Raw genomic sequence first — 115,343 nt, 5'->3', positions numbered from 1 at the left:
GCAACACTGGTTACCATGGGCGATATTACTTCGTTCCCAGCAGTAATGGCTGCATTAGGTTTCTTCTTAATTATTGCTATGGTGCAACGTGGTCTTAAAGCTGCTGTTATTTTAAGTATCTTTATAGTGACTGCATTAGGACTGATGTTTGGTGATGTCGCATACACTGGTGTGGTGTCGATGCCGCCTTCTATAGCGCCGACGTTTATGAAAATGGACTTATCGAGCGTATTAGAAATCAGCATGATTTCAGTGATATTTGCCTTTTTGTTTGTTGATTTATTTGATACCTCAGGCACATTGGTTGCTGTGGCTCAACGTGGTGGATTCCTTGATGAGCAAGGTCGCTTACCAAGAGTGAAGCGCGCGTTAAGTGCGGACAGTTTGGCAACAATTGCAGGGGCAAGTTTAGGTACTTCTACAACAACCAGTTATATCGAAAGTACAGCAGGTGTTAGTGCCGGTGGCCGAACGGGTTTAACGGCAGTGGTTGTGGGGATTTTATTTCTGCTAGCGCTATTTTTCGCCCCGCTTGCGGGAATGGTGCCAGCTTACGCAACCAGTGGCGCGCTGTTTTATGTGGCAATTTTAATGATGTCTGGGTTAGTCAATGTTGAATGGGAAGATTTAACAGAAGCGGCACCGGTAGTGATTGTGTGTTTACTGATGCCATTAACCTTTTCAATTGCCAATGCAATTGGTTTTGGTTTTATTTCTTATGCCGTGATTAAACTGCTTACTGGGCGCTTTAAAGATCTTAACCTTGGTATTGTATTTATTGCTGCATTATTTTTAGTCAAATTCATATACGGTTAATGATGCAACTTGTTTGTTTTTGGTTAAAGTTTAGTGTTTTGAATGCAGTGATATATTGTGACTTTATTTATAAGGCCCATTTTTAAAGGTTTTGTTAATTAAAAGATGTAAGCTAAAATAAAGTGAGTTATTAAATATTTGTTAAGGGTTATGCATTGCATAGCCCTTTTTTGTGCAGAATCATAAATTAAGTCATGAATTTCATTTAACATTACCAAGGATAGCTATTATTCTTTGGTCTAATTAGGTATAAAAATCTTCCATTAAAATGTTTGTTTGGAAAGGTACCAAATGTCTTACCAGCGGGTAGTAATAAAATTAGGCACCAGCGTGCTCACATCAGGTAGTAATAAACTTGATAAAGCACATATGGTTGAACTAGCAAGACAAATGTCTTTGTTAGTGCGTTCAGGTTTTGAAGTTGTTCTTTGTACTTCTGGTGCAATTGCAGCTGGTCGTGAGCACCTGCAGTACCCCGAACTCCCCGATGACATGCCCCACAAACAACTACTCGCCGCAGTGGGTCAAAGTCAGTTAATTCTTGCTTGGAGTGAAGTCTTTAGTATTTATGGTTTGCATGTAGGGCAGTTGCTATTAACTGGTGCTGACTTGCATGATCTTGAGCGCTACATGAATGCAGGCGATACGATTAATGTCCTGTTGCAAAACAACATTATTCCAATCATTAATGAAAATGATGCAGTCGCCACTAATGAGATTAAAGTGGGCGATAATGATAATTTATCTGCCAGAGCCGCATTGCTATGTGAAGCTGATTTATTAGTGCTACTGACGGATCAAAAAGGCTTATTCGATGCAGACCCGAGATCGAACCCTAATGCCAAATTAATCTCTAACGTTGCCACCATTGATGATAATTTACGTCAGTTAGCTGGCGGCGCGGTATCTGGGCTAGGTACTGGCGGGATGGCGACAAAATTAGAAGCTGCTGACATTGCTAAAAGAGCGGGTGTTGAAGTGGTTATTGCTTCAGGTCATCACCCAGATGTCATTACAAAAATTGCCAATAAAGAAGCTATAGGCACCCATTTTAGCGCGATCAAAAATCCATTAAGTTACCGCAAACAGTGGATTTTAGTCGGACCTGCGACAGAAGGGCGATTTGTACTAGATGACGGCGCATGTCATGCGGTTGTTGAAACTGGAAGCAGTTTATTATCAAAAGGCATAGTAAGCGTTGAAGGCGAATTCGAACGTGGTGCCATTGTGTTATTAACCGATCAATCAGGCAATGTCATAGCAAAGGGCTTAACCCGCTATTGCTCACGTGCCATGGTGATCATTGCCGGTAAGCACTCAAACGAAATTGAAGAATTAATTGGTTATGACTATGGCGCTTCTATAATCCACCGTAACGATATGGTGTTATTAGATTGCGAACAATTTAAGGGAAGCAAACATGCCTCATAAAGAATATTTACAAACATTAGGCAAGCAGGCAAAGGCAGCAAGCTTTGCCTTGGCTAATTTATCTAGTCAAAAAAATCTGAATTATTACATTGTATTAGTGAGCAGCTATCGCTTAACAGTGACTCTATCCTTGCTGCTAATGCCAAAGATGTCGCTGCAGCTAAAGACAATGGCTTAACCGATGCCATGATTGATCGCTTGTTACTGGATAATGAAAGGTTAAACGGCATTATTGCTGATATCGACAATGTGATTAACCTTGCCGATCCCGTAGGGAGTGAATCTGCGAGTCAGTTATTAGACAACGGTTTGCGATTAACTCAACGTCGTGTGCCACTCGGTGTCGTTGGGGTGATTTATGAAGCGCGCCCTAATGTGACTGTTGATATTGCGGTTCTTGCATTAAAAACCGGTAACGCGGTTATTTTGCGTGGTGGTAAAGAAACACTGACTTCTAATCAAGTATTAAGTGACGTGATCCGCAAAGCATTAACGCTACAAGGTTTACCTGAAAATGCAGTACAACTAATTAATTCAACGGATAGAGAATTAGTCACAGGTTTGCTGACCTTAGATCAATATGTAGATATGATTATTCCTCGTGGCGGTCAAACATTACAGCGTTTATGTGCCGAGAAAGCCAGTATTCCTGTAATTTTAGGTGGCATTGGGATTTGTCATTTGTACCTTGATAAAATGGCAGATCTTAGCCGCAGTGCTGAAGTGATTATTAATGCTAAAGTGCAGCGTCCTACCGTATGTAATGCGCTTGATACTTTATTGGTTCACGAAGCTGTAGCCGCTGAGTTCTTACCGAAGTTATTTGCACAAATGTCGGCACTTGGCGTTAGCTTTTATACTTGTGATAAAACCAAAGCTTTGGTTGATACTGAAGCTTTTGAAATTTATTCAGCTACTGATGAAAGCTATTCGACTGAATGGTTGTCATTAACATTAGGTGTGAAAGTGGTTTCTGATATTGATATCGCCATTGAGCATATTCGTAAGCATTCTAGTGGTCACTCTGAAGCTATTTTGTCTGACGATATTAATGCAACGTGTCACTTTATGAATCAAGTGGATTCAGCTGCCGTTTATGTTAACGCCAGTACTCGTTTCACCGATGGCTCTCAGTTTGGTTTAGGGGCAGAGGTTGCTGTAAGTACCCAAAAACTACACGCTCGCGGGCCAATGGCACTGGATGCATTAACTACCTATAAGTGGTTGGCTACTGGCGATTATACTGCTCGCAGTTAATGTGCCGAGTTAGCTATTTAGCTCGCAAAGCCCATCATGCAAAGCTGTCACAATAAAAAGCACTTCGGTGCTTTTTTTGTTTTTACGGTTTAAGGAGTTGAAATAGTAGTAAAGATTTTGCCTATGTTTAGATACTTAACGACGAACTAACAACCAACTATTGGGTATAAATAAGGTGGCTCGGCATGGCTGGAATTGTTAAGCGTAAGTAGGTGGCGTAGCACCAAACTCCAAAACTGCTTAATGTCATGATGATCGCGGCAATACGAGTAGCTTGGACATACTCTTTCATGAATGGAAAGTATTTAGACTGAATGCGGTTATTAAAATAGACAGCAGGAAAAATAAAAACGCAGATATACATAGCTGGGTATTGAGTTGAGCTATCACCATAAAAATACTCAAATACCATGATGCATACCGTTATTAATAAACTGGTAATACGGATCCTTGTTTCGACAGTGTCACTAAAATTCCACCGCGGCATTCCCATTGCCAGTATCTCCACTATTTGCATGTAACATATTAATAACAACTAATAAGCTAGCTGACAACCAGCTTGTTAAGGTTAGTACTAAATATAGCCAGATATTAGGGCCTGTTGATCTTTGCTGGTTACGTTTTGTTCGAAATAAAAGCGTTTTAATTGAGGCGGATGGATTGATGCCTAGTCATCTAAGCAAAATTCATCCAACAAAGAGTAAAACGCTTTTAGTCGAACCCTTTGGGCAGCGTTTGTTGGCCATTTTTACTGCGTTATCGACTTTTTATGTAGAATAACTACACCACAAAGTCTCTACCTTGTATAAATGGCCAACAATTCGCTGCAAAAACAACCTTGAAAGATCAACAGGCCCTAATAAGACTAGTTACTAAATAGCGTTAAGTACAAACATCGTGTAATTACCAATTAGCTGCTGATTTTATTGCTTAATTTTAGGCATAAACTTATGCATAAGCTTATGTAATAGAATAGGCATAGGTTTATTAATTAGTTTAGGTAGCGCTTTTTGCAATATTAAACCCGTTAAAATGAAACATAAGCCAATGTATGTACTTACGGTGATTTGCTCTTTTAATATCACTGAGATTAAACCAACAGATAGTACCGGCGTTAAGAATACCAGTGTGGTGATATTCGAAGTTTTATTGGTGGTTTTTAGTGCCATTAACCATAGTACGAAAGTTAAGCCCATTTCAAAAAGACCTACATACATACCAGCTGCCAGTGCTGACCAGCTTATTGCTTCAATGGGTTGATGCAGCATCATTGCAGCTGTAACAAACGGCAAGCCAATGAGAAAACTCAGTAATAGACTGACAATTGCATCGCCATCATCTTTAGTATTAATCACCCAATATAAACACCAGATCACCGTACTGCTTAATACAAACGCGATGCCTGTTGGGCTATCAAAGTTAAAACTGGTGAGATTACCGCCGCTAGCAATAACGTAAACGCCGCTATAAGCAATAATGGCCGCCATTACATCGACTTTAGTCAGTTTATGACCCAGTAAAGGCACCGCTAAAATTGGCAGTAATATTGCCCAAGTATAATTAAGTGACAATGCTTGCTGAGCGGGCAGCAAGTCATAGGCTTCAAATAATACGTAATAGTATAAAAACGGATTTAATAGACCTGTGAATAAATAAAAAAGCGGTCGTTTGATAAATTGTTTAGCGATTAAACCAAAATGACCTTGGGCTATTACGATCATACTTAACGCAAAAATAGAGGTAATGACTGCCACAAAAACCAGTTGCAGTGGAGTGAAATAACCTAGTGCAATTTTAAATGCAGTGGCGACAGTCGACCACAGTAATACAGCCAAAAGGCCATAAATGTAAGCAAGAGTAGTGTTCGACAATGTCTTTCCTATTTGAAAATAATACGCAGGCGAGATAATTGTCAGGATTGTATGCAATATGCAAAATGAACGCACTATTTAATTGCTATTTGCTTAAGATATTTTTAATAAATTTACGATCTAGCCCTTGTAATTCTGATCGCTGTCCCAATATATGCAGTAAGGCTGATATGAGAGGCTAAAAATTAGGACTTGAAATTTCAAACCCTGACCCCATATCAACAACCATAAGCAAATTTAGAAACACTAAAATTTTATATTTCGGAGATCCTCATGGGCAAAATTATTGGTATTGACTTAGGCACAACGAACTCTTGTGTTGCTGTCCTTGATGGCGACAAAGCTCGCGTAATTGAGAACGCTGAAGGCGAACGTACTACATCATCTATCATCGCATACACTGAAGATGAAACATTGGTGGGTTCACCAGCTAAACGTCAAGCTGTTACCAACCCAACTAACACTTTCTTCGCGATTAAGCGTTTAATCGGTCGTCGTTTTAAAGATGACGAAGTTCAACGTGATGTTGACATCATGCCTTTCAAAATCATTGGTACTGACAATGGTGATGCATGGGTTGAAGCACACGGTAAGAAAATGGCTCCACCACAAGTATCTGCTGAAATCTTGAAAAAGATGAAAAAGACTGCAGAAGACTTTTTAGGTGAAGAAGTAACTGAAGCAGTTATTACTGTTCCTGCTTACTTTAACGATTCACAACGTCAAGCAACTAAAGATGCTGGTCGTATTGCTGGTCTTGATGTTAAACGTATCATCAACGAACCAACTGCTGCTGCATTAGCTTACGGTATCGATAAGAAGCAAGGCGACAATGTTGTTGCTGTATACGATTTAGGTGGTGGTACTTTCGATATCTCTATCATTGAAATCGATAGCAACGATGGCGACCAAACTTTCGAAGTACTTGCGACTAACGGCGACACTCACTTAGGTGGTGAAGATTTCGATAACCGTCTAATCAACTATTTAGCTGATGAGTTCAAAAAAGAGCAAGGTTTAGACCTACGTAACGACCCGCTAGCAATGCAACGTGTTAAAGAAGCTGCAGAAAAAGCGAAAATTGAACTTTCAAGCACAACTCAAACTGAAGTTAACCTGCCTTACATCACTGCTGATGCAACAGGTCCTAAGCATTTAGTGGTTAAAATCACTCGTGCTAAGTTAGAGTCTTTAGTTGATGACTTAATCCAACGTTCTTTAGAGCCACTTAAAGTTGCTCTAGCTGATGCTGACTTATCAGTTTCTGATATCAACGAGGTGATTCTTGTTGGTGGTCAAACTCGCATGCCTAAAGTACAGGCTGCAGTAACTGATTTCTTCGGTAAAGAACCACGTAAAGACGTTAACCCTGATGAAGCTGTTGCAGTAGGCGCGGCAATTCAAGCTGGCGTACTTTCTGGTGACGTTAAAGATGTATTGTTACTTGACGTAACACCGCTTTCTTTCGGTATCGAAACTATGGGTAGCGTGATGACTCGTCTAATCGAGAAAAACACCACTATCCCTACTAAAGCACAGCAAGTTTTCTCAACTGCTGACGACAACCAAAGTGCTGTGACTATTCACGTACTTCAAGGTGAGCGTAAGCAAGCGAGCTACAACAAGTCTTTAGGTCAGTTTAACCTTGAAGGTATTGAGCCTGCTCCACGTGGCCAACCTCAAATTGAAGTTGCATTTGATATCGATGCCGATGGTATCTTAAACGTATCAGCAACTGATAAGAAAACAGGTAAAGCGCAAAACATCACTATTAAAGCTAACTCTGGTCTAAGCGACGAAGAAGTAGAGCAAATGGTACGTGATGCTGAAGCTCACGCTGACGAAGATGCTAAATTCGAAGAGCTAGTTCAAGCTCGTAACCAAGCTGATGGCATGGTTCACGCGACTAAGAAGCAAATCGAAGAAGCTGGCGAAGCATTACCTGCTGAAGAAAAAGAGAAAATTGAAGCTGCAATGGCTGAAGTTGATACTGCTACTCAAGGTAACGACAAAGAAGCCATTGATAAAGCAACTCAAGCATTAATGGAAGCGTCAGCTAAATTAATGGAAATTGCTCAAGCGAATGCACAAGCGCAACAAGGTGAAGCTCCAGCACAAGATGCTCAAGAAGCTAAGCCTGAAGATGACGTTGTTGATGCTGAGTTTGAAGAAGTAAAAGACGACAAAAAGTAAGCTAATTAGTTAGTTAACTTTCAGGCGGGCGTTGGGAGAAATCTCTAACGCCCGTTCGTACAATACCTGCTTGAGAAAACTGAGATTATGTCAAAGCGAGATTATTACGAAGTTCTTGGTGTCGGTCGCGATGCTAGTGAGCGAGAAGTCAAAAAAGCCTATAAGCGTTTGGCGATGAAGTTTCACCCGGATCGCAACCCAGGTGATGAAGAAGCTGAAGCAAGCTTTAAAGAAGTTAAAGAAGCTTACGAAATTCTAACCGATGCCAATAAAAAAGCGGCTTATGACCAATTTGGTCATGCTGGTGTTGATCCTAATCGCGGCGGCGGTGGTCATGGTGGCGCTGGTGATTTCGGTGATATCTTCGGTGACGTGTTTGGTGATATTTTTGGCGGCGGGCGTCGTGGTGGCGGTCAACGTCAAGCGGCTCGTGGTAGTGACTTACGTTACAACCTTGAATTATCGCTTGAAGAAGCTGTTCGTGGCCTATCAAAAGAGTTACGCATTCCAACACTAGCATCATGTGATACCTGTGACGGAAGTGGCGCTAAGAAGGGCACTTCAGCAACCACTTGTGGCACCTGTCATGGTCAAGGCCAAGTACAGATGCGCCAAGGCTTCTTTGCTGTTCAACAAGCCTGTCCAACTTGTCATGGTCGCGGTAAGATCATTAAAGATCCATGTAACAAATGTCATGGTGAAGGTCGCGTTGAGAAGAGCAAAACATTGTCAGTTAAAATTCCTGCTGGTGTTGATACGGGTGACCGTATTCGCTTATCAGGTGAAGGTGAAGCTGGCGAGTTTGGTGCACCTCCTGGTGATTTATATGTTCAAGTCAGCGTTCGTGAACACGCCATCTTTACTCGTGACGGTAATAACCTGTACTGCGAAGTACCTATCTCGTTCAGCAAAGCTGCACTTGGTGGTGAAATCGAAGTACCAACACTTGATGGTAAAGTGAACCTGAAGATCCCTGCAGAAACACAAACTGGACGTATGTTCCGTATGCGTGGCAAAGGGGTTAAATCAGTTCGCAGTCATGCTGTAGGTGATTTGCTTTGTAAGGTTGTTATGGAAACTCCGGTTAACCTAAACGACAAGCAAAAAGAGTTATTACGCGAATTTGAAGCGACACTGACTGGTCAATCTAAGAAGCATAGCCCTAAGGCTGAAGGTTTCTTCGATGGCGTTAAAAAATTCTTTCACGATTTAAATAGTTAATCGTCGAAAACGTCTAAGTTATCGATACATTGATAACTTCTGACACATATAAAGGCTGCTTACACTAAGTAAACAGCCTTTTTTATTGCTAAAAAATGATTCTACTGAGTACTATTGCAAAACAGTTCTCCATATTCAATCCCTTCAATTAGGTGCAAATTGCATGTCGTTTTCGTCGTTTTTGCTTAACCCAATGCTAGTGGATGCTTTGCCTGCTTCAGTCGTTAAACCAACTGAAGTACAAAGAAAATCGATTCCCGAAGTGCTAAATGGGCAAGATGTCATGGCGCTTGCACAAACCGGTAGCGGTAAGACCTATGCTTTTGGCTTACCGATTTTGCATTGTATTAGTCAAAATCAATTAACGGGGCTATCTGCCGTCATTATCGTGCCGACGAGGGAACTGGCTAAACAAGTCGCTGATGGGTTATCGCAAATTTCAGCTGGAATAAATGTTCGGGTTGAGCTTGTATGTGGTGGAGAAGACATTGAACAGCAAAAGGAGCGTTTATCAACTAGTGCCGATGTCATTGTGGCCACACCCGGTAGATTACTTGCTTTGGTCACGCAGGGGATTGTGCAGTTTGATGATTTAAAGCATTTGGTTTTGGATGAAGCCGACCGACTTTTAGAAATGGGTTTTATCGCAGATATTAAGGCACTTATTGCTCAGATGCCTAAAAGGCAAACATTGTTATTTTCGGCAACCATGCCTGATGAATTAAATGTATTAACTCAGCAAATATTGAGCAATAAGTCAGTTCGTGTAGAGGCTAATGTGGTCAACACCACAGTTGAAGATATCACTCAAACGATTTATCACATTAATAAAGGCAGTAAAGCCAAAGCGATAATTGAACTGATTAAGCATAACGATTGGACTCAGGTCGTCGTGTTCGTCAATGCCAAAAACGATGCGGATGCCTTATGTAAAAAACTGCTAAAAGCGAAAATAAATGCTGCATCGTTACATAGTAACAAAGAGCAAGCTCAGCGCAGTCAGATCCTTGAAACATTCAAAGCTAAGCAATTAACTGTATTAGTCGCGACTGATGTATTAGCGCGTGGGATCCATATTGAAGCATTACCGGCAGTGATTAACTTTGAATTACCTGAACAGGCTTCAGTGTATGTTCATCGAATTGGCCGTACTGCTCGCGCTGGATTAAGTGGTAAAGCAATATCGTTTATCAGCCATGCAGAAATGCAAAGCTTAGCTGCGATTAGGGAGCTAACGGCTCAGGTATTACCTCTGAGTGAGTTAGAAGGTTATCCCGTTACCGATAAAGCTGTAGATCCAAATAGCACACGCCCTACTAAAGATAAACAGGCTAATAGACGAACGGCTAAAAAACGCAGCAGCCGTGACTTTACTAAAAAGCGAATCTCTCGCTGATTCTGTATTCACGAACTTACCTTAATCAAGTCATCTGTTTCACTGTATTGAATAACTGAAACGGTTTAAAATATTGTAAATAGATAGAGTTACTCCGTTAACAAGTCATTATTTAAAGGGATGTAAAATGAAGAAATTAGCGCTGATATTAATGATCCCAGTGTTATTAGCTGGCTGTGCAACGACAAAATCACCTACAGGCCGTAGCCAAGTTCTGTTATTTGATAAAAATCAAATGACTGAAATGGGGGCGCAATCATTTACTGCGATGAAAAAAGAGCAAAAAATCAGTAGTGATAAGCAAAAAACAGCCTATGTGAACTGTGTTGCTAACCGCATTACCGCAGTACTACCAGATCAATCCTTACAATGGGAAGTTGTACTATTTGACTCTGAGCAGGTGAATGCTTTCGCACTGCCTGGTGGGCATATTGGGGTGTATACCGGCTTGTTAGATGTGGCAAATGATCCTGACCAGCTCGCCACAGTCATTGGCCATGAAGTCGCGCATGTATTAGCAAGGCATGGTAACGAGCAAGTGTCACGGGCTCAAATGACTAACACTGGCATGCAACTGGCTGATGTGGCGTTAGGCGCTGGCGGCGTTTCTAATAAAGATTTGTATATGGCAGGTTTAGGCCTTGGTACTCAGGTAGGAATTCTACTGCCTTTTGGCCGAGACCAAGAAAGTGAAGCGGATGAGTTAGGTTTAGAGTTAATGGCCAAAGCGGGTTTTAATCCAGCAATGAGCGTGACTTTATGGCAAAACATGGCGAAAGCAGGCGGCGAACAAGGACCTGAGTTGTTCTCTACTCACCCATCGCATTCGTCTCGAATTTCAGATTTGAAGGCACTTCAAGCTAAGGTGACACCGTTATATCAAGCAGCAAAAAAACAGTCACTAATACAATGTAAAAATGGATAGGGCCTGTTGAACTTTCAAGGTTGTTTTTGCAGCGAATTGTTGGCCATTTATACAAGGCAGAGACTTTGTGGTGTAGTTATTCTACATAAAACGTCGATAACGCAGTAAAAATGGCCAACAAACGCTGCCCGAAGGGTTCAGCTAACAACGTTTTACTCTTTGTTGGATGAGTTTTGCTTAGATGACTAGGCATCAATCCATCCGCCTCGGTTAAAACGCTTTTAACTCGAACAAAACCCAACCAGCAAAGATCAACAAGCCCTAATGAAAAATAGTCATTATCACCGCAGATTAGCGCCCATCGCGTTATAAAGTGTGCTAAACTGCCCCGCAAATTTTAACTGATGAATTGAGAGTAAATAAGTTATGTCAGAGTTCAACACAATGGAACAGCAAGCAAGTTACGGTGTAGGTCGTCAAATGGGTGAGCAACTAGCTGCTAACTCTTTCGAAGGTATCGATATCCCTGCAGTACAAGCTGGTCTAGCGGATGCGTTTGCAGGTAAAGAAAGCGCTGTTGCAATGGAAGACTTACAAGTGGCTTTCACTGAAATCAGCCGTCGTTTACAAGCTGCTCAAGAAGAAGCTGCAGCAGCTGCTTCTGCAGAAGGCGAAAACTTCTTAGCTGAAAATGCTAAGCGTGAAGGTATTACAGTTACTGATTCTGGTCTTCAATACGAAGTTATTGCACAAGGCGAAGGCGAAAAGCCAACACTTGATTCAACTATTCGTGCTCATTACCACGGTACTTTCATCAACGGTGAAGTATTCGATAGCTCTGTAGCTCGTGGCGAGCCAGCTGAATTCCCAGTTTCTGGTGTTATCGCTGGTTGGACTGAAGCATTACAACTAATGCCAGTTGGTACTAAGCTTAAATTATTCGTTCCACAACACTTAGCTTACGGCGAACGTGGTGCTGGTGCTTCAATCCCGCCATTCTCGGCGTTAGTATTTGAAGTAGAATTATTAGAAATCGTTTAATGATTAACGCCTAAGTTTGACTTAGGCGTTTTTGTATCACTGGGAGAAAGACATGACTGCAAAAGTAAGAATCGCTGTTGTTGGTGCCAGTGGCCGAATGGGTCGCACATTGATTGAAGCTGCTAAGCAACATGAAATGATTTATTTAGGTGCTGCAGTTGAGCGTACTGGTTCTACCCTTATTGGTGTAGATGCGGGTGAGCTTGCTGGCGTGGGTACCATGAATGTAGCGATTACAGATTCATTAGATATTGCATCAGAACATTTTGATGTATTAATTGATTTTACCTCTCCAGAATCGTCGCTTGTTCATCTTGATTGGTGTTCAAAAAATAATAAGGCGATTGTGATTGGTACAACAGGTTTTAATCATGCTCAAAAAGAGATGATTAATGCGTTTGCTGAACTGACACCTGTTGTGTTTGCTCCTAATATGTCTGTAGGCGTTAACTTAACCCTAAAACTATTAGAGCTGACTGCTAAAGTCATGGGCGATTACACAGATATTGAGATTACCGAAGGTCATCATCGTTTCAAGAAAGATGCACCATCTGGTACGGCATTAAAAATGGGTGAAGTGATTGCTGATACCCTTGGCCGCGATCTTGAAGAGTGCGCTGTTTATGGTCGTGAAGGTATGACGGGTGAACGAGATAGAAATACCATTGGTTTTTCTACTATACGTGCCGGTGATATTGTTGGCGATCATACCGTGATGTTTGCCGATATCGGTGAACGAGTTGAAATAACTCATAAAGCGACCAGTCGAATGACATTTGCTAATGGTGCAATGCGTGCAGCCTATTGGTTATCCGATCAGGATTCAGGCTTATACGACATGCAGCAAGTGTTAGGACTCAATTAATATTTAAAAAAAACCACCTTCGGTGGTTTTTTTTGGAAATAAATTTTCCCAAAATAAAATAACAAAGCATAGACGCTTTTACTTAATTCATATAAAATCGCTGGAATTTGCCAAAATTTCGTAAATTGGTAGGTTTGTAAAAATAAAACAGCCATAATTTCAGTGGCTTGGCTCTTTTTTTGGAGGTCGCGTTGACACAGTCTGCCTTACTCGTACTCGAAGATGGAACCGTATTCTCTGGCACAGCAATTGGTGCCGATGGACTCACTGTTGGTGAAGTAGTTTTTAATACTTCAATGACAGGCTATCAAGAGATTTTAACGGATCCGTCATATTCTCGCCAGATCGTAACTTTAACTTACCCTCATATTGGTAATACCGGCACAAATGATGAAGATACAGAATCTGATTCAGTTCATGCTTGTGGTCTTATCATTCGAGACTTACCTCTATTAGCCAGCAACTTTCGTAACCAACAATCATTAAGCGATTACTTAAAATCAAATAATGTTGTGGGTATCGCGGATATTGATACACGTAAATTGACTCGTATTTTACGTGAAAAAGGTTCGCAAGCCGGCTGTATTATGGTTGGCGATATCGACGAAGTTAAAGCATTAGCGGCAGCGAAGGCATTCCCTGGTTTAAAAGGTATGGACTTAGCAAAAGAAGTCACTACTGAGTCTACATATCAATGGCGTAAAGCTAGCTGGCGTTTAGTTGGCGGTTTACCTGATGAGACTCCTGAGTCAGAACTTAAATATAAAGTGGTTGCTTTCGATTACGGCATCAAACGTAACATCTTACGTATGTTAGTTGACCGTGGTTGTGATGTGACTGTAGTACCTGCACAAACTTCTGCAGCAGAAGTATTGGCCATGAACCCTGATGGGATATTCCTATCAAATGGTCCAGGGGATCCTGAGCCATGTGATTACGCTATTACTGCTATTCAAGAAATCCTAAAAACTGATATTCCAGTATTTGGTATTTGTCTTGGTCACCAGTTGCTAGCACTAGCATCAGGGGCTAAAACCCTGAAGATGAAGTTTGGTCATCATGGTGCAAACCATCCTGTGAGCAATATCGAAAAAGGTAATGTAATGATTACCAGCCAAAACCACGGTTTTGCTGCTGATGAAGCGACATTACCAGCGAACATTAAAGTAACGCATAAGTCGTTATTTGATGGTTCACTGCAAGGTATTCACCTTACTGATAAGCCAGCGTTTAGTTTCCAAGGCCACCCTGAAGCGAGCCCTGGACCGACAGATGCGTCATCGCTGTTTGATCATTTCATTGAATTGATTGAGCAATTTCGTCAAAACGCTAAATAGTTAGGTCACTCGGAGAAGATAGAAGCAATGCCAAAACGTACTGATATTAAAAGTATTCTAATCCTAGGCGCTGGCCCAATCGTAATTGGTCAGGCATGTGAATTTGACTATTCTGGTGCGCAAGCCTGTAAAGCGCTGCGTGAAGAAGGGTACCGAGTTATTCTTGTTAACTCTAACCCTGCAACGATCATGACTGACCCTGAAATGGCTGATGCGACATACATCGAGCCGATTCATTGGGAAGTGGTTCGTAACATTATCGCTAAAGAAAAACCTGATGCGATTTTGCCTACCATGGGTGGTCAGACTGCGCTTAACTGTGCACTTCAACTTGAAGCTGAAGGTGTACTAAAAGAATTTAACGTTGAAATGATTGGTGCAACAGCTGACGCAATTGATAAAGCTGAAGACCGTAGTCGTTTTGATACTGCAATGAAAGCCATTGGTCTTGAATGTCCACGTGCTGGTATTGCTCATACAATGGAAGAAGCTCACGGCGTTTTAGAGCAAGTAGGCTTCCCATGTATTATCCGTCCTTCTTTCACCATGGGTGGCAGTGGCGGTGGTATCGCATACAACAAAGAAGAGTTTGAAGACATTTGTTCTCAAGGTCTTGAACTTTCACCGACAAGCGAATTATTGATTGATGAATCGCTCATTGGTTGGAAAGAGTATGAAATGGAAGTGGTTCGTGACCGCAACGATAACTGTATTATCGTATGTGCTATCGAGAACTTCGATGCAATGGGTGTACATACTGGTGATTCAATCACAGTTGCTCCTGCGCAAACATTAACAGATAAAGAATACCAATTAATGCGTAATGCTTCTTTAGCAGTACTGCGTGAAATTGGTGTAGAAACCGGTGGTTCTAACGTTCAGTTTGGTATTTGTCCAAATACTGGCCGTATGGTTATCATCGAGATGAACCCACGTGTATCTCGTTCATCTGCATTAGCATCTAAAGCAACAGGTTTCCCAATTGCTAAGATTGCGGCAAAACTTGCTGTAGGCTTCACTCTTGATGAATTAATGAATGATATTACTGGTGGTCGTACTCCAGCATCATTCGAGCCAGCTATTGACTACGTTGTGACTAAAGTTCCCCGCTTTAACTTCGAGAAATTTGCTGGTGCCAATGATCGTCTAACGACTCAAATGAAGTCTGTTGGTGAAGTGATGGCGATTGGCCGTACTTTCCAAGAGTCACTGCAAAAAGCATTACGTGGTTTAGAAGTCGGTCGTAATGGTTTTGATTCTGTAATTGACATTACGCTTCCAGAAAGCATGCAGCAAATTCGTCATGAGTTGAAAGAGCCAGGTTGTGACCGCATTTGGTATATCGCTGATGCATTTCGTGCAGGCCTTAGCCGTGATGAAATCTTCAGACTGACCAACGTTGACCATTGGTTCTTAGTTCAAATTGAAGACTTAATTGCTCAAGAAGCTAAAGTTTCAGAAGTTGGGATGTCTGGTCTAAACCAAGAATTTTTACTTAAGCTTAAACGTAAAGGTTTTGCTGATTCACGTTTAGCTGAAATCTTAGGTGTAAGCGAAACCGAAGTCCGTAAGATCCGTGATAGCTATGGTATGCACCCTGTTTACAAGCGTGTTGATACTTGTGCTGCAGAATTTGCGACCGATACGGCTTACATGTACTCAACTTACGAAGAAGAATGTGAAGCTGCGCCATCAACGCGCGACAAAATCATGATTCTTGGTGGCGGCCCTAACCGTATTGGTCAAGGTATTGAGTTCGATTACTGTTGTGTTCATGCGGCATTAGCATTACGTGAAGATGGTTACGAAACCATTATGGTTAACTGTAACCCTGAAACGGTTTCAACTGATTACGATACATCTGATCGCTTATACTTTGAGCCTGTTACGTTTGAAGATGTACTTGAGATTGTTCGTATTGAAAAGCCAAAAGGCGTTATTGTTCAATATGGTGGTCAAACTCCTCTTAAACTTGCTCGCGCTCTTGAAGCCGCTGGCGTACCAATCATTGGTACTAGCCCAGACTCGATTGACCGCGCAGAAGACAGAGAGCGCTTCCAACAAGCGATTCAACGTCTTGAAATGAAGCAACCTGAAAATGATACTGTTACGACAGTAGAAGGTGCGGTTATTTCAGCTGAGCGTATCGGTTATCCGTTAGTTGTTCGTCCATCATATGTACTAGGTGGTCGCGCAATGGAAATCGTTTATGACGAGCAAGACTTACGTCGTTACTTTAACGAAGCTGTTAGCGTATCTAACTCATCTCCAGTATTGCTTGATCGCTTCTTAGATAATGCGATTGAAATCGATATTGATGCAGTTTGTGATGGCGAAATTGTGGTTGTGGGTTCTATCATGGAACACATCGAACAAGCGGGTGTTCACTCAGGTGACTCAGGTTGTTCACTACCACCTTATAGCTTAAGCGAAGACGTGCAAAACCGTATGCGTGAGCAAGTTGCTAAATTAGCAATGGAATTACGTGTAATTGGTTTGATGAACGTTCAGTTTGCGGTTAAAGATGACGAAATCTACATGATTGAAGTTAACCCGCGTGCTGCCCGTACTGTACCGTTTGTATCTAAAGCGACTGGCATTCCACTAGCGAAGATTGCAGCGCGTGTTATGGCAGGTCAAAGCTTAGCATCTCAGAACTTTACTAAAGAAGTTATCCCACCTTATTTCTCTGTGAAAGAAGTGGTATTGCCATTTAACAAGTTCCCAGGTGTTGACCCAATGCTTGGCCCTGAAATGCGCTCAACAGGTGAAGTAATGGGTGTGGGTGACACATTCGCAGAAGCCTATGCTAAAGCGCAACTTGGTGCGACTTCAGAAGTACCTAAGTCAGGTCGTGCGTTAATCTCAGTGCGTAACAGTGATAAAGCACGTGTAGCTGAACTGGCTGCTAAGTTAATTGCACTAGGTTACGAAATCGATGCCAGTCATGGTACTGCAGTGGTACTTGGCGAAGCGGGTATTAACCCTCGCTTAGTGAACAAGGTACATGAAGGTCGTCCGCATATTCTCGACCGTATTAAGAATGGTGAATACACTTACATCATTAATACGACCGAAGGGCGTCAAGCGATTGAAGACTCGCGTCAAATTCGTCGTGGAGCACTGCGTTACAAAGTGAACTACACGACGACATTGAATGCGGCCTTCGCAACGTGTATGGCGCATTCTGCTGACGATAGAAATAACGTGAGTTCAGTACAAGAACTACATGAAAGAATCGCAAAAAATTAATATTGTTTAATTATTTGCTGATTTGATTAAAAAGGCTGCATTCGTGCAGTCTTTTTTATTACTATTTTTTGACAGTCAGTAGTAAGTAATCTCAAGTTTATGTAAGCTTAGAGCATCATCATTAGATGCATCCTCAACGCAAGACACCGCATCATTAAAACGTTTTTGTTGTAAAGATCGTGCGCTATGCGAATTAACCAGATTGAACTGTGTTGACTGAATGTCGACACGGGGTGCTTTTGTTTTTAAAGGAGACATAAGACATTATGAATACCGTCCCTATGACGATTATCGGAGCTGAGCAGCTTCGCAAAGAATTAGATGAATTAAAATTTGAACGTCGCCCTAGTATTACTTCAGCAATTGCCGAAGCACGTGAGTTAGGCGACTTAAAAGAAAATGCTGAGTACCACGCAGCACGCGAAGAGCAAGGTATTTGTGAAGCGCGTATTCGTGATATTGAAGGCAAATTGTCTAATGCACAAATTATTGATGTGACAGCAATGCCAAACTCTGGTCGCGTTATTTTCGGTACCACAGTGACAATTTTAAATGTTGATACCGATGCTGAATCGACTTACCGCATTGTGGGTGATGACGAAGCAAACATCAAAGAGAACTTAATTTCAGTTAATTCTCCAATCGCTCGAGGCCTAATTGGTAAGAGTATTGATGATGAAGTGGCTATCACAACGCCGGGTGGCACAGCTGAGTATGAAATTACTGCGGTTGAATATATCTAGTCATATTTGATATCAATATTAATTACTACTTAAGATTGATATTTTATAGTGATAAAAAAACCACTGCATGGCAGTGGTTTTTTTAGGTCAGAATGAACATTTGAATCGTATTGACTGCAAGATGAACAATAGACCTTAAGTTGTTTGACGAAATTATTTTGCTTTTGGAATGGCAACTTTCATTTCAGCAGACTGACGGAAAATAACTAAGGTGTGTCCGATAAGCTGTATTTTGGTTGATTGTGTTTCGCGAATAATCGCGTCAACGACAGCATTTTTAAGCTCTCTATCAGAAGAGCCTACTTTCACTTTTATTAGTTCATGATGAGTGAGTGCACTATCAATTTCAGCCAGCACACCTTCGGTCAAACCATTAGCACCAAGCAGCACTACTGGCTTTAAGTTATGCGCCAGGCCTTTTAAATGCTGTTTTTGTTTGGTTGTTAAGTTCATTTGTACCAACTTTTTGAATGTTACTGTTGAAAAACGGCTATTCTACCCTTATATAAGCTTTATGTAACTCCAAATCGTTACGGAATTTAAATGGCAACGAAAAAACGTTCGGCTAGTTCGAGCCGATGGATGCAAGAGCATTTTGACGATCACTACGTTAAATTGTCTCAAAAGCGAGGTTTACGTTCTCGCGCTGCATTTAAGTTGGAAGAAATCCAACAAAAAGATAAACTCATTAAACAAGGTATGACAGTTGTTGATTTAGGTGCTGCGCCTGGCGGCTGGTCACAAATTGCTGTTAAATTGGTTGGTGAGAAAGGCAAATTGGTCGCGTGTGACATTTTACCTATGGATCCAATTGTGGGAGTTGACTTTTTACAAGGCGATTTCCGTGAAGAGAAGGTGCTAGATGCTTTACTTGACCGTGTTGGTGAGGATAAAGTGGATGTAGTGCTTTCAGATATGGCGCCAAATATGAGTGGTTCAGATGGTGTGGACCAACCTAGGGCGATGTATCTCGTAGAATTAGCATTAGATATGTGTCATCAAGTATTGGCGCCTAATGGGAGTTTTGCAGTAAAAGTCTTTCAGGGGGAGGGCTTTGACGAATACATGAAAGCAGTTCGACAAGCTTTCACTACCGTTAAAACACGAAAACCAGATTCATCGCGACCACGTTCACGAGAAGTGTATATAGTGGCGACTGGTTACAAGTTATAGTAGTCTATCGATTAATTATCGTGGGTCTTCAAGAGGTCTAGAAATTTGAGTGACATGGCAAAAAATTTAATTCTCTGGGTTGTCATCGCCGTAGTGCTGATGTCAGTTTTTCAGGGTTACTCCCCCTCTTCTTCGTCATCGCAGAAGATGGACTATTCCGTATTTTTAGATAGTGTCCGTAATGGCAATATCAATTCGGTTGAAATCAAAAGTGACCAGCGAACTATTGAAGGAATCAAACGTTCTGGAGAGAAGTTCACCACTATTATGCCTATGTATGACCAAGATTTAATTAATGATCTTGATCGTAAAGGGATTTCAATGAAAGGGCAGGAAGCTGAAGAGTCTAGTTTCTTAACCCAAATATTTATCTCTTGGTTCCCAATGTTACTGCTTATCGGGGTATGGATATTCTTCATGCGTCAGATGCAAGGCGGCGGCGGTAAAGGCGCAATGTCATTTGGTAAGAGTAAAGCCAAATTGATGAGCGAAGACCAAATTAAGACCACTTTTGCTGATGTTGCAGGTTGTGATGAAGCGAAAGAAGACGTTAAAGAATTGGTTGATTACTTAAAAGAGCCAACTCGATTCCAAAAACTAGGTGGTCGTATCCCTACTGGTGTTTTACTTGTAGGCCCACCGGGTACCGGTAAGACCCTAATCGCAAAAGCGATTGCTGGTGAAGCAAAAGTGCCGTTCTTTACAATTTCAGGTTCTGACTTTGTTGAAATGTTTGTCGGCGTTGGTGCATCTCGTGTACGTGACATGTTCGAACAAGCTAAAAAGTCTGCACCTTGTATCATCTTTATCGATGAAATCGATGCTGTAGGTCGTCAACGTGGCGCTGGTGTTGGTGGTGGTCATGATGAGCGTGAGCAAACACTAAACCAAATGCTGGTTGAAATGGATGGTTTCGAAGGTAATGAGGGTGTCATCGTCATTGCTGCGACAAACAGACCAGACGTATTAGATGCTGCGTTACTTCGTCCAGGTCGTTTTGATCGTCAAGTTGTTGTTGGCTTGCCAGACGTCCGTGGTCGTGAACAAATTCTTAAAGTACATATGCGCAAAGTGCCATTAGGTGACGGTGTAAAAGCCAGTGTTATCGCCCGTGGTACGCCAGGTTTCTCTGGTGCTGACTTAGCTAACTTAGTTAACGAAGCGGCTTTATTCGCTGCTCGTGGTAATCGCCGCGTAGTAGGAATGGAAGAGTTTGAAAGTGCTAAAGATAAAATCATGATGGGCGCAGAGCGCCGTACTATGGTGATGTCTGAGGAAGAAAAAGAAATGACGGCTTATCATGAAGCTGGTCATGCCATTGTGGGTTGTTTAGTGCCAGAGCACGATCCAGTTCATAAGGTAACAATTATTCCTCGCGGCCGTGCATTAGGTGTGACTTTCTTCCTACCGGAAGCTGATGCTATTAGTCAAAGCCGACGTAAACTTGAAAGCCAAATTTCTGTGGCTTATGGCGGCCGTTTAGCTGAAGAGCTTATTTACGGTGGTGAAAAGGTTTCTACGGGTGCATCACAAGATATTAAATATGCTACGTCTATTGCACGTAACATGGTGACCCAGTGGGGCTTCTCTGAGAAGTTAGGTCCTGTTTTGTATGCTGAAGACGAAGGTGAAGTGTTCTTAGGTCGTAGTATGGCTAAATCTAAGAATATGTCTGACGAAACAGCAGGCATGATCGATCAAGAAGTGAAACACTTAATCGACAGTAACTATGAGCGTGCTAATCAATACTTGACTGACAATATGGATATTCTTCATTCAATGAAAGATGCATTGATGAAGTATGAGACTATTGATGCTGAGCAAATTGATGACTTGATGAATCGCCGTGAAGTTCGCCAACCTGCCGATTGGCAAGCTGATGATTCAATGGACGACCAAGATAAAGGTACGCCAGTAACACCTGAAGCAAGTTCAACAGAGGAAACTGCTGAAGAACCTACTGCTGAAAAGCCTGATACCGAGCCAAAAACTGATGAATCACCAGCAAAATAAGTTGTTGATTTGAAGTTTTAAAAAAGCCCCGAAAGGGGTTTTTTTATATTTGTTGTACTAGTGTCATATTTAAGTCATATTTCTATAAAGATGCTTTTTAAAAGTTCTATTTAAGTGAGGTTGTGTGTTTGAAATTAAGTCTGGCGATAAAATACTGTCGCTAACTAGCCCAGTTGTGATGGCAATTATCAATGTAACGCCTGATTCTTTTTCTGATGGCGGTCAACATGCAAGGGTTGAACAAGCCTGTGCCCATGTTGATAAAGTCATCGCTGAAGGGGCGTTAATTGTCGATATAGGCGGTGAATCGACTAGACCAGGTGCGGATGCGGTATCTGTTGACCAAGAGTTATCAAGAGTCATCCCAGTCATTGAATATGTCGCTAAAAATTACGATGTATGGATTTCAATTGATACCAGCAAACCTGAAGTGATGGAAAAAGCAGTCGCAGCTGGTGCTCATATCATTAATGATGTGCGTGCATTACAAGAGCCGGGCGCAGTCGCGATGGCGACAAGCTTAGATGTCCCTGTGTGCTTGATGCATATGCAAGGTCAGCCAAAAGATATGCAAGATGCACCTGAGTATGAAAATGTGATGGAGCAGGTGACTGAGTTTTTATCTCTGCGATTAGATTACTGCGTTGCTGCAGGTATGCCGCGGGAAAACATCATCCTTGATCCTGGCTTTGGCTTTGGTAAAACCTTAGAACATAACTATGAATTACTAGCTAAGTTACCTGAGCTTCATAGTCTACACCTACCCGTATTAGTAGGGCTTTCCAGAAAAAGCATGATTGGTGATTTACTGCAGCGTGAAACTGACGAGCGTTTAGCTGGTAGTTTGGCTGGGGCGATGATTGCCGCACAACAAGGCGCACAAATCCTTCGTGTACATGATGTAAAAGAAACTATCGATGTACTAACAGTTATGTCGGCCACTATGGCGAGCTTACAGCCATAATATTTCGAAATTGCTAGCCCGCAGGATTTAAGTCGTCATTAAATTAGTGTGAATTCACTTAATGTGAGGTACTAATGCAGGATCATAATCAGCAAGATAAAGATCAGCGTGACAATCAGCACTTAGAAAAAGATCCTCAACAAAGGACTCTTTTCGGAACCGATGGCATCAGAGGTAAAGTAGGTGCTGGCCTAATGACGCCTGAGCTTGCTTTAAAACTTGGCTGGGCTGCAGGTCGGGTTCTTGCTCGAAGTGGCACTAAAAAAGTGATTATTGGTAAAGATACACGGATTTCTGGGTATCTTTTTGAATCCGCACTTGAAGCAGGCTTATCAGCTGCAGGGCTAAATGTGTTATTAGTTGGGCCAATGCCGACTCCAGCAATTGCATACCTTACCCGTACTTTTAGAGCTGAAGCCGGCATTGTTATTAGTGCATCACATAATCCATATTACGATAACGGTATTAAGTTCTTTTCAGCTAACGGCAGTAAGCTTGATGATGAGCTGGAACTTGAAATAGAAAATGAATTATTAAAGCCCCTTGTTTGTGTGGAATCTCATTTACTTGGCAAAGCTGCCCGTATTGATGATGCTGCAGGTCGCTATATTGAATATTGTAAAGGACACTTTCCTGCTGAATTAACACTTAATGGTATGAAGTTGGTTGTCGATTGTGCCCATGGCGCCACTTACCATATTGCACCGAGCGTCTTTAAAGAGCTTGGAGCAGAGGTGATTACCATTGGTGATAAACCCAATGGCCTTAATATCAATGAAGATGTTGGCGCAACATCGATGCAAGCCGTTTGTGCTGAAGTTATAAAGCATCAAGCCGATGCAGGCATTGCTTTAGACGGTGATGGCGACCGTATTATGATGGTCGATAAGCATGGTAATGTTATCGATGGCGACCAAATCTTATATGTTTTAGCGTGCGATGCGATAAAGAATGGTGAACTAAAAGGCGGCGTGGTTGGTACTCTGATGTCAAACCTTGGTTTGGAGTTGGCTTTGGCCGAACTAAATGTTCCTTTTATGCGTTCCAATGTTGGCGATCGTTATGTTATGGAGTTAATGCGTCAAAATGATTGGCGGATTGGCGGTGAAAATTCCGGGCACATCTTAAATCTTGATCACGGCACAACAGGTGATGGTATTGTTGCTGGCATATTGGTGCTTGCAGCGATGCAAAATCAACGGGTAGGCCTTGAAGCTTTAGTCGCACCATTAAACATGTTGCCACAAATTTTGGTTAATGTTCGTTTTGATGGGGAGTTAAATCCACTTGAGTCGGAAGCGGTTCAGTCGATAAAAAAGCAGGTTGAAATTAAGCTCGGTAAAACAGGTCGGGTTTTGTTAAGAAAATCAGGCACTGAGCCATTGATTAGAGTGATGGTAGAAGGGCAAGATATTGACCTTGTCACAACCTTGGCAAATCAAATCGCTGATGTGGTTAAAAAGGTAGGTTTGTCGCAAAGTTGAATATACAATCAACAACAGTTTTTATTTAATATTTGGTTATTTATTAATATCTAAAGTCAGCGAGTAAAAAAACAACATTCTGTCATGTTATGACAAATATTCCTGACTTAGCTATTGTAACTTGTTTGGCGGTTCGTTATTATTCACGCCGCTTTCAAAGGAGACAGTAATGGCACTCAGACGTCCTATGGTAGCTGGCAACTGGAAAATGAATGGCAATGCGCCTTTAGCGCAAGAGTTATTCAGCAAGTTTGCTACTAAGCTCCAAAATGATTCTGCAGAAGTAGTTTTATGCCCACCTTCAATTTATCTTGAAAGTGTTAGACAGCTGCTTGAAGCAAATAAGCAAACCTTAGATGGTGCGCTTGTAAGAATGGGCGCACAGAACCTCAGTCAACATGACTTTGGTGCCTATACTGGTGAAATTTCCGGTAAAATGCTAAAAGATTCAGGATGTCGATATGTCATTATCGGCCATTCCGAGCGTCGTCGTATGTACGGCGAAACAAGTAATATCGTTGCAGAGAAATTCGCTGCAGCACAAAAACATGGTTTGACGCCGATTCTTTGTGTTGGTGAATCAGGTCCAGCTCGTGAAGCAAGACGAACTTTTGAAGTGATTGCTGAAGAGTTAGACATTGTGATCGAAAAGAATGGCACCATGGCTTTTGATAATGCCATTATCGCTTACGAGCCTTTATGGGCGGTAGGTACTGGTAAAAGTGCAACTCCAGAGCAAGCGCAAGAAGTTCATGCGTTTATTCGTAATAGACTCTCTGAAGTGTCTCCATTTATTGGAGAAAATATTCGCATTTTATATGGTGGTAGTGTTACTCCATCAAATGCTGCAGATATATTTGCCCAACCAGATGTCGATGGTGGATTGATTGGCGGAGCTAGCTTAAACTCTAGCGAGTTTTTAAGTTTATGTTCCATTGCGATGAGCGCTTAATATTATGTATGAAGTTTTAATTGTAGTTTACTTGGTTGTAGCAATTGGTCTTGTTGGACTGATTTTGATTCAACAAGGTAAAGGAGCTGACATGGGGTCTTCATTTGGTGCTGGCGCATCAGGGACTCTATTCGGTTCAGACGGTGCAGGTAATTTCCTGACCCGAAGCACAGCTGTTTTAGCAATTGCTTTTTTTGCTTTAAGTCTTACTTTAGGTAACTTAAGTGCAAACCATTCTAAAAAAGATGATGCTTGGAACGATTTAGGTACTGCAGTAGAGCAAGTTGAACAAGCTCCTACTCAGGCTGAAACATCAGAGACTAAAATCCCTGATTAATTTGCCTCTTTAATAGAAGCAAATGAAGTAAGACCACAGTCATTTAGTTATCTTAATTTCCTCAATTAAACATGATAACGACTGTAAAAATTTAGTAGTAAGCGGATGTGGCGGAATTGGTAGACGCGCCAGCTTGAGGGGTTGGTGACTTAGGTCGTGTGGGTTCAAGTCCCACCATCCGCACCACTAAATTTGATTAATCATTTTAAAGTTAAATTGATTAATTATTGCAAGCAAAGACGTAAGTTAATATAATTGCGCAAGTTGTCGCGGGGTGGAGCAGTTTGGTAGCTCGTCGGGCTCATAACCCGAAGGTCGTCGGTTCAAATCCGGCCCCCGCAACCAGCTTATTGTTTTTACTTATTTGCAGTGCTGCAATGTAAATACAATTAAAAGGTTCTATATTTAAGACCTCGTTATTACGGGGTTTTCTGTTATATGGAGCTTAGTAACTCCGTGATTTACGGACTTTTCGAGGGCTATTTGCCCTTTTTTTCGTTTTTGGGGGTCATTTTTGGCAACATTAGAAACTAAACTGACAGAAATGCTGACAGTACCTGTTGAAGCGTTAGGTTTTCAACTTTGGGGTATTGAGTTTGTCCATGCAGGGCGTCATTCAATATTACGTGTATTTATTGATGGTGAAAGTGGGATCAATATTGAAGATTGTGCTGAAGCCAGCCGCCAAGTTAGTGCTGTTCTAGATGTTGAAGACCCAATCTCGACAGAATACACACTAGAAGTTTCATCGCCAGGTGTAGATAGACCATTATTTACGGCTGAGCAATACGCTGCTTATATCGGCGAAGATGCAAAAGTACAGTTAACGATGCCTGTTGCAGGTAGTCGTAATTTAAAAGGTGCTATCACAGCTATCGAAGGGCAAATGCTAACGATAACTGTAGATGGTGAAGATTTGATTGTGGCTTTAGATAATGTCCGTAAAGGCAACGTTATTGCAAAGTTTTGATAGTTTCAAGGTGAACGAGGCAACACAATGAATAAAGAGATTCTGCTAGTCGCAGAGGCGGTATCAAATGAAAAAGCCGTCCCACGCGAAAAAATATTCGAAGCGCTAGAAATTGCTCTAGCCACAGCAACAAAGAAAAAATACGAAGGCGAAATTGAAGTTCGCGTAGCTATCGACCGTAAAACAGGCCACTACGACACTTTCCGTCGTTGGATGGTAGTCGATGATAAAGGCGAAGCTTTAGAAAACCCTTACAGCGAAATTACGCTTGAGGCTGCTCAATTTGAACAACCAGAAATTCAACCTGGTGAATTCATTGAAGATGAAATCGATTCAGTTGTTTTTGACCGTATTACGACGCAAACAGCTAAGCAAGTTATCGTACAAAAAGTACGTGAAGCTGAACGCGCACAAATCGTAGAACAGTTCATCGAACGTGAAGGTGAGATTGTTACTGGTGTTGTTAAGAAGAGCACTCGCGAAAGTGTTGTTGTTGATTTAGGTAACAATGCAGATGGTGTTATCTACAAAGAAGACATCATTAGCCGTGAATCTTTCCGCCCTGGCGATCGTGTTCGTGCATTACTTTATGCCGTACGTCCAGAAGCAAAAGGCGCACAGTTATTTTTAACTCGTAGTAAGCCTGAAATGATCATCGAATTGTTCAGAGTAGAAGTACCTGAAATTTTAGATGAAATGATTGAAATCATGGGCGCTGCTCGTGATCCAGGTGCTCGCGCTAAAATCGCTGTGAAAACAAACGATAAGCGTATTGACCCAATCGGTGCTTGTGTTGGTATGCGTGGCGCACGTGTACAAGCTGTATCTAATGAGTTAAGCGGTGAGCGTGTTGATATCGTAATGTGGGATGATAATCCAGCACAGTACGTGATTAATGCAATGGCTCCTGCTGATGTTGCGTCTATCATCGTTGATGAAGACAACCATTCTATGGATATCGCAGTAGAAGCAGACAGTTTAGCTCAAGCAATTGGTCGTAACGGTCAAAACGTTCGTTTAGCAACTCAGTTAACTGGCTGGGAATTAAACGTAATGACGGTCGAAGAGCTTACTGCTAAGCATCAAGCTGAAAGCGCTAAAGTTGTTAACTTATTTGTTGAAACTTTAGACGTAGATGAAGATTTCGCGACTGTTCTAGCTGAAGAAGGTTTTACTTCGTTAGAAGAGATTGCATATGTACCAGAAGCAGAGCTGTTAGAAGTTGACGGTTTTGATGAAGATATTGTTGCTGCATTGCGCGAACGTGCAAAAGCGGCGATTTCGACTAGAGCATTAGCAACAGAAGAAGCACTTGATGGTGCAGAACCTGCTGCTGACTTATTAGCGTTAGATGGTTTAGAAAAGCATTTAGCATATGTTCTTGCAAGTAAAGGTGTGTCGACCTTAGAAGACTTAGCAGAACAAGGTATTGACGATTTAATCGATATTGAAGAATTGACAGAAGAAAAAGCAGGTGAGCTCATCATGGCTGCCCGTAATATCTGTTGGTTTGGCGAAGAAGCATAAGTCGATCAACAGGGGGATTTAATTGATGGCAGATACAAGTATAGATAAATTGGCCGCAGAAGTGGGCAAGAATGTAGACAGACTGATTGAACAGTTTGCCGAAGCAGGAATTAAGAAAAGTAAAGCTGATAGCGTTTCTGAAACAGAGAAACAAACCTTATTAGACCACTTGAAAAAGCAACACGGTGCGGATAAAGAGCCTCAGAAAATGACGCTTCAACGCAAAACTGTGTCTACTTTAAGTGTCAATGCAGGTGGCGGACAATCTAAAGACGTTAAAGTTGAAGTACGTAAAAAACGTACTTTCGTTAAGCGTGACGATAGTGAGTTAGCAGCAGAAGCAGAAGCTCAAGCTAAACAGCAACAAGAAGCAGAAGCAGCAGCGAAGGCTGCAGCAGAAGCGAAAGCTGTTGAAGATAAAGCAAAAGCTGAAGCCAAGGCTAAAGCCGACGCAGAAGCTAAAGCGAAAAAAGAAGCCGATGCGAAAGCAAAAGCTGAAGCTAAGCCTGCGAAAGCTGAAGACCCAGAGTCTGCAGCTGCTAAAGCTGAAGCTGACCGAATTAAAGCAGCACAAGAAGAAGCAATGACTAAAAAGCAGAAAGAAGAAGCGGCACAAGCTGCTGAAACTGCTCGTAAGCTTGCTGAAGAAAACTCAAAGCGTTGGGCTGAAGAAGAGCGTCAACGAATTGAAGCTGAGAAAAACAGTGACCACCATATCACGACTTCTAAAGCCGCTCGTGCTGCAGAAGATACCTCAGATGCTGCTGAAGAAAAACGCGGTCGTCGTACTCGTAACAAAAATGCTAACAAGAAACGTGGTGGCAAAGGCGGTCGTGATAACCGTTCTAGAGGCGCACGTAACCAAAGCACTGCTCCTGAATCAATGGCGCATGGTTTTAACAAGCCAGTTGCAGTAGTTAAAGGCGAAATCCGCATCGGTGAAACCGTTTCTGTTGCAGAATTGGCTTCACGTATGTCTATTAAAGCTACCGAAATCATCAAGCAAATGATGAAAATGGGCTCAATGGTTACCATTAACCAAATTTTGGACCAAGAAACAGCACAAATGGTTGCTGAAGAAATGGGCCATAAAGTGGTACTACTTCGTGAAAACGAATTAGAGCATCAAGTACTTGGTGATCGTGATGAAGATGATGTTGTACTAGAGAATCGTGCTCCTGTAGTTACCATTATGGGTCACGTTGACCATGGTAAAACATCATTACTTGATCATATTCGTCGTGCAAAAGTTGCTGATGGTGAAGCGGGTGGTATTACCCAGCACATTGGTGCATACCACGTTGAAACTGATAATGGCATGATCACTTTCTTAGATACTCCTGGTCACGCGGCGTTTACGTCAATGCGTGCTCGTGGTGCGAAAGCGACTGATATCGTAATTTTGGTTGTTGCTGCTGACGATGGTGTTATGCCACAAACAATTGAAGCGATTCAACATGCTAAAGCCGGTAACGTGCCGTTAATCATCGCTGTGAACAAAATGGATAAGCCAGAAGCTGATCCTGAGCGTGTGAAGAGTGAATTAGCACAACACGGTGTTATGTCTGAAGATTGGGGCGGCGAGCACATGTTCGTTAACGTTTCAGCTAAAGCAGGTACCGGTATTGATGAACTACTCGAAGGCATCTTGCTACACGCTGAAGTTCTAGAACTTCAAGCAGTACGTGAAGGTATGGCTGCTGGTGTGGTAATTGAATCTAAACTTGATAAAGGTCGTGGCCCAGTTGCTACTGTTCTGGTTCAAGAAGGTACTTTACGCCAAGGCGATATCGTTCTATGTGGTCTTGAGTACGGTAAAATCCGTGCAATGAAAGATGAGAACGGTAAGAGCATCACTGAAGCAGGCCCTTCAATTCCAGTAGAAATTTTAGGTCTTTCAGGTGTGCCATCAGCGGGTGACGAAGCGACTGTTGTACGTGATGAGCGTAAAGCACGTGAAGTTGCACTTTACCGTCAAGGTAAGTTCCGCGATGTTAAATTAGCTCGTCAGCAGAAGTCTAAGCTTGAGAACATGTTTGCCAACATGACTGAAGGCGAAGTACAAGAGCTTAACATCGTACTTAAAGCAGACGTTCAAGGTTCACTTGAAGCAATTTGTGATTCATTAACTAAACTGTCTACTGACGAAGTTAAAGTAAGCATTATTGCTCGTGGCGTTGGCGCACTAACAGAAACTGATGCAACACTTGCTGCAGCTTCTAACGCAATCATGGTTGGTTTCAACGTTCGTGCTGATGCACAAGCGCGTAAGACGATTGAAGCTGAAAGTGTTGATTTACGCTACTACAGCGTTATCTACGACTTGATTGACGAAGTAAGAGCTGCAATGACTGGTATGCTTGCTCCTGAGTTCAAGCAACAAATCATTGGTCTTGCTGAAGTACGTGACGTATTTAAATCGCCTAAGATTGGTGCTATTGCTGGTTGTATGGTTACTGAAGGTACCATTAAACGTAGCGCTCCAATCCGTGTACTACGTGAAAACGTGGTAATTTACGAAGGTGAACTTGAGTCACTACGTCGCTTTAAAGATGACGTTGCTGATGTTCGTAACGGCATGGAATGTGGTATCGGTGTGAAGAACTACAATGACGTCAAAGTTGGCGATCAGATTGAGGTCTTCGAGACGGTCGAAGTGGCCAGAACGCTGTAACACAGAAAGGGCGGCGTTAGCCGCCTTTTTTATTTATATAAAGCTATAAGGTATTAATGTTATGGCAAAAGAATTTAGTCGTACTCGCCGTATTGCGCAGCAACTCCAACAAGAGTTAGCGATGATTTTACAGCGTGATATGAAAGATCCACGTATTGGCTTCGTGACGGTTAACGATGTCGATGTCTCTCGTGATTTAAGCTTTGCAAAAGTTTTTGTGACTTTCTTTGAAGAAGATCAAGAGTTAGTCGATCAAAAAATTGAAGCACTTACTGCTGCTGCACCTTATGTAAGAACATTGGTTGCTAGCCGTATGAAACTTCGTGTAATGCCTGAGCTTCGTTTTGTATATGACAGTTCATTAGTTGAAGGTATGCGTATGTCTAACTTAGTTAGCCAAGTGATTACCCAAGACAAAGCTAAACAAGATAAAGCTAGACAAGATGATTCTGGTTCTGAAGAAGCTAATAGTTCTGAAGAAAAGTCTGAGGATAAAGATTAATGGCTCGTCGTCGCAAAGGTCGTTTTATTAATGGCATTGTACTTTTAGATAAAGGTACTGGCATCAGTTCTAACCATGCTTTGCAACGCGTCAAACGTCTTTATAATGCGAATAAAGCTGGCCACACTGGTGCATTAGACCCTTTAGCTACAGGTATGCTACCTGTGTGTTTAGGTGAAGCGACTAAGTTCTCTCAGCATCTTCTAGATGCTGATAAACGTTATATGGTAACTGCCAAATTAGGCGAAAGAACTGATACCAGTGACTCTGATGGTGAAGTTGTTCAAATTCGTCCAGTCAAATTCGAGCAAAAGTTATTAGATGATTCATTAGAGCATTTTCGTGGTGATACCATGCAAGTGCCTTCAATGTTTTCAGCATTAAAATATCAAGGTCAGCCTCTATATAAGTACGCCCGGGAAGGAATTGAAGTTCCTCGCGAAGCGCGTCCTATAACAGTTTTTGAATTGTTATTTGTTAGCCTCGAAGGTGATGACTTAACACTTGATATTCACTGCTCGAAAGGTACTTATATTCGCACAATCATCGATGATTTGGGCGAAATGCTAGGTTGTGGCGCGCATGTCACTATGCTAAGACGCACGCAAGTTGCTGATTACCCGTATGCGAAAATGGTGTCACTTGAACAGCTAACAGAGCTTGCTGAAGGCACAGATAAAGAAGATGAAACTTCTTTTGCTGTACTCGACGAATTGCTATTACCGATGGACACAGCAGTTGCTAATTTCCCTGAGGTCAATATTTCTGAGGCAAGTGGGCAGTTCATTATGCAAGGTCAACCAGTACAAGCATCGGGCTTAAAAGCTGATGAGCTAGTGAGAATGACTTTGGGTGAATCTCGCGAGTTTATCGGTATCGGTGTGATGAATGATGATGGTTTATTAGCACCGAAACGTTTGGTTGTTGATCACAGCAACGATTAGTTAATAGGTTTTATAAACTGATCGGTGTTTTTTATTGCGATAGTGACTGAATATAGTTAGAATGTCGCCCCCTCTGGCTGAGTTAGTGATTGGCTAGAGTTAATTTAATTTTTTCTGGAGATAAATATGTCACTAAGTAATGAACAAAAAGCTGCTATCGTAGCTGAATATAGCCGTGGCGAAAACGACACTGGTTCTACTGAAGTACAAGTAGCTTTATTGACTGCGCAGATTAACCATCTACAAGGTCACTTCAAAGAGCACATCCATGATCACCATTCACGTCGTGGTCTATTACGTATGGTTAGTGCACGTCGTAAACTTACTGCTTACTTAAAGCGTAAAGACGTTGCTCGTTATACTGCTCTTATCCAGAAGTTAGGTTTACGTCGTTAATATCGACGTTTAATTTGAGCATGGTTAACGTGTTCAAATTCAAACCGTGAAAAAGGAGGCTTATGCCTCCTTTTTTATTGGGTAAAATTTACGATTAGTTTGATGCTTTAGCTTATACGTAGAGTTCGATAGCGCATTAAACTTGCTCTAACTGCATTGGCATTTCCACAAAGTATTTAGATTCAAACTCTTCTAAAGGTAGTGGTTTACTGAAAAAGAACCCTTGACCAATTTGGCAGTTATGCTGCTGTAGCCACTCAAGTTGCTCTTCATTCTCGATGCCTTCTGCAACAATATCTAATTTAAGTTGCTGGCCTAGCATTAAAATGGTTGATGCTATAGCGGCGTCGTGAGGTAAGTCAGATACAAAGCCTCGGTCAATTTTCATAGTCGTTATAGGCAAGTGGCGTAGATATGACAGTGAAGAATAACCCGTTCCAAAGTCATCCACTGCAATACCAAATCCTGCACTCTTAAGCTGCTCAAGCTTTGCAATGGCTTGGTCTACATCGTTCATCAAAGATGTTTCGGTAATCTCAATCTCAAGTAACTCAGGGCGTATTTGATAACGCAATGCGAGTTGTTTTATATCGGATACTAAGCTGGCATCGGCAAATTGCTGTGAGGCGACATTGACGGCAATTGGAATGGCATAATTATATTTCTTTTCCCATTCGCGGATAACTTTACAGCTTTGTTCGATAACCCACCTGCCTATGGGAATAATAATTCCTGTTTCTTCTGCAATCGGAATAAATGACATTGGTGATATAAGTTCGCCATTTTTCAGCCAACGAATAAGTGCTTCACAACCGATAACACGATTAGTTTTAAGGTCTAATTTAGGCTGGAAGTAGAGTAAAAATTCATTGTGCTTTAGCGCGTCATGGAGCGAGGCTTCCGTTTTAAGTCTGACTTCAGCATTTTCAGTCATTTGCTGCTTGAAGAAGGCCCACTGATTTGAACCTGCCGCTTTGGCTGTATACATAGCAATATCGGCATGCCTAATCAAGTCTTCAGCGCCTGGACCATCTTCAGGATAGATTGAAATACCAATTGAGGCAGCAGGGTGAATAGCGTGCTCATTGAGTTGAACTGGTGCATTCAGTTGTTGCTGTAGCTTATCGACAAAGTCAGCGGCTTGATCTGGTGTTTCAATATCGTCAGCAACAATTACAAATTCATCACCTCCGAGCCTCGCCACACTCCCACGATCGCCTACAACAGTTTCTAAAATTCGTGCGACGCGGGCAAGGAATTGATCACCAATGGCATGACCCAGTGAGTCATTAACATTTTTAAAGCGATCCAAGTCGATAAAAAGCAGTGCGAAATGCCTTTTATGGACTCTGGCTCGCTGAATGGTGACATTGAGTGTTTCAAGTAATAGGGTTCGGTTTGGCAAGCTAGTTAATGGGTCGCGCGTTGCCATTTTACGAAGTTTATTTTGAGTCTGACTAAACTGTAATAAAATTTGGTTAAATTTTGTGGTAACGAGTCCTAGCTCATCATCTTTGTGTGCAGTAGACGTTGGTAACAGATTCTCATCTGGTAAGTCTGGATCAATTTTGTCAATAGCTTCACTGATCCTAGCAATGGGCTGAGTTAAGAATCGATGGAATACAATCGTTAATACGAGAGTCAGTAACAAAGCTCGAGCGAGGGTGGCGATAAAGCCCAATTGAAGTTGATTAAACAAGTTATTGGTCATCTCTTGCGTGTCGTAAAAGATGGTTAAAGTACCAATAAGTTGCTGTTTTTTATTACCTTCAAAATAAAATGGTCTATACAGAGGACGAGATATTTCATTTAAATCATTAAATAAAAAATGACTTAAATTGTCATAGTTTTCGGAAAAGTGTGATGGTTTATTACTTGCTGTCACGAATAAACTACCATCATCAAGGGTGATAACTGCTGAGCTTATATTATCGATTTTGATAATGCCTTCGAGAGTTTGTTCGGTTTGTTTGTCATCAAGAGCCCATACTGCATTAGAAGCGGTCTGTTCTACGGAGTTGAGCAGTTCTTGTTGTGAAGCAGTAAGTTGCTGTTTAGTGGTAACAACAACCAGTGCAATCTCGACGATAAATATGGCAATAGCAAAGAACAAAGCAGTGAATACAACTAAGTTAGTTTGTTTCCATGTCAGAGACTTAAACCTTTGAGTCATTCAAACGATTCCATTTGTTTATTAGATAATCACAGCTTTTATAGATAAATGATGTATTTAACATGTTGCACTCTATTATTTTGATATTTTTATTTAGTTACAACAACACCTAACTCTAGACAAAATAGGATTAAAAGTCATTAAGTATAGCTGTCACAATTGATATCAACGAGCCAATTCACCCTTAAAAATGATGTTTGATATACTCAGTTATCTATTTAGCGCCACACTTAGTCGCTTTATCGGCTTTTTGAAGATTAATTTTAATTATTTTTTAGTGGTATATTGCGATGAGCTTTAACTATTGTAAAAAATTGCAGTATACTTATGCGCGTAATTTAAAGGTAAATAATTAAGGAATGGGTCAAGTGAATCCAATAGTAAAGAGTTTTGAGTATGGTCAACATACCGTCACCTTAGAAACAGGTGTTATTGCACGTCAAGCAGACGCTGCAGTTCTAGCGAGCATGGGCGACACAACTGTATTAGTAACAGTTGTTGGTAAAAAAGCAGCGGATCCAAGCCGTGACTTTTTCCCGTTAACAGTTAACTACCAAGAAAAGACCTACGCAGCAGGTAAAATCCCTGGTGGTTTCTTCAAACGTGAAGGTCGTCCTTCTGAAGATGAAACACTGATTGCTCGTTTAATCGACCGTCCAATTCGTCCTTTATTCCCGAATGGTTTTAAAAACGAAGTTCAAGTGATCATCACAGTTGTTTCTGTAGATCCTCAAATTGAACCTGACATGGTTGCAATGATTGGTACTTCAGCTGCACTGTCTATTTCAGGTCTTCCATTCAATGGCCCTATCGGCGCAGCTCGCGTTGGTTACATTGATGGTGAATATTTATTAAACCCAACTGTAGATCAAATTGCTGAAAGTGATCTTGATTTAGTTGTTGCTGGTACAGAATCAGCAGTACTTATGGTTGAGTCAGAAGCTAAGTCATTAGCTGAAGAAATCATGCTAGGCGCTGTGACTTACGGTCATGACCAACAACAAGTTGTTGTTCAAGCTATTGCTGAATTTAAAGCAGAAGCGGGTAAGCCTGCATGGGATTGGACTGCTCCAGTTCAAGACCAAGATTTAGTTGCTCAAATTAAAGAGCTAGCTGAAGAAGGTATGACTGCTGCTTACCAAATCGAAGTTAAGCAAGATCGTTACGCTCAAGTAGGTGTTGTTAAAGCTGCTGCTAAAGAAGCATTAATTGCAAACAACCCTGATGTTGATACTCGCGAAGTTGATGGTTTACTTGGCAGTCTTGAGAAGAAAGTTGTTCGTGGCCGTATCATCAGTGGCAAGCCACGTATCGATGGTCGTGAACCAGACATGATCCGTGCTCTAAATGTACTAGCTGGTGTACTTCCACGTACTCACGGTAGTTCATTGTTCACTCGTGGTGAAACTCAAGCACTTGTAACTTGTACTTTAGGTACAGAGCGTGATGCACAAAAAATTGATAGCATCATGGGCGAGCGCACTAATCGCTTTATGCTTCACTATAACTTCCCTCCTTACTCTGTTGGTGAAACAGGTATGGTTGGTTCACCTAAGCGTCGCGAAATCGGCCATGGTAAGTTAGCTTGGCGCGGTATGGCTGCTGTTATGCCATCTGCTGAAGAATTCCCATATAGTGTTCGTGTAGTTTCTGAAATTACTGAGTCAAATGGTTCAAGCTCTATGGCTTCAGTTTGTGGTACTTCATTAGCATTAATGGATGCGGGTGTACCAATCAAGACTTCAGTTGCTGGTATTGCAATGGGTCTAGTTAAAGAAGGCGACGATTTCGTTGTTCTTTCTGACATCTTAGGTGATGAAGATCACTTAGGTGACATGGACTTTAAAGTAGCTGGTACTCGTGACGGTATTACTGCTCTTCAGATGGATATCAAGATTGAAGGTATCACTAAAGAGATTATGGATATCGCTCTGCAACAAGCATACGGCGCACGTGTTCATATTCTTAACGTAATGGATCAAGCAATTGCTGGCCCACGTGAAGATATCTCAGACCACGCTCCACGTATCACGACTATCAAGATTAATCCTGAGAAGATCCGTGATGTTATCGGTAAAGGTGGCGCTACAATTCGTGCTCTTACTGAAGAAACTGGTACTACTATCGAGCTTGATGATAATGGTGTGGTTAAGATTGCCTCTTCAAATGGTGAAGCAACGAAAGAAGCTATCCGCCGTATCGAAGAAATCACTGCTGAAGTTGAAGTGGGTCGTATCTACAAAGGTAAAGTTATCCGTATCGTTGATTTCGGTGCGTTTGTTAACATCCTACCTGGTAAAGATGGTCTAGTTCATATTTCACAAATCAGTGAAGAGCGTGTTGCTAACGTTTCTGACCATCTTGAAATGAATCAAGAAGTCGACGTTAAAGTGATGGAAGTTGACCGTCAAGGTCGTGTAAGACTTTCTATCAAAGAAGCTAACGCAAAAGAAGAAGCTGCTGCAGAATAATTTCTGACTACAAGCTTTATTAAATTAAGGAGATCTTCGGATCTCCTTTTTTGTGCCTATAATTTGGAACTAAAATTTTTAAGATTTTTTTAGAAAGGTATTTTAAACTTTAATTTTGGCCTAACCGATTTGCTTAATGATTGAACTCAATCATTAATACAGTGGTCATAAGCACTAGATTAGCAATATTGGTTAATTTACAGATAGGGTTCAGCAGTTTTTAACTGAGCTAATTGGAATATGAAAAATTATTTGTATCTGCATAGCCCTGATGGGGATAGGTTGATATGATGCAAAGTAATTATAGAACCTGATAAGGTATTTAAATGGAACAGAAATTACGTACCACAGTCGTCGCATTATGTGTGGGTGCCAGTATGTTATTGTCAGGTTGTGCTTCTTTATCTGGTAGTGCAGATAGTGCTGTCTCTGGCAAAGTTATGGTCGCGCCAAGTGCCCCTGACTACAAATTGGAAGTGACTCTGGCTAAGCTCAATGAGATTTTGGGCACAATGGAATTGACCACAGAGCAACGTGCTCGTTTTCATTATGATCGCGGCGTAATTTACGACAGTGTCGGACTGCGTTTATTAGCCCGAATTGACTTCCATCAAGCAATCAAACTTCAGCCAAACCTCGCCGATGCTTATAACTTTCTAGGGATTTATTACACCCAAGAAGGCGAGTTCGAAAGTGCCTATGAATCTTTCGATGGGGTTTTAGAGTTATCACCTGAGTATGATTACGCTTATTTAAATCGTGGTATCGCCTTATATTATGGTGAGCGCTACGAGTTAGCAGCACAAGACATGCAGACCTTTTTAACTAAAGACCCATCTGATGGTTATCGTGCATTATGGCTTTATTTAGTGGACTCTCCACGAAGTGCTGAAAATGCTCAATTAGCATTAGTTGAAAATAGAAAATCATTAAATGCTCAAGCTTGGTCAACTGTTCTGGTTGATTACTATTTAGGTACCTTGACTAAAGAGCAAGTTTTCGAAGCTGCTAAACAGAATTTAACTCAGCCTAAAGAATATACTGAGCGTTTATGTGAGACCTATTTTTATCTGGCCAAGAAAGCAGTAGAGCAACAAGATTATGAACTAGCGATCGATTACTATCGTCTAACGCTAGCAACTAACATTTATGACTTTGTTGAACATCGTTATGCACGTATAGAACTTGCACAAACTCAGCAAAAATTAGCCGAAATTGAAATGGCAAAGATTCAATAGTAGCTTGCTAAATAACTTGATAAGGCTAACGAGAAATCGTTAGCCTTTTTTATTTTTAATTATCTATGTTTTACATATCACAACCTATTTACGTCTTATGGCATTCTTTAAGACTTTACCTAGCCAACTATCCTCGGAAAAGCTATAATTTGCGCCATTTTTATCATGCTAGGGCAAAGTAACTCATGTCAGCTCACACAGTAGAGGTCGATAAACGTCGTACCTTCGCGATTATTTCGCATCCAGATGCCGGTAAGACCACCATTACCGAAAAGGTTCTGTTATTCGGACAAGCTATTCAAACTGCAGGTACCGTTAAAGGCCGTGGCTCTAAGCAACATGCTAAGTCTGACTGGATGGAAATGGAGAAAGATCGTGGTATTTCTATCACGACTTCTGTCATGCAGTTTCCTTATAGTGATTGCCTAGTTAACTTACTTGATACTCCTGGTCACGAAGATTTCTCTGAAGATACTTACCGTACTCTAACAGCGGTAGACTCATGTCTGATGGTTATCGACTCAGCGAAAGGTGTCGAGGACCGTACCCGTAAGTTGATGGAAGTGACTCGTTTACGTGATACGCCAATTGTGACCTTCATGAATAAATGTGACCGTGATATTCGCGATCCTATGGAAGTCATGGATGAAGTTGAAAATGAGCTGAAAATTGCCTGTGCTCCTATAACTTGGCCTATTGGTTGTGGTAAGTCTTTCAAAGGTATTTACCATATTCACCGCGATGAAGCTGTTTTGTATCAATCAGGTTTAGGCCACATGATCCAAGAAGTTCGCACGGTGAAAGGTATCGATAACCCTGAGTTAGATGTTGCTATTGGTAGCGAACTTGCTGAAATCTTACGTGAAGAATTAGAGCTTGTAGTCGGTGCTTCTCATGAGTTTGATTTAGATGCATTTCTCAGTGGTAAATTGTCGCCTGTTTATTTTGGTACCGCACTAGGTAACTTTGGTGTTGACCATGTTTTAGATGGGTTAACTGAGTGGGCACCAAAGCCACAACCTCGCGCAACTGAAGTTAAAGAGATTCAAGCTGAAGATGAAACGTTCAGTGGCTTTGTATTTAAAATTCAAGCGAATATGGATCCTAAACACCGTGACCGTGTAGCATTCATGCGTATTGTGTCTGGTAAATACCAAAAAGGCATGAAGATGCATCACGTTCGTGCTGGTAAAGATGTGCGTATTTCTGATGCGTTGACCTTTGTTGCTGGTGACCGTGAACAAGTTGAAGAAGCTTACCCTGGCGATATCATTGGTCTGCATAACCACGGTACGATTCAAATTGGTGACACCTTCTCTCAAGGCGAAAAACTTAAGTTCACTGGTATTCCAAACTTCGCTCCTGAAATGTTCCGTCGCATTCGCTTAAAAGATCCATTAAAGCAAAAGCAATTACTCAAAGGCTTAGTTCAACTTGCTGAAGAAGGTGCTGTGCAGGTCTTCAGACCACTTGATACCAATGATTTAATTGTAGGCGCTGTCGGTGTACTGCAGTTTGAAGTGGTTGTTGGCCGTCTTAAGAGTGAATACAACGTTGAAGCTATTTACGAAGGCATTAGTGTTTCTACTGCGCGTTGGGTTTACTGTAAAGATGAGCGTAAACTAGAAGAGTTCCGCCGTAAATGCAGTGCTAATCTAGCGCTAGATGGTGGTGATAACTTAACTTATATCGCACCAACCATGGTTAATCTGAATTTGTCGATGGAGCGTTATCCTGACGTCGAATTTGCCAAGACTCGTGAGAACTAAAATCGAGTTAGATGCTAGTGTTAATCTTAAAGGCGGGTAACCGCCTTTTTTATTGCCTAAATTTTAGAAGTTGAACATATGTTTAGCTAATATAGACAATATTAATTTCAATATTACTCTTAATATAGTCTGCTTAAAGGAGTCGCTATGTTATCTCGGTTGACAAAGTGTTTAGTTAAAACTTGGATGACTTATATCCGTTGGTGCGATCAAATGGGACTAACACTTGAGAATAAACGGAGCTGCGCGCCTCGATTAGAAGAACCTGAGCTTAACCTTTTTAGTTCTAGAAAAGTCGATTCGAATAAAAGTAGCGTAAATGAAAGTAGGTATGAAAATGATTGATACTCACGCTCACCTTGATCTTGCTGATTTTGATCATGACCGCCAAGATTTGTTTATTAAAATGCGTGAACAAGGGATAACAGGTGCCATTATTCCTGGGATTAATGAGCTTCAATGGCAAAAACAAATAGCGATAGCGACTGAATTCAACTGCTACTTTGCATTGGGCATTCATCCTTGGTATATCCCAACAAATATTGAGAAATCATTAACCTTATTGGAACAAAAAATCTCAAAATATCAAAATAATGATTATTTTGTGGCTGTGGGGGAGTGTGGTTTAGATAAGCTGAAACCTGAGTTTACTATGCAATTAGAGTTACTTTCAGGTCAATTAGAATTAGCCAACCAGTTTAATCTTCCTGTCATATTACATGGGGTAAAATGCCATCAGGAATTGTGTGATTTATTGGCAAAACACCCTAATTCTAAAGGCGGAGTTATTCATGGCTTTTATGGGGGACCTGAGCTAGCCAAGCGTTACATTGATTTAGGCTATAAATTAGGAATCGGCGGGTTACTAATGAACCCAAATGCCAAAAAGTTGCGTAAAACAATTATTGAAATAGAGATTAAACATTTCTTAATTGAAACAGATTCACCCAGTATGACTCCCTTTAATTCAACAGAAAAACGAAACACACCACTTCAAATACCAAACTTCGTCACAGAGATCGCAAATTTACAGAAAAAAACAACTGTTTTTATATTAGAACGATTGAATGAAAACGCCTCCCAACTGTTTGAGCTATAATTCTTTTTTTAAACACAGTTATTAATTAAAGTTAATGTTGCATAAGATCCTGAAATTAAACTCTAAAAGTATGATCTAATCCACGATTTTCATCTGCTCCTCAGTTATAATCATTAACGGAAAATAGGTGAGTTAACAACAAATATACAAATCGTTAACATAAATAAGGGTGATGATTAATGGATATACTAATGAGTCTAGTAGGTGTGGTTACCATACTAGCAATCGGTTATGCACTATCAAATAATAGAAAAGCAATTAATGTTCGTACTGTTGGTGGCGCTTTAGCTATCCAAGCGTTCTTTGCAGGTTTTGTTCTATATGTTCCAGTTGGTAAAGACATCTTAAAAGGTGTTTCTGATGCTGTTTCTAGCGTTATTGGTTATGCACAAAGTGGTATTAACTTTTTATTCGGCGACTTAGCCCAATTCAAAGTTGGTTTCATTTTCGCAGTTAACGTTTTACCAGTTATCGTATTCTTCTCTTCTCTAATTGCTGTTCTATACTACTTAGGCATTATGCAGTGGATCATCCGTATTATCGGTGGTGGTTTACAAAAAGCATTAGGCACGAGTCGTACAGAGTCTATGTCTGCAACTGCTAACATCTTCGTTGGTCAAACAGAAGCACCTCTAGTTGTACGTCCTTTCATTGCGACTATGACTAACTCTGAATTGTTCGCAATCATGGTTGGTGGTCTTGCATCAATCGCGGGTTCAGTATTAGCTGGTTATGCGCAAATGGGCGTACCAATTGAGTACTTAGTTGCTGCATCATTCATGGCAGCTCCTGGTGGTCTGATGATGGCTAAGCTTATGCATCCTGAGACTGAAGAAGCTAAGAACGAAATGTCTGAACTTCCTGAAGATCCTGATAAGCCAGCTAACGTATTAGACGCAGCAGCAGCAGGTGCTTCTTCTGGTATGCATTTAGCACTTAACGTAGGTGCAATGTTGATTGCATTCGTTGGTCTAATCGCAATGATCAACGGCATCATCGGTGGTGTTACTGGTTGGTTTGGTCTTGAAGGTATTACTTTAGAGCTGATTCTTGGTTACATCTTCATGCCTTTAGCATTCTTAATCGGTGTACCTTGGAACGAAGCTCTTGTTGCTGGTTCTTTCATCGGTCAAAAGATTGTTGTTAACGAATTCGTAGCATATCTTAACTTTGCTCCTTACTTACTTGATGCTTCAGCTGAAGGTTACCAAGTAGTAGCAGAAACTGGTCTGATGATGACTGACAGAACCAAAGCGATTATTTCTTTCGCACTATGTGGTTTTGCTAACTTATCTTCAATCGCTATTCTATTAGGTGGTTTAGGTGCTATGGCTCCTAGCCGTCGCCATGACTTGGCTAGACTAGGTATCCGTGCAGTTATTGCCGGTTCACTAGCTAACTTAATGAGTGCAACTCTAGCTGGTTTATTCTTAGCGATTTAATCCTAAGATTGAAGTGACTATGAGTTAAATGAGGGCTGTTATTACTAAGGTAATAGCAGCTTTTTTTTAAGATTTTTTGAGTATATAACGAAAAATTAATCTGTTTATTTGATTGTATGGCATGTAGGTTGCTCTCGATTTTAAGTAGTGATTTATATCGATTTAGTCAAATAATGCAGTTTATTAGACAGAAACGTTCTAAGTTGTTAGTGAAAAGTAGAGATATTGTTCACATTTTGGGATTAAGTATTCGTATTTATGCCAATTCTTATTGAGCTTTTATCCAATAGATGTACAATGCGAACGTTTATAAAAATCGCCGCCCTCGAAGGTGGTAAATAAATATATATCAATGGGGTTGATAATGAAAAACGTTAAAACTTTAGCTTTAGCTGCTACAACTATCGCTGCAATGTCTGCACCTGCAATGGCTGCCGACCGTGGTGAAGATATCCGTTCTGGCGATTACAGCTGGATGCAGTTCAATGCAATGTATGCATTTGACGAATTACCAAGTGGTGGTGAAAGTGGTCACGATTACTTAGAAATGGAATTTGGCGGTCGCGCTGGTGTTGTTGATTTATACGGTTACGTTGACGTATTTAACTTATTCACTCAAGATTCAGGTGATAAAGGTTACGGCCAAAACAGAATGTTCATGAAGTTCGCTCCTCGTTTCTCTTTAGATGCAATCACAGGTCTTGACCTTTCAGTTGGTCCTATCCAAGAAGTTTACTTCTCTACTCTATTTAACTGGGGTGGTGGAGCAATCGGTGAAGACGTAAATGCTTCATTCTGGGGTCTTGGTGCAGACGTAATGGTTCCATGGTTAGGTAAAACTGGCATGAACTTATACGCTCATTACGACATGAACGGTAAAGACTGGAATGGTTACCAGTTCTCAGCTAACTGGTTCAAACCAGTTCACAACTTTGACAACGGTACTTTCGTAGCATTCCAAGGTTATGTTGATTACCAGTTCGGTGCTGATGACGAGTACGGTGATGAGTTCGTACCTATGAGCTCTAACGGTGGTGCTGCATACTTCGGTCTACACTGGCACTCAGACAACTACGCTCTAGGTTACGGTCTAAAAGGCTACAAAGATGTATACCTTCTTGAAGATGGTGCTGGCATCGTTGGTCTAGAAACAACTGGTTGGGCTCACTACCTAACAGCTACTTACAAGTTCTAATAGTACTTGTAAGCACTTGGAGCCACACATAGTGTGGCTCCAAATTTATTGTAAAATATGTTAGTATTTACTTAAATACATCCTAAAATTTGATACAGTGTATTTAGTTAAATATTAACGTCCAAACAGAGTTTTATTTGAACTAATATTTTATGAGAAAGTCATAAAATGTTCGACATAAATAGTTTGGATTGATTTGCGCGCTAAAAGGGAATTTTCGCGGAATGGATGAAGCATACTTCATTGTTTCACCTCTTCCGGTCTTCAAGGATTCAAGTCGTGGTACTCGTTATCAGATTGAATACTTAGTTCAGTAACTTATCAACTAATTTACTGGCAATGCTCGAAGGCCCGGCCTCACAATTAAACTACTGCCAGCTTTATGCATTGCCAAAACAAGATTTTATTAGGTTTTTGTTTCGGAGAGCAAACATGAGTGATTTAAAAAAAGCAGCACAACTTGGTATCTCTTTAATGGATTTAACCACATTAAACGACGATGATACTGATCAAAAAGTCATAGATTTATGCCACAAAGCGAATACCGCTGCTGGCCATACTGCTGCAATCTGTATTTACCCGCGTTTTATCCCAATTGCTCGCAAAACGTTAAACGAGCTAGATTGTGAAGATATCAAAATTGCTACAGTGACTAACTTTCCACATGGAAATGACGATATTGCCATAGCAGTATTAGAAACCCGTGCAGCAGTAGCTTATGGCGCTGATGAAGTTGACGTTGTATTCCCTTACCGTTCATTAATGGCGGGTAATGAGTCTTTAGGTTTTGAGCTAGTTAAAGCGTGTAAAGAAGCATGTGGCGATGAAGCTATTTTGAAAGTCATCATTGAATCTGGTGAGCTTAAAGATCCAGCGCTTATTCGTAAAGCTTCAGAGCTTTCAATTGATGCTGGCGCAGACTTCATTAAAACATCAACAGGTAAAGTTCCTGTTAATGCAACGCTAGAAGCTGCTGAAATCATGCTAACTGTCATCAGTGAAAAGAATCGTAACGTAGGTTTTAAACCTGCCGGCGGTGTTCGTGATGCAGCGCAAACTGCTGAGTTTTTAGGTGTCGCTGAGCGTTTACTAGGTGCTGATTGGATCAGCCCTGCAAGCTTTAGATTTGGCGCTTCAAGCCTATTAACAAGCTTATTGCATACGCTTGAACTGTCTGATGCTCCACAAGGTGCGCAAGGCTACTAATAGAGAGTGGCTAATTAAAGACTGCAAGTTGATTTAGTATCGTCATTAGTTAGCCAAACTTGTTTTAACGGTTTTAATTGATAGCATCGATCGCCACCGTATTCATGTGATTGGTGCCATCTTGTTAAGGCGGATTGTATAGGCTCTAAATTATTAGGGTTTTACATGATGCTGGAGGAAATAGTATGTTTCTCGCTCAAGAAATTATTCGTAAAAAACGTAATGGTGAAGCTCTCAGCAATGCTGAAATACAATTTTTTGTAGATGGTATTACCCAAAATACTGTCTCTGAAGGTCAAATTGCCGCCTTTGGTATGGCTGTTTACTTTCAAGATATGAACATGGATGAGCGTATAGCCTTAACCACAGGTATGCGTGATTCAGGTACCGTGCTTAATTGGGATTCATTGTCACTAGATGGACCGATTATCGACAAGCACAGCACTGGTGGTGTTGGTGATGTTATTAGCTTAATGCTCGGCCCTATGGCTGCGGCGTGTGGCGGTTATGTACCAATGATTTCCGGTCGTGGCTTGGGTCATACAGGCGGTACACTTGATAAGTTTGATGCAATTCCAGGTTACCAAACCGAACCCTCAAGTGAGTTATTCAGAAAGGTAGTTAAAGAAGCTGGTGTGGCGATTATTGGCCAAACAGGTGATTTAGTCCCAGCTGATAAACGTTTTTACTCAATTCGTGATAACACCGCAACCGTTGAATCTATTTCGCTTATTACAGCGTCGATTCTTTCTAAAAAGCTAGCAGCAGGTCTCGATGCTTTAGCTATGGATGTAAAAGTGGGTAGCGGTGCATTCATGCCAACTTATGAAGCATCTGAAGAGCTTGCCCGCAGCATTACAGCCGTTGCCAATGGCGCTGGAACCAAAACAACAGCGTTATTAACTGACATGAACCAAGTATTGGCATCATGTGCAGGTAATGCGGTTGAAGTGCGTGAAGCTATCAACTTCTTAACAGGTCAATACCGTAACCCTCGTCTTTATGAAGTGACGATGGGCTTATGTGCCGAAATGTTAGTGTTAGGTGGTATTGCCCAAAATGACACTGATGCACGTAATAAGTTAAATACTGTACTTGATAACGGTAAAGCTGCAGAGATATTTGGCCGCATGGTATCTGGTCTTGGCGGGCCGACTGACTTTATCGAGTCATATGATAAATATTTACCTCATTCACAAATAATCCGTCCTGTGTATGCCACTAAACAAGGTTATGCTCATAGTATGGACACTCGTGAATTAGGATTAGCTGTAGTGACACTAGGTGGCGGACGTAGAAAACCTGGTGACAAACTAGACTATAGTGTGGGCTTAACTGATGTGTGTGCTTTAGGTGACTTTGTTTCTACCGATAAACCTATTGCTATGGTGCATGCACAATCTGAAGCGGCGTTTGAAGAAGCGTCAGCAGCGGTTCAACAAGCGATAAAAATTGAAGATTCAGCGCCTGAAAAGACGCCAGAAATTTATCGTTATATCCGTGCTTCGGATTTATAAGGAGTTAAATTATGAAACGTACATTTATTATGATGCTGGATTCGTTCGGTGTAGGCGCAGCAACTGATGCTGATAAATTTGGCGATGTAGGTTCAGATACCTTCGGTCATATTGCTCAGGCCTGTGCTGAAGGTAAAGCAGACATTGGTCGTCAAGGCCCATTGAAACTGCCTAACTTGGCTAAGCTTGGCTTAGGACATGCAGGTTTTGAAAGCACAGGTAAATTTGCAGATGCTTTCGGCGATAATGTTGAAGTTATCGGCGCCTATGGTCATGCTGATGAACTAAGCTCTGGTAAAGACACCCCGAGTGGTCATTGGGAAATGGCGGGTGTACCTGTTCTTTATGAATGGGGTTATTTTTCTGATTTAACCAACTCATTCCCACAAGAGTTAACTGATAAAATCTTAGCTCGTGCCGGCTTAACCGAATTTTTAGGTAATTGTCACGCATCAGGTACTACAATACTTGAAGAGCTTGGTGAAGAACACATGCGTTCTGGCAAGCCAATTTTTTACACATCTGCTGATTCGGTATTTCAAATTGCCTGTCATGAAGAAACTTTTGGCTTAGAAAACCTTTATCGCTTGTGTGAAATCACTCGTGAAGAGTTAGAGCCTTATAACATTGGCCGTGTCATTGCGCGTCCATTTGTGGGTACTGGCCCTGATGATTTCGCTAGAACAGGTAACCGTCATGACTATGCGGTATTACCGCCAGCGCCAACCGTATTAGATAAGCTTAAAGATGCCGGTGGTGAAGTGGTGAGTATTGGTAAGATTGCCGATATTTATGCCAACAGTGGTATTACGCAAAAATTTAAGGCTACTGGGCTTGAAGAGTTATTTGATGCAACGCTTGAACAAGTGAAACGTGCAGGTGATAACACTATCGTATTCACCAACTTTGTTGATTTCGACTCTCATTATGGCCATCGTCGTGATATCGCGGGTTATGCCAAAGCGTTAGAGTACTTTGACCAACGCTTACCTGAGTTATTGGCATTATTAAATCCAGAAGATTTGATTGTGTTTACGGCAGATCATGGTTGTGATCCAAGCTGGCAAGGTACTGAGCATACTCGTGAGCGAGTGCCCGTGTTGGCATTAGGCGCAGGTTTAGCTGCTGGTTCATTAGGTCGTCGTAATAGTTTTGCTGATATAGGTCAGTCAATTGCTAGTTACTTTGAGCTTGAACCGATGGAATATGGTGAATCTTTCATTTAACAATGAAACATTACTATCTTCTAACGATATTTTGTTAATAAATATAGTAGAATCGCATTCGGTAATTAAGGGGATGACTTAATTACTAATATTAAAGATTTAAGATAAAAATATAGGGGTTTTTCATGGCTACACCACATATTAATGCTGTTGACGGTGCTTTTGGCGAAACAGTTTTATTCCCAGGCGATCCATTACGTGCAAAATACATTGCTGAAACGTTCTTAGAAAACGTTGAGCTAGTGACTGATGTACGTAACATGTTTGGTTACACTGGTACTTATAAAGGGACTCGCATCTCTGTTATGGGTTCAGGTATGGGTATTCCTTCTTGTTCAATCTATGCTCACGAGCTAATCAAAGAATACGGTGTTAAAAACCTAATTCGTGTTGGTACTTGTGGTGCGATTAGCACTGACGTAAAAGTTCGTGACGTGATCATCGGAATGGGTGCTTGTACTGATTCACAAGCAAACCGTTTACGTTTCAAAGGTCAAGACTTTGCTGCTATCGCAGATTACAGCCTATTGAGCGCTGTAGTTGATTCAGCTAAAGCTCACGGCACTAACATCCGTGTTGGTAACGTATTCTCAGCTGACTTATTTTACACTCCAGATCCTTCTATGTTCGATACTATGGAAAAAATGGGTGTATTAGGCGTCGAAATGGAAGCTGCTGGTCTTTACGGCGTAGCACACGAACTTGGTGCTAAAGCATTATGTGTTGTGACTGTTTCAGACCATATCAGAACTGGCGAAAAAACGTCTTCTGATGAGCGTCAAACAACGTTCAATGACATGATTGTTATGACATTAGATGCGGCAATTACTCTTTAATAAAGACTAATTAGCAAAGCATAAAAAAAGGGATAGCGTCAGCGTTATCCCTTTTTTAATGTCTTTATTTAGTTTGGCTAATTTGCTTTTTGATCTTAAGTTTCCTTTGTTTCCATTTTGTCTTTTTTCTTAACCTGCTTATCTTTCATATCTGCAAGCTCTTGATACTCTAAGTCAGCCATTTCGGAGTGACTTAGCTCGTCATTTTCTTGTTCACTATCAATTAGTTCACTGCCATTTTGCGCTTGTTGATTAAGCTGTTCTTCATCTAACTCATCATTTTCAGCGGCATTTTTTTGCAATAGATTACTGTTTTTTCGACCTTGTTTAGCACGTGTTTTACGGCGATCAAAGTCTGCACGTTTAAATGACAACGCTCTTGAAAGCAGTAAACCGATAATGCCGGCAGCAATTAACATGGTTTGCTGCAATTTCATGCTTTCTTGATATAGAGTTTTAAGTTCGTCGAAGAAAATGCGTAGGTTTAATCTAACTTCGATGTAACCCAAGTTATTTTCACCCTGAAGGACATTTTCAATCATAGGAGAATAAGGTGATAGAAGCTGTTTTAGTTCTTGATCGTCTGCATCAAGTTCTTCTTCAGTTATCGATTGCGCGAAAGCGAGCCTGACACCTTGGGCATCATAGATATTAACTGACATGACTTTAGGATCATCAATCAGTGCGTTAGCAAGCCATTGAAGTTGCTCATCATTTTGAAGGAACATTGCTGGCGCAGCACCATTAGCCGCTTGCTGAACGAGTAACCTTGCCATTAACTGTGTTTGAGAGTTAAGTAACTGCTGGCCATTATTGATGCTAGATTTCCACAGGTGGGTGAGCCCAAACAGTAATAATACTGCCAAAACAATTTGGATAATCCTGCTGATTCTTTGACTTTTCTTAAGACCTTTAACAAAAATCACTTTAATCCTTGGTAATTTTTCTATTTAATTAATACTAATCGAAATAAATCATAGTAGATAGTCGCAATCATTGGGGAAGTGCAGTCGATGGAAAGTCAGAAAAATAAACAAGCTCTAACGTGGTTATTCTCAGGGTTTGATGCGTCTTTTACTTACAGTGATATTACATTGACTCGCTATTTTGAAGATGAGTTTCTTAATAATATCCAAGTTAAACAGCCACATCGGTTTAGAGTTGTCTTTGATGAGTCAGCTTTAGAGCAAGTCAGTCAGTGGTTTGAGCTATTAAATCAAGATTGTTCAATCGCAGTATTGATGCGCCACAATAGCTTAAAAGGATTGGAAATTGCTTCATCTACGAGGTTAACTGATTTTATTGCACAATTCCCATCAGGCATTAAAGCTGAGCTACTTGAAGTAACCCAGCCATTACCAAGCTTTTTTAAGCCGGGTCTATTAGTCATGGACATGGACTCTACAGCGATTCAGATAGAATGTATTGATGAATTAGCGGCTATGGCTGGGGTGGGTGAAGCCGTTTCTGAAGTGACAGAAAGAGCAATGCAAGGTGAACTGGACTTTGAAGAAAGCTTGCGATTACGAGTGAGTAAGTTAGCTGGAGCAAGCGAAGATATCATTGCCACATTATGTGAAAACTTACCATTAATGCCGGGGCTTGAAAGCTTAGTTGCTGAACTTAAACCAAATGATTGGAAGTTAGTGTTAGCATCAGGTGGATTCACTCCGTTTGTTGGTCATTTAAAAGAACTCTTAAAGCTGGACGCTGCTTATGCTAATGAACTTGTTATTAAAGATGGCAAGCTTGCAGGCGAAGTGACAGGGCAAGTGGTTGATGCACAATATAAAGCCGATGTAATCGATAAATGCAGTGCTGAGTGGCAAATAGCGATAGGGCAACGTATGGCGATTGGAGATGGCGCTAATGATATCCCAATGGTTAACGCCGCTGACTTTGGCGTGGCGTTTCATGCCAAACCTAAACTGCTTGCGGCAGCAGATGCGAGTATCCAACAGCTCGACTTACGCTGTTTAGTGTTTTATCTACAAGGCTAGTTAACTTGTTCTAATAACTTGTTTTATTGATTAATGTTGATAGCTGTAAGTGTTTTAATCTTCGATGATTGATTAAAATGTTTACAGCAAATTTGCCTTGGTAGTTTTATTAAACTGCGGCTAATCTTTTCAATGCTACAGTTTACTTGATTGACTTGTTATTAGATTTTTTACTCTAATTAACTTGAAATTAACACGCGCTGTGTTTAACGTGGTTATATTCATGATGTCGGATATAGCCAAATTTGTATGCAGCAATCTCATTACCTTCCTTATCGAGACGGAAAACTTCACCTTCGTCATCTAAAAGCGCAGCCTTTAACTTCTTCTGAAAACCTCAATCGCGCACCTATTTTGATGCTCCATGGCGCTATGTCTAATGGGCGTGTTTTTTATAGTCCGTCCGGTAAAGGCTTAGGCTGTTACCTTGCTGATCAAGGTTACGATGTTTATGTGCTTGATACTGCTGGCAGAGGGGCAAGTGAGCCTAGGATCAGTGCTGATTATCACATGGGGCAAACAGAAGTCATTTTGGAGCAATTGCCAATAGCGCACGATTTTGTGCTTAAACATGCTAATGCGCAAAAAGTGCATTGGTGCGCGCACTCATGGGGCGGGGTATTGATGGCGAGTAGTTATATTCGTTTGGCACAGTTAAGAAATCAAGTGGCATCTTTTGTGACTTTCGGTAGTAAACGAACCATTAAAGTGAAGTCATTTCGTAAAACCATGATGGTGGATTTATTTTGGAATCGACTCGCACCGCTGATGACTAAGTATCAAGGCTACCTTGCTGCTGATAAATATCGTCTTGGAATGGATAACGAAAGCAGGTTGTCTCTGTTGCAAACCATTGATTGGGTGAGAGGAGATTGGATTGATGCCGATGATCAATTTAATTATACCGAAGCGGTGCAAAACATAGATTGGCCTCAAAGCTGGTTTATAGCCGGAAAAAAAGATTTTGTATTGGGTAATCCTTCTGATGTGAAAGATATGATGAAAGAGTGCGGACTCGCGAACGCTGATTATACTTTATTGGCTAAACGCAAAGGATTTAAACGCGACTACACTCACGGCGGTATGCTAACGGATAAATTGGCTGTGACAGATCATTTTCCACTGGTAAGTGATTGGTATAATCGATTTTGAAATTAGCTTTAGTTTGTTACTTAAAGCGGTATCACCTGAGTCGATTAAGTTTGAGCAGAATTGTTTAGCTCGCCCGTGAGTCGTTAAGATGTAACTCAGGGAAACGTACTTCAACTTCAGCGGTAATATCTAACAGTTCTCCGCTACCAATAACTTGCCATAAGCGTTCTTCAAGCTGCTTTGCTCTATGGCTGGCATGAATGGTGATATATTCCATTTCGCGGCGTATGTAGCTCATATCAGGCTTTTCAGTTGCGCTAAAATAAACTCTAAGTGCCATAAAACGTCCAACTGCTTGGGCATGGCTAATGAATTTAATTTGCGCTGTGCGACTATCAAAGTCATTCATTAATTGTGATTGAATATTGATGGCGCCTCTTCCCTGACGAGATATTTGCAGGAATACTTCAAAATATTTCGCCCCATCAATGGGTTTCATTACTCTAATGGGGTCGATGATAAGTTGCTTAAACTGAGTTTCGTCAAATAATGGCGTTAAATTAAAATTAAGAGGTTTGATTGAGCCTGCTGCAAATAAATGACTAATTTCATCGGTTTTAGTGCCAATACCAATACAGGCTAATTGAGCTGACTTTTTGGTTTTCTCTACAAAGTAAGGAACGCTAACCAGTTGTCGTAGCAGTAAATTTTTCATCCCATCGGCCAATTCTTTTAGCTCGCCTTCATCATCAGATAATTGTTCAAATTTATCTCGATTATGGTTAATGAGCCTGTTGATAAACTCAACCCCAGTATGTGGCTCGTGACCAACAATTGCAGACAAATGCAGTGTTTGGTCATTATTGCGACTGCGAATAAGTTGATATGGTAGTTTTGACAGCTCAGTTTTACCTGCAATGGCTTGCAGTTTCGGGAAGTTTAATTTGACTTCTGCAGGGGATGAAAATTGAGTGTTATCTTCAAGAGTAAACTGTATTCCACGTGTCGAGATATCATGGGAGATACCACGACTTTTTTTACCGTTTTGTTCAATTTCAATGATGGTTTTAAAAGCGAAACGTGCCTCTCTTCTTCGTTCACTAAAGGGCATAGATAAACGCTTTATTGTGTTCTTTTTTAGCTTAACTTGGTTAAAGAGTTTGAGCTCATTTACGTTATCACCTTCATTAAACCAAGCTCGGTAATTTGGCCTTACATCTTCATTGGTTAAGTCTATTAGTTGTAATATATAACTGAACCTAGCTAATTGCTGCTCAGTTAATGCTGAGTAATGGTCTTCGTCACCAGGCAAAGTTGAGGTTTTATAATTGAGTTTATGATCAATCTTTTGCTGCACGATTTTAAAAATACGCCAACTGACTTTTGCCGCACCAAAGCCAAAAAATAGCTGCATGGAATCGTGCTGTTTTAATTCATGCAGTGAAGCTGAAAAATATTGGGTAACGCCTTTGGCTTGATGGGTAAAACAAAAAAACAAGCTATGATCGGTTTCATTGGGGTATTTTATTAAGTTAACCAAGCGATTATTGGTGAGCATGCTGGGCAATTGACTCACTTCTTTTTCATCAAGAAAATATTGTAATATCGGTTGGTTACCACGACTTAATAATTGGTGGCTGATAAAAGGCTTGCCTTCAGACACTGAAATATAAAGCGGCATGTGGGCCAGCATTGGTAAATAGTGACGCTCAAACCCTAGGCCAGTTGCATTGACAATGACGTCATTTACATCAACTTTATAGCGAAACTTATAGCCGCGGATTAATTGGGTAAGAACTTTATCTAACTCAATGCTATCGCCTATTCGGCGTAAACGCATAATGGCATTATCATCTTTGTTTTGCACATCTACAATTTGATAATCAACCCCATTTTGTAAGTCTTCAAAAAAGAACTCTTCATTAAGTTCCAGTAACTTAATACGCAAAGGCTTATCTTGATCAAAGCGGTGTTTAGCAGGAAGTCGAACTCTAGCACCGCCAACGGATAGGTCAAGGCTCGCACCGAAAGCCTCCGTACCGCCATTTTGAGATGCAGAGATACGAATGGAGTAGTTCATACGTTCTTCACTACGATTAAAGTAACTTCCCATTACGACACCTGGCACCACTAACTCAGATGTTTCGATAACCGGTTCTTGTTTATTTTGACGTAATTGTTCTTTACGCTGTCGATGTTCGTTAAGCACATGCTCATAAACACCGATAGTGTATTTATTGCGATATATTTGCAGTGCTTGAACTAGCGAATTTTTTGCGGGTTCATCAAGAAAGTGTCGCTGGGTTGCGATTGTGACTTCTTCACACTCTAATTCTGTTTTATCGCGCAAATCGATAATGCGTGTACACAAGGCTGAAAGACGATTGAGTTCCATTTTTAGAAGAAATCGAGTCGAATTAGATTCGTCGATAGTCAGTTTTTCAAAGACATCTTTGAAGTCTGGTTCCATCAGTAACGGCTTTAGTTGTTCTATTAGCTGACTATGGTCTTCTATGCTCATTGGCTCTTTTCAGTTTTGTGCGATAACTAGGTGCTAAATTAAAGCCTGACTGGTAATCTTATCGGCTCACTACATACTTACTTTATACAAATTTAATTTATGTGTCTGTTAAAGCAAGTAATATAACAACTTAAATACAATATTAATCCGTTAAGGTTAAATATTATCCTCTAATTTAATTTTAGCGTTTAACTCAGTGACAGAGAAGCATGGCAAAAAATAAAACAGCGTTTGTGTGTAATGAATGTGGACAAGATTTTCCACGTTGGCAGGGCCAATGTAGTGCATGCCAAGAGTGGAATACAATATCTGAAGTGCGCATTGCTGCGGTTAAGTCATCTTCTGCATCTGTTGCAGGTTACGCAGGCTCAGTAGGTGGTGGATCTAAAAAACTGGGTGACGTTGAAGAGTTTGAAGCGCAAAAGCAATTAACGGGAATTGGCGAGCTCGACCGAGTATTGTGTGGTGGTCTCACAACTGGGTCAGTCAATATTATTTCTGGCGACCCAGGTGCTGGTAAAACTACCTTATTGTCTGATTTGATTGCCCGAATGTCACAAGTCATGCCATCGCTATACTGTACTGCTGAAGAATCATTGTCACAGTTTAAAAATCGTGTGAATCGACTCAAGCTTAACTACAACGAAGATAATTTGTATCTAATGGCCGAAACCAATGTTGAAGCTATTATTGCCGAGCTTGACGCTAAAAAAATTAAGTTTGCCGTTATCGATTCGATTCAAGCTGTGGTGTCTGACTCTGCAAATGGCAGCCCAGGTTCACCATCGCAAGTTAAAAGTAGTGCACAGGCCTTAACTCAATATTGTAAGCAAAATAATGTGACCATGTTTTTGGTCGCTCATGTTAATAAAAACAATGAAACCGCGGGTCCACAAACCTTAATTCATATTGTCGATTGTCTTACCCATATCGAGTGTAATGACGGTCAGATAAGAACCTTAAGAGCGAATAAAAACCGTTTTGGCGATGTCGATACTGTCGGTATTTTTAAAATGACTGAGCGAGGCATGATAAGTGTTGATAATCCCAGTGAAATCTTCTTATCTGGCTCGACAACAGAATCTCCTGGCGCTGCGATTACTTGTATTCGAAAGGGCAATCGCAACTTATTGCTTGAGATCCAATGCTTGACCACAGAAACCGAAGGTGAGTTTCCTCAGCGGGTCTGTGTCGGGTTAAACATGAATCGGATTAAGATGCTAACAGGGGTTCTGCGTAAGCATACCCGCACTAAGATTTTTCATGACACCTATTTTAACCTAGTCGGTGGCCTTAAAATTGATGAGTCAGAAACCTGTATTGATTTAGCTTTAGTGACAGCTTTACTCAGTAGTTTGAATGACTTTGTTGTGCCAAGAACCACTTGTATTATGGGCGAATTGAGTTTAAATGGTGATGTCAGGCCTATTGATAGTGGGGTGCCAAGAGTCAAAGAGGCGGTGCAACACGGCTTTACTGAAGTGTATATTCCTCACCGAAACTATCACAAGTCCATGGAAGGTTTAGGGGCAAAGATACACCCGATTAAAACGATACATGAATTACTTGAGTTAATTAATTAGCTTAATCAGTAGATATTAGGAAAGTTGTAATGTGGTGCTGGAAGTGGTCTTAGAGTGGTTTTTATTTGAACACTAGATTATCGCAGTGAAAAATCATTGGCCTCGAAAGCCCATATTACCTAATCTTTGCGACTAACCTATTTACTGGTGATTGTGATAACCACCATTCTTATTTATATTATTTTTCTGCATCAGCGAGGAGTTACTACAAACTAATCAATTGAGCTAACTCTCGCTGTAGTATGGCTTCATCACCAATATTGAGTTCAATAATACGTTTTAAATGACTAATACTGTCGAGGTCGATGTGATGGCACTCTAGACCTAAATGATTGACCTCTTTATGAACCAGAATGGTATCCATACTTAATACAATATCTGACTCAGGTAGTAAAAAGCTTAAAGCAACTTCTTGTCCCTTGTCTGCAATAAAGCCCTCGGGTGTCGATACTAACGCACCGCTGATACTTAAATCCAAAATATCAGTGCGATAAGTTTTGTCTTCAATAGTGATGGAAGCTGTTGCTGCAAATAAGGTACGCGTGAACTTTCTTCTTTCATCCATAAACTATTCCACCCACTTACTGAAGTGACAGATTAATGATGACGTAATATGTCTGCAGTCATCAGTGAAACTTTACTAATAAATTAAGAATACGCTATCTAAAAATGAATGCCAATAATGAGTGAGTTACAGCGCTTTACAAGTACCCTTACAAGTAAATTAACAGAAACAAAAAAGGAGCCTACGGCTCCTTTTAAACTTGCGATACTGACTACCTATCGCCGCTGGAATAAATATTCGCTAAACCAGTAAATGACCACATAGTGCAATAACAGGTAATGTCACTAAGGTACGTAGAATAAATACCACAAACAACTCGAAAAAGTTAACTGGAATTTTGCTACCAATCAATAATGCGCCTACTTCACTCATGTAGATTAACTGTGTCACAGATAAGGCTGCAATGACAAAACGAGTTAAGTCCGACTCAATTGAACTGGCTAAAATTGATGGTAAGAACATATCAGCGAAGCCAACCACAATTGTCGTTGAAGCAACATCAGCCTCTGGTATTTGTAGCAGCTCTAATAGAGGAATAAACGGCATACCAAGATAGTCAAAAATAGGTGTATTTTCCGCTAAAACCAAGGCGACGGTACCGATAGCCATCACGACAGGAATAATACCAAAAACCATATCTAAAACGTTCTTAACGCCTTCTTGTAGAACATGCTTCACGCCACCTGCGCGAGATGCTTTATTTAACGCCTGCTCAAAACCCCAAGACATAACGCCATGTCCTTTAGGGATCATTTCATCATCCGGGTGACGAGGCGTATTGTCGATATATAAGTCTTTCTTCCACGATAAAGGCGGTAACTTAGGTACGATTATCGCAGCAACAAAACCGGCTAAACAAACCGTTAAGTAAAATGGCACAAATAGATGTTCAAGTTGAACTTGTGAAATAACAACTAAACTGAAGGTAATAGATACCGCAGAGAAAGTTGTACCAATGACTGCAGCTTCACGTTCAGTGTAAAAACGCGTTTCGTATTGTTTGTTGGTCATTAAGATACCAACACTACCATCGCCTAACCATGAAGCCATACAATCAATGGCGCTTCTTCCTGGTAGATTGAAAATAGGGCGCATGAGTTTAGTTAGCATAGTGCCGAAAAACTCTAATAAGCCAAAATTAAGTAGTAAAGGCAGCAACATGCCAGCAAAAATGAATACGGAAAATAGTACAGGTAATAAGTCGTTAAGTACTAGTGCACCGGTATCAGCTGAATATATTACCTCTGATCCTATTTCTAAATAGGTGAGTACAATAAATACAGCCCCTAAAATACGTACGATTAACCAAAATGGAGACACGTTAAGTAGTGTGTTGAGGAATGGTTTATCTTGCACTAACTTAGGTTTAATTATTTTTGTTAGCACAGATATGATTGCCATGAACACGACAATACAGGTGACAACTAAAGGCAGTATTTCAGAAAATTGACTCTGAACCGCTTTAGACAGTATGGCAATTGGGATAGTAATGGCGTCGTTATAACTTATCGGCGTCATGAATAATAACAAACCGATCAGCGACGGAATGATAAAGGTCAGTATTGTCTTTATGTTATGTTTTTGTTTTTCTTGAGTCACTTTATATATGCCTTACCAATTGACCACATAATTATGGTTGATTGTGTCAAACCGTCCAATGGGGAAAATGCTGAATGTCCATTCAAAGATGCGTTAAGCGAGGCAAGGTTACCTGCTTATCTAGTCTATGTAAAACTATTCACTTTAACGAATAGTTATTGAGTTATTTTGCTTATCTATATTCTATAGGTTTTACTACTAAATGCACGGATTAATTTGTTTGTAATCAATGTGTTGAGATTTTGTTTTGTGGTGGTGCTTGCGGTGTTGCTTCGTTGTTTAGGCTCATTTCAACGTCTGAAGATAATAAATAACAAAGTAAATAGCACCTTTGTAAAATCAGTTACTAAATTAAAATCTAATACATTAGATGTAGATAGGAGTTTTATCCATTAAAATTGAGTATGATAGCGTAGAATTTATAAGGAAATGACCTAGCAGTGATCATGAATAAAACGGAAAAGATTGCAAGATTAGCTTACCTATTTGGTTTGCTGGGTTTGTTCGGTCTTTTTCTTGGCATTGTTTTATCTATTACGATTGAGTATATCCAGTATGGTGATAAATACAGTTTACTGCAGTTTTCGTTAAGTGAACTTGGGACATATAATCGCTCATCGACTGCTATTTTAATTAATGGTGGCTTATTCTTCGGAAGTTTAAGTTTAACCATGAGTTGTTTGTTTGGCTTACAAATGAGTAGTCGTTTCACCAGCGGCTTATTTTGGCTGTCACTAGTGATTACTTTTATCTCGCTTGCTGCCATTGGTTTATTCCCACTTAATGTGCATCACTTGCATATACATGCTGTTTCAATTTATATCTACTTTGGTTTTGTTAGCGCTGCTTTTTGTCTTATTGAGTGCGCTATAGAACGAAAAGTGCCGCAGTGTATGCCATTTATTTTGAGCTGTATGATTTTACTCATACATGGAGCCATTTTGTCACATGACTATTGGCGGGAAAGTTTAGGTGGAAAACCTATATCTGATGGAATGCTGTTTCAAGCTATAGTGTCGCAGTCACCTAAACCAGAAGTATGGTGGTTATCAATATTGTTTTGGTGCAGTATCGTGGCGATGTGGCTATGGATGTTGAGTATTTGTCGGTGGTATTTTTTGCCCCACCGACAAGGTCAAACATCTTAATTCTTCTATAGTCAGTTGTTGCTAAACCTGCTCTAAACCTGCTCTAAACCTGCTTGTCCAAACCAATAACCATTGCATGCTTGCGGGCTTAGGTTTCTATCAAGTGCATCAGATGTCATGTTGACTTCATTATCTATTGCCGAGGCGGTAAGTTTATTTGCCAGTCCATTAGCAATATCCAAACACTCAATACTACTCGGTGAGATCCTAAAGTAATCCACACCCATTTTTTGCATGGTTATCAACTCGTCTGTTAAGTCAATGTGTGAGGCTGATTGCGTTTGAATGCCATTAAGTCTTAGTAGGTCTTGTTGCTCTTGAGTTTGCGCCAGAATCCCTTTCGGGTGTTGCTGACATATGGTTTCGCAATTGTCTTTATTTAAACCAAAATGTTTAGCTGTAAAACAACGGGCTGAATGCGCTAATGGTATATAGCCATGTCCCATCACTTCCACTTCAAAGTTTGCTTTAGCCGGCTGAGATATCACATTATTCAACCACACTTTTGATAGTTCAAAAGGCATAACAAACCGCTTCATTCCCATGGTTTGTAATATATCTAAACTGGCACGGTTATAGTTGTTAATCGTCGGCCCGCAAATGAATGGAACTTTTGCCTGTCTAGCAAGTTGCACAGCAGCCATATCATTGGCTTCAATACTAAATTCACCATTAACGATATATTTTTTAAGTTCGGTTAACTCTGACTGGGCTTCGATTAATGCCATAGTTGATAACACGACATTTTTGCCATGATTTTTTAGCATCTGGGCTAATTCAAGGTAATCATTAAATTTAAGTAGGCGGCGCCGGCTACATACGGTTTCACCCAAATACACAGTATCAATTTGGCTGTTTGCCGCCTTTTGGTAAAATTGCTCAATAGTGGCTTTATCCCAGCAAAAGCTTACTGGTGCGAGAGAAATCTTCATTAATATTTACCTTACTGCCATTGGCGTTCGTACGCGCCTAATGTGGTGACTTGTCCTTCAGACACTTTTGCGAGAACTTGATTCCATCTAGCTTGCTCGGTAAAAGATTCAGGGTGAGTTAAAAAGCTATCAATTGCTTCTCGCCAAACACGTGTGACTTGCTCAACATAGGCAGGACTGCGCTGTCTACCTTCAATTTTTAGAGACTTAATACCAGCAGATGCCAATTGTGGCAGTAGGCTTAAGGTGTTCAAACTCGTTGGAGACTCTAATAGATAGTTGGCTTGGCTCTGATCTTCAGCGATATAGCGACCTTTACATACCACTGGGTAACCTAGTTGTTGGTCGACGCCAGAAGTATCAATTAGCACTTCATTTAAGCGCGTCAGGCATTTATCACCTTGTTCTTGCCATCTAACATGCTTAGCAGGGGAGCAAGACCCGCCAGTATTAGGTGACTGACCGGTAACATAAGAAGACAAGTGACAACGGCCTTCGGCCATAATGCACAAACTACCAAAGGCAAATACTTCTAGTTCAACACTGCTATTTTTAGCTAAATCTTTAACTTGTTTAATTGATAGCACACGAGGCAATACAGCGCGCTCAATATTAAATGCTTGCTGATAGAATTCTAGAGCTGCAAGGTTTGTTGCGCTGGCTTGCACGGATAAATGCAGTGGCAAATGCGGATAGCGACGGCTTGCATAATCTAGTAGCGATATATCTGCGGTGATCAGTGCATCCATACCGATATTTGCACCTAAGTCGATAGCTTGATACCAACGGGATTCTTCGCCTGGTTTGGGAAAAGTATTAAGTGTTAAAAATACTTTTCGACCTTGGCTGTGAGCAAGCTTAGTGGCTTGTTTTATTTGTTCAGGAGTAAAGTTTAATCCAGCGAATGAACGGGCATTGGTATCATCTTTTAATCCAAGATAAACCGCATCTGCACCGGCTCTAAAAGCGGCTTTTAACGAAGCTAAATTTCCTGCGGGGCACAAGAGTTCCATTTTCTCTCTCTCAAATTGCTGTTGAAAGGGAGTGTAAAGTTGAATGACGTCACATGAATTGATTTGAAACAGGTTTCAATTGATAAAATGTGAGTAAACTAGCTTAAATATAATTCTAGGCAGTGTAGGAGTATGAATGTCTATTAGTTTTTCAAGTAAAGTTGCTAAAAATGTATTAGGTTTAGCGCCAAAAGTGGCCACACAATCATTGGCAGTCGTGCCTGAAAAAGTCAAATTGGATCTGTTAGCTAAGCTGCTTTCATTGACATTATCTGAGCAAATTAAGTTCGGTGAATTAGACTTCTTACAATCTAAATGGGTGGCTATTTCAGTACAAGATATTGGCTTACATTTTGAAATCAGTTTTGATGGGCAATTGTTATTACGTCCGCTAACTAATGCTGATGTGACTTTTACTGCAAATGTGCCTGAGTTATTACTTGTCGCTGCGGCTAAAGAAGATCCTGATACCTTATTCTTTCAGCGTAAACTGCGTATTGAAGGGGATACTGAGTTAGGTTTAGAAGTGAAGAATCTACTATTAGGTATCGAGCTAGAAGCGCTGCCACAGCCTGTAAGGTTAAGCATTGAAAAGCTGGCCATTACGTTACAAACGCTGCAAAGCTATTCTAATGAAAACAATTCTGCGATGGCGTAGAGCAAATTACGTTTTTAAACTTGTTTATTGAAACAAGTGAGTAATAAAAAAGGCGCTATTAAAGCGCCTTTTATGATCTTTATACCTTGGCCTAAATTCATAAAATCAAGACTAGTAGGTAAGTGAGCTTAAACTTTTCCGGTAATCACTTGGTACTTATACTTTAGCTCTTCAGGCGTTTCAGCATGTGCAGGATCTGGATCGATACAATCAATCGGGCAAACCGAAATACATGTTGGCTTGTCGTAATGTCCAACACATTCAGTGCATAAAGCTGGATCGATTTCGTAAATCTCTTCACCCATGGTGATTGCTTCATTTGGGCATTCAGGCTCACACATGTCGCAATTGATACAGCTATCGTCAATTATTAAAGCCATAAATATTACTCTGCTGGTGCCGTTTCTTGATGCGGATTACGAGAATCTTGCCCTTGAGGAAGATTTCGCATCAAAATAGCTTTATCTAACTCAACTTCATCAGGCACAGCTAAGAACACGAAATGCCCTGAACCTAGCCCAGCTTCCACAGACTCGCCTTTACGATTAACTAATTCTGAAATGGTTAAGGTTAAATTACCTTGCGGCGTCATCACTTCAACACTATCACCAACTAAGAATTTATTCTTTACATCAATTTCAGCAGCGCCTGCTTCATTGCGCTTACCGGTAAATTCACCAACAAACTGCTGGGTGTCACTAATCGAATAACCATAATCATAGTTTTGGTACTCATCATGTACGTGACGACGCAAGAAACCTTCGGTGTAACCGCGATGTGCTAACCCTTCAAGGTTGTGCATCAATGTACGATCAAAGTCATTGCCTGCAACTGCATCTTCGATTGCTTGACGATAAAGTTGTGCTGTGCGAGCTACGTAATAAAACGACTTAGTTCGGCCTTCGATTTTTAATGAATCCACGCCCATTTTCGTTAAACGCTCAACATGCTGAATTGCACGTAGATCTTTCGAATTCATGATGTAAGTGCCATGCTCATCTTCATAAGCTGGCATGTATTCGCCAGGGCGACCAGGTTCTTGAAGTAATACTACTTCATCAGAAGGCTGGCCAGCGCCTAATGTAGGCGTTTCTATTTGCACGCCATTTTGATCAACAATACCTTGCGGGTTAACCGCAATAATATCGCCAGTCTCAGTTTGCTTAGCTTCATGGACATCATATTTCCAGCGACAAGCGTTTGTGCAGGTACCTTGGTTAGGATCGCGCTTGTTGATATAACCTGAAAGCAGGCAACGCCCCGAGTAAGCCATACATAAAGCGCCGTGAACAAAGACTTCTAGTTCAATATCTGGACACTGCTGGCGAATCTCTTCGATTTCATCAAGCGATAACTCACGAGACAAGATGACACGTTTAATACCTTGTTGCTGCCAGAACTTAACTGATGCCCAGTTAATCGCATTGGCTTGCACAGACAAATGTACTGTTTGATCTGGGAAAGCTTCACGTACCATCATGATAAGCCCCGGATCTGACATGATGACCGCATCGGGTTTCATATCAATCACTGGCGCCATATCGCGGATATAGGTTTTCAACTTGGCGTTATGCGGGGCAATGTTACTGACCACATATAACTTTTTATTTAGCGCATGGGCTTCTTTAATCCCCATGGCAAGATTTTCCATTTTAAAGTCATTATTTCGAACGCGTAAGCTATAGCGAGGTTGACCTGCATATACCGCATCTGCACCATAGGCAAAGGCGTAACGCATGTTCTTTAATGTTCCTGCTGGAGACAATAGCTCTGGTCTAAACATAATCACTCTCAATTTGATGGAAATTCACGCACAGCGCGGGGGGCGGCATTTTACTTAAGTATGGTTGCTTAATGCAAATAATTCCTCTGTGATTGTGGGGTTTGTCTAATTTAACTATGACTAATGAAATTAATTGTTTTATTTAGATTAGTGCTTTTTCTTTATTCAAATAAGTGACATAACTGATATAATCCGAACAAAGCAACAACAATAAAATAACAGGCGGTATGCATGACAACTGAACACCAATTATTGGTTGGGCTATTAAAGAAGCTTAAAGACGACGCTTTAGTGCTTCCTACACTGCCTGAAGTGGCCATGAGGGTACAGGAAGTCGTGTCGCAACCCGACTCTAGTTTAAAACAAGTCGGCGACATTATTGGTCAAGATGCTGCAATTTCTGCACGTATTATTAAAGTGGCAAATAGCGCTTTATATAGTCGAGGTAATAAAGCTGAAAATATCAGCGCTGCAGTTAATCGTATTGGCTTAATACAAATTAAATCTATCGTTACTTCGGTTGCCCTTGAGCAGTTATTTATTTCGACCAATGAAATGGTTTGGGAAGTGATGGATGAAGTATGGCAAACCTCTATTGAGGTGACTGCATCTTCTGGAGCGATGTTGTCGATATACAATAAGCGCAACCCAAGTAAAAAGCTTGACCCGGAAACACTGACACTTGCAGGGCTTGTGCATAACATTGGTGCTTTACCTGTATTATCTGAAGCCGAATCAAGGCCTGATGCATTTAGCAGTATTGAACAATTACGGGGTTTAGTGCGTAAAATGCAAGGTCCTATTGGCCGTGCTATTTTAAAAACTTGGGATTTTGCCCCAGAAGTTATGGAAGTTGTTGAACGTTGGGCTGATTTACATTACATGCCAGAAAACGTAACGTACTTAGACTTTATCCGATCGGCAGCATATTACACAGGCGAGCTAAGAGCTGGACTAGAGCTTGAGCAACGCTTAGATATTTTTGCTACTCGTGGCTTGCCGGTTACACCAGAAGATTTAGAGAGTGATGAGTTTTTAGAGGTTTATCATTCTATTAAGCAAAGTTATCAATAACAACGCCAATAAGAGTCCACACATAAAACAGTAAGATAGCTTGAGTTAGAAACGTTTTAACTCGCCTTACTCAAATTAAATGATAGTGTTTACTATTAGCGGTCATAATCAAAGGTCACTGAATAAGGAGCAATAAATTGTGTTAAGCATTGAAATCATCATTGTACTGTTTATCGCACTTATTCTGTTGCTCGGAATTGTTTTAGGTGGTTATTTTCAACAAGGGAAGTTCATTGCTGAGTTAACTCAGACATTAGAATCTAATAACGTCACTCAATCCCCGTTGAATTTTAAACATACTCCCCGCGCGTTTAAACCACTTGTCCATAACCTCAATTTATTTCAACAAAATAACCCTGTAACACTTGAACGAGACAAATTGACGGGTTTATCAAATCGGGTCGGCTTTAAGCGAAAAATGTTTGCCAAAATGCCAGCAACAGAGGGCATGTTAGTGCTGGTGGACATTCAGCAATTTAGATTTGTGAATGATTTATTTGGGTTTATATTTGGTGATCAATTACTTAAATCGTTTGCAAAGCGAATCAAAGAATTAGGTAATCCTCCCCAGTTTGTATCAAGAATGAATGGCAATGAGTTCTTGCTGTTTTACCCAAAGTCGATTTCAAGTTCTGAATTAAATAGCATCAAGCAACATTTGCAGCAACCTTTTGAGATTGAGCAAACGCCAATCAGCATTAAGGTTCAGTTAGGGGTGTTAGAGTTACACGATCATCATGCTGACGTCAGTTTAATGCTGAGGCGTTTAGATTTAGCCCTTAAAAAGGCGAAAGTCAGTCATAAGGATATTGCCTTTTATAATCAAGATGATGATAAAGCGCAGTACCGTGAGTTGATGATCATTAATAGCCTACCTAAAAGCTTAAAACAGAATCAGTTGTATATGGTGTATCAACCTAAGCTTGATATTGGCTCAGGCAAATGTGAGCAGGTTGAGGCATTAATACGCTGGGAACACTCTGGATTAGGAAATATTCCGCCGACTGAGTTTATCCCGCTTGCTGAGCATACTGGCGTGATTGATTTGATCAGTAAATGGGCGCTAGAGCAGGTGTTAAAGCAACAAGTGAAATGGCTGCAACAAGGCATTAATATTAAGGTCGCAGTGAATTTATCGACTAAAGATTTAGAGAACCAACACCTGCCTATTGATATCAGTAACTTGCTGACTCAATACAAAGTGCCAGCTGAAAACTTGATGATCGAAATTACCGAAAGCGCTTTGATGCTCGACTTAGCCAGAACAATTGAAACGTTGAAAGAGATAAGAGAGTTAGGGGTGAAAATCGCCATTGATGATTTTGGTACTGGCCATTCTTCGCTAGCTTATTTACGCCACTTGCCCATTGATGAAGTTAAAATAGATAAAGCATTTTTGGATGATTTTAATTGCGATATTCAAGCCAATAAAATTGTTAAGACGAGTATTGAATTGGCCAAAAGCTTAGGTTTTGATGTGACAGTTGAAGGGGTGGAAACAAAGGATGTATTTGATACCTTAATTGAATTTGGTACCGATACGATTCAGGGTGAATATGTGAGTAAACCACTGATAGCCACAGATTTGGAGCTACGCTTCTCGCAGCTCATTCAACAACCATTTATCACTTTACCCACTAAGCATTAGTAAGTTTGAACACTTAAGCTCGAAAACTAATAGTCGTTTTTTATCAATCACTTTGTTTAACTACCATCATAGTTTATCTATCACTTAGTGTAAGAGTGATATATTCATACACTAAGCAACTCTTAACTCAGCACTATCAAAGACTGAGTTTCAGCTAAATTTTTCTCTCAACTGTTCAATTAAGTTCATTGGCATTGGTGCCATTTGACGTTGCTGGTTCATGCAGACCATTTCAATGGTAGCTGTTACCGCAGGTTTTTTGGCATTAGGGCGCCAAATTTCTTGTAGCCATACCGTGCGGTACTTGCTTTCGAAATAATATTTAGTTCTGACATCGACAATATCAGCAAATTCGACACCGTCATGGCACAACATATCGGTTCGATATACGGCAAAGCCCAGTTGTTGTTCTTGCCATAAGACATTGAGGACATTTGCGCCTATGACATGTTCACGTGCACGTTCAAAATACTTTAAAAAATTAGGGTGGTAAACAACCCCTGAAAAGTCGGTATCTTCGTAATAAATTTGTACAGGAAAATGGAAGGTAGGGCTGTATTCAATTGTTTTTTGAGTCATTGTCATTATGGTGTCGTAGTTTAGTAAGTTTATTGTCGCTTATTTGAAGGGGTTTCTATAGCCTTAATTAGCGCACTTCACTGAAAACAAACCTCATCAGACCACAACCACTAAATTAGGCTAATGTTAGTCGACTTTGTTGAAGCTACTTTTACTTCTAAGCATTTTGCTAGCAAGATGCTCTTCGACTGCTGGGCTGAATAAATATCCTTGGCCTGTTGTGCAATCTAACTCAATCAGTTTGAGCCTTTGTAAGTCGGTTTCTATGCCTTCTGCCACAATATGCATCTTGAGCTCATTACCGAGTTTGACGATATTTTTGAGTACAATTTCAGTGGCATGGTTATCCAGTAGTCCCTTCAAAAATCCTTGATCTATTTTCAAAGTATCTAGTGGAAAATGAGTTAAGTAATTTAACGATGAAAACCCAGTACCAAAGTCATCTAATGCGATTCTAACATTGAGCTTTTTAAGCTGTTTAAGCACCACTTCTGCCGTATCAAAGTTTTCAATCAGTAAGGATTCTGTTATTTCCAATTCGAGTTTTTCGGCTGGGAAACCTGTTTGGTGCAATATCGACTCGATATGCTCGCAAATATCGGGCTGTGAGAGCTGAATAGGGGAAATATTAACTGAGATATTGTCTTTTAATAAGCCTTGCTGGTGCCACTTTTGTCCATCTGTGCACGCTTGCAGCAATACCCAATAACCAATCTCAATAATTTGGCCATTACTTTCAGCTTCAGGGATAAACTTAACCGGTGGTATAAGCCCTTCGGTAGGGTGATACCACCTTAACAATGCTTCAAATGAGCATACTTCGCCCGTTTCTAAGTTGACCTTGGGCTGATAATGAACTTGGAATTGATTATTGATCAAAGCATTTTTTAGCTGCTGCTTAATGGTCGTTTTTTCTAGCAATGCTTGAGATAAGGACTCATTAAAAAAGTAAGCGCCGTTTCGACCTGCATGTTTTGCCGCGTACATGGCGGTATCAGCATGTTTAAGTAGGGTTTTAGAGTCTAGGCCATCCTCGGGGAAACAAGCTACTCCGATACTCGCTGAGCTGGTGAACCAGTGAGCTTTTATCTGGTAACCTGTGTTAATACTGGTACGGATTTGCTCAATAATATTAATGAGCTCAGCCTGGGTACCTGGGTGCTGGATGATAATTGCGAACTCATCCCCGCCCAGCCTTGCCAATAAGTCTTCTTTTGTAAGGGTGTTCGATAATCTCTTACTGACCTCGATAATCAATTCATCGCCAATGTCGTGACCCATGGTGTCATTAACTTCTTTAAAGTAATCCAAGTCGATGAACACAACGGCTGCAGGTTTTTGTACATTAGTGACCGTTAATTCGAGTTTGGCATTAAACCGAAAGCGATTCGATAAACCCGTTAAGCTGTCGTAGTTTGCTCGGTTGCTTAGCTCAGTTATTTTTTGATATCGAGTAAATAAATATAACAGGGTGAGCAAGGTACAAATAAGTATTAAGGTGATGATTGCGTAAAACCACCAAGCTTGTCTTACCTTAAAGTCAAAAGATGCCACATGAGGGCTCCAGCGGCCATCACTGTTACTACCTTGGGCAATAAAGGAGTAATTTCCAGCATTAAGGTTAGTGTAAGTAGCGGAAGTATTGCTACCTGCATATACCCAACTCTCATCAAAGCCTCGTAGGCGATAGCGATATTGGTTTTTATTAGGAGCTGTGAAATCCATCGATGCAAAGGAGAATTGAACAAAGTTCTGTTCATAGTCTAGTTGTACTTCATCCATCTTTTGGTTGCTATTAGCACCAATGAATTGTTCGTTGGCGATCAGTGCAGATGTAATATGAACTTTGGGTTTAAAATTATTACTTTTGATGGCTTGAGTATCAATTTTAAAAACCCCATTATTTGAGCCCAAATATAAGTGGTCATTTTTCATCGCAATAGCGGAATCAGTGAATGAGCTATCTTTTTCATTAATGGCACTAGGGTACTGAGTGACTTTAAAAGTACTGGTATTCATTTTGGCGAATTTAGCTTGTGAAGTCACCCAAACAAAGCCATCACCATTACCCGCAACGCCTCTAAGAGTGTTAGTGGTAAAACCATGTTCTTTATTAAAATACTTAATATCAACAGGGGCGTTCCAATTTTCACCGACTCTAATACGGGCAAGCCCTAAACCTTGAGTTGCGACCCAAATATCATTTCTTTCATCTTGATAAATTTTAACGGTTCTAATATTTTCAGTGTCGCTGCCAAGAGACAGGTGTTTAACCTCAAATGTTTCAGGATTCACGCGATAAATGGCATTAGTGGTTGCCAGCCAAAGCTCACCGTTATGGATAAATTGCTTGTCAAAGGTATAGTTACCGCCAGCTTCGTAGGAATAATCATTTTCAGTCAGTAATCGTTGCTTAATACCTTCTTGGGGATTAAACAGAATGAGGCCGACATCTAAGTACCCTGAAATCCAAACATTGCCTTTGTTATCAGGCAGCGCAAGATAGAAAGGGCTATTAGGGAATTGATGCGAATTACCTGGTGCATTGCTAAAATGCCGCAATTTCTCACTCGGTATATTATATAAAGATAAGCCGTTTGAACTTGAAATCCATACATTGTCCTTGTCATCTAAGATCGCGCTGTAAGGGGATTCTAATGACAAGTTCTCAATGGGGTTGAGTTTAATTGCTTCTGTTTTATCATTGATTTGGTTTATATATTCTGAAGTTGTCACCCAAACTTTATTTTTTTCATCGGTATCTATCCAATAAGTAAAAGGACTTGAAAGTTCAGGGGTGTATGGATGAGGTTTAAATATTCGGGTGCCATGCTTAAAAGGCGAGTAATACGAAGCGCCCATTGAAGTGGCGAACCAGATGCCTCCGGCTTGATCAAGTTGTAGTTCTTTTACTCTGTTATCGGCAATTGCGTGGTGATTATACTCTTGGTGCTGGAGATGGGTAAAACTCATAGTGTCTAGACTCACTCTGGTGGCGCCTTTATCGTGAGCTAACCAAAGCGTATTACTATTTTCAAAGAGCATATCGACTACAGTATTCGATGCTATTTGATCGATAGAAGGATTGTTTTTATCAACCTCATAAATGATGACTTCCATGGTTTTAGGGTTAAAATCGACCAAGCCTTGTTGATATGTTCCTAGCCAAACTTGTTCGTCAGACACAACTTGAGCTGTATTGATCGAAGCTGTCATTATTTTATTGGTATCTGGGTTGCTAGAAGTTACCAGCTCTAAGCGCTCAGTTTCTTTATTTACGGTTGTAAAACCATAGTCAGTGCTTACCCAAATTCTATTCTGGTAATCAGTAAATATGGTGTGTGTGGAAGTTTCATAACGTTGGTTATTTTCATCGAAAAGGAAGAAAGCCTTAAAGGTTTTGGTCTTAGGGTTATATTGACTAACGCCTGAGCCAGTCCCAAACCACAAATTGTCATCTTTATCTTCGTAGATGCGGGTTATCCAACTAGAACTTAAGCCATTCTGACTACTGAGTGTATTATGCTGAATCATCTCATTTTCTGGGGTGAGCTGATTAAGTCCATCTTCGGTCGCTATCCAAATATTGCCGGCTTTATCCTCATAAATGTCGGTTACATAGTTGTTGGATATATGGTTCGTTTCACTGGGCGAAAATTGAAAGTGAATAAAGTTAATACCGTCATACCGACTGGCTCCACTGTCAGATCCAAACCAAATATAACCGCTTCGCTGTTGATGAATGGAAGTGATATTAGATGAAAGAAGGCCGTTGCTAACATTCAGTGTTTCAAGCTGAAATTGCTCAGAATGAGCAAGGGTAGTAATACTGCAATAGATGCAAATAGCAACGATAATGCTGTGTAGGGTTATTGCCCGCTGTAACATCAACTTCTCTGCTATTTACAATGATAAAGATAACGTAATTGTTACATAAAAAAATGCTCCATGGAATCCTGAAGACGCGAACTGTATGTTTGATATGTCAATTTAACTTATTGTTAACAAGTGTGTTTTTGTAATGCGTTTTTTTGACTTGGCTTAAAGGAGGCATAGGGAGAGACAATTTTTGAGCGTTTTAAAACATTTAATTTATTGAGAAAAAATAGAAATATTCTAAACAAATAAACTTAATAAATAGACTATATAAATTGCACATAGGAAGCTAATAAGCGGTTTTTACTGGAGAAGCTAAATAGCGTCGAAGCTTCATCTAAAGCAAGAGGTTTGAGTCAATAGGTAAATGGCTACCGACAACATCAAGTAAAGATTTAGCCGTTAGACTTGAAACGCTGATGACCTGAGTATCGCATCCATATTTTTGTGCCACCTTTGCCATCAATAAGTCAAAATCACCATCGCCAGAAAGCAGGATGACTTTATCAACTTGCTTTGCGTAATCTAGAACATCGATAGTTATACCGACATCCCAATCACCTTTAGCACTGCCATCACTTCGCTGTATATAAGGTTTTAGTTTCACTTCAAAACCGATATGACGTAATGCATCCTGAAACTTAACTTGGCCATCGTCTGCTGGGGCTATAGCGTAAGCAAAAGCATGTTCAATGTGCGCCTGTTGGGAGAGCAATTTAAATAAGGCGCGATAATTAAACGAGCGTCCGAAAGCCTGCTTACAGGTGTAATAGATGTTTTGTACATCCACAAATACGGCTACTTTTTCCATTATTACACCTGTTTTTCATTAGAAGAGTCTATGGTTTAAGACTCGTTTAGTGCTTTGCGCTTTTGCATCTCAATAGCATCATTGAGCTGTTGCTCGACAAATCCTGGAGAGTGCGTTGCACCTGATATTAATCTGTACATAGCAGGGATCACCAATAAGGTCACTAGAGTAGCAAATGCCATCCCAAAGAACACTACTGTACCCACAGCAATTCGGCTTTCTGAACCTGCGCCAGTTGACATAATTAACGGAATGGCACCAATCAATGTGGTGAATGCCGTCATCAGAATCGGTCGTAAACGTCTTGCTGATGCATCAATAATTGCTTGTTCTAACGCTAATCCTTTGTCGCGCAGCTGATTGGCAAACTCGACAATTAAGATACCATTTTTAGTGACCATACCAATGAGCATGATCATGCCAATTTGGCTATAAATGTTAAGCCCTTGGCTGGTAAGGAAAAGCCCTAAGAACCCACCAAAGACTCCCATAGGTACAGTAAACATGACCACTAAAGGATTGATGAAGCTTTCAAATTGAGCTGCAAGAACTAAATAGGCCACTAACAAAGCTAAACCAAACACAATAAAGACACTGCTTTGGTTTTCTTTAAAGTCTTTTGACTCACCAGTGTATGACACGGTAATGTCACTGGGTAACATTTCAATAGCTTTAGCATCGAGAAAATCTAATGCTTCGCCCAAGGTGTATCCCGCACCAAGGTTTGCTTTCAAAGTAATCGACTTTTGTTTATTAAGGTGACTTAATTTTTGCGCCGAAGCGACCTCGTCAATTTGGGTAATCGTATCTAAGGTAATTAACTTTCCTGTAGCAGTTCGCATGTAAATCTGACTTAAATCTGCCACGCTATTGAAGCTATTTTCATCGCCGCGAAGATAGACATCATACTCTTCACCGCGCTCAATGAAGGTGGTTTCACTACGGCCGCCTAGCATGATTTCTAAAGTGTCTGACACTTCTGTAACACTCACACCAAGCTCTGCCGCTCGTTCACGATCCACTGATACTAATAGCTCTGGGGTGGTTTCGGCATAATCAAGATCGGCACCTTCCAAAATAGGACTCAAATCAGCCTCAAGCTGTAACTTCTGCGCCCAATCAAATAGTTCATTGTAATCAGAGCCGCCTAATACAAACTGCACTGGTTCACTTGATTGGCCTCTAAAGCCAGGCAACATAGGTCGAACCATCACATCAGGAATGCCTTCAAGGGCTTTAGCTACAATCCCTAAAGCTTGCTGAGCATTGATGTCACGGTCTTTCCATTCTTCTAACTGAATGATGACAAAACCAGTTTGGTCGCCTGCACGGCCGCCAAAAGCGGGCGCTTGAGTACTGAATGATTTAATGATGCCGTTACCTAACATCGGCATCAAACGTTCTTCAACTATGTCCATGTTGGCTGCCATGCGGTTGTAACTGGTACCTTCAGCGCCTTTAATAAACGCAAAGATAACCCCGCGGTCTTCTTGTGGAGCAAGTTGCGCTGGTACTTGATTTAATAGCCAGCCGCTACCAATGACACAAGCAATAATGACAACAGGAGCAGCTGCGCGATACTGAACCGCTTTTGAGACCACACGGCGGTATTGTTTTTCAAGCCTGTCGAATAACCCATCAACCCATAGGTTAAAACGGTTAGGTTTGACATTGGCTTTAAGTAATTTACTGCCCAATACAGGGGTTAAGGTGAGTGCAATGAGAGAGGAAAATAACACTGACACTGCCAGCATGACCGAAAACTCAGTAAACAACAGGCCCACCATGCCTTCCATGAAGGAAATCGGCAAAAATACCATAACCAGTACTGCTGTGGTCGCCATTACAGCAAAGCCAACTTCTCGTGCGCCTTTGTAGGCAGCCAGAATAGGGGGCTCGCCTTTTTCAATGTGATGGAAAATGTTTTCCACAACGACAATGGCATCATCGACGACTAAACCAATGGAAAGTATCAATGCCATTAAGGTCAAAAGGTTAATGGAGAAACCAAAAGTATTAGCGGCAATAAAGGCTGAAATAAGTGAAACTGGAACCGTGACGGCAGGGATTAAGGTTGCACGTACTTGACCGATGAAAATATACAGCACCAAAATAACCAAAATCGCCGTGATAATGAGAGTGTTATACACCTCATCAATTGAACGAGAGATAAAAATGGTAGAGTCATAGTCAACAACGAGTGCTGTACCCTCTGGTAAAAAGTCTTGGATTCTATCAACTTCTTTGTGGACGAGCTTCGCGACATCTAGTGGGTTAGCATCAGATTGTGCAATGATCCCTAAGCTAATGTTTGTAACGCCGTCACTTTTAAACGTCGAATTTTCGTTTTCTGCACCAATAAAGACATCTGCGACATCTTTTAAGTAAATCGGTGTGCCATCTTCAGCGGTGCGAACAACTAAATAGTCAAAGTCATCAGGATTGTTATAAAGCCTAGCGGTTCTCACCGTCATTACCGTGGTGTCGTTTCGAACTTCACCACCGGGGGTTTCTACGTTTTCAGTATTAAGCGCCGACACAATGTCATTGGCTGAAACATTGCGGCCAGCCATTAACTCAGGCTTTAGCTGAACGTACATGACTTTATATAAGCCACCCGATAACGAAATTGAACTGACACCAGTGATTAAGTTGAAGCGATCTTCAAGTACCCGCTGGGAGTAGTCAGTCAATTGCGTTCTGTCCATCATTGATGAACTTAAATTGACGTATATTGATGGCTCACCTGAACCATTGTCTTTTGAAACAACTGGATCGTCGGCTTCATCGGGCAAACGACGCTGAGCGCGGGCTACAGCATCACGAACATCACTGACACCTTCAGTTAAATCCCAACCTAAAAGAAAAGTCACTGTAATACGTGACATGCCGTTACGAGTAACAGACTCAATTTCATCTACACCACTGATACCGGTAAGTTCATCTTCAATGGTAGTGGTAATCTGGCTTTCCATAATGGTCGCAGAAGCGCCACTATAGGTGGTCATTACGGTAACAACTGGATTCTCGACATCGGGCATTTCTCTTACTGACAGTTTTGACAGAGAAACCAGACCAAAAACTACCAGCAATAAGCTGAGAACAATCGCAACAACAGGACGTTTTACTGATACATCAGAGAGCCACATTAGCTTTTCTCCTGTACAGCATTCGTGGTTGTGTCAGCTGATGTTTCAGGTATTAGCTCAGAAGTTTCATGTGCTAAACGTGGCGCTGTGCCTTGTTGCTCCAATATATCTACAGACACGCCATCACGCATATTAACGAGTCCTTGAACGACAACATTATCGCCAATGTTGAGTCCTTCGGTAATGAGTACTTCATTATCAATTCGAGCGCCTAAAATGACTTCGGTGCGATTGGCAACATTGTTACTATCAACGAGGTAAACAAAGCGTTTAGTGCCTGAGTACTCAATAGCCTGAACTGGGATAACAGGCTCAGATACTGCTGGGAAGTTAAGCGTTGCTGCCATCATCATGCCTGGCTTTAATTTGTTGTCAGGATTAACAAATTGGACTCTGACACGTAAATTTAATGTGTCTTGGTTAATACGAGAGTCAATGGCAATAATTTCGCCGTTAAACTCTTGAGATGGCCATGCGCGGCTTTGAGCTGTGACCGGCATACCATTTGAAAGTAGTGATAGGTAATGCTCAGGAACTTGCAGGTCGAGTCTCATGGTAGAAAGGTCATCAAAAGATAAAAGTTCGGTACCGACAGAAATCATTTTACCTACGCTGAAATCAATCAAGCCAGCAGAACCTGAGAATGGTGCATTAAGAGAGTGATAATCTAAATCAGCTTGAGCTGCAGCTAGCCTTGCCGCTGCCATATCAACACTGGCACGCTGGGCATCAATTTCGGTCTGAGTAATAGCATTACTTGAAATCAGTTTAAGAAACTCTTTGAGTTTACGCTTTTCATCGGCTAGGTACGCGGCTGCTTCGGCAGTAGCAGCTTTCGCTTTAGCATCGTCTAACTGAACGATGATTTGGCCAGCCTGAATATCTTGATCGGGTTTAATTAAAATCTGACTAATTTGCCCAGCAACTTGGGATGAAATATAGACAGATTGCTCAGCGTCGAGCTTACCTATTAACGATAATGATTGTGATAGTTCATGCTGATCAACAATGCCTGTGACGACAGGGATAGTTTTCTGCGGTTTCCCTTGGGACTGAGGTTTGGCTTTATCAGCTTGAGATAAACCACTAAAAGACACTACCGCAGCGATGACGCTGCTGACTATGATAACAATTGCCAATTTTTTCATTTTATAAGCTCTAAGAAAATATCATCAGACCGATTGATGAATTAGGGACTATTTTAATTAAAAAAACGGCATATAAGGGTAAAGGAATGTAAAGCAAAGCATATAAGATTGTAACGAAACATGCTGATAACAAAAGTGTTTATTAAAATGATCGTAAATGTTGTTAAGCGATCTGAGTTGTTACAGCCTGCTCACAATTCATGGTTTCATATGCAAGAAGTTATTGCTAATCATCGTTAAATGACCACTTAAAATGAAAGTAGACAAGGTATTTATTTTTGTTTGAAATATTAAAAAGCCCCAGTTTAAACAACCTTTCTTTACAAAAAGATAATTTACTGGGGCTTAATTATTTTAACGCGTTTTGTTTACACTAACAGGTGGTGCTACTTGGCAATACGCTTGTATTTAAGACGATGAGGCTCAATCGCTTCAGTGCCTAAATGTTCTTTCAACCATGCGGTATATTCAGTGTAGTTACCTTCATAGAAGTTAACTTGACCTTCGTCGCGGTAATCTAGAATATGCGTGGCAATTCTATCTAAGAACCAACGGTCATGGGAAATTACCATGGCACAGCCTGGGAACTCTAGTAGCGCTTCTTCTAGTGCTCGAAGTGTTTCAACGTCCAAGTCATTGGTTGGTTCATCGAGTAACAATACGTTACCGCCAGCTTGCAGTAATTTCGCAAGGTGGACACGGTTACGCTCACCACCTGATAAAGTGCCAATGATTTTTTGTTGATCGCCACCACGGAAGTTAAAGCGTCCAACATAAGCGCGACTTGGGATCTCTGTGTTATTGATACGCATGATATCTTGACCGTCGGAAATTTCTTGCCAGACAGTATTTTTATCATTCATCGAATCACGGAACTGCTCAACCGATGCAATTTGTACTGATTCACCCACTTCGATACTGCCGCTATCAGGCTGTTCAGCACCAGAAATCATCTTAAATAACGTCGATTTACCTGCGCCGTTAGCACCGATAATACCGACAATGGCACCTTTAGGGACGGCAAAGGTTAAGTCATCAATCAATACACGATCGCCATATGACTTGGTGAGGTTATTTACTTCAATGACTTTGTCGCCTAGACGAGGTCCTGGTGGAATAAACAACTCGTTGGTTTCGTTACGCTTTTGGTAGTCGTTGGTATTCAACTCTTCAAAGCGAGCCATACGGGCCTTACCTTTAGATTGACGACCTTTAGAGCCTTGGCGTACCCATTCTAATTCTTTTTGAATGGTTTTCTGGCGCGCACTTTCGGTAGATGATTCTTGTTGCAGACGAGCATCTTTTTGCTCTAACCATGAAGAATAGTTACCTTCCCATGGAATACCTTCACCACGGTCAAGTTCCAAAATCCAACCCGCGGCATTATCCAAGAAATATCTATCATGGGTAATGGCTACAACAGTGCCGGTGTAATCTTGTAAGAAGCGCTCAAGCCATGCGACAGATTCAGCATCCAAGTGGTTGGTTGGTTCATCAAGTAGCAACATGTCTGGCTTTTCAAGTAATAGACGACAGATTGCAACGCGGCGACGTTCACCACCTGACAATACTTCGATTTTTTCATCCCAGTCTGGAAGACGTAATGCATTCGCTGCGCGGTCTAACACCACGTCCAGATTATGTGCATCTTGAGATTGAATAATGGCTTCAAGTTGACCTTGCTCTTTTGCAAGTGCATCAAAGTCTGCATCAGGTTCAGCGTAAAGCGCGTAGACTTCATCTAAACGGGTGAGGGCATTTTTAGCTTCACTTACCGCTTCTTCAATGGCTTCACGTACGGTTTGCGATTCATCAAGCTTAGGTTCTTGGGGAAGGTATCCGATTTTTAGATCTTGCATCGGGCGCGCTTCACCTTCGATTTCAGTATCTAATCCCGCCATGATACGAAGTAAAGTCGACTTACCTGAACCGTTTAAACCTAAGACACCAATTTTGGCGCCAGGGAAAAAACTGAGTGAAATATCTTTAAGGATTTGTTTCTTAGGCGGAACAATCTTTCCTACCCGCAGCATACTATAGACAAATTGAGCCATTTTTGAGGTTCTTTGGTGACCAATGATGATGATAATTCTACTTTATTTTTCGGTTAACTCAAATTTTGGATTAATTAAAATAATGATAATTTCCAAAGAAATTCATGTTGTAAATACTGGGATTGTGACGCAGAGCAGAGTAGAATACCGCGCAACCCTATATATAAGAACTGCTGTTGGAGACACCAATGCTAAAGAAAGCTATGAATATCGCGGATTACGATCCACAACTGTTTCAAGCCATTGAAGATGAGACTCGTCGCCAAGAAGAGCACATTGAATTAATCGCGTCAGAAAACTATACCAGCCCACGTGTTCTTGAAGCACAAGGTTCTCAGCTAACTAACAAGTATGCTGAAGGTTATCCTGGTAAGCGTTACTACGGCGGTTGTGAGCATGTAGATATTGCAGAAGAGTTAGCTATTTCTCGTGCAAAAGAATTATTTGGCGCTACATACGCAAACGTACAGCCACATTCTGGTTCTCAAGCAAACTCAGCAGTTTTCATGGCGCTACTTCAAGGCGGTGATACTGTTTTAGGTATGAGCCTAGCCCATGGTGGTCACTTGACCCATGGTTCTCACGTTAGTTTTTCTGGCAAACTTTATAATGCTGTTCAGTACGGTATCGATGAAACTACAGGTAAAATCGATTACGCTGAAGTTGAGCGTTTAGCTGTTGAACACAATCCAAAAATGATTATTGCTGGTTTCTCTGCTTACTCAGGTATTATCGATTGGGGTAAATTCCGCGAAATCGCTGACAAAGTCGGTGCTTACTTATTTGTTGATATGGCTCACGTTGCCGGTCTTGTTGCTGCGGGTATCTACCCGAATCCACTGCCACATGCGCACGTTGTAACGACAACAACGCATAAAACACTTGCAGGCCCTCGTGGTGGTTTAATCCTTTCTGCTGCAAATGATGAAGACATCTACAAAAAGTTAAACTCAGCAGTATTCCCAGGTGGTCAAGGCGGTCCTTTAATGCATGTTATCGCTGCTAAAGCCGTAGCATTTAAAGAAGCTCTTGATCCTGAATTTACTACTTACCAAGAGCAAGTTGTTGCCAATGCTAAAGTGATGGCGAAAACCTTCATTGAGCGTGGCTACGATGTTGTTTCTGGCGGTACTGATAACCACTTATTCTTGCTTGATCTGATCAGCAAAGATATGACAGGTAAAGATGCTGATGCTGCGTTAGGTAAAGCTAACATCACAGTAAACAAAAACTCAGTACCGAATGACCCACGTTCACCTTTCGTTACTTCTGGTCTACGTATTGGTTCTCCAGCGATTACTCGTCGTGGTTTCACAGAAACTGAATCGGTAGAGTTAACAAACTGGATGTGTGATGTACTAGATGACATTACTAATGAAGCTACTATCGAGCGCGTTAAGAACCAAGTGCTTGAGTTGTGTGCTAAATACCCTGTTTACGGATAAAAGTAACGGATAAACCCGTTACTTTGTGTTTTCTGGTTGAGCAATATCGTGCTAATTAATCTAAGCCCATATTGCTTCTCTCATTTAGACACATGATCCTTTTGAACTAAGTAGGATAATCTTATCGATAAGGTTAACCTTATAAAGTAAATAGGATAAACTTTAATGGCTGTAAGTACTTTGTGCTTACAGCCATTTTATTTTATTTTCAGGAGCGAATATGCATTGCCCATTTTGTAGCGCGACAGATACCAAAGTGATTGATTCTCGTCTGGTGGCTGATGGCCATCAAGTGCGTCGCCGTCGGGAATGTACATTGTGCCATGAACGCTTCACGACCTTTGAGGGTGCTGAACTGGTGATGCCACGGGTTATCAAACAAGATGGTACTCGCCAACCATTTGATGAAGATAAGCTTCGAGGCGGAATGCTGCGTGCTGTGGAAAAACGTCCAGTATCTATTGACCAAATTGAACAAGCGTTAACTAAAATCAAATCTACCTTACGTGGCACTGGTGAGCGCGAAATTGACTCGGCTATGATTGGTAATTTAATGATGGAACAATTAATGGTACTAGATAAAGTGGCTTATATTCGCTTTGCTTCTGTTTATCGTGCCTTTGAAGATGTATCTCAGTTTGGCGAAGCCATCGCTAAACTACAAAAGTAATTTTTGTTCATAGTATTGAGGCTGTAGATAACATTTTGCAGCCACTATTCAAGTAGGTGTTTATGTCTCAGTGGTCCGTTATTGACATCGAAATGATGAGCCTAGCAATTTCATTGGCTGAAAAAGGGCGTTATACCACTCGTCCTAATCCTAATGTTGGCTGTGTTATTGCCGTCGATGATAAAATCATTGGCCAGGGGTATCACATTAAAGCGGGCGGCCCCCATGCTGAAATTCATGCTCTTCAAAATGTAGACGCCAAGCAAAACCAACATAAACTTTCACAGGCCACTGCCTATGTCACGCTTGAGCCTTGTAGTCATTATGGCCGCACGCCTCCTTGCGCTTTGGCATTAATCAAAGCTGGGGTGAAAAGAGTCGTCGTCGCAGAAGTCGATGCGAACCCACAAGTTGCTGGTAATGGAATAAGACTATTACAAGAAGCGGGCATTCAAGTTGATGTTGGCTTACTTACCGAACAAGCCAAATTGCTCAATTTGGGCTTTACTAAAAAAATGACCACAGGTCTGCCTCGCGTCACCATAAAACTAGCTGCAAGTATTGATGGCAAAACAGCGCTTTCAAATGGTGTATCAAAGTGGATTACAGGTCCAGACGCACGAGCTGATGTTCAAAAGCTTCGCGCACGTCATTGTGCATTGGTAACAGGTGTTGAAACGATATTGGCCGATGACCCTTCATTAAATGTGCGTTATGAGCAGCTTGGCAGCTTGCAAAATTCACTTTCGGCCTCAGAACTACATCAGCCTTTAAGGGTTATTTTAGATAGTCGTGCTAGGTTAACGGCTGAACTAAAGCTGTTTGATATAGAGTCGCCAATATTGTTGGTGTCTTGTGTCGACTATCCCGCAGAAGTACGAGAAAAATTTAACAATCATGTTAGTTGTATCACTATTGCTGCAAATGAGGATGGACGGGTTGATTTACATGCGTTATTTACTCATTTAGGTAAGCAATGTCATTCAGTACTGGTTGAGGCTGGAGCCTGCCTTGCTGGTAGTGTACTAGATGCAAAACTAGCAGATGAGCTTTATCTTTATCAAGCAATGAAAATTTTAGGTAGTCATGGCCGTAATTTATTACAATTGAATGACTATCAAACTATGGAACAAATTCCTGGGTTACAATTAGTAGATTCGCGCAGAATAGGCGAAGATCAGCGATTGATTTTTAATCTCTAGTTGATTGAGCCGTTTACGATAATAATTTTGTTGAGAATGAACATTTTTGGCAAAGCTAATTGAGCTGAATAATCTATCAGAACCGAACCACAAACAAGTGAGTACTTATGTTTACCGGCATTATTGAAGCCTTAGGCACATTGAGAAAAATCGAGCGTAAAGGTGATGATATTCGTTTAACCGTTGCCAGTGGTCACTTGGATTTAGCTGATGTGAAGTTAGGCGATAGTATTGCTACTAACGGTGTATGTTTAACCGTGGTGGAATGTTTAGCTGATGGCTATGTCGCCGATATTTCGGCTGAAACGGTCGCACTGACCGGTTTTGCTAACTATCACGTTGGTCAAAAAGTTAATCTTGAAAAAGCCGTACTGCCAACCACACGTCTTGGTGGTCATATGGTTAGTGGTCATGTTGATGGCATCGCTGCCGTTGAACAACGTAGCGTTCGTGGTAAGGCCATAGAATTTTGGTTAGCAGCGCCTGCGGAGCTATCTCACTACATTGCCCATAAAGGCTCAATTACCATTGATGGTGTCAGTTTAACTGTGAATGAAATTGACGGTCATCGTTTTCGATTAACAATAGTGCCGCACACAGCATCAGAAACCACACTGACAGCATTAAAAGCAGGCGATAAGGTGAATATTGAAGTTGACCTTATTGCACGATATTTAGAACGGCTAATGAATCCGGAAAAAGCTGCCAAATCGACAGGCGGAGTCACGATGGAAATGTTAGCCAGCGCCGGATTTATGCGATAACCCTATTTTTACCCTATATTGCAAATATGGGAAATAACAACATAAAGGTCTTAACATGGCACTACATAGTATAGAAGAGATCATCGAAGACATTCGCCAAGGTAAAATGGTTATCTTGATGGACGATGAAGACAGAGAAAATGAAGGTGATTTAATCATGGCGGCTGAAAAGGTCACGCCAGAGGCAATTAACTTCATGGCCACTTATGGACGTGGTTTAATCTGTCAAACTATGACTAGAGAACGTTGCCAGCAATTAAATTTACCGTTAATGGTGACTAACAATAACGCCCAGTTCTCTACCAACTTTACTGTTTCTATTGAAGCGGCGACAGGTGTGACGACTGGTATTTCAGCCCACGACCGAGCTGTTACTGTACAAGCTGCAGTTGCTAAAGAAGCCAAAGCGGCTGACTTAGTTCAACCAGGCCATATATTCCCATTAATGGCACAAGATGGCGGCGTACTGACTCGTGCAGGTCACACAGAAGCTGGTTGCGATTTAGCACGGTTAGCAGGTCTTGAACCATCCGGTGTAATTGTTGAAATCTTAAATGATGATGGCACCATGGCGCGTTGTCCTGATTTAGAACTTTTCAGTGAAAAGCACGGCGTTAAAATGGGTACCATTGCTGATTTAATTGAGTACCGTAATACCAAAGAAACGACCGTTGTTCGCGAAGCTGAGTGTAATTTGCCAACGCGTTTTGGTGAGTTCAAGATGGTGACTTTCAGAGACACTATCGACAATCAATTACACTACGCATTAGTGAAAGGGAATGTTGAAGAGAACTGTCTAGTTCGAGTTCATTTACAGAATACCTTTAATGACTTATTGCATTCAGAACGCGATCAAAAACGTAGCTGGCCTTTAGAGAAAGCCATGGAACGTATCGCATCAGAGGGCGGTGTTTTGGTGTTATTGGGTCATGAAGAGCACTCAAGTGAAATGCTGGCAAAAGTAAAAGCGTTTGAGGCAGAAGACAATGGTCAAGCGCCAGCATCGGCTAAGTGGGAAGGAACATCTCGTAAGGTTGGAATCGGTTCACAAATTCTATCAAGTCTTGGTGTTAGCACAATGCGTCTATTGAGCTCACCGAAACATTATCATTCGTTGTCAGGCTTTGGTTTAGAAGTTACTGATTACATTGCAGAATAATTCACTAATTTAGTGAAGTTAACATTTATCATTAATTGCACAGGACTCAGGGCATTTTGCTGTGGTATTATACCGCCACTTTTGCCCAGAGCTGGGTGCTTTAGCTAATTTAGGTAAGATAATGAACGTAGTTCAAGGTAATATCGAAGCAAAAAATGCCAAAGTTGCGATCGTAGTATCGCGTTTCAACAGTTTTTTAGTTGAGAGTCTGCTTGATGGCGCAATAGATACACTAAAACGTTTTGGTCAGGTTGAAGATGACAACATTACTGTTGTTCGTGTTCCTGGCGCTGTTGAATTACCACTTGCTGCACGTCGTGTTGCTGCATGTGGAAAGTTTGACGGTATCATTGCACTTGGTGCAGTGATTCGTGGTGGTACTCCGCATTTTGATTTAGTTGCAGGTGAATGTAACAAGGGTCTAGCTCAAGTTGCTTTAGAGTTTGATATCCCAGTTTCATTTGGCGTGTTGACCACAGATACCATTGAGCAAGCAATTGAACGCTCTGGTACTAAAGCAGGTAACAAAGGCACTGAAGCTGCCCTAGGTCTGCTTGAAATGGTTAACGTTCTGCAAGAATTAGAACAACAGTTGGTATAGTAGTAGGAAAAGTAATGAAGCCTTCAGAGCGCCGTAAGGCACGCCGTTTAGCTGTTCAAGCTATTTATTCATGGCAATTAAGCAAGAATAACGTTGCTGATGTTGAACATGAATTTTTAACTGAGCAAAACATTAACGGTGTTGATGTAGCTTATTTTCGTGAATTGCTATCAGGTGTAGCCACGAAAGCAAATCAACTTGATGATCTTCTAAAGCCTCACTTAGATCGTGACATTGAAGATGTATCTCCAGTTGAAAAAGCCATTGTGCGCTTAGCTGCATATGAATTAACTTATCGTAAAGATGTGCCATTTAAAGTGGCTATCAACGAAGGTATCGAATTAGCGAAAGCGTTTGGTGCTGACGACAGCCATAAGTTTGTCAATGGTATGCTAGATAAGCTTGTTACTCGCAAGTAATGAATGAAAACGGTATCTTCGGATACCGTTTTTGTATGGCTTAGATACTTCTATAAAAATATAGGTGGGCGGGCAACCGTACCAGATTTATCGTGAAAGAATTCCAAATTATTGAACAATTTTTCCGTGATAAAGGCCAGCAGCGCCGTGATGTGCATCTCGGTATCGGCGATGATTGCGCAATAGTGCAACCTGCCGAAAACAAATCAATCGCAATTTCTTGCGACACTCTCGTCGAAAACATTCACTTTCTACCCACGATGCCAGCGCATGAGCTTGGTTATAAATCTGTTGCGGTAAACTTGTCAGATTTAGCAGCAATGGGTGCAGATCCTGCCTGGATGACACTTGCATTAACTTTGCCTGATGTTGATAACCAATGGTTACAAGAATTCAGTGAAGGTTTGTTTGAGGCTGCTGAATACTATAGCGTGAGTTTGATTGGTGGTGACACGACGCGTGGACCTCGTTGTATAAACATCACCATTCATGGGCAAGTGCCAACAGGTAAAGCACTTACTCGTGGTGGCGCTAAAATTGGCGATTGGATTTATGTTACTGGTACTTTAGGTGATTCAGCCTTAGGTCTAGATGTGCTACTGGGCAAAAAAGAGGTTGATCCTCAATACAAAGGTTTTTTAATTAATCGCCATTATCATCCAACGCCAAGGATCATTGCGGGTCAAGCGCTTCGAACATTAGCAACCAGCGCGATTGATTTATCAGATGGTTTAAACTCAGACATTAAACATGTTTTAAAAGCCTCTAATGTGGGTGCCATTATTGATGTGAATGAGTTACCGTTATCGAAATCACTACTTGAGTCTGTAGGTAAAAACGAAGCGATCAATTATGCGCTGACAGGTGGTGAAGACTATGAACTACTATTTACTGTACCTGAGTCGCAGCGAGGAGCATTGGATACAGCGTTAATTCATGCTGGTGTTAAGTTTGTCAAAATTGGTCAAATTTGCGCAGGCGATAAATTACGACTGGTAGCCGATGGTCAACCTTTTGAACTCGACTCGAAACATTTTGAGCATTTTTAATGAAATTATTATCAACTGATCCCGCAGTATTAAAGCTATCTTTAAAAAATCCAGTGCACTTTTTAGCGCTGGGTTTTGGTAGTGGCTTGGCTGCTAAGGCCCCAGGTACTTTTGGTACCCTTGCTGCAGTGCCTTTAGTGTATTTAATGGGACATTTAAGCTTAACGGCTTTTATTATTATCACTGTCATCAGTACCCTAGTAGGTTTTTATATTTGTGATAAAGCTGCAAAAGACATGGGAGTCCATGACCATGGAGCTATTGTTTGGGATGAAGTCGCAGGATTAATGATCACCATGATAGCGGCGCCAGCAGGGCTGATATGGATGGTAGTTGGTTTTGCCTTGTTTCGCTTTTTTGACATTCTTAAACCTTGGCCTATTCGTTGGCTAGATGCCAAAGTACACGGCGGCTTCGGTATTATGATTGATGATGTGCTGGCAGGAATCTTTGCGCTAATCTGTCTGCAGGCTATTTATTACTTTGTGTAAATGAAGTCTTTAGTTTTGAGTAAGAACGGTTTTAAAGCTCTATTAATTACGTCAAATTTATATAAAAAGCCCACTTAATTGTGGGCTTTTTAGTTTGGTTCCTTAAACTCAAGAAATTACATTGTTTTAAAGCTCATCAGCCTTAATTGTTAATGCAATAGCTCTCTCGCATTGGCGAGTGTATTCTCGGTAATAACATCACCAGCAAGCAGTCTTGCTAGCTCACTAATACGCTGCTCTTTATCCAATGGCTTCATTTGGGTTTCTGTGCCGCCACTCTTGGTAAATTTATTCACTAGCATATGTTGATGACCATTCCCTGCAACCTGCGGTAAATGGGTTACACAAATCACCTGTGTAGATTCGCCAAGGCTTCTAAGCATTCGTCCGACGACAGCAGCTGTAGGCCCTGAAATCCCCACATCAACCTCGTCAAATATTAAGGTTGGAGTAGAAACCTTTTTAGCTGTTATCACCTGAATGCCTAAACCGATACGTGAGAGCTCACCACCTGATGCCACCTTGGCAATAGGTTGGAGTGGTTGCCCTGGATTAGTGGTGACTTGAAATTCAATTTGGTCACTGCCAGTTAAAGACTGAACTTCAGGGTTAAAGTTAACAGCGATACAGAACTTTCCTTTAGGCATATTCAATTCATGAATTGATTGAGTCACTAATTTATTGAGCTCTTTAGCGTAACGTAAACGGCTCTGGCTGAGTTTTTGTGCATTTTGGATGTAAGCTTGTTTACTGTCATCAACTTGCTGCTGTATTTCATCAAGACGGCTAGCATCATTACTTAACTCTGTGAGTTCTGCTTTTAGTTGTTGATGATGTTCAGCAAGTTGCTCGGTTTGTACATGATGCTTTCTAGCCAGTTGCATTGCTTTAGAAATACGTTGCTCAAGAAAGGCAAAATGCTCAGGGTCGAGTTCAATTCTACTGAGATAATCTTGGACTTCGCTGCTACTTTCTTGAACTTGAATTAACGCTTCATTAAGCATCTCGGCAATATTTTTAAGTGCAGGGTCAAAACTCTGTAAGTTATCAGCAAAGCCTACAGCACGATTAAGTAATGACTCAACATTATGTTCGTCATCTTCGCTGAGAAGTTGCAGGGTATTTTGGCAGCTTTCAATTAAGTCAGTACCGTTTGCTAGGCGTTTATGTTCTTGTTCAATTTGTTCAAACTCACCAGGTAACAACGCGAATTCATCTAATTCTTCAACTTGATACTGTACCAATTGCTTTCGGGCGATGCGTTCTTGCTGGTTTTGTTGTAATTGCTTTAGCTCATTTTCGATATTTTTACAGCGTTGGTAGCTTTTACTAACAGCATCAAGTAAGAGTTTATGGTTGGCATAGCTATCGAGTAAGGTTAGTTGATGCTCACTTTTAAGCATGGCGTGATGCGCATGCTGTCCATGAATACCGACAAACAATTGCCCCAGTGCTTTTAATTGCGAAAGTGGTACAGGGTTGCCATTAATGTAAGCGCGAGAACGACCGTCTGCGCTGATAGTCCGACGTAAAATACATTCGTCTTCCACATCTAGATCATTATCTTCAAGCCAACGTTTAGCGAAAGGAACATCATCCAGAGTAAACCGTGCACTAACTTCAGCTTTATTCGCGCCAGGTCTTACCGTATTAGCATCTGCTCGATTACCTAAGCACAGACCTAATGCGTCAATAGCAATGGATTTACCTGCACCCGTTTCACCTGTAATGCTGGTCATGCCGGCTTTAAAATCGAGTTCTAGGAAACGTACAATCGCGAAATTATTAATGCTTAATTGGCAAAGCATAATCAATCCTTGTGTGAATAATCATCAAACCACTGTATCTATAAACAGTTTACACTGTTTATAGATACAGTAAAGTGCTGGTGGAAGATTTTTACTGTTCGGATTTTAATCTCTATTTAAACAATCACTAAACGCTTCAAATTAAATGATGAAGCAGTTTTTCAATGATCGGCAAAGTGATAAAGGTGACTATTGTGCTAATAAGTATGCATTTTGCGCTGGCTAAACCGTTGGTTTGATAGCGCTGAGCCAGTAAGTAAACACTTGCTGCTGTAGGAAGTGCTGCCAAAATAACACCCATGATAAGTAACTCAGTATCAACATTAAAATACCGTAATAAGGCGTAAGCGATAATGGGCTGAAATACGAGTTTTAAGATATTTAGTACTGTCATTTCGATAGCAATGTGGCGCTTAGGCTCTGATGGCTCTACGCCGCCATGCATTGCTTTAGCTAATACCATTCCGATTGCAAACAGGGCGCAAGGGCTAGATGTATTACCGATAAGTCGCATCATCATGCTGAGACTATCAGGAATAGGAATTTTAACTGCTGAAGCTGCGACCCCAAGCACACAGCCTATTACGATAGGGTTACTGATGAGTGCACTTAACATGATAATAATGGGGTGACGTTTTTGCTGTTTATTAATGGCTAGCTCCATACTCACCATAGCAAAGGCAAACATGACTATGGATAATAAGCTGGCAATCGCTGCAGCTGTAATTGCATGGTTGTTACCCGGATAGAGCATCATCATCAAAGGAATACCGATAAAGGCCGTGTTACCAAAGCTGGTATTTAGGCCTCTAATTGCCGCAAGCGCTGATTGTTTTTTATCTGCCATCAGTGAAATAACAACGGTGACAAAGTAGGTGATAATCATTGCGGCGCCGAACGAAAAAATAAAACCCCATTGCAAAATTTCGTTGATGTCTGTTTCGGCTAAAGCAATAAAAAGGATTGCAGGGAAGGCAACGTAATACACGTATTCATTCAATGTAAAATCGGTATCGTGAGGTAATACTTTTAGTTTTTGGACAACAAAACCTAATAGCATGATGCCGAATACAGCGATAAGAGGGGTAAGAATACTAGGCATCCCTCATTCCTTCTTTGATGAGTTATAGATAAGCATAGGTAGAACCAATAAGCTCAATTTATACTGTGGCTGCTATTGAGAAGGGAGTCCTACTAATAGGTCACTTTTATCAACAACAGAAAAGTGTTTATGTTAGCTACTAATGAATCAGCAAGTTTTGCAACTCAAAATACAAGTCATTTAAGTACAAATAAAGTGTATAACTGCCCTGATTAAATGAGTGTACTCGAAACAAGCTAATTCAAAATGAGATTTAAGTCTTACTTTAACGTGTTTGACCGATAATGAAACACGTGAGAGTGATACTGAGTATTATATGAAGTACTAGAAAGTGAACTAAATGGCGCAAATAAAAAAGGAGCGACTATCTGAGCCACTCCTTTAAACAATAACATTTAAATTATTGTTGAACACTAATGCCAATATTGGATACACCAGCTTCGACAATTTCTTTGCGTAATTCTTTAATGAAGTCAGTCGTTAGTTTTGGATTGTCTTCGATAATATCCAATAACATACCTTGCAGTTCTTTTTCTTCCTTCATCACTGGGTGATTAAAAACAAATTCCTCAACCACTTCTTCATTTAGCTCATCTTGTAACTCTTCAACACTGATCGCTTCAATGTAGTTTGCTACTGTGCTTGATGATAGCTTGCTGATGTTAGTAATGTCTTCTTCTATTTTACCTTGGATACCACCCAGAAGCGTTGTGAGTGCAACAGCTGCATCCATCGCAGGGTATACACCATAGGCTTCAAAGTCACTTGGGTCAGGAGTATTGTCTTCAAGGCGTTGTAAATGGATATCGTAATTGAACTTAAGCTTCTTGTCGTACTGAGACTGCCAAAGCAAATCGAGTACTGTACTTAACATTTTTGGCTCGCCAAACTCACATACTTCAGAAAATAACTGGTAGTTAGGCAGCATGCGCTGACAAAGTGCGGTCGCAAATAATTGCTTTTGAGGTAAAGATAACGCTTTTAAGCGTTTAAAAAAACCGGGTTTATTACTCATTGGGAACATCCGCTGATAACTGTGATATCACTTGATTTGCTGCTGATTCTACCTTAGTTAGCTCATCAAGTAACTCTAGTATTTCCGGTTCTAGATCATCAAGGCTGATTTTTTTCTTCAGTGCTGATTCTATCTCTTGGCAAAGCTTTTGAGTATTAGGGACTCCGCAATAGCAACTAGCGCCATGTAGTTTGTGAACTGTTTGCAGCATTAGTTCATTATCGGCATCTTTTAATGCGGTTTCGATGTCATTAACACTATCGGGTAAAGAGTCGACTAGCATCTGTAGCATCTCGATAGCCAAGTCGGGCTTTTGATTGGTTTGCGCTAAGCACAGCTCCCAATTAAGGGTATGCATATCGAAATGGGTGAACTTAGGTTTATTGATCCAGCGGTCGATGACGCCTTTAAGTGCGGCTTCATCAATCGGTTTTGGTAAGTAGCCATCCATACCACTGCCTAAAATCAATTCTCGCTCTTCAGCTATAGCGTGAGCCGTCACTGCAATAATAGGTGTATTGCGATTAAGAGACTCTTGGCGAATAAGTTTGGTTGCAGTAATACCGTCTGTTCCTGGCATTTGGATGTCCATAAAGATGACATCGAATGCTTGTTGCTTAGCATGTTTAACCGCATCATCACCGTTGTTGACGGATATGACGTTGACAACGATTTCTTTTAATAAAGTATCGATTAGCTTTAAATTTGCAAGATTGTCGTCAACCGCTAGCACGCTTAATTTTTTACGCTCATAAACCACGTCTTGAGTTTTCTCTGTTAACAGTGCTTTTTGAGTTGGTGGATGGATCAGTTGGTTTGCCAAATCATAGTCACTGGTGGGCATACTTAATAAAATATCTGAGTTTGGACGAAGTGCTTGATTGAGTATTTCTTGTTGCTCGATGCAATCATGCAGTAACACTAAGCAGGGTGTCTTTTGTCTGGCAGCTTTTAAAACTGTCATTAGCTGTTCGATATTCTCAAAGCCGTGACAACTGATCAGAATATAATCATAGTGTACTTGGCTAGATGATAGCGTTGATTCTAAATGATTTACTTGGCCCACTGAGGTTAAGTGCAATCCCCAAGCCTCAAAGCGGCGATTGAAGGTATCACGAGTTAATTCACGTGATTCAAATAAAAGTAGCGTCTTATCACGTAGTGTTTCTAAGTGCAGTACTTCCCCAATATGGAATTGGCTCAACTCTAACGGCAGCATAAACCAAAAAGTAGAGCCTTTATTGGGTGAAGAGGTAAAGCCAATTTGACCACCCATTTGGTTGATCAAACGCTTAGTGATCACCAGTCCAAGTCCTGTGCCGCCAAACCGTCTTGAAATTGACGAGTCTGCTTGGCCAAATGCTTGGAATAAATATTCTTGCTGGCTTTCATCAATGCCGATACCCGTATCAATAACTTCGCAGCGAAGGGTGATGCTTTCATCTTTTTGGCCAACCAAATGAATCTTTAATACCACACTTCCGTGGTCGGTAAACTTAATCGCATTGCCGATAAGGTTTGTCATTATTTGACCAACACGCATGGCATCACCGCTGACGCTTTCAGGCACGTTATCATCGATATCTATGACTAACTCAATGCCTTTCTCTTGGGCGCTACCTGAAACAATACTGACGGTTTCTGAGATGGTTTCTCTCAGCGCGAATGGCATTTTTTCAAGTACCATTTTCCCCGCCTCAAGCTTAGAGAAATCAAGGATGTCATTAATAATGCCTAGTAAATTACTGGCACTTCTTTCAATTGTTTTGATGTAATCAAGCTGACTTGAATGCAAAGGGGTTTTGATAAGTTGTCTTGAGAAGCCAATCACACCATTCAGCGGCGTACGTAATTCATGGGACATATTGGCTAAGAATTCAGATTTAATTCGACTGGCTTCTAATGCCCGCTTTTTAGCTAAATCTAATTCAACATTCTGAATTTCGATTTGCTCTAAGGTCTCTCGTAAATCAGAGGTGGCCTGATCGATATTTTGCTGCATTTCATCATGATATTCAGATAACGAGCTCGCCATCGCATTGATACCACGCTTCAATAAATCAAGTTCACCGATGAGTTCACCATCCAAGCGAGTATCGAGCTTACCTTCACGGATTTTAGCCACCACTCTCACCATTTCAGTAATAGGGTAGTTAACGTGTTTTACTAATCGAAACGTGAAAAATAAGTTTAATTGCACACCAATTAAAACGATGACAAAAGCTGCAATAGCTGCCCGGTGTTGTTCAAGCAGTGCATTTTCTTTATTAAGCAGTATCGCAATATAGCCAAGTATCTGCTGACCTTCAGCATTGGTAATCGTGGGTGTTGCCGTTTTGGCAGGGGAAGCGGTAGCCGTGTAATTGTTATTTTGTTGATTGACACCTGTATTAGAAATTATGGGGACGCGGATCACCATAGTGTCGTCTATGGTTTCATATTGACTGGCGATTAATGACTCAAGAGCTCTGGTATAACGCATGCTCTCAAAATCTTTGTGGTAATGAGAGGTAACAAATAGCTGGTTATCGATATCAAATAAGGCAATGGAATGTATCAGAGAGGAGTTATTAAGTTGAGATGCGGCTAATAAACGTTTGCTTGCTTCTCGGTCTTCTGTGACTAAGCCAAATTCACTGGCAATGGCTAAAGGTTCTACAATACTTCTACCTTGGGCGATTAAGGTTTCTTCAAGTTCATAAAAACGGTTTATGGTGAAGTAACTTCCAAGTAGAATACCCACCATTACAGTAGGCGCTAACGCAAGTACCAGCACCCATGAGCGGAGGCTGTATTTGGTCATGTTGTTAGCTTTGTTCATCGTGAAGTTATTATTCCTAAAGACTTTTATCAATTATGTTGTCTAGACTGCCAGAAATACAGCACTCTTGACCAGTTATTTATTCAAAACCAGAGGCCAAAATGGCGCAATTTTTTAAAGCAAAACCAAACAAGACTAAGCAGTTATCAGCAAAGTTGAGTTTAACGGTATCACAACTCGATCATCTCGGTGCTGGTATTGCACAACATAACGGGAAAGTCGTGTTTGTACCGGGTGCGCTTCCTGGTGAAACCGTGACAGCTCAACTGACCGAGCAAAAGAAAAAATATGCTAAGGCAAAGTTGATAAAAGTTGATAAATCGACGCCCGACCGTGTTGATGCTCAGTGTCCGCATTATCAGCAATGTGGCGGCTGCGATTTACAACATATGAGCATTGAAGCTCAGCGTGAACATAAGCAATCAGCGTTAACTAACTTAATCAGCAAACTGGCTGTCAAAATTGATCCATCTATGGTGACAGAAGCTGTTATTGGAGAAGTTTGGCATTATCGCCGCCGCGCACGCTTAGCCACCTTATTTGATAAAAAATCGAAAACCTTACAACTAGGCTTTAGAGCTGCTAATAGCAGCGATATCGTGCAAATCAAGCAATGTGATGTGCTAGCTAAACCCTTGTCGGCATTAATAGCACCATTTACTGAGTTACTTAATCAACTGCAGGCTAAAACCACTTTAGGACATTTAGAGCTGACTGAAGCAGATAATGGCTTGTTTGCTGTACTTAGGATTACCAAAGACTTAAAAGATGCTGATAAGCAACTATTAGTAAGTTTTGCTCAAGCTCATCAGATTAACTTGTTAGTTCAAGACAATGAAAGTGTAGTTCATTCACTATATTCTGTGGTTGTCTCTAGTCATCAAGCAGAGCCAGAGCTACCTCAATATAGTTTAGCTGATGGTAAAGTTGATTGCCGATTTAGCCCAGGTAACTTTGTGCAGGTTAATGCAGATATCAATCAGCGTATGGTTACCCAGGCAATTGAATGGCTTGAGCCACAAGCGAACGAGCGTATTTTAGATTTATTTTGTGGAGTGGGTAACTTTAGCTTGCCACTAGCTACACAAGCTGCAGATGTTATTGGGGTTGAAGGCGTGCCTGAAATGGTGGCTCAAGCAAAACAAAATGCCCAAGATAACAACCTAACCAATTTAAATTTCTTTCATGCTGATCTGAGTGCTGATTTATCAGAAGCGTCATGGCTTGGTCGCATCGATAAATTATTACTTGATCCTGCCAGAGCTGGGGCTTATGAAAGTTTGCAATGGCTTTCTAAAATGAAGCCAAAAAAAGTAGTTTATGTATCGTGTAACCCAGCGAGTTTAGCCCGAGACAGCCAAGTATTAATTGAGCAAGGCTATAAATTGAAAAAGCTTACCATGCTAGATATGTTTCCACAGACTCACCATATTGAAGCAATGGCGCTATTTGAAACAAAATGAAACAGGCTAAGATTGCTTGAGTGTTGCTAGCAGAACATTCGTTACCAACCTGATGCTTTATTATTGAAAGCTGATGAATGTAAATCTTGTTTAAGCTAGAAATTGATGGAAAATTAAACCTTTTTCGTTTTTTTAAGTAAGAATTTGTAAAATGATTAATTTTAATTTGACATAGCTTACTGAACATTCAAGATGATTCTTTTGCAATACTGCAGAGCGCATCTGCAATAGACCGTTTATTGAAAATAAATAGGTTTGTTTTACTGGTAGTTAATAAGTACCAATAAGGAAGTTAATTATGGTCTCAGTCCGAGAAGCACATTTTAATTCAGCCGATTTTAATATCGACGAATGGGTTACGCGTTACTTAGATAATGCAGAAGAAGCCCAAATGTTGCTGGATCTTATTAAACAGTTAGATGCGCTGCCAACTCCATCCCCAGATGTTCATCGCGAATTATTAGACCGTGCTCGTGAGATGGTTGAGATCCTTGCGCCGCTGAATATGGACATCGAAACCCTGCAAGCCTCCCTATTATTTATCATTCATGATGCAGGTATTCTTTCGATTGAAGACATCGAAGAAAAGTTTGGTAAAAGCCTAAGTCAGCTAGTGGCAAGTGTTGTCACGATGGAAGCCATTGGCGCATTAAAAGTCAGCCAAGATTCACGTACCGCAGAACCGCAAATCGATAATATTCGTAAAATGTTATTGGCGATGGTGGAAGATGTTCGCGCTGTTGTTATCAAGCTTGCTGAGCGATTACGCCTACTGCGTGAAATTAAAAACGTCGATGAAGAGACTCGCGTTTTAGTTGCCCGTGAGGTTGCCGATATTTATGCGCCATTAGCCAATAGATTAGGCATCGGTCAGCTTAAATGGGAATTAGAAGATATTTCATTTAGATACCTTCATCCAGTTGTCTATAAAGACATTGCTAAACAATTAGACGGTAAGCGTGTCGATAGAGAAGTATTTGTCGATAAGTTTGTCACTCAGCTGCAAGAACGTTTAGATGCCGACCAAATACGTGCAAAAGTCTATGGTCGTCCAAAACACATCTATAGCATCTGGCGTAAAATGAAGGGTAAAGATCTTAAGTTCGATGAACTGTTTGATGTTCGCGCAGTGCGTATTGTCACTGATCGTCTTCAAGATTGTTATGGTGCATTAGGTGTCGTGCATACCCTTTGGCATCATATCCCACGTGAATTTGATGACTATGTGGCTAACCCTAAACCTAACGGTTACCAATCAATCCATACCGTCGTTGTAGGACCTGAAGGTAAAACTGTTGAGATCCAAATTCGTACCGAAGCGATGCATCAAGATGCAGAGCTAGGTGTGGCTGCGCACTGGAAGTACAAAGAAGGTACGGCTGGTGGAAAACAAAGTGGCTATGAAGAGAAAATTAACTGGCTACGTAAGATTTTACTGTGGCAAGAAGATGTGGCCGAAACGGGTAACCTAGTCGAAGAAGTGCGCAGTCAGGTTTTCGAAGACCGAGCATATGTATTTACCCCTAATGGTGAAGTGGTTGATTTGCCACTGGGTTCAACCGTACTTGATTTTGCTTACTACATTCACTCCCATGTGGGTCATAAATGTATTGGTGCAAAAGTGGATGGACGTATCGTGCCATTTACTTACCAAGTTGAAACTGGCGAGCGGATTGAGATCATTACCTCAAAGCATCCGAACCCGAAAAGAGACTGGTTGAACCCGAATTTAGGCTATATCAAGTCGTCTCGTTCCCGCTCTAAAATTCAACATTGGTTTAAGCAGCAAGACCGCGATAAAAACATGGTTGCTGGTAAAGAGTTACTTGAAGCTGAATTAACGCGGATATCGTTAAAAATTAAAGATGCACAAGTGGCTGTTGAGCGATTTAACATGAACTCAATGGATGACATGTTAGCGGCTATTGGCGGCGGCGATCTTCGCCTTAACCAAGTGGTTAATTATATTGAAACCAGTCTGCGTAAAGAGCCGAGTTCAGAACAAGAAATTGTTGAAGAGATCATAAAGCGTTCGCACACCAAACCTGCCCGTAAAGGGAAAGGTCAAGTTGAAGTTAATGGCGTGGGTAACTTACTGAGCCATATTGCCAGCTGTTGTAAACCTGTTCCTGGTGATGAAATTTTTGGCTATATTACTATGGGCCGCGGCGTTTCAGTACATCGCAGTGATTGTGCTCAAGTAAAAGAATTAATGCGCGCTCACCCAGAGCGTAATGTAGAGGTAGTGTGGGGGGAAAACTACTCCGGTGGCTATCGCATTAAAGTACAAGTAAATGCTCATGATAGAAGCGGATTATTAAGAGATGTCACCACAGTACTTGCAGCTGAAAAGTCGAATGTGATGGCAATGAGCTCAACATCAGATGAGAAGAACCAAACTGCAGCGGTTGATCTTGAATTAGAGCTTTATAACCTTGACGGCTTATCGCGTATCTTAGCGAAACTGGGTCAAATTGAAGGTGTGATTGAAGCAAGAAGGTTATAACGTTTAATACGTCAGTTAATGTGAATTGATAGAGGTGGTAAATCGTTAGGTTTACCACCTTTTTGTTTAGCCCTAATTATTTGGATGTTCCCCATGTCTAAAGAGTCATCTCAAACTCATAATATTATTCAGCCATTACTAACGATTATGGAGAAATTGCGCGACCCTGAGATCGGTTGTCCTTGGGATAAACAGCAAACATTTGCGACAATTGTGCCATTTACGCTCGAAGAAGCTTATGAAGTGGCCGATGCAATAGAACAAGCAGATTTTGAATCGCTGCCTGATGAACTGGGTGACCTGCTATTTCAAGTGGTGTTTTATTGTCAGTTGGCGAGTGAGCAGGGCATGTTTGATTTTGCTGTTGTGGTAGACAAAATTTGCAATAAGCTGACACGACGTCATCCCCATGTATTTGCAGTTAATGACATTGACATCAACTCGCCGCTTGCCAATGCGGAAAAAGTTAAACAATCCTGGGATGCAATTAAACAAACGGAGCGCGAGCAAAAACAGCAGTTTTCATTACTCGATGATATTCCTGTGGCTCTTCCTGCATTAAACCGTTCGATAAAAATTCAAAAAAGAGTCGCTAAGGTAGGGTTTGACTGGCCAGACTTAGTGCCTGTTGTGGCTAAAGTCCATGAAGAAATTGATGAAGTGATGGAAGAAGCGCAGCACCTTAAAGCGCAGCCGGAAATTTATCATGAACGTGTGGTTGATGAGATGGGCGACTTGTTATTTGCTGTTGCTAATATGGCAAGACATTTAGGGGTAGAGCCTGAACAAGCGCTGAGGCAAGCAAACCAAAAGTTTGAACGACGTTTTCGTGGTGTAGAGCAATTTGCTAAGCAAAGCGGAAAGCCCGTGAATGAACACTCCTTAGATGAGTTAGACGCATATTGGGATCAAGTTAAACAACAGGAAAAGGCTTTAAAAGGTTAGGCTTAAATCAGCACTAGTCGATGCATAAGCATCGGCAACCTGCGTTAGTACTCATTGCTTTGATGGCCTAAAAAACACATAGAATGAGGCTGTTGGCTTATTAAACATGATTATCGTAATTTAATGAGTTTATTGTTTGTTGTTATCAAGCTAATTTGGTAGAATGTCGCCCCGTCCTAGTGCTTTCTTACAAGCACGTATTTTTCAAACTCACATTCTCAGGTTCAGCATGACTACAAGGTATATCTTCGTAACTGGTGGCGTTGTTTCTTCACTAGGTAAAGGCATTGCAGCAGCATCTCTAGCAGCAATTTTAGAGGCGCGTGGCCTCAATGTAACCATTATGAAACTGGACCCATACATTAACGTCGATCCAGGTACCATGAGCCCAACTCAGCATGGTGAAGTATTCGTTACTGAAGATGGTGCTGAAACTGATTTAGATTTGGGTCATTACGAACGTTTTATTCGTACCAAAATGAACCGTCGTAATAACTTCACTACAGGTCGTATTTACGAGCAAGTGCTTCGTAAAGAACGTCGTGGAGACTATTTAGGCGCAACTATTCAGGTCATCCCGCATATTACTAATGCGATTAAAGAAAAAGTACTTGAAGGTGGCGAAGGCCATGATGTTGCTATCGTAGAAATCGGTGGCACAGTAGGTGATATCGAATCACTGCCTTTCTTAGAGTCAATTCGTCAATTAAGTGCTGAGCTAGGACGTGATCGCACTTTATTCATGCATTTGACTTTAGTGCCGTTCTTAGGCGCTGCTGGCGAAATTAAAACTAAGCCAACTCAGCACTCTGTAAAAGAGCTACGCTCAATTGGTATCGCACCAGACGTATTAGTCTGTCGTGGCGACCGCGCTATTCCTGCAAACGAAAAAGCGAAAATTTCGCTATTCTGTAATGTAGAAGAAAAAGCGGTTATCTCGTTAAAAGACGTAGACAGTATTTACAAAATTCCAGCTTTACTTCGTTCACAAGGCCTTGATGAGTTAGTTATCAAGCGTTTTGGTATTGATTGTAAAGAAGCTGATTTATCAGAGTGGGAAAATGTAATTTATCAAGAAGCTAACCCAACGGGTGAAATCACTATTGGTATGGTGGGTAAATACATTGAATTACCAGATGCTTATAAGTCAGTAAATGAAGCATTAAAACATGCAGGCCTTAAAAACCGCGTGACTGTAAACATTCAATATGTTGATTCACAAACTGTTGAAGCAAAAGGCGCTGAAGTCTTAACTGGCTTAGACGGCATTTTGGTTCCAGGTGGTTTCGGTGAGCGTGGCGTTGAAGGGAAGATTTTTGCGGCTCAATACGCACGTGAAAACAACATTCCTTACTTCGGTATTTGTTTAGGCATGCAAGTAGCACTTATCGAGTTCGCTCGTCACGTTGCTAAACTTGAGGGTGCTCATTCAACTGAGTTTAACTCTAAGACTGATCATCCAGTGATTGGTTTGATCACTGAGTGGATCAATGAAGAAGGTAATGTTGAAACTCGTCACGAAGAATCTGATTTAGGCGGCACAATGCGCTTAGGTGCTCAGCTATGTCATTTAGCTGATGGTACTAAAGCTGCTGCAGCTTACAGTTCAAATACTTGTGTTGAGCGTCATCGCCATCGTTTTGAAGTGAACAACAACTATGTTGAGCGCTTAGAGAAAGCAGGCTTAATATTCAGTGGTCTTTCATCTGATCGCAAGTTAGTTGAAATGATTGAGCTGCCAAATCACCCTTGGTTTGTTGCTGGTCAATTCCACCCTGAGTTCACCTCAACACCGCGTGATGGTCACCCACTATTTGAAGGGTTTGTAGCTGCAGCTGCAGCTCATCAAAAAGGTGAAGCTAGCTAAATAACGAAAGCCATTGATGAGTTCATCAATGGCTTTTTTTCATGGTGTATTCCAAGTTGTCACTTTGATAGTTGAAGCGTCAGGATAATAGGTCTATGCTATGCTTCAAGTTGACAATTAATTACCAAACTGAAAGTGAAATACCAATAATCAATCTTCATTATTAAAAATGTTGCTGATTACTGGTATTGATTTTCTATTTTAATTTTATCTTACATTTATCGAGGAAGTTATGGCTAACATTATTAATGTCATTGGTCGCGAAATCATGGATTCACGCGGTAACCCAACAGTTGAAGCAGAAGTTCATCTTGCTGATGGTTCTATCGGTATGGCTGCTGCTCCTTCAGGTGCTTCTACTGGTTCACGTGAAGCATTAGAATTACGTGACGGCGACAAAGCTCGTTACTTAGGTAAAGGTGTATTAAAAGCTGTTGAAGCTGTTAATGGTCCAATCGCGCAGGCGCTAAAAGGTAAAGATGCATTGGCTCAAGCTGAACTTGACCAAATTATGATTGACCTAGATGGCACTGAAAACAAAGCTAAGTTTGGCGCTAACGCAATCTTGGCAGTTTCTTTAGCAGCAGCAAAAGCGGCAGCTGCTTCAAAGAAAGTACCTTTATATACGCACATTGCTGACTTAAACGGAACACCAGGTGTTTACTCTATGCCTCTACCAATGATGAACATCATCAATGGTGGTGAGCATGCTGACAACAGTGTTGATATCCAAGAGTTTATGATCCAACCAGTTGGCGCTGCTAACTTCCGTGAAGGCCTACGTATGGGCGCTGAAGTTTTCCATAGCTTAGCAAAAGTACTTAAAGCAGACGGTCATTCAACGGCAGTAGGTGATGAAGGTGGTTTCGCACCAAACCTTCCATCAAATGCTTCTGCTTTAGCTGCGATTAAAGTGGCTGTGGCGAATGCAGGTTACGAGTTAGGTAAAGACATCACTTTAGCGATGGATTGTGCAGCTTCAGAATTCTTTGATAAAGAAGCCAACATCTACGATCTTAAAGGTGAAGGTAAGAAATTCACTTCTGAAGAGTTTAACTACTTCTTACAAGATCTTACTAAAGAGTATCCAATCGTTTCTATCGAAGATGGTCTTGATGAGTCAGATTGGGAAGGTTTTGCACATCAAACTAAATTGATGGGTGACAAAATTCAATTGGTTGGTGACGATTTATTCGTAACCAACACTAAGATTTTGAAGCGTGGTATCGATAATGGCATTGCTAACTCTATCTTAATCAAGTTCAACCAAATTGGTTCGTTAACTGAAACTTTAGCTGCTATTAAAATGGCTAAAGATGCTGGTTTTACCGTTGTTATCTCTCACCGTAGTGGTGAAACAGAAGATGCAACCATTGCTGATCTAGCCGTTGGTACTGCTGCAGGCCAAATCAAAACGGGTTCTTTAAGCCGTTCTGATCGTGTTGCTAAGTACAACCAACTTCTTCGTATCGAAGAAGCATTAGGTGAAAAAGCACCTTACAACGGTCTTAAAGAAGTGAAAGGCCAAGCTTAATCTTTATTAAATCTTAAAAAGGCCACCACTAGGTGGCCTTTTTTGTTGTACTATAGCGTAACAATTACTAATAAATATCGCTGATAACCGATTTATGAAACGACTTTTACTATTACTGATTATCTTAGTAGGCTTGTTGCAGTATCGACTTTGGTTAGGCGAGAACAATCTTTCCCAGTATATGAATCTGCAAAAGCAGATTGCCAGCCAACAAGAAAGCAATAACAAACTCATCGCCCGTAACCAAGTGCTAATCGCTGAAATTATTGATCTAAAAAGTGGTACTGAAGCCATCGAAGAGCGTGCAAGAAATGAGTTAGGTATGGTCAAAGAGGGTGAAACTTTCTATCGTGTTGTTGGTAATAATCCTCGAAATAATTCTACATTTGGTCAGTAAACATTATGAAGTCTGTAAAGCAATCTGTTGTCGCTATTGTGCCAGCTGCTGGCATTGGTGCCAGAATGGGTGCATCTATTCCTAAGCAATACTTGATGCTTGGCGAACAAACTATATTAGCGCATACCTTGGATAGTTTAATTTCCCATCCTGACATCAGTAAAGTGATTGTTGCATTGCATCCTGAAGATGACTTTTTTGCAAATCTGACACAAGCCAATCATGAAAAAATCGTGACAGTATTAGGTGGCAACGAGCGCGCAGATTCTGTCCTTGCAGCATTGAATAGCTTAAATGATGAAACCAGTGATGTAACGAGTGAGCACTCGACTTGGGCATTAGTCCATGACGCTGCCAGACCTTGTCTAACCCAAACTGATATAGATAAATTACTCGTGTCACGTGAAGTGCATAGCCAAGGTGCTATTTTGGCTATGCCAGTGAGAGACACAATGAAGAGAAGCATTGTTGCTAATGCTGAAAACAAAACTGTAAGCAAGGTTGAAATAGCTGAAACAGTTTGTCGCGATAATTTATGGCACGCTTTAACGCCACAATTGTTCCCTAGTCAGCAACTTAAACAAAATTTATCTGCAGCCCTTGAACAAGGCGCTAATATCACTGATGAAGCGAGCGCAATGGAGTGGGCAGGGGTAAACCCTGGGCTAGTATCAGGTAGAGCTGATAACATTAAAGTCACTCATCCAGATGATTTACAATTAGCTAAGCTATTTTTAGCCAACATTGAGTCGCTTTAATGGTATAACTCAGGTTAAAAAGTATTAATCATCAAAATATATTGCAATAACAGTCATATAATAAACGGTAATCGAAAATAATGAATATACGAATTGGACATGGATTTGACGTACATAAATTCGGTGGTGACAAGCCATTAATATTAGGTGGCGTTACCGTGCCTTATGAAACAGGTTTGATTGCCCATTCTGATGGTGATGTGGTTTTACACGCTGTTTCAGATGCAATTCTCGGCGCTATGGCCTTAGGTGATATTGGTAAGCATTTTCCTGATACTGATGCCGAGTTTGCAGGCGCTGACAGTAGAGTGCTACTTAGGCATTGTTATAAACTAGCCAAGCAAAAGCAGTTTGTAATCGGTAATCTTGATGTCACAATTATTGCTCAAGCACCTAAAATGCTCCCGCATATTCAAGCGATAAGAGAATGCTTAGCGCAAGATTTAGAAACTGCCATTGATAATATTAATGTGAAAGCCACCACGACTGAAAAATTAGGTTTTACCGGACGTAAAGAGGGCATTGCCGTTGAATCTGTCGTTCTGATGTCCAAAGCATTATAAAACTATAAAAGTTAGTTAGCCGTTAGCCACAATAACCCCGATATTTTGAGAACATGACATGAGTTCGTTACATTACCTTTTTGATAAACCCACCTGCACCGCTGATTTACGTACTTTCAACAGCGACTTTATCGTGAAGGAAATGCTGCCTTTTAGCCCGACAGGGGAAGGTGAGCATCATATGATCCATGTTCGCAAAGAGGGTTTGAACACCAATCAAGTGGCAGAAATGCTGGCTAAGTTTGCAAAAGTACATCAAAAAGAAGTGACTTACGCAGGCCAAAAAGACAAAAATGCAGTAACTGAGCAATGGTTCGGCGTGCGCATTCCTGGTAAAGAAACTCCTGATTGGCAATCCTTAACAACACCAGAAACTGTAACTTCTGCAGATGCTGCCAGTAAAGATAATGACGTTAATCAAGCTCGTCTGACTATTTTATCGAGCCAGCGTCATAGTAAAAAATTACGTATTGGCGCGCTATTAGGTAATCGCTTTGAGCTGACATTGCGAAATGTGTCAGACAAAGATGCCTTAGAAAAACGGATCCAACAGGTCATTGAAACAGGTGTACCTAATTACTTTGGTGAACAACGTTTTGGTCATCAAGGTAAGAATTTAATTTTTGGCCAACAAATGTTGGCAGGTAAAAAAGTAAAAGATCGCAAGAAACGCAGTATGTACTTGTCAGCTGTTCGTTCAAATGTTTTTAATCAGGTTGTGTCATACCGATTAAATCATCATAGCGTCGCGCCATTAACGGGTGATTGCGTAATGCTTGCGGGTAGTAAGAGCTTTTTTGTCACAGAAAAGTGGGATCCTGCCACGCTAAAACGTTTATCTGATAACGACATTCAATTATCTGCGCCGTTATGGGGCCGAGGCGCAATGCTTCCTCAAGCAGATGCAGCGTCTGTTGAACAAACAGCTTTAGCTGAATTAGCTCAAGATCTTGTAGGTCTGGAGCAAGCTGGGCTAGAACAAGAACGTCGTCCTTTGTTGCTCAAGCCACAAGCGCTTAAATATCGATTTGAACAAGATAATTTAATTATCGAATTTATCTTACCAGCAGGCAGTTATGCAACATCAGTTCTTAGAGAATTATTGGATTATCAAGACGTGCAGGAAGTAAAACGTCAACAAATGGTGGCCGAGCAAAATGCTGCAGCTCAACAACAAGCCCTTGCGAAAGCTTCAGCCTTAGTTTCAAAACAAGAGCCTGAGCAAGAATCTAAACAAGAGCCAACAGCGTGATTAATATACTTGTCAGCAACGATGATGGCGTAACCGCTCCTGGTATAAAAGCGCTAGCTGAAGAATTAAGTCAAATTGCGAAGGTAAAAGTTGTTGCACCAGATCGTAATTGCTCAGCAGCAAGTAACTCTTTGACCTTGACTAATCCATTAAGAATTAATAACTTAGATAGTGGTTATATTTCGGTCAATGGTACGCCATCTGATTGCGTGCATTTAGCCATTAGAGAATTATGCGACACTGAACCCGATATTGTCGTTTCTGGTATTAATGCAGGAGCGAATATGGGTGATGATACCTTGTATTCTGGCACTGTTGCGGCTGCGACCGAGGGAAGATTTCTTGGTTTACCTGCTATTGCGGTTTCTCTTGTAGGTAAAGAGTTAATACACTATAAAACTGCAGCCGTTTACGCTGCTAAAATTGTGCAAGGCTTACTTGAGCACCCAATCAATAGCGATCAAATTTTAAATGTGAATGTGCCGGATTTGCCTTTAGATCAAGTTAAAGGCATGAAGGTGACTCGCTTAGGTTCAAGGCATAAAGCCGAAGGTATGATTAAATCTAAAGATCCTGCTGGTCGCGATATATATTGGCTAGGCCCGCCAGGAAAAGAACAAGATGCCAGTGCGGATACTGACTTTGGTACAGTTGAACAAGGTTATGTTTCAATCACTCCGCTAACGGTCGATTTAACAGCATATAACCAGCTTGCTGGTTTAGAGAACTGGGTAAATAAACTATGAGTCAGATAGCCTCAACTGTTGCTATCAATTTAGCGAGAAAACTCCATGAAGCTGGCATCCGTAATAGTGCGGTTTTAGAGGCTGTTTCTAATACCCCTAGAGAGTTGTTCTTAGACGGCGCACTAGCGCATAAAGCATATGAGAATACCGCATTGCCTATCGGGCAAGGACAAACGATATCTCAGCCTTATATTGTCGCGCGTATGACAGAACTATTATTGCAACATAACCCCGCTAAAGTATTAGAAATAGGCACGGGCTCAGGTTATCAAGCTGCAATCTTAGCTCAGTTGGTACCACAGTTATGCACTATTGAACGGATTAAAGCTTTGCAAATCCAAGCAAGGCAGAGATTAAAACGTTTAGATTTACATAATGTGTCATTTAAATATGGCGACGGCTGGAAAGGTTGGCAAAATAAAGCCCCCTTTGATGCGATTATGGTTACCGCAGCTGCGTCTTCAGTGCCTGAGGCATTATTAGGTCAACTCTCTGAAGGTGGGGTGTTAGTCATTCCCGTAGGTGAAGACTCACAACAACTGTTAAAAATAACGCGAGATGATAATGAATTTAAATCGCAAATCATTGAAGCAGTTAAATTTGTGCCATTGGTTAATGGCGAACTTGCTTAATTAGGGTGATATTTCCCATTTTTAGCTGGAGAGAATGCTTGAAGTATCACAATTGGCTATGCATTATTATTTTGATGAGCTTTATATCTGGCTGTAGCTTTCAGGCTCATAGCCCTGCACCAGTACAAAGCATTTCATCTTCTGCTGGTCCTAAATATAATAAAGGCTCAATTACCGCCGGAAGCTACAAAGTTAAGCGCGGTGATACCTTGTATTCAATTTCATGGGGAGCAGGTAAGGATTTCAATGACATTGCTGCTTACAATAAGCTAAAAGCGCCATACACAATTTATCCTGGTCAGACCTTAAAATTATATAAACCTGCAGCCACTAAAACTGTTTCTAAACCGGTTGCTGTAGCGAACACCAAACCCACGCCTACAAAGAAAACGCAGCCAAAACAGGCAGCAGTGCCAAAACAGGCTAGTGCGTCAGTTAGCAGAAATAGTACAAAAAAAGAGCTTGATCACAAAGCGAAGCCTGCGTATTCTGTAAAAACTACCCCAGATAAAACGGTTCAAGTAGCTAAAGATCCTGTTCAAGGCTTGCCGAAGAAAGTAAGCAAGTGGAACTGGCCAAATAAAGGCAAAATAATAGGATATTTCTCTACAACTCAGCAAGGCAATCAAGGAATTAAGGTTGCAGGTTCTCGTGGCGATATTATTAAAGCCGCTGCTGATGGAAGAGTTGTTTATGCAGGTAATGCACTTCGTGGTTATGGTAATTTGGTTATTATCAAACATAACGATGATTATTTAAGTGCATATGCCCACGCAGATTCAATATTGGTTAAAGAAAAGCAATATGTAAATGCTGGACAGACAGTAGCGAAAATGGGTAGCACAGGGGCAAACCAAGTGATGTTACATTTTGAAATACGTTTACATGGTAAGTCAGTTAACCCATTAAATTATTTACCTAAACGCTAATTGTTTAGTTCACATTAAAACGGAGGATAGGCAAGTGCACTAGTTTAATTAAATTTACCAGGTTTGGGAGAGCACCATATGAGCCAAAAACAAAACACTGCAGTCGCAGTAGAGCTTATGGATTTAGCTACACAACCACAAGAGGTTGCGCCGAAGGCAGGAAAAGCCAAAGAAGGGCAGCAATCCGATATTGATCAACAAGTTCAAGATGATTTGCAAAAGAATCTTGACGCCACTCAACTATATCTAGGTGAGATCGGTTTTTCCCCTTTGCTTAGTGCAGAAGAAGAAGTCTTCTTTTCACGTAAAGCACTCAAAGGCTGCGAGAAGTCTCGTAACCGCATGATAGAAAGTAATTTACGCTTGGTTGTAAAAATTGCCAGAAGGTATAACAACCGAGGTTTAGCGTTACTTGATCTTATTGAAGAAGGCAATCTAGGACTTATTCGCGCGGTCGAAAAATTTGACCCAGAGCGAGGATTCCGTTTTTCAACTTATGCGACTTGGTGGATTAGACAAACCATCGAGAGAGCTATCATGAATCAAACCCGTACCATTCGTTTACCTATTCATGTCGTTAAAGAGCTTAATGTGTACTTACGTACCGCAAGACAGCTAGCTCAAAAACTAGATCATGAGCCAACGGCTGAAGAAATTGCTGATACTCTTGATGTCTCTACCAGCGATGTAAGCCGCATGTTAAAGCTAAACGAAAAAATTACCTCAGTAGATACCCCATTAGGTGGCGATAATGATAAAGCCTTACTTGATGTGATTGCTGATGATGATTCTGTTGGGCCAGATTATAAAGTACAAGATGAAGACTTATCTAATTCAATAGTAGGATGGTTAAACGAGTTAAATACCAAGCAACGTGAAGTGTTAGCAAGACGTTTTGGTTTACTCGGTTATGAACCCTCTACATTAGAAAATGTTGGTGCTGAAATTGGATTAACACGTGAACGTGTTCGTCAAATTCAAGTAGAAGCATTGAAACGATTGAAAGATGTTTTAGGTGCTCAAGGCTTGTCAGTAGAAGCATTGTTTAGAAGTTAATACTTTTAAAATTTCTAAAACTAAACAGGGCATTTATGCCCTTTTTTATTGATTAATTAACCCAGCGATATGAGGTTGAAGATGAATAAGAAAGTCATATTACTATTATTACCGCTTAGCTTATTAATTATCTCAGCTTGTCAAAGTACCCGCGATAGTATGATTGAGCAAGGTTATCCGTTGGCTTATGCTGATGGTTTTCAAGATGGCTGTGATAGTGGTAATAAAGCGGGTGGTAGCTTGTTTGATGAATTCAAAAAAGACGTTAAACGCTTCAATGCTGAAACTGATTATGCCCAAGGTTGGAGTGACGGATTTAGGCAATGTGAAACAGAGCAAGAGTCAATTCAGCGACAAGTCAGAATGAGTATTGAGCAGCAAAAATTGCAACAACAAAAGAAAAGTAATGACTTAGCTGAGCAACATGCATTAGAGCGTGAAGTGATGAAAGATGTTGATACAGATGCGTTAAAATCACTTGAAAAGTAAGCCTTTTACACCGAATTAATGATAGTAAAAAGCCGCTACAGTTTATCGTAGCGGCTTTTTTGTTTTACTAGGAAAGTGGCTTTATTTACAAACTGGCTAGTCTTTTAAGCTCGTAAAGCATGTCTAGTGCTTGTTTAGGGCTGTAATCATCAGGATTAATTTGGCTGAGTTTTTCTGTGGCTGCTGATGATTGAGGCTCTGGCATTGTCAGGTTAAGTGCTTCTTGAATGGGTACTTGGTGAGTGTTTGCCAAGTCTCTGCTTTCAAGCATATGCAGTTTTTGTTTCGCGGCTTTAATCACATGAGCTGGAACACCTGCTAGAGATGCGACCTGTAAACCATAGCTTTTACTAGCAGCGCCTTCTTGAACTGCATGCATAAAGGCAATCGTGTCATCATGTTCTACAGCATCTAAATGTACGTTGGCTGCACCTGTCATTTGCTCTGGCAATTGGGTTAACTCGAAGTAGTGGGTTGCAAACAAAGTTAATGCTGCCACTTTTTCGGCTAAATATTCCGCTGCTGACCAAGCAAGAGATAATCCATCATAGGTCGATGTTCCGCGGCCAATTTCGTCCATCAACACCAAACTTTTTGACGTGGCATTATGTAAAATATTAGCTGTTTCGGTCATTTCTACCATGAAGGTTGAGCGACCAGAAGCAAGATCGTCTGATGCGCCAATACGAGTAAATATGCGATCGATAGGACCAATAACCGCTTTTTGTGCAGGAACAAAACTGCCGATATGAGCCATTAAGGTGATTAGTGCAACCTGCCTCATGTAAGTCGATTTACCACCCATATTGGGACCAGTAACAATCAACATACGTCGCTCTGGTGCTAACACTACGGGGTTAGCAATGAACGGGGCTTGGCTGACTAATTCGACAACAGGGTGACGACCAGCTTCAATATCAATACCGATGTCATTGCTGATTTTAGGGCAGTGATAACCTAAGGTTTCAGCTCGCTCTGCAAAGTTACTAAGCACATCTAATTCTGATGCCGCTTGAGCAAATTGCTGTAATTCGTGTAATTTAGGTAAGATTAGATCGAATAGCTCTTCCCAAAGTTGTTTTTCAATTGCCAGCGCTTTGCCTTGGCTTGAAAGTACTTTTTCTTCGTACTCTTTAAGCTCTGGAGTGATATATCGTTCTGTATTTTTCAGAGTTTGGCGACGCTGATAACTCAGCGGCACTTGATCTGATTGTAAGCGACTCACTTCAATGTAATAACCGTGGACTCGGTTATAGCCGACTTTTAAGGTGTTAATGCCAGTTTGCTCTTTTTCACGAGCTTCCATTTGCACTAAATAATCATTAGCACCTTCACTAAGGCCGCGCCATTCATCGAGCTGTGCATTATAGCCAGTGCGAATAACGCCGCCGTCACGAATAAGCATAGGTGGGCTATCTACAATGGCCGCTTCTAATAGCTGTTGTTGCTCTGGGAATTCACCAAGTAGCCCTGCTAATCGTTTTACTTCATCTTGATTGCAATGGCTTAAGGTTTGTTGAATCTCAGGTAATAATGCTAATGCTTGGCGTAGTCGTGCAAAATCTCGAGGACGCGCACTGCGTATCGCCAAACGGGCCATAATACGTTCAATGTCGCCAAGGGCTTTTAATTGCTGGTGTAAATCGGCGTATAAACCTGTTTCAATCAATTCTGCAACAGCTTGTTGGCGTCGGCTGATATGTTGCTGGTCTCGAAGGGGTTGATGTATCCAGCGTTGCAGCATACGGCTGCCCATCGGTGTAGCTGTTTTATCTAACACCCATGCAAGTGTGTTGTCCCGAGACCCTGATAAGTTTACTGTTAACTCAAGATTACGTCTTGTGGCAGCGTCTAGAATAATAGTATCAGCCTGGTTAAACATGGTGATGCTATTGATATGCGGTAAAGCCGTTTTTTGGGTGTCTTTGACGTATTGCATTAAGCAGCCAGCAGCTTGCAGCGACAGTCTTGCGTTTGTTATGCCAAATCCGTGAAGGTCTTTTGTACCAAACTGCTCTAGCAATAACTGAATACTAGTATCGTAATCAAATTCCCATTCAGGTCTGCGTCTTATTCCTTTCAGGTTTTCGATTAAGTGGCGATCAACCAAGTCTTCGCTATAAAGTAGCTCTGCTGGACTTGTGCGCTGTAATTCAGCTTCCAACGTTTCTGCATTTTCAAGCTCAACAACCACAAACCGACCTGATGATACATCTAAGGTCGCATAGCCAAAGCCTGTTTTACCTTGATAAACAGCTGCAAGTAAATTGTCTTGTCTTTCTTGTAGCAAAGCCTCATCGGTTAAGGTACCTGGTGTTACGATTCGTACAACTTTACGCTCTACTGGACCTTTACTCGTTGCAGGATCGCCAACCTGCTCACAAATGGCGACAGACTGTCCTATTTGAACCAGTTTTGCGAGGTAACCTTCAACTGCATGATAGGGCAAGCCTGCCATTGGGATCGCATTGCCACCACTTTTACCTCTTGCAGTAAGTGAAATCCCAAGTAATTCAGAAGCCAACTTGGCATCTTCATAAAATAATTCATAAAAGTCCCCCATACGATAAAATAACAACATCTCAGGATGCTGTGCTTTAAGCGTTAAATATTGACGCATCATTGGAGTATGCTTTTCTAAACTTGAGTCTTCATTTACAGTCATTAAGTCGTTGCTCTTAATCTGGCTTTAACATGGAATTATTAACGGCGCTCATCTTAACAATATTTAGTTTGATTCCCAATAAGCTATCTTCATACAGTGACTTTTAAGGATATGATTAGTGATATTTTCAACAAATTAAATAGCTTGTAACTCAATCGTTTACTAAAACAGTAACTATTGTATACAGTGGTTTTTTAGCATGGGCATTTGTTAGGTTAATATTTTTATCTCATTTAAAGCTCTGATTATTAATGGTTTAAAATTTTAAGGATGAATAAATGTCAAAAAAGTATACAGTAACTATTGATACTGTATGATTATACAGTATACTGAGCTCATATCGTTAGACAGACAAATTTATTCGTTACCAAGTTCGCATGTCGAACAGAGTCACCTTAAAAGGGATAAAGAGAATGAAAGCAGATCCAAATAAAGAGAAAGCGTTAAATGCCGTACTAGGCCAAATTGAAAAGCAATTTGGTAAAGGTTCAATCATGAAGTTGGGCGCTGATCGCACAATGGATGTTGAAACTATTTCTACTGGCTCACTTTCATTGGATGTTGCACTCGGTGCTGGTGGCTTACCAATGGGTCGTATCGTAGAAATCTACGGTCCAGAGTCTTCTGGTAAAACAACTTTAACACTTGAAGTGATTGCTGCAGCGCAGCGTCAAGGTAAAACTTGTGCGTTTATCGATGCTGAGCATGCTCTTGATCCTATTTACGCTAAAAACTTAGGCGTAGATATTGATAACCTTTTGTGTTCTCAACCAGATACTGGTGAACAAGCGCTGGAGATTTGTGATGCATTAACGCGCTCTGGTGCGGTTGACGTTATCATTGTCGATTCAGTTGCTGCATTAACGCCTAAAGCTGAAATCGAAGGTGAGATTGGTGATTCACATATGGGCTTAGCGGCACGTATGATGAGCCAAGCAATGCGTAAACTTGCGGGTAACCTTAAGCAGTCAAATACATTGCTTATCTTCATTAACCAAATTCGTATGAAAATTGGTGTTATGTTTGGTAACCCAGAAACGACGACTGGTGGTAACGCACTTAAGTTCTACGCTTCTGTTCGTTTAGATATCCGTCGTACAGGTGCGATTAAAGATGGCGATGCCGTCGTGGGTAACGAAACCCGCGTTAAAGTGGTTAAGAACAAAATTGCTGCGCCATTTAGACAAGCTGAATTCCAAATCCTTTATGGTAAAGGTATTAACCGTACAGGTGAGCTAGTTGATTTAGGTGTTGTGCATAAGCTAGTAGAAAAAGCAGGTGCATGGTACAGCTACCAAGGTAATAAAATTGGCCAAGGCCGTGCTAATGCTGGTAAATACTTAGTTGAAAACCCAGCTATTGCACAAGAAATTGAAGCTAACCTTCGCCAAATGCTGTTAAGCAAAGAAAAAGAAGCGGCGCCTGCTGAGTCAGATGAAAACATTGACTTAGAAACTGGTGAAGTTTTCTAAACAAGTTTGGTTATAGGTTGAATCGTGGTGGTTAAGCAACATTAGTTTTATTTACATTACCCCGTTTAAACCTAGCTAAATATCAATCGCGATTGGCAACAGCCCATCGCGATTTTTTGTTTTTATCAGCATATGAAGCTGTAAAAGTAATGAAAACGTACAATTAGCGAAGTAAAAAACTAACTCACTTGGTATACGGTGATGGTCATTTATTAAATCAAGCTGCTATTAAATTAAGCAGTGAACCCACCATTTATTTAGATACTTTGCACTTTATATGTAATTAAAAAAGACAGTGTTATAGGTACTGTTATACCCATTATCGCGGAGTTTTGGCAGCTTGAGCATGGCATTAAATATCGATGCGAGCAGTTATCTGAGTCAGGCGGGTTTTATCATGTAGTTCCTGGCGAGAAAACGATCAGTTTAATTGCCAAAGTAGCCCCAATATAAGCTATTAAGTCATTTCTCATGGGATTTTCGTCAGTAAAATTGAATAGCCGATTAGCTCAATCGCTATTCAATGTAAGAAAAACGCTAATCTAAGCCGCTAGATTCTCGCACCTTCAGTTTGTTTAAGTATATAATGTTGCCAATATTCGAGCTGGTATACAGCTTCAAGATAAATAGAATTTATCCATTTAGGGCGATTTCATGTTTCAGACCACCACAGAATTAAGAAGCGCATTTTTAGCGTATTTTGGTAACAACGGACACCAAGTTGTAGATAGTAGCTCTTTAGTACCTCATAACGACCCAACGTTATTGTTTACTAACGCAGGTATGAACCAGTTTAAAGAAGCTTTTCTTGGCTTAGAAAACCGTGGTTACACACGTGCGACAACGTCACAACGTTGTGTTCGTGCTGGTGGTAAACATAATGATTTAGACAATGTGGGTTATACCGCTCGTCACCATACTTTTTTCGAAATGCTAGGTAACTTCAGCTTTGGCGATTACTTCAAAGAAGAAGCGATTTCTTATGCGTGGAACTTCTTAACCCAAACACTGAAATTACCAACAGAAAAATTATGCGTCACTATTTACGATACTGATGATGAAGCATTTGAAATCTGGAATAAGAAAATCGGTGTAGCCGCAGAGAATATTATCCGTATTGGCGACAATAAAGGCGCACCATACGCTTCAGATAACTTCTGGCAAATGGGTGATACAGGTCCTTGTGGGCCATGTTCTGAAATCTTTTATGATCATGGTGAGCACATTTGGGGCGGACGTCCTGGTACTCCTGAAGAAGATGGTGACCGTTTCATTGAAATCTGGAACATCGTATTTATGCAGTACAACCGTCAAGCAGACGGTGAAATGAAGCCGCTACCAAAGCCTTCTGTGGATACAGGTATGGGTATTGAGCGTATTGCTGCCATTATGCAAGGCGTACACTCAAACTACGAAATCGATATTTTCCAAGCGTTAATCAAAAAAGCGGCTGAGATCATTGGCGTAGAAGATTTAGAGAATAAATCATTACGTGTAATTGCCGATCACATTCGTTCTTGTTCTTTCCTTATCGCTGATGGTGTTATGCCATCGAATGAAGGCCGTGGTTATGTTCTGCGTCGTATCATTCGCCGTGCAGTTCGTCACGGGAACAAGCTTGGTGCCAACGACACTTTCTTCTATAAGTTACTTCCAACACTGATTGAAGTGATGGGCGATGCAGGTAAAGGTCTTGTTGAAGCGCAAGCAATAATTGAAAAATCATTAAAAGCAGAAGAAGAGCAATTTGCTAGAACGCTAGAACGTGGTTTAGGTATTTTAGATGCCGCATTAAACGAATTAAGCACTAAGGTACTTGATGGCGAAACAGCGTTCAAACTATACGACACTTATGGTTTCCCTGTGGATTTAACTGCAGATGTTTGTCGTGAGCGTGATATTACCGTTGATGAAGCAGGTTTCGAAACAGCAATGGCTGAACAAAGAAGCCGTGCACAAGCAGCTGGTAACTTTGGTACTGATTATAATAGTGGCTTGAAAATCGAAGGTGAGACTGAATTCTGTGGTTATACCGAATTAAATGGTCAAGGTGCTGTAACTGCAATCTACGTTGAAGGTGTTGCTGTAGAGTCACTTTCCGCAGGACAAGAGGCTGTTATCGTACTAGATAACACGCCGTTTTATGCAGAATCAGGCGGCCAGGTTGGTGATAAAGGTCAACTGACAATTGATGAGAATGTATTCGAAGTTGCCGATACTCAAATATTTGGTCAAGCTTTTGGTCATGAAGGTAAGCTGACTGCAGGTACTTTATCTGTTGGTCAAACCGTTACGGCAGAAGTGGATAAGAAATTACGTCACCGCACGCAATTAAACCACTCTGTGACCCATTTACTGCATTCTGCTTTACGCAATGTATTGGGAACCCATGTGAATCAAAAAGGTTCTTTGGTTAACCCTGAACGTTTACGTTTTGACTTTGCTCATTTTGAAGCTGTTACCGCTGCAGAACTTAAGCAAGTTGAAGATATGGTAAATACGCAAATTCGTCGTAATCATCAGTTAAAAACTGCGGTTATGGGAATTGATGAAGCCAAAGAGCAGGGCGCAATGGCCTTGTTTGGTGAAAAGTACGACAGTGAAGTACGTGTCGTCACTATGGGTGATTTCTCTATTGAGCTATGTGGTGGTACTCACGTAGGTCGTACTGGTGATATTGGTTTATTCAAAATTACTTCTGAAGGTGGTATTGCTGCTGGTATTCGTCGTATTGAAGCCGTTACAGGTGCTGCTGCAATGGCATATGTTGCTGAACAACAAGCGCAACTTGATAAAGCGGCGTCGTTATTAAAGTCTGATTCTGCTTCAGTGGTTGTTAAGCTAAAAGCGCAGCTTGATAAAGTGAAACAACTTGAAAAAGAAATGTCGCAGTTAAAAGATAAGCTAGCTGCTGCTGCAAGTGCAGATATCGCTGGCGAAGCGATTGAACTGAACGGCGTCAAAGTATTAGTTAAAAAGCTTGAGGGTGTTGATCCTAAATCATTACGTGGCCTTCAAGATGAGCTGAAGCAAAAGCTTAACTCGGCAATTATCGTATTAGGTATAGCTAACGAAGGTAAAGTGAACTTAATTGCCGGTGTGAGTAAAGATTTAGTCGGTAAAGTTAAAGCGGGCGAGCTAGTCGCAATGGTTGCACAACAGGTAGGCGGTAAGGGCGGTGGGCGTCCTGATATGGCTCAAGCTGGTGGTACTGAACCAGAGAAACTAGATGATGCTTTAGCATTAGTTCAACCATGGTTAAACGAACGCTTAAGCTAATTAAAAATAGGTAAAAGCTTTAAAGCGATATAATGAAACACTGATTGATGAAATAACTAAGTTAAGCTCTATTAATGAAATACCATTAATAAAGTGATTTAAGCTACGTTATTTCATCAGCAGTGAAAGTCTATCGTTTTATGGCTTGAGGGATTGTTGAAGGTTTGGCATAGTGTAATTCTAAGTATAAATATCGATGTTGATTAACGAGTTATGAGACATTGTTTTTTCTTAAAATCTGGTTCAAAGCACTGTAAATTAATTTAGTACAGCTTTTTATGCTTTTTTGTTTATGAAAGCATCAACTTGTTTTGAATGTTCTGTTTTAGCTTTGTCTAAAGAATGGTCTGCAAATGTTAACAGCTTGATGCAAGTAGACCTGTAAATTGCCAAATTTTGTTGATTTTCGATTTTTTACGCTAAAAAGCTTAAAAATTTTATTGATTTAGTGTCGTCACTAATGATTTGTATTAAGCTAACACTATTAAAACGCGCATATTACGGATAGAAGCTGGTGTATGCTGATTGGACTAAAGGAGCAATCGAATGCTGATTTTGACTCGCCGTGTAGGCGAAACATTAATGATAGGTGATGAAGTTACTGTTACTGTACTA

The 115,343-nt window shown here is 40.9% G+C and carries 89 protein-coding genes, 2 tRNA genes and 2 pseudogenes (2 of these 93 only partly in view); 69 read left to right on the top strand and 24 right to left on the bottom strand.

Translation table 11 applies throughout. The annotated features are described in order from the left end of the window. The 3 genes and pseudogenes from AC0L4E_RS14350 to AC0L4E_RS14340 all read left to right on the top strand — a co-directional run. On the top strand, window positions 1–816 hold the 3' portion of the coding sequence (locus AC0L4E_RS14350) for an NCS2 family permease (protein WP_473679735.1). 474 nt of this gene lie to the left of the window's left edge; 816 of the gene's 1,290 nt are visible here — the last part of the coding sequence; its start codon lies beyond the left edge, outside the window; it ends in the stop codon at window positions 814–816. Between the two features lie 291 nt (window positions 817–1,107). Then, on the top strand, window positions 1,108–2,247 hold the full coding sequence (gene proB, locus AC0L4E_RS14345) for a glutamate 5-kinase (protein ID WP_473679734.1): 1,140 nt from the start codon (window positions 1,108–1,110) through the stop codon (window positions 2,245–2,247). Then, window positions 2,237–3,504: pseudogene (locus AC0L4E_RS14340) on the top strand (glutamate-5-semialdehyde dehydrogenase). Before proB ends, AC0L4E_RS14340 begins: the two are co-directional and overlap by 11 nt. 157 nt (window positions 3,505–3,661) lie before the next feature. On the opposite strand, the gene AC0L4E_RS14335 reads toward AC0L4E_RS14340, so the two are convergent. Both AC0L4E_RS14335 and AC0L4E_RS14330 read right to left on the bottom strand, forming a co-directional pair. Next, a complete protein-coding gene (locus AC0L4E_RS14335; RefSeq protein WP_473679733.1) occupies window positions 3,662–3,991 on the bottom strand; it encodes a hypothetical protein in 330 nt (109 codons plus the stop codon). Window positions 3,992–4,427: 436 nt separating this feature from the next. Further along, window positions 4,428–5,375 carry a DMT family transporter gene (locus tag AC0L4E_RS14330; RefSeq protein WP_473679732.1) on the bottom strand — a complete coding sequence of 316 codons (948 nt, stop codon included), beginning with the start codon at window positions 5,373–5,375 and terminating at the stop codon, window positions 4,428–4,430. A 273-nt stretch (window positions 5,376–5,648) separates the two neighbouring features. Between AC0L4E_RS14330 and dnaK the strand changes: the two genes are divergently transcribed. The 4 genes from dnaK to AC0L4E_RS14310 all read left to right on the top strand — a co-directional run bounded on the left by dnaK (window position 5,649) and on the right by AC0L4E_RS14310 (window position 11,110). Then, window positions 5,649–7,568, top strand: a complete 1,920-nt coding sequence (gene dnaK, locus AC0L4E_RS14325) for a molecular chaperone DnaK (RefSeq protein WP_473679731.1) — start codon at window positions 5,649–5,651, stop codon at window positions 7,566–7,568. Window positions 7,569–7,655: 87 nt separating this feature from the next. Then, a complete protein-coding gene (dnaJ, locus tag AC0L4E_RS14320; protein WP_473679730.1) occupies window positions 7,656–8,789 on the top strand; it encodes a molecular chaperone DnaJ in 1,134 nt (377 codons plus the stop codon). Window positions 8,790–8,952: 163 nt separating this feature from the next. Continuing rightward, window positions 8,953–10,185 (top strand): DEAD/DEAH box helicase, encoded by a 1,233-nt coding sequence (locus tag AC0L4E_RS14315; RefSeq protein WP_473679729.1) that lies wholly within the window; start codon window positions 8,953–8,955, stop codon window positions 10,183–10,185. 127 nt (window positions 10,186–10,312) lie between these two features. Next, entirely contained in the window at window positions 10,313–11,110 is a 798-nt protein-coding gene (locus AC0L4E_RS14310; protein ID WP_473679728.1) for a M48 family metallopeptidase, read from the top strand. Here the strand turns inward: AC0L4E_RS14310 and AC0L4E_RS14305 are convergent. Then, window positions 11,046–11,303, bottom strand: a pseudogene (locus AC0L4E_RS14305) (hypothetical protein). The gene AC0L4E_RS14310 and the pseudogene AC0L4E_RS14305 overlap by 65 nt on opposite strands. A gap of 173 nt (window positions 11,304–11,476) precedes the next feature. Between AC0L4E_RS14305 and AC0L4E_RS14300 the strand changes: the two are divergent. The 5 genes from AC0L4E_RS14300 (at window position 11,477) to greA (ending at window position 18,288) form a co-directional block, all read left to right on the top strand. After that, window positions 11,477–12,091: an FKBP-type peptidyl-prolyl cis-trans isomerase gene (locus AC0L4E_RS14300; RefSeq protein WP_153916385.1), complete on the top strand. Its 615-nt coding sequence runs from the start codon at window positions 11,477–11,479 to the stop codon at window positions 12,089–12,091. A 52-nt stretch (window positions 12,092–12,143) separates the two neighbouring features. Further along, entirely contained in the window at window positions 12,144–12,956 is an 813-nt protein-coding gene (gene dapB / locus AC0L4E_RS14295) for a 4-hydroxy-tetrahydrodipicolinate reductase (protein ID WP_473679727.1), read from the top strand. A gap of 179 nt (window positions 12,957–13,135) precedes the next feature. Further along, entirely contained in the window at window positions 13,136–14,293 is a 1,158-nt protein-coding gene (gene carA / locus AC0L4E_RS14290; RefSeq protein ID WP_473679726.1) for a glutamine-hydrolyzing carbamoyl-phosphate synthase small subunit, read from the top strand. Between the two features lie 27 nt (window positions 14,294–14,320). Beyond that, complete coding sequence (gene carB, locus AC0L4E_RS14285) at window positions 14,321–17,545, top strand: carbamoyl-phosphate synthase large subunit (protein ID WP_473679725.1); 3,225 nt, start codon at window positions 14,321–14,323, stop codon at window positions 17,543–17,545. Window positions 17,546–17,811: 266 nt separating this feature from the next. Further along, window positions 17,812–18,288 (top strand): transcription elongation factor GreA, encoded by a 477-nt coding sequence (greA, locus tag AC0L4E_RS14280; RefSeq protein ID WP_248984085.1) that lies wholly within the window; start codon window positions 17,812–17,814, stop codon window positions 18,286–18,288. 153 nt (window positions 18,289–18,441) lie between these two features. Here the strand turns inward: greA and yhbY are convergent, their stop codons facing one another. Next, window positions 18,442–18,741 carry a ribosome assembly RNA-binding protein YhbY gene (gene yhbY / locus AC0L4E_RS14275; protein ID WP_055023703.1) on the bottom strand — a complete coding sequence of 100 codons (300 nt, stop codon included), beginning with the start codon at window positions 18,739–18,741 and terminating at the stop codon, window positions 18,442–18,444. A gap of 90 nt (window positions 18,742–18,831) precedes the next feature. On the opposite strand from yhbY, the gene rlmE reads away from it, so the two are divergent. From rlmE to rpsO, 14 genes are all read left to right on the top strand, one after another. Continuing rightward, window positions 18,832–19,461, top strand: coding sequence for a 23S rRNA (uridine(2552)-2'-O)-methyltransferase RlmE (gene rlmE, locus AC0L4E_RS14270; RefSeq protein WP_102526889.1), 630 nt, complete (start codon window positions 18,832–18,834; stop codon window positions 19,459–19,461). Between the two features lie 45 nt (window positions 19,462–19,506). Further along, on the top strand, window positions 19,507–21,474 hold the full coding sequence (gene ftsH, locus AC0L4E_RS14265; protein WP_473679724.1) for an ATP-dependent zinc metalloprotease FtsH: 1,968 nt from the start codon (window positions 19,507–19,509) through the stop codon (window positions 21,472–21,474). A gap of 124 nt (window positions 21,475–21,598) precedes the next feature. Then, window positions 21,599–22,438, top strand: coding sequence for a dihydropteroate synthase (gene folP / locus AC0L4E_RS14260; RefSeq protein WP_473679723.1), 840 nt, complete (start codon window positions 21,599–21,601; stop codon window positions 22,436–22,438). A 74-nt stretch (window positions 22,439–22,512) separates the two neighbouring features. Continuing rightward, window positions 22,513–23,922, top strand: a complete 1,410-nt coding sequence (gene glmM, locus AC0L4E_RS14255; protein WP_473679722.1) for a phosphoglucosamine mutase — start codon at window positions 22,513–22,515, stop codon at window positions 23,920–23,922. Between the two features lie 169 nt (window positions 23,923–24,091). Then, window positions 24,092–24,874 (top strand): triose-phosphate isomerase, encoded by a 783-nt coding sequence (tpiA, locus tag AC0L4E_RS14250; RefSeq protein WP_220751722.1) that lies wholly within the window; start codon window positions 24,092–24,094, stop codon window positions 24,872–24,874. Window positions 24,875–24,878: 4 nt separating this feature from the next. After that, entirely contained in the window at window positions 24,879–25,211 is a 333-nt protein-coding gene (secG, locus tag AC0L4E_RS14245) for a preprotein translocase subunit SecG (protein ID WP_473679721.1), read from the top strand. A gap of 101 nt (window positions 25,212–25,312) precedes the next feature. Beyond that, window positions 25,313–25,397, top strand: a tRNA-Leu gene (locus AC0L4E_RS14240). Between the two features lie 82 nt (window positions 25,398–25,479). Further along, window positions 25,480–25,556, top strand: a tRNA-Met gene (locus tag AC0L4E_RS14235). Between the two features lie 169 nt (window positions 25,557–25,725). Then, entirely contained in the window at window positions 25,726–26,181 is a 456-nt protein-coding gene (rimP, locus tag AC0L4E_RS14230) for a ribosome maturation factor RimP (protein WP_153915166.1), read from the top strand. Window positions 26,182–26,208: 27 nt separating this feature from the next. Next, window positions 26,209–27,708, top strand: a complete 1,500-nt coding sequence (nusA, locus tag AC0L4E_RS14225; RefSeq protein ID WP_473679720.1) for a transcription termination factor NusA — start codon at window positions 26,209–26,211, stop codon at window positions 27,706–27,708. Window positions 27,709–27,733: 25 nt separating this feature from the next. After that, window positions 27,734–30,382, top strand: a complete 2,649-nt coding sequence (gene infB, locus AC0L4E_RS14220; RefSeq protein ID WP_473679719.1) for a translation initiation factor IF-2 — start codon at window positions 27,734–27,736, stop codon at window positions 30,380–30,382. 61 nt (window positions 30,383–30,443) lie between these two features. Further along, entirely contained in the window at window positions 30,444–30,884 is a 441-nt protein-coding gene (gene rbfA, locus AC0L4E_RS14215) for a 30S ribosome-binding factor RbfA (RefSeq protein WP_473679718.1), read from the top strand. Then, the gene (truB, locus tag AC0L4E_RS14210) at window positions 30,884–31,828 is read left to right on the top strand and encodes a tRNA pseudouridine(55) synthase TruB (protein ID WP_473679717.1); all 945 of its coding nucleotides are present in this window, start codon (window positions 30,884–30,886) and stop codon (window positions 31,826–31,828) included. Before rbfA ends, truB begins: the two co-directional genes overlap by 1 nt. A 126-nt stretch (window positions 31,829–31,954) precedes the next feature. Then, window positions 31,955–32,224: a 30S ribosomal protein S15 gene (gene rpsO / locus AC0L4E_RS14205; protein WP_055023715.1), complete on the top strand. Its 270-nt coding sequence runs from the start codon at window positions 31,955–31,957 to the stop codon at window positions 32,222–32,224. 136 nt (window positions 32,225–32,360) lie between these two features. On the opposite strand, the gene AC0L4E_RS14200 is transcribed toward rpsO, so the two are convergent. Beyond that, window positions 32,361–34,397: a putative bifunctional diguanylate cyclase/phosphodiesterase gene (locus AC0L4E_RS14200; RefSeq protein WP_473679716.1), complete on the bottom strand. Its 2,037-nt coding sequence runs from the start codon at window positions 34,395–34,397 to the stop codon at window positions 32,361–32,363. Window positions 34,398–34,765: 368 nt separating this feature from the next. Here AC0L4E_RS14200 and pnp point away from each other — a divergent pair, with 368 nt between their 5' ends. The 10 genes from pnp (at window position 34,766) to deoD (ending at window position 48,396) form a co-directional block, all read left to right on the top strand. Next, window positions 34,766–36,868, top strand: a complete 2,103-nt coding sequence (gene pnp / locus AC0L4E_RS14195) for a polyribonucleotide nucleotidyltransferase (RefSeq protein ID WP_473679715.1) — start codon at window positions 34,766–34,768, stop codon at window positions 36,866–36,868. A 326-nt stretch (window positions 36,869–37,194) separates the two neighbouring features. Next, window positions 37,195–38,106, top strand: a complete 912-nt coding sequence (gene nlpI / locus AC0L4E_RS14190; RefSeq protein WP_473679714.1) for a lipoprotein NlpI — start codon at window positions 37,195–37,197, stop codon at window positions 38,104–38,106. A gap of 185 nt (window positions 38,107–38,291) precedes the next feature. Beyond that, on the top strand, window positions 38,292–39,875 hold the full coding sequence (prfC, locus tag AC0L4E_RS14185; protein WP_473679713.1) for a peptide chain release factor 3: 1,584 nt from the start codon (window positions 38,292–38,294) through the stop codon (window positions 39,873–39,875). A gap of 337 nt (window positions 39,876–40,212) precedes the next feature. After that, window positions 40,213–40,974: a TatD family hydrolase gene (locus AC0L4E_RS14180; RefSeq protein ID WP_473681674.1), complete on the top strand. Its 762-nt coding sequence runs from the start codon at window positions 40,213–40,215 to the stop codon at window positions 40,972–40,974. Between the two features lie 179 nt (window positions 40,975–41,153). Continuing rightward, window positions 41,154–42,416 carry a NupC/NupG family nucleoside CNT transporter gene (locus tag AC0L4E_RS14175; protein ID WP_229368949.1) on the top strand — a complete coding sequence of 421 codons (1,263 nt, stop codon included), beginning with the start codon at window positions 41,154–41,156 and terminating at the stop codon, window positions 42,414–42,416. Window positions 42,417–42,780: 364 nt separating this feature from the next. Next, window positions 42,781–43,611 carry a nucleoside-specific channel-forming Tsx family protein gene (locus tag AC0L4E_RS14170; RefSeq protein ID WP_473679712.1) on the top strand — a complete coding sequence of 277 codons (831 nt, stop codon included), beginning with the start codon at window positions 42,781–42,783 and terminating at the stop codon, window positions 43,609–43,611. A 432-nt stretch (window positions 43,612–44,043) separates the two neighbouring features. Next, window positions 44,044–44,817: a deoxyribose-phosphate aldolase gene (gene deoC, locus AC0L4E_RS14165; protein WP_473679711.1), complete on the top strand. Its 774-nt coding sequence runs from the start codon at window positions 44,044–44,046 to the stop codon at window positions 44,815–44,817. A 185-nt stretch (window positions 44,818–45,002) separates the two neighbouring features. Continuing rightward, on the top strand, window positions 45,003–46,334 hold the full coding sequence (gene deoA / locus AC0L4E_RS14160; protein WP_473679710.1) for a thymidine phosphorylase: 1,332 nt from the start codon (window positions 45,003–45,005) through the stop codon (window positions 46,332–46,334). 11 nt (window positions 46,335–46,345) lie between these two features. Continuing rightward, window positions 46,346–47,560, top strand: a complete 1,215-nt coding sequence (locus AC0L4E_RS14155; RefSeq protein WP_248954930.1) for a phosphopentomutase — start codon at window positions 46,346–46,348, stop codon at window positions 47,558–47,560. Between the two features lie 125 nt (window positions 47,561–47,685). Continuing rightward, window positions 47,686–48,396: a purine-nucleoside phosphorylase gene (gene deoD / locus AC0L4E_RS14150; protein ID WP_473679709.1), complete on the top strand. Its 711-nt coding sequence runs from the start codon at window positions 47,686–47,688 to the stop codon at window positions 48,394–48,396. A 95-nt stretch (window positions 48,397–48,491) separates the two neighbouring features. Here deoD and AC0L4E_RS14145 read toward each other — a convergent pair whose 3' ends face one another. Continuing rightward, the gene (locus AC0L4E_RS14145; protein WP_473679708.1) at window positions 48,492–49,322 is read right to left on the bottom strand and encodes an AhpA/YtjB family protein; all 831 of its coding nucleotides are present in this window, start codon (window positions 49,320–49,322) and stop codon (window positions 48,492–48,494) included. A gap of 87 nt (window positions 49,323–49,409) precedes the next feature. Between AC0L4E_RS14145 and serB the strand changes: the two genes are divergently transcribed. After that, window positions 49,410–50,396 carry a phosphoserine phosphatase SerB gene (gene serB, locus AC0L4E_RS14140; protein WP_473679707.1) on the top strand — a complete coding sequence of 329 codons (987 nt, stop codon included), beginning with the start codon at window positions 49,410–49,412 and terminating at the stop codon, window positions 50,394–50,396. 249 nt (window positions 50,397–50,645) lie between these two features. Next, on the top strand, window positions 50,646–51,548 hold the full coding sequence (locus AC0L4E_RS14135; protein ID WP_473679706.1) for an alpha/beta fold hydrolase: 903 nt from the start codon (window positions 50,646–50,648) through the stop codon (window positions 51,546–51,548). Window positions 51,549–51,612: 64 nt separating this feature from the next. Here the strand turns inward: AC0L4E_RS14135 and AC0L4E_RS14130 are convergent, their stop codons facing one another. Beyond that, window positions 51,613–54,009, bottom strand: a complete 2,397-nt coding sequence (locus AC0L4E_RS14130; protein ID WP_473679705.1) for a PilZ domain-containing protein — start codon at window positions 54,007–54,009, stop codon at window positions 51,613–51,615. A 209-nt stretch (window positions 54,010–54,218) separates the two neighbouring features. Between AC0L4E_RS14130 and radA the strand changes: the two genes are divergently transcribed. After that, window positions 54,219–55,592, top strand: coding sequence for a DNA repair protein RadA (radA, locus tag AC0L4E_RS14125; RefSeq protein ID WP_473679704.1), 1,374 nt, complete (start codon window positions 54,219–54,221; stop codon window positions 55,590–55,592). A 205-nt stretch (window positions 55,593–55,797) separates the two neighbouring features. Here radA and AC0L4E_RS14120 read toward each other — a convergent pair whose 3' ends face one another. Next, the gene (locus tag AC0L4E_RS14120) at window positions 55,798–56,157 is read right to left on the bottom strand and encodes a PilZ domain-containing protein (protein ID WP_473679703.1); all 360 of its coding nucleotides are present in this window, start codon (window positions 56,155–56,157) and stop codon (window positions 55,798–55,800) included. Window positions 56,158–56,397: 240 nt separating this feature from the next. Next, window positions 56,398–57,675 (bottom strand): YjiH family protein, encoded by a 1,278-nt coding sequence (locus AC0L4E_RS14115; RefSeq protein ID WP_473681672.1) that lies wholly within the window; start codon window positions 57,673–57,675, stop codon window positions 56,398–56,400. Window positions 57,676–58,202: 527 nt separating this feature from the next. On the opposite strand from AC0L4E_RS14115, the gene AC0L4E_RS14110 reads away from it, so the two are divergent. Next, window positions 58,203–58,904 (top strand): hypothetical protein, encoded by a 702-nt coding sequence (locus AC0L4E_RS14110; RefSeq protein WP_473679702.1) that lies wholly within the window; start codon window positions 58,203–58,205, stop codon window positions 58,902–58,904. A gap of 32 nt (window positions 58,905–58,936) precedes the next feature. Here the strand turns inward: AC0L4E_RS14110 and AC0L4E_RS14105 are convergent, their stop codons facing one another. Beyond that, window positions 58,937–59,836 (bottom strand): U32 family peptidase, encoded by a 900-nt coding sequence (locus AC0L4E_RS14105; RefSeq protein WP_473679701.1) that lies wholly within the window; start codon window positions 59,834–59,836, stop codon window positions 58,937–58,939. A gap of 11 nt (window positions 59,837–59,847) precedes the next feature. Beyond that, window positions 59,848–60,849, bottom strand: coding sequence for a ubiquinone anaerobic biosynthesis protein UbiU (gene ubiU / locus AC0L4E_RS14100; protein WP_473679700.1), 1,002 nt, complete (start codon window positions 60,847–60,849; stop codon window positions 59,848–59,850). A 136-nt stretch (window positions 60,850–60,985) separates the two neighbouring features. On the opposite strand from ubiU, the gene ubiT reads away from it, so the two are divergent. Next, window positions 60,986–61,507, top strand: a complete 522-nt coding sequence (ubiT, locus tag AC0L4E_RS14095) for a ubiquinone anaerobic biosynthesis accessory factor UbiT (RefSeq protein ID WP_473679699.1) — start codon at window positions 60,986–60,988, stop codon at window positions 61,505–61,507. A 128-nt stretch (window positions 61,508–61,635) separates the two neighbouring features. Here ubiT and AC0L4E_RS14090 read toward each other — a convergent pair whose 3' ends face one another. Both AC0L4E_RS14090 and trhP read right to left on the bottom strand, forming a co-directional pair. Next, window positions 61,636–61,887, bottom strand: coding sequence for a YfhL family 4Fe-4S dicluster ferredoxin (locus AC0L4E_RS14090; RefSeq protein WP_220752867.1), 252 nt, complete (start codon window positions 61,885–61,887; stop codon window positions 61,636–61,638). Window positions 61,888–61,892: 5 nt separating this feature from the next. Next, the gene (trhP, locus tag AC0L4E_RS14085) at window positions 61,893–63,290 is read right to left on the bottom strand and encodes a prephenate-dependent tRNA uridine(34) hydroxylase TrhP (RefSeq protein ID WP_473679698.1); all 1,398 of its coding nucleotides are present in this window, start codon (window positions 63,288–63,290) and stop codon (window positions 61,893–61,895) included. A 231-nt stretch (window positions 63,291–63,521) separates the two neighbouring features. On the opposite strand from trhP, the gene AC0L4E_RS14080 reads away from it, so the two are divergent. Together AC0L4E_RS14080 and AC0L4E_RS14075 are read left to right on the top strand one after the other, a co-directional pair. Next, window positions 63,522–64,364 carry an HDOD domain-containing protein gene (locus tag AC0L4E_RS14080; protein WP_473679697.1) on the top strand — a complete coding sequence of 281 codons (843 nt, stop codon included), beginning with the start codon at window positions 63,522–63,524 and terminating at the stop codon, window positions 64,362–64,364. Between the two features lie 139 nt (window positions 64,365–64,503). Then, window positions 64,504–66,012: a putative bifunctional diguanylate cyclase/phosphodiesterase gene (locus AC0L4E_RS14075; RefSeq protein ID WP_473679696.1), complete on the top strand. Its 1,509-nt coding sequence runs from the start codon at window positions 64,504–64,506 to the stop codon at window positions 66,010–66,012. A 150-nt stretch (window positions 66,013–66,162) separates the two neighbouring features. Here the strand turns inward: AC0L4E_RS14075 and AC0L4E_RS14070 are convergent, their stop codons facing one another. From AC0L4E_RS14070 to ettA, 6 genes are all read right to left on the bottom strand, one after another. Continuing rightward, window positions 66,163–66,597: a thioesterase family protein gene (locus AC0L4E_RS14070; RefSeq protein ID WP_473679695.1), complete on the bottom strand. Its 435-nt coding sequence runs from the start codon at window positions 66,595–66,597 to the stop codon at window positions 66,163–66,165. Between the two features lie 120 nt (window positions 66,598–66,717). Next, window positions 66,718–70,479, bottom strand: a complete 3,762-nt coding sequence (locus AC0L4E_RS14065) for an EAL domain-containing protein (protein WP_473679694.1) — start codon at window positions 70,477–70,479, stop codon at window positions 66,718–66,720. Window positions 70,480–70,804: 325 nt separating this feature from the next. Next, window positions 70,805–71,278, bottom strand: a complete 474-nt coding sequence (locus AC0L4E_RS14060) for a LabA-like NYN domain-containing protein (protein ID WP_473679693.1) — start codon at window positions 71,276–71,278, stop codon at window positions 70,805–70,807. A 35-nt stretch (window positions 71,279–71,313) separates the two neighbouring features. Next, window positions 71,314–74,427 carry a multidrug efflux RND transporter permease subunit gene (locus tag AC0L4E_RS14055; protein ID WP_473679692.1) on the bottom strand — a complete coding sequence of 1,038 codons (3,114 nt, stop codon included), beginning with the start codon at window positions 74,425–74,427 and terminating at the stop codon, window positions 71,314–71,316. Then, a complete protein-coding gene (locus AC0L4E_RS14050) occupies window positions 74,427–75,575 on the bottom strand; it encodes an efflux RND transporter periplasmic adaptor subunit (RefSeq protein WP_473679691.1) in 1,149 nt (382 codons plus the stop codon). The genes AC0L4E_RS14055 and AC0L4E_RS14050 overlap by 1 nt, the downstream gene beginning before the upstream one ends. A gap of 386 nt (window positions 75,576–75,961) precedes the next feature. Then, window positions 75,962–77,629, bottom strand: a complete 1,668-nt coding sequence (gene ettA, locus AC0L4E_RS14045) for an energy-dependent translational throttle protein EttA (protein ID WP_102526936.1) — start codon at window positions 77,627–77,629, stop codon at window positions 75,962–75,964. A 188-nt stretch (window positions 77,630–77,817) separates the two neighbouring features. On the opposite strand from ettA, the gene glyA reads away from it, so the two are divergent. From glyA to AC0L4E_RS14000, 9 genes are all read left to right on the top strand, one after another. Further along, window positions 77,818–79,074 carry a serine hydroxymethyltransferase gene (gene glyA, locus AC0L4E_RS14040; protein ID WP_473679690.1) on the top strand — a complete coding sequence of 419 codons (1,257 nt, stop codon included), beginning with the start codon at window positions 77,818–77,820 and terminating at the stop codon, window positions 79,072–79,074. Between the two features lie 220 nt (window positions 79,075–79,294). Beyond that, a complete protein-coding gene (nrdR, locus tag AC0L4E_RS14035; RefSeq protein WP_153914843.1) occupies window positions 79,295–79,744 on the top strand; it encodes a transcriptional regulator NrdR in 450 nt (149 codons plus the stop codon). 62 nt (window positions 79,745–79,806) lie between these two features. Then, a complete protein-coding gene (gene ribD / locus AC0L4E_RS14030; protein ID WP_473679689.1) occupies window positions 79,807–80,946 on the top strand; it encodes a bifunctional diaminohydroxyphosphoribosylaminopyrimidine deaminase/5-amino-6-(5-phosphoribosylamino)uracil reductase RibD in 1,140 nt (379 codons plus the stop codon). Between the two features lie 107 nt (window positions 80,947–81,053). Further along, window positions 81,054–81,710: a riboflavin synthase gene (locus AC0L4E_RS14025; protein WP_473679688.1), complete on the top strand. Its 657-nt coding sequence runs from the start codon at window positions 81,054–81,056 to the stop codon at window positions 81,708–81,710. A 55-nt stretch (window positions 81,711–81,765) separates the two neighbouring features. Further along, the gene (gene ribBA / locus AC0L4E_RS14020; RefSeq protein WP_473679687.1) at window positions 81,766–82,869 is read left to right on the top strand and encodes a bifunctional 3,4-dihydroxy-2-butanone-4-phosphate synthase/GTP cyclohydrolase II; all 1,104 of its coding nucleotides are present in this window, start codon (window positions 81,766–81,768) and stop codon (window positions 82,867–82,869) included. A 121-nt stretch (window positions 82,870–82,990) separates the two neighbouring features. Then, complete coding sequence (gene ribH / locus AC0L4E_RS14015) at window positions 82,991–83,470, top strand: 6,7-dimethyl-8-ribityllumazine synthase (protein WP_055023789.1); 480 nt, start codon at window positions 82,991–82,993, stop codon at window positions 83,468–83,470. A gap of 14 nt (window positions 83,471–83,484) precedes the next feature. Further along, entirely contained in the window at window positions 83,485–83,889 is a 405-nt protein-coding gene (gene nusB / locus AC0L4E_RS14010; RefSeq protein WP_473679686.1) for a transcription antitermination factor NusB, read from the top strand. A gap of 92 nt (window positions 83,890–83,981) precedes the next feature. After that, on the top strand, window positions 83,982–84,938 hold the full coding sequence (gene thiL / locus AC0L4E_RS14005) for a thiamine-phosphate kinase (RefSeq protein WP_473679685.1): 957 nt from the start codon (window positions 83,982–83,984) through the stop codon (window positions 84,936–84,938). Further along, a complete protein-coding gene (locus AC0L4E_RS14000; protein ID WP_473679684.1) occupies window positions 84,938–85,429 on the top strand; it encodes a phosphatidylglycerophosphatase A family protein in 492 nt (163 codons plus the stop codon). The genes thiL and AC0L4E_RS14000 overlap by 1 nt, the downstream gene beginning before the upstream one ends. A 149-nt stretch (window positions 85,430–85,578) precedes the next feature. Here the strand turns inward: AC0L4E_RS14000 and recN are convergent, their stop codons facing one another. The 4 genes from recN to barA form a co-directional block, all read right to left on the bottom strand. Further along, window positions 85,579–87,237: a DNA repair protein RecN gene (gene recN / locus AC0L4E_RS13995; RefSeq protein ID WP_473679683.1), complete on the bottom strand. Its 1,659-nt coding sequence runs from the start codon at window positions 87,235–87,237 to the stop codon at window positions 85,579–85,581. Between the two features lie 136 nt (window positions 87,238–87,373). Next, window positions 87,374–88,339 (bottom strand): AEC family transporter, encoded by a 966-nt coding sequence (locus AC0L4E_RS13990; RefSeq protein ID WP_473679682.1) that lies wholly within the window; start codon window positions 88,337–88,339, stop codon window positions 87,374–87,376. Window positions 88,340–88,739: 400 nt separating this feature from the next. Continuing rightward, a complete protein-coding gene (locus tag AC0L4E_RS13985) occupies window positions 88,740–89,354 on the bottom strand; it encodes a YjaG family protein (RefSeq protein ID WP_473679681.1) in 615 nt (204 codons plus the stop codon). After that, complete coding sequence (barA, locus tag AC0L4E_RS13980) at window positions 89,347–92,175, bottom strand: two-component sensor histidine kinase BarA (protein WP_473679680.1); 2,829 nt, start codon at window positions 92,173–92,175, stop codon at window positions 89,347–89,349. Before barA ends, AC0L4E_RS13985 begins: the two co-directional genes overlap by 8 nt. A 101-nt stretch (window positions 92,176–92,276) precedes the next feature. Between barA and rlmD the strand changes: the two genes are divergently transcribed. The 14 genes from rlmD to AC0L4E_RS13910 all read left to right on the top strand — a co-directional run bounded on the left by rlmD (window position 92,277) and on the right by AC0L4E_RS13910 (window position 107,312). After that, window positions 92,277–93,638 (top strand): 23S rRNA (uracil(1939)-C(5))-methyltransferase RlmD, encoded by a 1,362-nt coding sequence (gene rlmD, locus AC0L4E_RS13975; RefSeq protein WP_473679679.1) that lies wholly within the window; start codon window positions 92,277–92,279, stop codon window positions 93,636–93,638. A 298-nt stretch (window positions 93,639–93,936) separates the two neighbouring features. Further along, window positions 93,937–96,144, top strand: coding sequence for a GTP diphosphokinase (gene relA / locus AC0L4E_RS13970; protein ID WP_473679678.1), 2,208 nt, complete (start codon window positions 93,937–93,939; stop codon window positions 96,142–96,144). 93 nt (window positions 96,145–96,237) lie between these two features. After that, window positions 96,238–97,089: a nucleoside triphosphate pyrophosphohydrolase gene (gene mazG, locus AC0L4E_RS13965; protein ID WP_473679677.1), complete on the top strand. Its 852-nt coding sequence runs from the start codon at window positions 96,238–96,240 to the stop codon at window positions 97,087–97,089. Window positions 97,090–97,318: 229 nt separating this feature from the next. Then, on the top strand, window positions 97,319–98,956 hold the full coding sequence (locus AC0L4E_RS13960; RefSeq protein ID WP_473679676.1) for a CTP synthase: 1,638 nt from the start codon (window positions 97,319–97,321) through the stop codon (window positions 98,954–98,956). A 232-nt stretch (window positions 98,957–99,188) separates the two neighbouring features. Then, entirely contained in the window at window positions 99,189–100,490 is a 1,302-nt protein-coding gene (gene eno, locus AC0L4E_RS13955; RefSeq protein WP_473679675.1) for a phosphopyruvate hydratase, read from the top strand. Window positions 100,491–100,584: 94 nt separating this feature from the next. Beyond that, a complete protein-coding gene (ftsB, locus tag AC0L4E_RS13950) occupies window positions 100,585–100,887 on the top strand; it encodes a cell division protein FtsB (RefSeq protein ID WP_473679674.1) in 303 nt (100 codons plus the stop codon). 5 nt (window positions 100,888–100,892) lie between these two features. After that, the gene (ispD, locus tag AC0L4E_RS13945) at window positions 100,893–101,645 is read left to right on the top strand and encodes a 2-C-methyl-D-erythritol 4-phosphate cytidylyltransferase (RefSeq protein ID WP_473679673.1); all 753 of its coding nucleotides are present in this window, start codon (window positions 100,893–100,895) and stop codon (window positions 101,643–101,645) included. Between the two features lie 80 nt (window positions 101,646–101,725). Then, a complete protein-coding gene (gene ispF, locus AC0L4E_RS13940; RefSeq protein WP_473679672.1) occupies window positions 101,726–102,208 on the top strand; it encodes a 2-C-methyl-D-erythritol 2,4-cyclodiphosphate synthase in 483 nt (160 codons plus the stop codon). 58 nt (window positions 102,209–102,266) lie between these two features. After that, a complete protein-coding gene (gene truD, locus AC0L4E_RS13935; protein ID WP_473679671.1) occupies window positions 102,267–103,460 on the top strand; it encodes a tRNA pseudouridine(13) synthase TruD in 1,194 nt (397 codons plus the stop codon). After that, on the top strand, window positions 103,457–104,206 hold the full coding sequence (gene surE, locus AC0L4E_RS13930) for a 5'/3'-nucleotidase SurE (RefSeq protein WP_473679670.1): 750 nt from the start codon (window positions 103,457–103,459) through the stop codon (window positions 104,204–104,206). Before truD ends, surE begins: the two co-directional genes overlap by 4 nt. Beyond that, window positions 104,203–104,838: a protein-L-isoaspartate(D-aspartate) O-methyltransferase gene (locus AC0L4E_RS13925; RefSeq protein ID WP_473679669.1), complete on the top strand. Its 636-nt coding sequence runs from the start codon at window positions 104,203–104,205 to the stop codon at window positions 104,836–104,838. Before surE ends, AC0L4E_RS13925 begins: the two co-directional genes overlap by 4 nt. Window positions 104,839–104,912: 74 nt before the next feature. Next, window positions 104,913–105,767, top strand: coding sequence for a peptidoglycan DD-metalloendopeptidase family protein (locus tag AC0L4E_RS13920; RefSeq protein ID WP_473681670.1), 855 nt, complete (start codon window positions 104,913–104,915; stop codon window positions 105,765–105,767). Between the two features lie 78 nt (window positions 105,768–105,845). Further along, a complete protein-coding gene (rpoS, locus tag AC0L4E_RS13915) occupies window positions 105,846–106,823 on the top strand; it encodes an RNA polymerase sigma factor RpoS (protein WP_473679668.1) in 978 nt (325 codons plus the stop codon). An 81-nt stretch (window positions 106,824–106,904) separates the two neighbouring features. Next, window positions 106,905–107,312 (top strand): hypothetical protein, encoded by a 408-nt coding sequence (locus tag AC0L4E_RS13910; protein WP_473679667.1) that lies wholly within the window; start codon window positions 106,905–106,907, stop codon window positions 107,310–107,312. A gap of 85 nt (window positions 107,313–107,397) precedes the next feature. Here the strand turns inward: AC0L4E_RS13910 and mutS are convergent, their stop codons facing one another. After that, on the bottom strand, window positions 107,398–109,977 hold the full coding sequence (mutS, locus tag AC0L4E_RS13905; protein ID WP_473679666.1) for a DNA mismatch repair protein MutS: 2,580 nt from the start codon (window positions 109,975–109,977) through the stop codon (window positions 107,398–107,400). A gap of 413 nt (window positions 109,978–110,390) precedes the next feature. On the opposite strand from mutS, the gene recA reads away from it, so the two are divergent. The 3 genes from recA to csrA form a co-directional block, all read left to right on the top strand. Further along, window positions 110,391–111,449, top strand: coding sequence for a recombinase RecA (recA, locus tag AC0L4E_RS13900; protein ID WP_473679665.1), 1,059 nt, complete (start codon window positions 110,391–110,393; stop codon window positions 111,447–111,449). Between the two features lie 654 nt (window positions 111,450–112,103). Continuing rightward, the gene (gene alaS, locus AC0L4E_RS13895) at window positions 112,104–114,728 is read left to right on the top strand and encodes an alanine--tRNA ligase (RefSeq protein ID WP_473679664.1); all 2,625 of its coding nucleotides are present in this window, start codon (window positions 112,104–112,106) and stop codon (window positions 114,726–114,728) included. A gap of 546 nt (window positions 114,729–115,274) precedes the next feature. Then, window positions 115,275–115,343, top strand: the beginning of a protein-coding gene (gene csrA / locus AC0L4E_RS13890; RefSeq protein ID WP_473679663.1) for a carbon storage regulator CsrA. Its footprint extends 132 nt past the window's final position; only the first 69 of its 201 coding nucleotides appear in the window; its start codon is at window positions 115,275–115,277; the stop codon falls past the right edge of the window.

This window comes from Shewanella sp. GJ50-10 (assembly GCF_055808815.1).
This window is presented reverse-complemented; position numbering and strand designations above follow the sequence as displayed.

Excerpts from the sequence above, each read along its gene's own strand:
- ribH (WP_055023789.1), top strand. The coding sequence starts at position 82,991 with ATGAACGTAGTTCAAGGTAATATCGAAGCAAAAAATGCCAAAGTTGCG.
- AC0L4E_RS13910 (WP_473679667.1), top strand. The coding sequence starts at position 106,905 with ATGAATAAGAAAGTCATATTACTATTATTACCGCTTAGCTTATTAATT.
- nusB (WP_473679686.1), top strand. The coding sequence starts at position 83,485 with ATGAAGCCTTCAGAGCGCCGTAAGGCACGCCGTTTAGCTGTTCAAGCT.
- ubiT (WP_473679699.1), top strand. The coding sequence starts at position 60,986 with ATGTCTATTAGTTTTTCAAGTAAAGTTGCTAAAAATGTATTAGGTTTA.
- dapB (WP_473679727.1), top strand. The coding sequence starts at position 12,144 with ATGACTGCAAAAGTAAGAATCGCTGTTGTTGGTGCCAGTGGCCGAATG.
- secG (WP_473679721.1), top strand. The coding sequence starts at position 24,879 with ATGTATGAAGTTTTAATTGTAGTTTACTTGGTTGTAGCAATTGGTCTT.
- AC0L4E_RS14065 (WP_473679694.1), bottom strand. The coding sequence starts at position 70,479 with ATGTTACAGCGGGCAATAACCCTACACAGCATTATCGTTGCTATTTGC.
- AC0L4E_RS14090 (WP_220752867.1), bottom strand. The coding sequence starts at position 61,887 with ATGGCTTTAATAATTGACGATAGCTGTATCAATTGCGACATGTGTGAG.
- rlmE (WP_102526889.1), top strand. The coding sequence starts at position 18,832 with ATGGCAACGAAAAAACGTTCGGCTAGTTCGAGCCGATGGATGCAAGAG.
- AC0L4E_RS14200 (WP_473679716.1), bottom strand. The coding sequence starts at position 34,397 with ATGACTCAAAGGTTTAAGTCTCTGACATGGAAACAAACTAACTTAGTT.
- deoD (WP_473679709.1), top strand. The coding sequence starts at position 47,686 with ATGGCTACACCACATATTAATGCTGTTGACGGTGCTTTTGGCGAAACA.
- ispD (WP_473679673.1), top strand. The coding sequence starts at position 100,893 with ATGAAGTCTGTAAAGCAATCTGTTGTCGCTATTGTGCCAGCTGCTGGC.
- AC0L4E_RS14175 (WP_229368949.1), top strand. The coding sequence starts at position 41,154 with ATGGATATACTAATGAGTCTAGTAGGTGTGGTTACCATACTAGCAATC.
- recN (WP_473679683.1), bottom strand. The coding sequence starts at position 87,237 with ATGCTTTGCCAATTAAGCATTAATAATTTCGCGATTGTACGTTTCCTA.
- AC0L4E_RS14000 (WP_473679684.1), top strand. The coding sequence starts at position 84,938 with ATGAAATTATTATCAACTGATCCCGCAGTATTAAAGCTATCTTTAAAA.
- glyA (WP_473679690.1), top strand. The coding sequence starts at position 77,818 with ATGCTAAAGAAAGCTATGAATATCGCGGATTACGATCCACAACTGTTT.
- AC0L4E_RS14155 (WP_248954930.1), top strand. The coding sequence starts at position 46,346 with ATGAAACGTACATTTATTATGATGCTGGATTCGTTCGGTGTAGGCGCA.
- carB (WP_473679725.1), top strand. The coding sequence starts at position 14,321 with ATGCCAAAACGTACTGATATTAAAAGTATTCTAATCCTAGGCGCTGGC.
- recA (WP_473679665.1), top strand. The coding sequence starts at position 110,391 with ATGAAAGCAGATCCAAATAAAGAGAAAGCGTTAAATGCCGTACTAGGC.
- mutS (WP_473679666.1), bottom strand. The coding sequence starts at position 109,977 with ATGACTGTAAATGAAGACTCAAGTTTAGAAAAGCATACTCCAATGATG.
- nlpI (WP_473679714.1), top strand. The coding sequence starts at position 37,195 with ATGGAACAGAAATTACGTACCACAGTCGTCGCATTATGTGTGGGTGCC.
- ftsB (WP_473679674.1), top strand. The coding sequence starts at position 100,585 with ATGAAACGACTTTTACTATTACTGATTATCTTAGTAGGCTTGTTGCAG.
- AC0L4E_RS14115 (WP_473681672.1), bottom strand. The coding sequence starts at position 57,675 with ATGACGCCGATAAGTTATAACGACGCCATTACTATCCCAATTGCCATA.
- AC0L4E_RS14110 (WP_473679702.1), top strand. The coding sequence starts at position 58,203 with ATGAATAAAACGGAAAAGATTGCAAGATTAGCTTACCTATTTGGTTTG.
- AC0L4E_RS14300 (WP_153916385.1), top strand. The coding sequence starts at position 11,477 with ATGTCAGAGTTCAACACAATGGAACAGCAAGCAAGTTACGGTGTAGGT.
- eno (WP_473679675.1), top strand. The coding sequence starts at position 99,189 with ATGGCTAACATTATTAATGTCATTGGTCGCGAAATCATGGATTCACGC.
- AC0L4E_RS14105 (WP_473679701.1), bottom strand. The coding sequence starts at position 59,836 with ATGAAGATTTCTCTCGCACCAGTAAGCTTTTGCTGGGATAAAGCCACT.
- AC0L4E_RS14120 (WP_473679703.1), bottom strand. The coding sequence starts at position 56,157 with ATGGATGAAAGAAGAAAGTTCACGCGTACCTTATTTGCAGCAACAGCT.
- mazG (WP_473679677.1), top strand. The coding sequence starts at position 96,238 with ATGTCTAAAGAGTCATCTCAAACTCATAATATTATTCAGCCATTACTA.
- trhP (WP_473679698.1), bottom strand. The coding sequence starts at position 63,290 with ATGTTTAGACCAGAGCTATTGTCTCCAGCAGGAACATTAAAGAACATG.
- AC0L4E_RS14310 (WP_473679728.1), top strand. The coding sequence starts at position 10,313 with ATGAAGAAATTAGCGCTGATATTAATGATCCCAGTGTTATTAGCTGGC.
- AC0L4E_RS14070 (WP_473679695.1), bottom strand. The coding sequence starts at position 66,597 with ATGACAATGACTCAAAAAACAATTGAATACAGCCCTACCTTCCATTTT.
- ubiU (WP_473679700.1), bottom strand. The coding sequence starts at position 60,849 with ATGGAACTCTTGTGCCCCGCAGGAAATTTAGCTTCGTTAAAAGCCGCT.
- ettA (WP_102526936.1), bottom strand. The coding sequence starts at position 77,629 with ATGGCTCAATTTGTCTATAGTATGCTGCGGGTAGGAAAGATTGTTCCG.
- AC0L4E_RS13960 (WP_473679676.1), top strand. The coding sequence starts at position 97,319 with ATGACTACAAGGTATATCTTCGTAACTGGTGGCGTTGTTTCTTCACTA.
- proB (WP_473679734.1), top strand. The coding sequence starts at position 1,108 with ATGTCTTACCAGCGGGTAGTAATAAAATTAGGCACCAGCGTGCTCACA.
- AC0L4E_RS13990 (WP_473679682.1), bottom strand. The coding sequence starts at position 88,339 with ATGCCTAGTATTCTTACCCCTCTTATCGCTGTATTCGGCATCATGCTA.
- deoA (WP_473679710.1), top strand. The coding sequence starts at position 45,003 with ATGTTTCTCGCTCAAGAAATTATTCGTAAAAAACGTAATGGTGAAGCT.
- glmM (WP_473679722.1), top strand. The coding sequence starts at position 22,513 with ATGCAGGATCATAATCAGCAAGATAAAGATCAGCGTGACAATCAGCAC.
- ribBA (WP_473679687.1), top strand. The coding sequence starts at position 81,766 with ATGGCACTACATAGTATAGAAGAGATCATCGAAGACATTCGCCAAGGT.
- rbfA (WP_473679718.1), top strand. The coding sequence starts at position 30,444 with ATGGCAAAAGAATTTAGTCGTACTCGCCGTATTGCGCAGCAACTCCAA.
- radA (WP_473679704.1), top strand. The coding sequence starts at position 54,219 with ATGGCAAAAAATAAAACAGCGTTTGTGTGTAATGAATGTGGACAAGAT.
- rlmD (WP_473679679.1), top strand. The coding sequence starts at position 92,277 with ATGGCGCAATTTTTTAAAGCAAAACCAAACAAGACTAAGCAGTTATCA.
- greA (WP_248984085.1), top strand. The coding sequence starts at position 17,812 with ATGAATACCGTCCCTATGACGATTATCGGAGCTGAGCAGCTTCGCAAA.
- nrdR (WP_153914843.1), top strand. The coding sequence starts at position 79,295 with ATGCATTGCCCATTTTGTAGCGCGACAGATACCAAAGTGATTGATTCT.
- rpsO (WP_055023715.1), top strand. The coding sequence starts at position 31,955 with ATGTCACTAAGTAATGAACAAAAAGCTGCTATCGTAGCTGAATATAGC.
- yhbY (WP_055023703.1), bottom strand. The coding sequence starts at position 18,741 with ATGAACTTAACAACCAAACAAAAACAGCATTTAAAAGGCCTGGCGCAT.
- AC0L4E_RS13925 (WP_473679669.1), top strand. The coding sequence starts at position 104,203 with ATGAGTCAGATAGCCTCAACTGTTGCTATCAATTTAGCGAGAAAACTC.
- ribD (WP_473679689.1), top strand. The coding sequence starts at position 79,807 with ATGTCTCAGTGGTCCGTTATTGACATCGAAATGATGAGCCTAGCAATT.
- AC0L4E_RS13985 (WP_473679681.1), bottom strand. The coding sequence starts at position 89,354 with ATGAGTAATAAACCCGGTTTTTTTAAACGCTTAAAAGCGTTATCTTTA.
- nusA (WP_473679720.1), top strand. The coding sequence starts at position 26,209 with ATGAATAAAGAGATTCTGCTAGTCGCAGAGGCGGTATCAAATGAAAAA.
- AC0L4E_RS14055 (WP_473679692.1), bottom strand. The coding sequence starts at position 74,427 with ATGTGGCTCTCTGATGTATCAGTAAAACGTCCTGTTGTTGCGATTGTT.
- AC0L4E_RS14315 (WP_473679729.1), top strand. The coding sequence starts at position 8,953 with ATGTCGTTTTCGTCGTTTTTGCTTAACCCAATGCTAGTGGATGCTTTG.
- AC0L4E_RS14180 (WP_473681674.1), top strand. The coding sequence starts at position 40,213 with ATGATTGATACTCACGCTCACCTTGATCTTGCTGATTTTGATCATGAC.
- AC0L4E_RS14050 (WP_473679691.1), bottom strand. The coding sequence starts at position 75,575 with ATGAAAAAATTGGCAATTGTTATCATAGTCAGCAGCGTCATCGCTGCG.
- relA (WP_473679678.1), top strand. The coding sequence starts at position 93,937 with ATGGTCTCAGTCCGAGAAGCACATTTTAATTCAGCCGATTTTAATATC.
- serB (WP_473679707.1), top strand. The coding sequence starts at position 49,410 with ATGGAAAGTCAGAAAAATAAACAAGCTCTAACGTGGTTATTCTCAGGG.
- AC0L4E_RS14130 (WP_473679705.1), bottom strand. The coding sequence starts at position 54,009 with ATGAGCATAGAAGACCATAGTCAGCTAATAGAACAACTAAAGCCGTTA.
- AC0L4E_RS14080 (WP_473679697.1), top strand. The coding sequence starts at position 63,522 with ATGACAACTGAACACCAATTATTGGTTGGGCTATTAAAGAAGCTTAAA.
- AC0L4E_RS14135 (WP_473679706.1), top strand. The coding sequence starts at position 50,646 with ATGCAGCAATCTCATTACCTTCCTTATCGAGACGGAAAACTTCACCTT.
- alaS (WP_473679664.1), top strand. The coding sequence starts at position 112,104 with ATGTTTCAGACCACCACAGAATTAAGAAGCGCATTTTTAGCGTATTTT.
- rpoS (WP_473679668.1), top strand. The coding sequence starts at position 105,846 with ATGAGCCAAAAACAAAACACTGCAGTCGCAGTAGAGCTTATGGATTTA.
- AC0L4E_RS14025 (WP_473679688.1), top strand. The coding sequence starts at position 81,054 with ATGTTTACCGGCATTATTGAAGCCTTAGGCACATTGAGAAAAATCGAG.
- dnaJ (WP_473679730.1), top strand. The coding sequence starts at position 7,656 with ATGTCAAAGCGAGATTATTACGAAGTTCTTGGTGTCGGTCGCGATGCT.
- dnaK (WP_473679731.1), top strand. The coding sequence starts at position 5,649 with ATGGGCAAAATTATTGGTATTGACTTAGGCACAACGAACTCTTGTGTT.
- deoC (WP_473679711.1), top strand. The coding sequence starts at position 44,044 with ATGAGTGATTTAAAAAAAGCAGCACAACTTGGTATCTCTTTAATGGAT.
- AC0L4E_RS14335 (WP_473679733.1), bottom strand. The coding sequence starts at position 3,991 with ATGCCGCGGTGGAATTTTAGTGACACTGTCGAAACAAGGATCCGTATT.
- prfC (WP_473679713.1), top strand. The coding sequence starts at position 38,292 with ATGTCAGCTCACACAGTAGAGGTCGATAAACGTCGTACCTTCGCGATT.
- truD (WP_473679671.1), top strand. The coding sequence starts at position 102,267 with ATGAGTTCGTTACATTACCTTTTTGATAAACCCACCTGCACCGCTGAT.
- tpiA (WP_220751722.1), top strand. The coding sequence starts at position 24,092 with ATGGCACTCAGACGTCCTATGGTAGCTGGCAACTGGAAAATGAATGGC.
- barA (WP_473679680.1), bottom strand. The coding sequence starts at position 92,175 with ATGAACAAAGCTAACAACATGACCAAATACAGCCTCCGCTCATGGGTG.
- ispF (WP_473679672.1), top strand. The coding sequence starts at position 101,726 with ATGAATATACGAATTGGACATGGATTTGACGTACATAAATTCGGTGGT.
- infB (WP_473679719.1), top strand. The coding sequence starts at position 27,734 with ATGGCAGATACAAGTATAGATAAATTGGCCGCAGAAGTGGGCAAGAAT.
- AC0L4E_RS14060 (WP_473679693.1), bottom strand. The coding sequence starts at position 71,278 with ATGGAAAAAGTAGCCGTATTTGTGGATGTACAAAACATCTATTACACC.
- AC0L4E_RS13920 (WP_473681670.1), top strand. The coding sequence starts at position 104,913 with ATGAGCTTTATATCTGGCTGTAGCTTTCAGGCTCATAGCCCTGCACCA.
- AC0L4E_RS14170 (WP_473679712.1), top strand. The coding sequence starts at position 42,781 with ATGAAAAACGTTAAAACTTTAGCTTTAGCTGCTACAACTATCGCTGCA.
- truB (WP_473679717.1), top strand. The coding sequence starts at position 30,884 with ATGGCTCGTCGTCGCAAAGGTCGTTTTATTAATGGCATTGTACTTTTA.